The following is a 113,586-nucleotide window of genomic DNA, read 5'->3' as shown; positions in this document are numbered from 1 at the left end:
CGCCAGCGGGTCGCGGATCAACGGGACCGCCGCCATCGCGGCGATCCTCATCGGGATGTGCGCCGGCTTCCTGCCGCACAACTTCAACCCCGCCAAGATCTTCATGGGCGACACCGGCGCCATGCTGATCGGCCTGCTCCTCGCCGCGTCCCTCATCACGAGCCTGTCGTCGGTCGAGCCGGACGCGGTGGTCGGCAAGATCAACCGATTCCCGGTGATCCTGCCGCTGGTGCTGCCGATCGCGGTGGTGGTGCTGCCGCTGGCCGACCTCATCCTGGCGGTCGTACGCCGGACGTCGGCCGGGATGTCCCCGTTCGCCCCCGACCGCGGCCACCTGCACCACCGCATGCTCGACATCGGCCACTCCCACCGGCGCAGTGTGCTGATCATGTACGCCTGGACGTTCCTGTTCGCCTTCGCGATCGTCGGCCTGTCGATCGGCGGCGTGCCGCTCATCCTGTTCCCGCTGACGATCGTCCTCGCGGTGGCGGTGCTCGTCGTCATGGGCCTGCCCAGGTGGCGGTCGCGCCGTGTCGCCGCCAAGGAGCAGAAGACCGACCAGGCGGCCGAAGCCCGCCCGGCGGGCCGCGCCGTCATGGAGCACGACACGCTCGTCTTCCCCGTCGTCCCCCCGCCGGCCCCTCCCGTCACCCCGGGCCAGGCGGCTCCCACCGGTCCGGGCGCCCCCGGCAGGCTGCCCGCTCAGGGACGGCATCCCTATCCGGGTCAGGGCGCCGCGGACGCCCCCGGCGTTCCTCCGACCACCTCCCGGGCCGACACCGGCACCTTCCGCTGAGCCCGTCCTCGCAGGTCGTGACGACCCGAAACGCCTGGTAAAGGTGGCACTCCGGAGCTTGTGATAGCTTTCACTAGCAAGGGACGGGGCCAATGACGTCCCGGCAGGTAGCAATCGCTCGTTTGACAATCGATCTGGAGTCCCATGCAGGCCAACGACGTGCGCGTTCTCAAGGGCGCCGCCGTGCCGACCTTGATCGTCGGTCTCCTCGCCGCGGTCGTCGCGGTGCTCACGACCGGGGTCAAGGGTGCGCTGGGCGCCGGTATCGGTCTTCTTCTGGTCGCGGTCTTCTTCACCGTCGGCCTGGTCGTCGTCTCCTGGGCCGGCCGGATCTCGCCGATGGCGATGATGACGGCCGCCGTGCTCGGCTACGTCGTCAAGGTCCTCGCGATCATGGCGATGCTGAACGCCTTCGACGGCACCACCGCCTTCGACTCCCGGGTGTTCGCGCTGAGCGTCATCGGTTGCACGCTCGCCTGGACCGTCGGCGAGATGCGCGGGTTCATGAAGCTCAAGATGCTCTATGTGGAGCCTGAGGCGAAGGTTCCCGGGCAGGGTCCCTCATGACCACGCGTACGGGGCAGCCCGATATGACTAGTCCGCATGGCTACTGCTATCGTCGTGCCCGCGATGAGCGAACAGGAGCGCAGGCCCGAGACCGACGGCCGCGACTTCGCCGACGCCGCCTGGTCAGTCCCGAGCTATCTGCTGTCGGGGATCCTGATCTGGGGCGGCCTCGGCTGGTTGCTGAGCTGGTGGACCGGCGTGCATGCGTTCATCCCCATAGGCGTCGTTCTCGGGGTCGGGCTGGCTGCCTACCTCGTCTATCTGAAGTACGGCCGCTGACAGCCGGCCCGCTTCCCACGCTCTTCTGTTGACCCAATCGTTGAAGGGAACGCCCGTGCGCGAGCGTAGCGAACGGACGAACAAGCACATGCTTCGGGCATTCGGCCCTGAGCACGTAGGCGAGGTGGCCAAGTGACCCCCCTCATGCTCGTCGCCGAGGACTTCACGGCGCCGGGACCGTCCATCTTCGACTTCCCTCCGTTGTACGAGGGTGCGCCGACCTGGCTGACCAAGCCGGTGCTCATGGCGGTGCTCGGTGCCTTGGTGGTGTGCGCCCTCGCGTGGAGCGCCTTCGCCAACCCGAAGCTCGTGCCCCGGGGCATGCAGAACATCGGCGAGATGGGCTACCAGTTCGTCCGTGACCAGGTGGCCCGGCCGTTCCTCGGCAAGGACGCGGAGCGGTGGATGCCGCTGCTGCTGAGCCTGTTCTTCCTGATCCTGCTGTGGAACTTCTTCGGCGTCGTGCCGCTCATCCAGATCCCGGTCGCGTCGCACATCGCGTTCCCGGTGGTCTTCGCGGTCGTGATCTACGTGATCAAGATCTACCTGGGCATCAAGCACCAGGGTCTGGGCGGCTATTTCAAGAACATGATGTTCCCGCCGGGGCTGCCCAAGCCGATCTACGTGCTGCTGGCCCCGATCGAGTTCCTGTCGAACCTGATCATCGCGCCCTTCACGCACGCCGTCCGACTCTTCGCGAACATGTTCGCCGGACACCTGATCCTGGCCTTCTTCAGCGCCGTCGGCTTCTGGTTCCTCTTCGAGAAGCTGACCCCGCTCGGCGCGGGTCTGGGCGTGCTGGGCGTCGTCATGACGATCGGGATGACCGGCTTCGAGATGTTCATCCAGTTCCTGCAGGCGTTCCTGTTCACCATGCTGGCCGCCATGTACATCGGTGGCTCGCTGCACCCGGAACACTGACGGATCCCCTGAAACAGCCCCTGACGTAGACCCAGACCGGTGAGTGAGGCACTCACCGGCCGATCAGTAAAGGAAGAACACCAATGAGCGTTCTCGCTGAAGTCGCCGGCAACCTTGGCGCCATCGGTTACGGCCTCGCCGCCATCGGCCCCGGCATCGGCGTGGGCATCATCTTCGGTCAGGGCGTGCAGGCCATCGCCCGCCAGCCCGAGGCGTACGGCCTCATCCGCCAGAACATGCTGCTCGGCTTCGTTCTCACCGAGGCGCTGGCCCTCATCGGCCTCGTCGCCCCCTTCATCTACGGCTGACGTACCCACTCTGACGGAAGGCTGCACCTATGATTTCGGCAGCTAGCACCCTTGCGGCGGAGGCCAACAGCCCCCTTATGCCGCACGTCTACGAGCTGGTCGTCGGCAGCTTCGCCTTCCTCGTCGTCTTCCTCGTCGTCGGAAAGATCCTCACCCCGCGTATCCAGAAGACGCTGGCCGAGCGGACCGAGGCTATCGAGGGCGGCATCAAGAAGGCCGAGGACGCCCAGGCCGAAGCCCAGCGCACTCTGGAGCAGTACCGGGCTCAGCTCGCGGAGGCCCGCCAGGAGGCGGCCCGCCTGCGCGACGAGGCCCGGGAGCAAGGCGCCCAGATCAAGGCCGAGCTCCGCGAGGAGGCCCAGGCCGAGGCGCGGCGCATCATCGAGGCCGCCCACGCGCAGATCGAGGCCGACCGTCAGCAGGCGATCACCCAGCTGCGCGGCGAGATCGGGCGCCTGTCCACCGAGCTGGCGAGCCGCATCGTCGGTGAGTCGCTCGAGGACGAGGTCCGTCAGCGCCGCATCGTCGACCGGTTCCTCGAGGAGCTCGAGGGTCGTCCGGAGGCGGTTCGCTGATGCGCGGCCTCAGCAGGACCGCCCTCACGGAGGTCGAGGAGCGGTTCAACACCGCCGCCGCGACCGCCGACCTCGGCGCCCTCGCCGAGGAGCTGTTCGCTGTCGCCGACCTTTTCGACCGTGAGCACGGGCTGCGACGGGGACTTTCCGACCCCTCGCGCCCGGCCGCGCAGAAGGAGAGCGTCCTGCGCTCCCTGCTGCAGGGCAAGGTCGGTGACGCCGCGTTGGAGATCGCGGTCGCCGCCGTCAACGCCAAGTGGTCCAAGGCGGGCGACCTGCCGGACGCGCTGGAGCGCGTCGGCGTGATGTCCGCGGCCACAGAGGCCGAGTCGGAGCGCCGTCTCGACGACGTCGAGGACGAGCTGTTCCGCTTCGGCCGCATCCTCGCCGCCAACCCGCAGCTGCGCCGCGCGCTCAGCGACCCGGCCATTCCGGCCGAGCGCAAGAGCGAGCTGCTCGGCACGCTCCTCGGCGGGAAGGCCGCCTCCTCCACCGTCCGGCTCGTCACGCAGGCTGTTGTGCATCCGCGAGGACGTAGCCTGGAGTCGGCGCTCGAGGAGTTCGGCTGGATCGTCGCCCGGGCGCGCGAGCGCCTGGTGGGCGTGGTCCGCAGCGCGGTGCCGCTCACGCAGCAGCAGAAGCAGCGGCTCGCGGCCTGGCTGCGAGCCACCTACGGGCGAGACGTCCACCTGAACGTCGAGGTGGACCCGCGGGTGCTCGGTGGGTTCTCCGTGAGGGTCGGAGACGACTACATCGACACCACGATCGCCGGACGTATCGAAGAAGTCCGCCGCCGGTTGGCCGGCTGAGGCGAATAGGGAGACAAGAAACAGATGGCGGAGCTTACGATCCGGCCGGACGAGATCCGGGACGCCCTTGAGCGCTTCGTCCAGGCGTACGAGCCGGAAGGTGCCGCGCGCGAGGAGATCGGGACCGTCGTCGACGCCGGGGACGGCATCGCCCATGTCTCCGGTCTGCCCTCGGCGATGGCGAACGAGCTGCTCGAGTTCGAGAACGGCACTCGCGGTCTGGCGCTGAACCTCGACGTCCGCGAGATCGGTGCGGTCGTCCTGGGTGACTTCAGCGGCATCGAGGAAGGCCAGCAGGTCCGCCGTACCGGCGAGGTCCTGTCGGTGCCGGTCGGCGACGACTTCCTCGGCCGCGTGGTCGACCCCCTGGGCAACCCGCTCGACGGCAAGGGCCCGATCGCCGCCGAGGGCCGCCGTGCCCTCGAGCTGCAGGCCCCCTCGGTGGTCCAGCGCCAGCCGGTGAAGGAGCCGCTGCAGACCGGCCTCAAGGCGATCGACGCCATGACGCCGATCGGCCGCGGCCAGCGTCAGCTGATCATCGGCGACCGCGGCACCGGCAAGACCGCGATCGCGGTCGACACCATCCTCAACCAGCGGGAGAACTGGCTCTCCGGCGACCCGAACCGCCAGGTTCGCTGCATCTACGTCGCCGTCGGCCAGAAGGGCTCCACGATCGCCCAGGTGCGGGGCCGCCTCGAGGAGGCGGGCGCGCTGGAGTACACCACGATCGTCGCCGCTCCGGCCTCCGACCCCGCGGGTTACAAGTACATCGCCCCGTACACCGGTTCTGCCATCGGCCAGCACTGGATGTACCAGGGCAAGCACGTCCTGATCGTCTTCGACGACCTGACCAAGCAGGCCGACGCCTACCGCGCCGTGTCGCTGCTGCTGCGCCGCCCGCCGGGCCGTGAGGCATTCCCGGGCGACGTCTTCTACCTGCACTCCCGGCTGCTGGAGCGCTGCGCCAAGCTCTCGGCCGACATGGGCGGTGGCTCGATGACCGGTCTGCCGATCATCGAGACCAAGGGCAACGACGTGTCGGCGTTCATCCCGACCAACGTCATCTCCATCACCGACGGCCAGTGCTTCCTGGAGACCGACCTGTTCAACGCCGGCGTCCGCCCGGCGATCAACGTCGGTGTCTCGGTCTCCCGAGTCGGCGGTTCCGCCCAGGTCAAGGCCATGCGCAAGGTGGCGGGCACGCTCCGTCTCTCGCTGTCCCAGTACCGCGACCTGGAGGCCTTCGCGGCCTTCGCCTCCGACCTGGACGCGGCCTCCCGCGCCCAGCTGGAGCGCGGCGCCCGCCTGGTCGAGCTGCTCAAGCAGCCGCAGTACAGCCCGTTCCCGGTCGAGAAGCAGGTCGTCTCGGTGTGGGCCGGCACGACCGGCGAGCTTGACGACGTGCCGGTCGAGGACATCCGCCGGTTCGAGGGCGAGTTCCTCGACTACCTCGGCAGCACCCGCAAGGGCGTCTTCGACAGCATCCGCGAGACCAAGGAGCTGACGGACGACACGGTGACCACCCTCAAGGACGCCATCACGGAGTTCAAGAAGGGCTTCACCACGTCCAGCGGCGAGCTGCTCGTCAGGGACGAGCCGGTGGAGGCCCTGGACGCCAGCGCGGTGGGCCAGGAGAAGGTCGTCAGGCACGTCCGCAAGGCCGAGGCGAAGTAGCCCATGGGTGCCCAGCTTCGACAGCTGCGGCGGCGGATCAAGTCGGTCAAGTCAACCGCGAAGATCACCCGTGCGCAGGAGCTGATCGCCTCGTCGCGCATCGTCAAGGCGCAGCAGCGGATGCAGGCGGCCGTGCCGTACGAGCGGGAGATCACGCACGCCGTGTCGGCGGTCCTGTCGAACACGTCGAACGTCGATCACCCGCTTACGGTGGCCAAGGAGCAGCCGGCGACGGCAGGCGTCCTGATCGTCACCAGCGACCGCGGCTTCGCCGGCGGCTACAACGCCAACATCCTCCGTGAGGCCGAGGCGCTGAAGGGTCACCTGACCGGCCGCGGCCTCGCCGTGAAGCCGTACGTCGTGGGCCGCAAGGGCATCACCTGGCACCGCTTCCGCAGCCGGGAGATGTTCGGCGAGTGGGACGGCTTCTCCGACAACCCGTCGTACGGCAACGCCAAGGAGATCGGCGACACCCTGATCGAGGCCTTCAAGGCCGAGGACGGGATCGACGAGATCCACATCGTCTACACCGGGTTCGTCTCGATGCTGACGCAGAACGTGATCGTCAGGCGGATCCTGCCGCTCGAGGTCGAGGAGGCGGAGGCGGCCCCCGAGGGCATCCCGCCGTACTACGAGTTCGAGCCGACGGCCGGTGACGTGCTTGATTCGCTGCTGCCGCGCTACATCGAATCGCGCATCTACAACGCGTTGCTCCAGTCGGCGGCCTCCGAGCACGCCGCCAGGCGTCGCGCGATGAAGTCGGCCACCGACAACGCCAACGAGCTCATCCGCGTGTTCACCCAGCAGATGAACCAGGCGCGCCAGGCCGAGATCACCCAGGAAATCAGCGAGATCGTCGGTGGCGCGAACGCGCTGGCTGACGCCGCAGCGGGGAAAGAGTGAAATGACCGCACAGACTGTTGAGACCACCGTGGGCCGGGTCGCCCGCGTCACCGGTCCGGTCGTCGACGTGGAGTTCCCCGTCGAGGCCATGCCGGACATCTACAACGCGCTCACCGTCGATGTCGAACTCGCCGGCGAGACCAAGACCCTGACGCTGGAGGTCGCCCAGCACCTCGGCGACAACATCGTCCGGGCCATCTCCATGCAGCCGACCGACGGCCTGGTGCGCGGTGCCGCCGTCTCCGACACCGGCGCGGCGATCTCCGTGCCCGTCGGCGACGCCGTCAAGGGTCACGTGTGGAACGCCCTCGGCGAGCCGCTCGACGCCGACAAGGCGTCGCTGCAGATCACCGAGCGGTGGCCCATCCACCGCCAGGCCCCGGCCTTCGACCAGCTCGAGGCCCGTACGGAGATGCTGCCCACCGGCATCAAGGTCATCGACCTGCTCACGCCGTACGTGAAGGGCGGCAAGATCGGTCTGTTCGGCGGCGCGGGCGTCGGCAAGACCGTTCTGATCCAGGAGATGATCCGCCGCGTCGCGCTGAAGTTCTCGGGCACCTCGGTGTTCGCGGGCGTCGGCGAGCGTACCCGTGAGGGCAACGACCTGTGGCTGGAGATGGAGGAGGCGGACGTCCTCAAGGACACCGCGCTCGTCTTCGGCCAGATGGACGAGCCCCCGGGCACCCGTCTGCGGGTGGCGCTGTCCGCTCTGACCATGGCGGAGTACTTCCGCGACGTGCAGAAGCAGGACGTGCTGCTGTTCATCGACAACATCTTCCGGTTCACGCAGGCGGGTTCGGAGGTGTCCACGCTGCTCGGCCGTATGCCGTCCGCCGTGGGTTACCAGCCGACCCTCGCCGACGAGATGGGCGTGCTCCAGGAGCGCATCACCTCGACCCGTGGCCACTCGATCACCTCCATGCAGGCGATCTACGTGCCCGCGGACGACATCACCGACCCGGCGCCGCACAACGCGTTCGCGCACCTCGACGCGCAGACCGTTCTGTCCCGGCCGATCTCGGAGAAGGGCATCTACCCCGCGGTGGACCCGCTCGACTCCTCCTCGCGGATCCTCGACCCGCAGATCATCGGTGAGGAGCACTACGCGGTCGCCCAGGAGACCAAGCGGATCCTGCAGAAGTACAAGGAACTGCAGGACATCATCGCCATCCTGGGCATCGACGAGCTCTCCGAAGAGGACAAGGTCACCGTCCAGCGGGCGCGCCGCATCGAGCGGTTCCTGTCCCACCCGATGTACGCCGCCGAGGCGTTCACCGGCCAGCCTGGTGAGTTCGTGCCGCTGGACGAGACCATCGCCTCGTTCAAGGGCCTGTGCGCCGGCGAGTACGACCACCTGCCCGAGCAGGCCTTCTTCATGGTGGGTGGCATCGAGCAGGCCATCGCCAAGGCGAAGGAACTCGAGCGCTAGGACGCCTTCGACGCCTGTACGGCCCGGCTGAGGCCGGGCCGTACAGGCGTCCGTCGAAAGGGAGCTGAGAAGTGGCAAAGCTTCGCGTGGGCGTCGTGTCGCCGGAACGTGAGATTTGGACGGGCGAGGCCGACATGGTCATTGCCAAGACCGTGGACGGTGAGATCGGTATTATGCCGAACCACGCTCCCGTTCTCGGTGTCCTCGTCGAGGGCGGGGTGCTGCGCGTCAAGCGTGACGAAGGCGACCTCGTGGCCGCGGTGCACGGCGGGTTCATCTCCGTCGCCGACAACGACGTGTCGATCCTTGCCGAGGAGGCGGAGCTCGGCTCCGAGGTCGACGTCGCGCGGGCCAAGGACGCGCTGCAGCGTGCTCAGGCCTCGATCGAGGCCGACCAGGAGGACGTGGACGCACGGCTCAAGGCCAAGCGTGCGGCTGCCCGGCTGCGGGCGGCCGGCGAAGAGGCCTGACAGCAGAGGAGGAGGCGGCAGTGACGGCGCTTGGGATACTCGCGGGCGTCTTCGCCGTGGCCGCGCTCCTCGTCATCCGCGGTTTCGCCCTGGCACGTGCCAGGGGCACGATCGTCTGCCGGGTAGGGGACGGCCGGGGAGGCTGGAAGAGCGGGGTCGCCCGCTACGTAGGGGGAGAGCTCCACTGGATCCCGTTCCTGGGACTCGGATTGAGGCCGCGCCACGCGATCGCGAGGCGCGGCCTCACCGTTTCCAGCCGGAGGATGCTCGGCAGGGGTGAGGGGCCCGTCGGCTACTGGACCGTCGTCTGCTCGGCGGACCGCTCGGTGGCGAGCGCCACCCGGCCCGTCATGGCGGGCCCGCTGTGCCTGGCGATGAGCGAGGACGCCCTGACCGGCTTCCTCGCCTGGCTGGAGTCCGCCCCGCCCAGCGCCCACCTCGACGCCGCCTAACCCCCTCCCTCATTCCGTGATCTTGTAGTTTGTCGCAGACGTGCCCGCTGAGCTGGCGCGATCCGCTCCGTGATCATGCACAAGGGCGAACATAAGGCAGTCTGACCATGCACTTATGCGCTTCGTGATCATGCAATTGCAAGATCACGAAGCGCATAAGTGCATGTCACCGGCCTAACGGCGATTTTTCTGCTTGATCACGAACGGTCCCGCCGCAGGTCGCGCGGGGTCGTTGCGACAAACTACAAGATCACGCCCGTGGGGTGGGGGGTTAGCGGGTGGCGCCGGGCTTCCAGAGGATCTCGTCGCCGGCGGAGGCCACGCGGCAGAGGATGAACATCAGGTCGGACAGGCGGTTGAGATACTTGGCCGTCAGAGGGTTCACGTCGTCATGGCTCTCCAGAGCCGCCCAGGCCGACCGCTCGGCCCGCCGTACGATTGTGCGGGCGAGGTGAAGGAAGGCCGCGGGCGGGGCGCCGCCCGGAAGGATGAAGCTGCGCAGCGGCTTCAGTTCCTCGTTGAACCGGTCGCACTGCTCTTCGAGCCAGGCGACGTACGACTCCTCCACGCGCAGAGGCGGAAACTCAGGGTCCTCCACGACCGGGCAGCACAGGTCGGCACCGACGTCGAACAACTCGTTCTGCACCCTGCTCAGGACCGCCGTGACCGCCTCGGGCAGACCCCCTGTAGCGAGGGCCACGCCGATGGCGGCGTTGGCTTCCTCCACGTCCGCGTAGGCGGCCAGGCGAGGGTCGGTCTTGCGGGTGCGGCTCATGTCACCCAGGGCGGTCGTGCCGTCGTCGCCCGTCTTCGTGTAGATCTTGGAAAGGACGACCGGCTTGTCGTTGTCGGCTCGAGTCATGCCGCTCAGCGTAGTCACCGCCGCCGGGTCACTGAGCGGTGGCCGCCATGGGGTCTCCGGAGGCGAAGGTGCGGCGGAAGATGTACACGCACGCCTCGATGAGCTGCTCTGTGGGCGGGGACGGCTCGGTCACCACCCACTCGATGAGTAACTCGGTGAGGGCGCCGATGAGGCCCAGAGCCAGCAGATGGAGGTCGAGGGGAGGCATCCGGGTCGCGCCCTGCGCCGAGGACTCGATGACCTTGGTGAACGAGGCCACGGCCTGCTGGCGGGCGCCGCTGAGCACGTTGCCCGCCCGGCGCACCTCCAGGTGCATGATGCGGGCCCGCCGTACGTCCTTGGTGACGAAGTGGACGTATTCGGCGATGCCGGCGACGATTCGGTCGTCGAGAGTGGGCGGGGCCTTGTCGATGGCTTCGGTGACCGACGCCAGGGTCTCCTCGATGCATCTCTCGTAAACCGCGCGCATCAGGTCCTCGCGGCTGGAGAAGCATTCGTAGAAGGCACGATTGGAGATGCGCGCCGTCGCGCAGAGCTTCTCGATGGTGGTTGCGTGGAAGCCGGGCTGGGCGAACAAGGTGTATGCGGCCGTTATGAGCCGTTCCCTCCTGTCTGCAAGCCTTTCGGCAGCCGACATCCCCCGATAGTCCCGTCCCGCCACTTTTCACCTCACTGTGTCATGGTCCCCCCAGAACTCACATTATGAACGCAAGATCCTTTTCATGGAAGTGCTGGGAAATAAGCAGTTCGGGGCTATGCCAAAGATGGTCAATTGCTTGACAAGGTCGTCAAGAGGACAGCATTCTTACCACTTGTGACAGGGTGATGTCGATGCAATTGCATCGGCAATTACATCGACCAGGGACACGGTGGCGCCCGATGGGGAGGCGAGACTGCCAGTGCGGCCGGTGAACCCGGCCGCACGGAAGGAACGCGAGACGCCCTCGACCGGGCGCCGGCCGATCCGCCGTACGGCGGACACGTGGGGGTCACCCGTCGCGGCGGCTCTTCCACCGGAACGTGGTGACGCACAGGACGAGGCCGCCGACCAGCCAGACGGCCAGGACCACGGCGACCCGGCCCAGTTCGTACGACCCGGTCACCTCCAGGGCGGCGCCCGCGTCCCCGAGGAAGACTGACCTGAAGCCCTGGCACATCCACTTCAGCGGGAAGAGCGAGGCGATGTTGATCAGCCACTCGGGCATCTGCGTGAAGGGGATGAACACCCCGGAGATGAACTGCAGCACGACGAACGGCATGCTGATGACCGCCGCGGCGCTCTTCGCCGAGCGGGGCAGGCTGCTCGCCGCCACGCCCAGCAGGGCCGAGGCCGAGACGCCGAGGACGAACACCCAGGCGAACGTCAGCCAACTGGACGGCGCGCTCGGCAGGTCGAGGTCGTACATCACCACGCCGATGGCGAGCAGGGCCACCGAGGACAGGAACGCGATGACCAGGACGTTGATGACCTTGCCGATGAAGTAGGCGGCGGGCGGCATGGGGGTTCCGGCCAGCCGCTTGAGCGTGCCGTCGTCGCGGTCGCCTGCGATGCCGATGCCGAGGTTCTGGAAGCCGGCGCCCATTACGCCGGCGCCGAGCAGTCCTGCGGTGTAGAGCTGCGAGACCGTGACGCCGGTCCCTTCGAGGCTGCCGGAGAAGATCGAACCGAACAGCACGAGCATGATGATCGGGAAGGAAAAGGTGAAGACCACGGCGTCCTTCTCACGGAAGAACATCTTGGTCTCCAGCAGGCCGCGAGCCATTCCGGTGGCGAGGGTGGACGGCATGCGGCCGGCGGGGCGGCCGGCGGGGGGCGCGGCGATGTCGGTCATGGGGGCCTCTCGCGGGTACGGGGAGACGAGGAAACGGGGGAGTGCGGCGTCAGGACGGTTCGATGAGCCGGAGGTAGATGTCCTCCAGCGTGGGCCGCGTGACGGTCAGGCCCGGAACCTCCCCGTCGTACCTGTGCGACAGCTCGATCACGGTCTTCGTGGGGTTGTCGGTCTCGATCTCGCCCTCCGACCAGGTCACCCGGGCCGACGCGGTGCCTCGCCCGCCCAGGGTCGCGGGAGTGCCCTCGGCGACGATCCGCCCGCGCGCGACGACCGCGACCCGGTCGGCGAGCGCTTCGGCCTCGTCGAGGTAGTGGGTGGTCAGCACGATCGTCGTGCCGTCGCGCGCGAGGCCCGCGATGAGCTCCCAGAACAGGCGCCGGGCCTCGGGGTCGAAGCCCGTGGTGGGCTCGTCGAGGAACAGCAGCTCAGGGTCGCCGATCACGCCGAGGGCGACGTCGACCCTGCGCCGCTGGCCGCCGGACAGCTGGCGGACCCGTTTCCCCGCGCTGGCGGTGAGCCCGACCTGCTCGATGACCTCGTCCGGGTCCCGGGGCCGCGGGTAGTAGCTCGCGAAGTGCCGTACGGTCTCCCGCACGGTCAGTTCGGCCGCGTCGTTGGCCGTCTGCAGCACGATGCCGACGCGTGAACGCCAGTCCCGGGTGGGTTTGGCGGGGTCGACGCCCAGCACGCTGACCTCTCCGGAATCGCGGGACCGGTAACCTTCGAGGATTTCCACCGTGGTGGACTTGCCGGCGCCGTTCGGGCCGAGGATGGCGAATACCTCACCCTGCCGGATGGTGAGGTCGAGACCGGCGACGGCCTGAACGTCGCCGTACCGCTTTGTTAGGCCGTTTACATATATGGCGTTTTGCACGGCTCAATGATGCACCACCCCCTCTTAGGGGGATCAGGCAGAGTAATGCTTCGCGAACCGGTGTTCCGCTCAGAAGAGCGTGGGATTCTCCGGCTCGATGCCGCGCAGGGCGTCGTAGTCGAGCGTCACGCAGTCGATGCCGCGGTCGGCGGCGAGCACGCGGGCCTGCGGCTTGATCTCCTGGGCGGCGAAGACACCCTTGACCGGGGCCAGCAGAGGGTCGCGGTTGAGCAGTTCGAGATAGCGGGTGAGCTGCTCCACGCCGTCGATGTCGCCGCGCCGCTTGATCTCCACGGCGACCGTGCCGCCGAGGTGGTCGCGGCACAGGATGTCCACGGGACCGATCGCGGTCATGTACTCCCTGCGGACCAGCGTCCAGCCGTCCCCGAGGGTGGTGATGTGCTCGGCGAGCAGCTCCTGCAGGTGAGCCTCGACGCCGTCCTTGCGCAGGCCGGGGTCGACGCCGAGTTCGTGGCTGGAGTCGTGCAGGATCTCCTCGATCGTCAGCACGAGCTTCTCGCCCGTCTTGCCGTGCACCACCGACCAGGTGGTCACGCCGTCGATCGTCTCCTCGCGGACCTTGCAGGGAGGGTTCATCCAGTTCAGAGGCTTGAACGCCCGGTCGTCCGCATGGATCGAGACCGAGCCGTCCGCCTTGATGAGGATGAGCCGGGGGGCCATGGGGAGATGGGCGGTGAGCCGTCCCACGTAATCCACGCTGCACCGCGCGATGACCAGCCGCATGGGGGCCAACCCTACCGGGCGCGCAGAGGTCAGGAGCCGTTCTGGGAGACTGTCCGCGTCGCAGCGCCGCTGCCCGGCCCGTGTCAGGCGCGTCCGCGCGTACGCCGGCCGAGCCGGTGCTGGAAGAATGAACTGTCATCTCCCGTTCTGCCTGACATGCGCTTCCCGGAAGGACGCCCGCTGTGAGCCCCCGCCGTGCCCGTCGCCGCGGCCCTTTCGAACGCCAGGACGGCCGTGCCGTACGGCCGGTCGGCCCCCAGGTGGCCGGGGTGGACCGCGTGGAGAGCGCGCACGACGGCGACTGGGTCGTCCGGAACGTCTCCGGCGCCGGCCAGGGCAAGGCGTACCGGTGCCCGGGTTGCGAACAGGAGATCAGGCCGGGGCTGCCCCACGTGGTGAGCTGGCCGGCCTGGTCCGGGGGAGAGGACGAGCGGCGGCACTGGCACACCGCGTGCTGGCGCAACCGGGCCAACCGGGGTCCGGGCCGCAGCCGCTACTGACACGAGCTTTCGAGGTGGGAATGGACATCAGGGCATCCACGGTGCTGCCTGCCCGGCGCGAGGACATCGAGCTGCGTACGGCCGACGGGCTGACCCTCGTCGGCGAGCTGGCGCTGCCGGAGAGCCGGCCGCCGGTGGCGACGCTGGTCTGCCTGCACCCCCTGCCCACCCACGGCGGGATGATGGACAGCCACGTGCTGCGCAAGGCGTCCTATCGGCTTCCCGCGCTCGCCGACATCGCCGTGCTGCGGTTCAACACCCGGGGCACGACCTCCGACAGGGGGACGTCGCAGGGGGCCTTCGACGGGGGCGAGGCGGAGCGGTGGGACGTCGCCGCCGCCCTGGAGTACGCCGACTTCCACGACCTGCCCAACGCCTGGCTGCTCGGCTGGTCGTTCGGCACCGAGCTGGCCCTGAAGTGGGGGCGCGACCCGATCGTGCGGGGCGCGATCCTGCTGTCGCCGCCGCTGAAGCGGGCCGGCGACAAGGACCTCGCCGCCTGGGCCGAGTTCGGCCGTCCGCTGGTGGCCCTGGTGCCGGAGCACGACGACTACCTGAGGCCGGAGGAGGCAGGACAGCGGTTCGCGGCGGTCCCGCAGGCCGAGGTCGTCGGCGTGGACGGGGCCAAGCACCTGTGGGTCGGCGAGCCGTACGTGCGGATCGTGCTGGACGAGATCGTCAAGCGCGTGAACCCGGCCGCGGCCCCGTTACCCACCACGGTGTGACCGGGCCGGGGATCGCGAATCGGTGACGAACGCCGGCCGCGGGCGCGCGGCGCGTTAACGTGACCTGATGCAGCTGTACGCGCGATCCGCCGGGAGCGGCCTGCCGGTCGTCCTGCTCCACGCGTTCCCCCTGTCCTCCGCGATGTGGCTCGCCCAGCGCGAAGGCCTCGCGGCCGTCTGCCGGGTGATCACCCCCGACCTGCGCGGCTTCGGCGGCACGGTGCTCGGCGACGACGAGCCCTCGATCGACCGCATGGCCGACGACGTGGCGCACCTGCTCGACCAGGAGGGGCTCGACCGCGCGGTGGTCGGCGGCCTGTCCATGGGCGGCTACGTGGCGATGGCGCTGTGCCGCCGCCACCCGGACCGCGTACGCGGCCTGATCCTCGCCGACACCAAGGCGCAGGCCGACCCGGAGCCGGTCCGGGCGAACAGGGAGCGGATCGCCGCGGCGGTCCTGAGCGGCGGCACGGACATCCTGGTGACCGAGTCGCTGCCCACGCTCGTCGGGGCGACCACCAAGGAGAGCAGAGGCATGGTCCTCGGGCGCGTGCGCGGGCTCGTCCAGGCGGCGCCGCCCGCGGCCGTCGCGTGGGCCCAGCGGGCGATGGCCGCCCGGCCCGACGCGTTCGGCACGTTGCGGGCCCTGACGGTGCCCGCGCTGGTCGTCGTGGGCGACGAGGACGAACTGTCGCCTCTCTCGGACGCCCAGGCGATGGCGGAGGCCATCCCGCAGGCGCGGCTGGCCGTCATCGAGAAGGCGGGCCATCTGTCCGCAATCGAGCAGCCCGAGGCGTTCAACCGGGTCGTCGCGGACTTCGTCGCATCCATCAGGTAGCGATCGGGCCTCCTACGCGGCGGACCGCGGGATGACGCGGAACGGGGCCCGGCGCGATGCCGGGCCCCGTTCGTTCAGCCGTCAAAGACTCCCCGATCGTCCAGTCGACTACTCCTGCCACCACTCCGCGTCGTCGTCGCTCTTGGTGGAGCTGATCGGCTCCACGACCGGCGTGGCGGGCACGGCCGGCTTCTCCGCGACCGGCGGAGCCGACAGGGCCGGCTTCGGCGGGGCGGCGGTGACGGGCGCCGGCTCCGCGGCGTCCATGCCAGGCAGCGGCGCGCCGCCCAGCAGCTGACGGAGCTGGGCGAGGTGGCTGGTGATGCTGTCGCGCTGGCGGGTGAGCTCGTCCACCTGGCGCTGCATCGCGGAACGGGTGCGCTCGGCCTCGTTCTTGGCCTCGGTCACGATCGTGTCCGCGCTGGACTTGGCGTCGGCCACGAGCTGGTCGGCGTTCTTGCGGGCGTTGGCCAGCAACTGCTTGGCGTGGGTGTCGGCCTCGCGGCGGGTCTGCTCGGCCTGCTGCGTGGCCTTGGCGGCCCGCTGCTCGGCGGTGGCGGCGCGCTGCTCGGCCTCGGCCACCAGCTTCTGGGTGTTGGCCTGGGCGGTGGCGTGCCGCTCGGCCTCCTGGCGCTCGGCGTCCTCGCGGCGGGCGGCGAGCTGGATCTCGAACTCCGCCTCGTCCTGAGCGCGCTTGGCCTCGGACTCCTCCAGGATCCGCTGCGCCTGGGCCCGCATCTCGTCGGCCTGGCGCTTGGCGGTGGTGAGCACCTCGTCGCGCTCGCGCTTGGTCGAGGCCCGCAGCTGGGCGACCTCGCGCTCCGTCGTGGTGCGCAGCTTGGCGATCTCGCGCTCGGCGTCGGCCCGCTTCTCGGCGACCTCGTGGTCGGCGGTGGCGCGGATCTTGGCGACCTCGCGCTCCGTCGTGGCGGTCAGCTCGTCGGACTCGCGCCGCGCCGTCGAGCGGATCTCCTCCGCGTCGCGCTCGGCGTTGCTGCGCATCTCCTCGGCCTCGCGTGTCGCGAGCGCCCGCTTCTCGGCCGCCTCGTTCTCCGCCGCGGCCCGCAGGTCGGCGGCGTCCACCTTCGCGGCGGCACGGATCTCGTTCGCCTCCGACCTGGCCGCCTGGACGAGCTCGGTGGCCTGCTCCTCCGCCAGCCTGAGCAACTGCTCGATGCGGGCGCCGAGGCCGGAGTAGGTCGGCCGCTCCTGCTCCTGCAGCTGGCGCTGGGAGTCGGACAGCTCACGCTGGAGAGCGCCGACCTGTTCCTTCGCTTGACGCAGTTCTGTGTCGAGAGTCTTCAGGTGGTCGTGGACCTGGTGCCGGTCATAACCCCGGAGCACCACGTCGAATTCGCGAGAAGGGGCGTCCTCGAAGAAGTTGTTGAGCTGGGCGTCGATGTCGGACTGCATGAGGCTCGATCCTGGTTGTCGAGACGGCTACAGGGGCCGGACGGGGGGTCGTTCCGAGGCGAGGAAGCCGGTGTGGCGTCCACGTCCGGTGGTCGCCAGCGTACTCCGGTACTGCCGCGTTGGAGGCCCCGTCCGACTTTCTGCGCGACTTGTTACGTATGAACGTTTCTTGTGTTGCTTAGCGCCTGGACGTCTCGACGAGCTCGGTGAGAACTCCTCCCACATCCTTGGGATGCAGGAACGCGATGGAGGCTCCCATCGACCCGTGCCTCGGCCGCTCGTCGATCAGGCGCACGCCCTTGGCCCCGATATCCTCCAAGGCTTTGGTGACGTCCGCCACGCCGTACCCGATATGATGCACGCCCTCGCCCCGCTTGGCGAGGAACTTGCCCACGGCGGTGTCGGGGTGCAGCGGTTCGAGGAGCTGGACGTACGACGCGCCGTTGTCGCCGTCGGCCACGTGCAGCATGGCCTCCCGGACGCCCTGCTCCTCGTTCACCTCGCGGCTGACGACGGTCAGCCCGAAGACGGACTCGTAGAACTCGATCTTCTCTTCCAGGTTGTGGCAGGCCACGCCCACGTGGTCGATCCGCAGCAGCATGGCGGCTCCCTTCGACGGTTACGTCACGGCCGCCCGCGTCCGGGCGGCCGTACTACTCCTGGGTATGGTGACACCGTCGCCTGGATCACGTAGTGGAGGGTCCCATGTCTGGTTCCGTCATCGTCGCCGGAGCACGCACACCGATCGGACGGCTCCTCGGTTCGCTCTCCGGCCTGTCGGCCGTCGAACTGGGCGGAATCGCGATCAAGGCCGCGTTGGAGCGCGCGGGCGTCTCCCCCGATCAGGTCCAGTACGTGATCATGGGGCAGGTGCTCCAGGCCGGGTCCGGTCAGATCCCGTCGCGTCAGGCGGCCGTGAAGGCCGGCATCCCGATGACCGTCCCCTCCCTCACGATCAACAAGGTCTGCCTGTCGGGCCTGGACGCGATCGCGCTGGCCGACCAGCTGATCCGCGCGGGCGAGTTCGACGTCGTCGTCGCGGGCGGCATGGAGTCGATGACCAACGCGCCGCACCTGCTGCCCGGCCTGCGCAAGGGCGTGAAGTACGGCGACGCGGGGATCGTGGACTCGATGGCCTACGACGGGCTCGTCGACGCGTACGACCAGATCGCGATGGGGGAGTCCACCGAACGCCACAACGCGAGGTTCGGCGTGACCAGGGAGGAGCAGGACGAGTTCTCCGCGCGGTCGCACCAGCGCGCCGCCGAGGCGACGGAGAAGGGACTGTTCGACGACGAGATCGTCCCGGTGCCGCTGCCGCAGCGCAAGGGGGACCCGGTGCTGTTCGCCGCGGACGAGGGCATCCGCGCCGAGACGACGGTCGAGGTCCTGTCGAAGCTGCGCCCGGCGTTCGGCGCGGACGGCACCATCACGGCGGGATCGGCCTCGCAGATCTCCGACGGGGCCGTCGCCGTGGTCGTGATGTCCAAGGCCAGGGCGGAGGAGCTGGGCCTCGAATGGCTGGCCGAGATCGGCGCGCACGGCAACGTGGCCGGCCCGGACAACTCGCTCCACTCGCAGCCCGCCAACGCCATCAAGCAGGCGCTGGGCAAGCAGGGGCTGTCCGCGGACGACCTCGACCTGCTGGAGATCAACGAGGCGTTCGCCCAGGTCGTGTTGCAGTCGGTGAAGGATCTCGGCGTCCCGCTCGACAAGGTCAACGTCAACGGCGGCGGCATAGCGCTCGGCCACCCGATCGGCGCGTCCGGCGCCCGGATCGTGCTGACCCTGGCCCACGAGCTGAAGAGGCGCGGCGGCGGCCTCGGCGCGGCCGGCCTGTGCGGCGGTGGCGGCCAGGGCGACGCGCTGATCATCCGGGTGCCCGAGCCCGGCGCCTGAGGGGCCCGCTCGTGGACGTCCGTGAGCTCGTCGGCCAGGCCAGGAGTGGACGGCCGCGCGCGGTGGCGCGGCTGATCTCGCTGGTGGAGAACGCGGTGGAGAACGCCGTGGAGAGGGCCGTGGGGAACGCGGCCGGCGTCGCGGGTCACGCCGGGGGAGACCCGGCGGCGAGCCGTGCCCTGCGCGAGGCGATGGCCGAGCTGGCCACCGGCGCCGCCCGGCCGTACAGCGCCAGGGTCATCGGCCTGACCGGCTCACCGGGCGTCGGCAAGTCGACGTCGACCGGCATGCTCATCCGGGCGTTCCGCAGGCGCGGCAGCAGGGTGGGGGTGCTGGCGGTCGACCCGTCCAGCCCGTTCACCGGCGGCGCGCTGCTCGGGGACCGCGTACGCATGCAGGACCACGCGACCGACCCAGGCGTCTTCATCCGGAGCATGTCGACCCGGGGGCATCTCGGCGGCCTCGCGTGGGCCACGCCGCAGGCGCTGCGCGTGCTGGAGGCCGCCGGGTGCGACGTGATCCTCGTAGAGACGGTCGGCGTCGGGCAGGCCGAGGTGGACATCGCCCGCCTGGCCGACACGACCGTCGTCATCCTCGCGCCGGGCATGGGCGACGGCGTGCAGGCGGCCAAGGCGGGCATCCTGGAGGTCGCCGACGTCCTGGTGGTGAACAAGGCCGACCGCGATGGCGTCCAGGCGACCGTGCGGGAACTGCGGTACATGACGGGCCTCGTCGAGGCGGCGTGGCGGCCTCCGATCGTCACGACCGTCGCTTCGAGAGGCGAGGGCGCCGAGGACCTGCTGGCAGCGCTGGACAAGCACCAGGCGTACCTGGAGGAGTCAGGCGAGGCCCGCAGGCGGCGGCTGGCCCGGGCCCGCGACGAGATAGAGGCCATCGCGCTGGCCCAGCTCAGGTCGCGCTTCGCGGTGCTTCACGGGGATCGCCTCGACGCGCTCGCCGAGCGGCTGCTCGGCGCCGAGACCGACCCCTACGCCGCCGCCGACGACCTCATCGCCGCGCTCGGCTGAGCCGTGCGGACCGAGTCCCCCGTACGGCTCTCGCGTCCCGGCGGCCGACGGGTCAGGGCTCGCCGGCGTACGTGACCGTGATCTTGGTGAAGCCGAGGGACTTCAGCATGCCCTCCATCATGGCCTTGGCGTTCTGGTCGGCCCGCGAGCGCAGGTCGCTGGCGGCCGCCGCCTCCGCGATCTTGCGCTCGGCCAGCACGTAGAGCTCCTGCTGGTTCTGCGGGGACGACGACAGGAAGTCGGAGATCCGGTCGAAGATGCCCCGCTCCTGGGCGAAGACGTACGACCGCTTGTTGTCGAGGTTGGGCTTCTCCAGCTCGGCGTGCGGCAGCCGCACCGTCACAGCTGTGCGGTCGGGTGAGACCGTGATGGCGTCCTTGGGCAGGGCGGAGAAGTCCACGTAGGCGTCCACGTTCCCGGCTCCGATGAAGAGCGTGCGAGAGCCCTTGATCGCGTCGGGCACGAACTTCGCGTCCTTCTCCAGGTCAACGATGACCTGGAAGTTGCCGGTGGCGGCCTCGAACCGGCTCAGGTCCTGCATCGACCGGAGCAGCGCGGGGCCGCTGCGGTCGATGCCCTGCTCGCCCAGCGGGTCGAGCCAGGACCAGGTCAGCCGGGCGCCGACCACGAGCAGCAGGACCACGAACAGCAAGCCGGCGAGCACCCGCCAGCCGCGCCTGGGGCGGTGTGCGGGGGCCCCGGCGCTCGCCGTGGCGTCGGTGGCGGCGCCGGCGTCGGCCGGCGCGAACGAGGGACGGCTCTGACGGTCCACGGCGACAATCTTCCCGATATTCCCGCGCTCTCACGTAACCCAAGATCGATTCTGTGTCGGAGCCGGGTTTCGGAAGTCCGAAACCCGGCTTTCCGCCCGATCCCTCGCAATCCGGGCCCCCGCGTCCCGCGTGCCGCGCGTTCCGTGTGCTGTGAGCGCCGTGAGCGCCGCGCGTTCCGTGTGCCGTTAGCGCCGTTAGCGCCCTGAGGGCCGCGTGGTCAGGCGCGGCCCGGCCCTTCGGCGCCCCGCCTCACGCCGCGTGGTCACCGGGCCGGGCGTGTCCGGGTGGGCGCTACTGGGTGGGCGCTACTGGGTGGGCGCTACTGGGTGGGCGCTACTGGGCGGGGGCCAGGAGCGCGCCGGGCACGCCGGCCACACCGGTGTCCTCGGGCGCGTCGTCCTGGGGGTCCGTCTCGTCGGCGTCCGTGACGTCGCCCGTGGCGGGCCGGCCATGGTCGGTGCGCCCGCCGCTCTGGCCGGGCACGCGCTCCGGACGGGCCCGCCGCCCGCTCCTGGCGTCGTCCGCGCCCTGGCCGTTCCCACGAGATCCTCCCGCCCTGCCGGAGACGCCCTGCCCCGGCCGCCGCCCACGGTCCTGGGCGTTGTCCCGGCGCTGTGACCCTCCCTGTGCCCCTCCCTGGGCGCCTTTCTGGGCGCCGCCCTGGGACGCGGGGCCGGTCGGAGTGGGCGACGGGCTCGCGCCGGGCGCTCCCGGCCGATCGGAGGACGCCGTGTCCCCGGGCCTGCCGGTCCTCGGCCGCCAGGGGTGCGGCGCGTGCCTGCGGCCCCGCACCCAGGGGTCGTGTCTCCGGGCGCCTTCGCGGCCCGGCATGCCCCACGCCCCCGGACCGTTCCGACCCGCTGGACCCTGCCCCCCTGAGCCCTGGCCCGCTGGGTTCTGGCCTGCGGGGCTCGCGCCGGGAGGAGAGGGCCACGGCGAAGCGGACGGGTTCTGGCCGGTCCACGTCGCACCCGATCCGCCGGGGCGCGGGTCCGCGCCCTGGCCCCAGCCCGGCTCCGGGCTCACCGGCACGCCGGTGGCGACGGCCGCGCCCGGCTTGGTCGGCTCGATCGGATAGTTGGGCGTGTACGCGGGGGTGGGGTTCACCGGATAGGTCGTCGCCACGGGCTCGGCGGGGCGGGAGCCGCCGCCGAAGTGCTTGGCCTGCAGCCCGCAGGAGACGAAGTCGGAGTAGAACATGTGCAGCCAGTCGTGCCGCTGGGCCTCCGACAGTTCGGAGAACCAGATGGACGCCTGGTGGTGCTCGCGCAGCGGTCCGCTGGGCAGCGAGGCGCCCCGCAGCCAGGCGACCACGATGCTCCGGTAACCCGCGGCCACGGTTCCCGGGCAGGGGCGGGCCAGGCGGTCGAGGAACTCGGTGGCCGCCCGCTGGGCGTACCCCGACCCGAGGTCGTCGAGGTGGACGACGACCACCTCGGGCCCGGCCGGGTCCTTGTCGCCGAACGCCCGCTGCTCGACCCTGCGGAACGCCGCCGGCGTCCCGTCCAGGCGCATGGCGAGCGCGGTGAACACGGTGGCGAGTTCGGCCAGGCCCCCGCGCAGCGCCGGATGCACGCACACGCTGATCGGCCATTCCTGACAGACCAGGCGCTCGCTCACGGGCACCGTCCGCGGCACCGTGACGAGCCGGGCGGCGCCTGTTCCCGCCGCCAGGACGGCGATCACCGCGGCGGCCAGCGCCAGCGTCCGCCGGGTCACCAGGGCCACCCAGCCGAGGAGCAGCGCGGTGCTGAGGCCCAGCAGCCAGAGCGTCTGGTCCGTGTACGCGGTCTCGCTGACGCCGCCGATCAGGTCGTACGGCTCGCCCGCGGCGGGCGTGAGCCGGTCGGCCCAGTGCGGGCCGGTGGCCAGCCAGGTGAACAGCGCGTACGTGCCGGCGCCCGCGATCAGCGGGACGACGACGACAGGCACGAGCCAGCCCAGGATCCAGCCGACCACGACGTAGAGCCCCAGCCCGGCGACGGACATGGCGAGGCCGCCGGGCAGCATCGCGCCGCCCTGCCCGGTCAGCGCGGCGCGCAGCCCGAGCAGCAGCACGGTCGCCCCGAAGGAGCCGGTGACGACCGCGATGATCGACAGCGGCGCCCGTGCGGCCCGCCACGGCGTCAGGACGCGGCCCCGCTCGGCTCTGCGCCTGCGGAAGGCCACCCAGGCCGCGAACGCGGCTCCGAGCGGTCCCGTCAGTCGCAGCGAGCCGATGACGGCCGCCACTATGTCATCCCAGTCCATGAAACCGGGAATGAGGACGCTCCACGCGGCGACGAGCGCCAGAACGAGCAGCACGGTCGCCGCGACCAGCGCGCCGTGTCTCAGCTCACCGCGTGAACCGCCCCTATGCTCACCCACAGCAGGGCGCGGCACCTGGCCACGCCGCCGAAGTCCGGCGCGCATGCGGCGCCGGGACAGCGATGCTGTCCATTGAGAATCTCCCCCGTGTCTGTGTGAGCGGTGCGCGAACCGACGCCGTTCCCCGTGGCGCTGGTCTGCCGGCCGGCCTCGCCTCGTCCGCCGTCGGACGCGTCCCCGCGGCCCCCCTCACCTCGGCGGGTCAGCCCCGGATATCCGGGTGGCCCACGAGGCAAGCTCCGCGAGACGTCCTCTAGCAGACGGGGTTCCCCGTGCCGCCGGGTTTGCCGCCGCCTCACCTTTCGACGTGGCAACCATAACGGAGCGTGACCCGGACGGGGGGAGTTCTGGGGTCAAGGAATGAATCCGGTTACGCTCGGTGCGCTGGTCGATCTTGGTCGGCGTCGCGCTACCGTATATCGCTGTGTCCGTTCCGCCCAGCTCAGAGCCTTCGCCCAGGGGTGGCTCCCGGCCGCTCAAGCTCCCGTTCGACCCGATCGAGCGGGCGGCGGAGACGTGGCGTTCGACGTTCGGGCCGTCGTCCGCCATGGCCGCCGTCACGTCGATCATGAGAGCCCATCAGATCCTGCTGGCGCAACTGGACACGCTGCTCAAGCCGTACGACCTGACCTTCGCCAGGTATGAGGCCCTTGTGCTGCTCACGTTCAGCAGGGCCGGGTCGCTGCCGTTGTCGAAGATCGGCGAGCGGCTGATGGTGCATCCGACGAGCGTGACCAACACGGTGGACCGCCTCGAGCGGGCCGGTCTGGTGCGCCGCATGCGCAATCCCCGGGACGGCCGCGGCGTGCTCGCCGAGATCACCGACGAGGGCCGCGACATCGTGCGGCGGGCCACGGCCGACCTGATGGGCGCGGGTTTCTGCATGGGCATGTACGACGACGCCGAACTCGGCGAGATGTTCGATCTGCTGAAGACCCTGCGTGTCGCCGCGGGGGACTTCGGCCCCTGACGAGGCCCCTGACGAGGCCGATCTCGGGCTGTGGCGGAGCCGCGGTGTGTCACCGGGGCCCCGCCACCGCCGTGGAAGGTCAGCGGCCGACGGCGCGCAGGGCGTCGACGATGCCCTTGCCGTAGAAGCCGTTGCCCGACGGGCCGCCCTCACAGGTGTGCGTGGCGGTCACCGTGGAGCCGCTCGGCAGGATCCGCGTGTAGGTGAAGTCGGGCGGGTTCGGGCAGGCCGTCTTGGTGGCCGTGCCCTTGAGGATCGCCTCCACCGTGTCCGGGTTCATCGTCAGGCCTCCGCGGGCGCGGTCGCGCTCGCCGTACCGGCTGACGATCAGCGCCGCGACGCCGGCCGCGCGCGGCGAGGCCATCGAGGTGCCCTGGAGGTACTGGTAGTAGGCGCAGACCGCGCCCTTGCAGTCCTTCACGACGTAGTCGACGGTGGGGTTTCCGTTCGCGTCGATCTCGCCGTTGGCGACGGCGAGCGCCTTGGGGTAGGCCGAGAGCGTCGCCTTGGTGATGTCCCTGGTGTTGCCGGGGGTGTCGTAGACGTCGCCGCCGGGGGAGGCCACGTCGACGTAGCCGTTGCCGTAGCTCGAGTAGTACGACTTCCGCTTGCTGATGCCGGTCGAGGAGACCGCGATCACGTGCTCGGCCTCGTTCGGCAGGGAGACGCAGGACGGGGGGATGGTCCGGGTCCTGATGGCCTGGCCGGGGAAGGTGGCGTAGTCGGGGCTGGTCGCGTCGGTGTTGGTCTTGGTGTAGTCGATCGCCTGGTTGCCCGCCGCGCCGACGAGCGTCACGCCGCGCGCGTGGGCGTAGTCGATGGCCCGCTGGGTGGCGGCGATGTACAGCCGCTGCTGGGCCTGCTCCTCGGGGCTGTCGGCCGGGTTGTCGGCGCAGTTGAACAGCCACGGGTCGATGTAGTAGCTCATGTTGACCACGTCGACGCCGATGTCGCCCGCGTAGGTGAGGGCGTCGACGGTGGGCTGGAGGAAGAAGTAGCCCGAGTCCTGGCCGGCCCGCAGGTTCACGATCGTCACCTTCGGAGCGACGCCCGCGATGCCCAGCTTGTTGATGGGCGCGGCGATCGACGAGGCGACGTGGGTGCCGTGGCCGTCCTCGTCCACGTCGTTCGGGTCGGTGCAGGACCCGTCGGGGTCCTCCTCGCACGGCCCGTCGATCACGTCGCCGTTGGCGTCCGCCGGCACGTCGACGGTGAAGTTGCGGCTGAGCCTGCGGTCGAAGTTGGGCGCGATGTCGGGGTGCGAGCCGTCTACGCCGGTGTCGAGCACGCCGACGAGGACGCCCTTGTCTCCCTGCTCGAACTTGTGGGCCTCGTTGGCGCGGATCTGCTTCAGGTCCCACTGGAAGTCGGCGAGCGGCTCGTCCTTGACGTTGCGCCCGCGCGGGGCGCCCGGGCCGCCCCGGCCCTCCCTCTCCACGGCCCTGTTCTTGGCATGGGGCCCGGCCTTCCTCGCGGGGGACGCCTTCGCGTCGTCCGGCGCGGTGCCGATCACCCGGTTGCGTGCGACCCCCTCGACGGCCGCGGCGCCCTGCAGCGCGCTCGCGAAGCCGGGGTTGGCGCTGCTGACCGTGGCCAGCCCGACCTGGGCATTCACCTTGACCATGCTGCCGCCGGCCGCTTCGATCGCCTTCTGGGCGTCCGCCGCCGCCGTGCCTTCCTTGAACAGGACCATGTATTCGGTCTGGGCCGCCGCCTCGGCTGCCGTCGGTACGGCCTGCGCGGGCGTGGCGAGTGCCGCCACCATCACCGCGGTCGCGGCGACGAGTGTAAAGCGCTTCACATCCACCTCCGTGTGGACTTCAAGGGCGCTGCCCATGCTTGAAGATTTCTCCGCTGTGTCAAAGGTCCACAGGAATTCGCGACCAACGTGTGACATGACTGTCGTGGAGGCGGATTTGTCGATCGGCCGGGACCGGGGGCGAGGGTGGCCGACTTTAATAGGACGTCCTAGTATCTTCTCGAAGAGTGAGACATGGGGAGGGGCGCATGGATCCGGACGCGACGAGTGCCGAGTCGATCGAGGCGGGCAGGGCCCGTTGGCAGGCGCGGCACGACGCCGCCGTCAAGCGGGAGCGCGAGTTCCGCACCCTGTCCGGGCTGGAGGTGGACCCCGTCTACGGGCCGCCCGGCGACGACCCCCGCTTCGGGCGCATCGGCTGGCCGGGGGAGTTCCCCTTCACCCGTGGCCTGTACGCCACCGGCTACCGCGGCAGGCCCTGGACCATCCGCCAGTTCGCCGGGTTCGGCAACGCGCGGCAGACCAACGAGCGCTACAAGATGATCCTCGGCGCAGGGGGCGGCGGCCTGTCGGTGGCGTTCGACATGCCGACGCTCATGGGCCGCGACTCCGACGACCCCCGCTCGCTCGGCGAGGTGGGCCACTGCGGCGTGGCGATCGACTCCGCCCTCGACATGGACCTGCTGTTCGACGGCATCCCGCTCGGCGACGTCACGACGTCCATGACCATCAGCGGGCCCGCCGTACCGATCTTCTGCATGTACGTGGTCGCCGCCGAGCGGCAGGGCGTGCCGGTCGGGAAGCTCAACGGCACCCTCCAGACGGACATCTTCAAGGAGTACATCGCGCAGAAGGAGTGGTTGTTCGCCCCCGAGCCGCACCTGCGCCTGATCGGCGACCTCATGGAGTTCTGCGCCGCCGAGATCCCCGCGTACAAGCCGCTGTCGGTCTCCGGCTACCACATCCGCGAGGCCGGCTCAACGGCCGCGCAGGAGCTGGCCTTCACCCTCGCCGACGGCTTCGGCTACGTCGAGCTGGGCCTGTCGCGCGGGCTCGACGTGGACGTCTTCGCGCCGGGCCTGTCGTTCTTCTTCGACGCGCACATCGACTTCTTCGAGGAGATCGCGAAGTTCCGCGCCGCCCGGCGCATCTGGGCCCGGTGGATGCGCGACGTGTACGGCGCGCGTACGGAGAAGGCGCAGTGGCTGCGCTTCCACACCCAGACCGCGGGGGTGTCGCTGACCGCGCAGCAGCCGGACAACAACATCGTCCGCACCGCGATCGAGGCGCTGGCGGCCGTGCTCGGCGGCACGAACTCGCTGCACACCAACGCGCTCGACGAGGTGCTCGCGCTGCCGTCGGAGAAGGCCGCGGAGATCGCGCTGCGCACCCAGCAGGTGATCATGGAGGAGACGGAGGTCGTCAACGTCGTCGACCCGCTGGGCGGCTCCTGGTACGTCGAGGCGCTGACCGACCGGCTGGAGGCCGAGGCGGAGAAGATCTTCGCGAGGATCCGCGAGATGGGCGGCGACGGCACGATGACCGCCGGCATCCTGCGGGGCATCGAGGACGGCTGGTTCATGTCGGAGATCGCCGAGTCGGCCTTCGACTACCAGCGCAAGCTGGAGAAGGGCGACAAGCGCATCGTCGGCGTGAACTGCCACACCGCGACCACCGAGCAGCCGCTGGAGATCCTGCGGATCAGCCACGAGGTCGAGGTCGAGCAGCGCGGGGTGCTGGCCGAGCGGCGGGCCGCGCGGGACCAGAAGGCCGTCGACGCGGCGCTGGCCGCCATGCGGGCCGTGTCCAAGGGCGAGGGCAACATGATCCCGCCCATGCTGGACGCCGTACGGGCCGAGGCCACGCTGGGCGAGATCTGCGACGTGCTGCGCGAGGAGTGGGGCACCTACTCGGAACCCGCCGCCTTCTGAGTGTCTTCCGGCGCCGGCGACGTGCCCGGCCGAACGCGACGAGCAGACTGATCAGAAGGCGGGTGGCGAGGATCGCCGTGGCGACCAGGCGCGCCAGGCGAGGGTCTCTGCCCGCAATCTCCGGTCGGCTGCCGCGGACCGGGCGCCTCAGGCGGGGGCGAGCGCGGCGATGCGGTCGAGGAGGGACTCCAGGGTCTTGTCGTCTGTGGCGGGGGCCATGACGGTCACCCGCAGGTGGCGTACGCCGCCGAGTTCGGTAGAGGTCAGGTGGAAGGAGCCCTCCTCCAGCAGGGTCTCGCGGATCGCGGCCTGGTCGCCGTCGCCGTACCGGAAGCAGACGATGTTGCTCTCCGGCTCGTACGGGCAGTGGAAGCCGGGCCGCTCGCGGGCCAGCCGCCAGAAGCGGTGCGCGGTGGCGTACCGCCCCGCCACGTAGTCGCCGAGGTCCCGCTCGCCCCTCCAGGCGAGGTTGAGGAACACCTTCAGCCCGAGCGCGGCCTTGGTGCACTCCACGGTCCTGCCGATCAGGTCGAACCCCTGGTCGCCGTAGAACAGGTAGCTGGCCCGCTGCCGGAACGCGGCGTCCAGGTCGCCCTCGCGCCGTACGAGCACGGCGGCCACGAGGCCGGAGGTGCGCAGCATCTTGTGGGCGTCCCAGATGACCGAATCGGCCAGTTCGACGCCGTCGAGCAGGTGGCGGTGCTCCTCGCTGAGCAGAGCCGACGCCCCGTGCGCGCCGTCCACGTGGAACCACAGCCCGTGCTCGGCGCAGAACTCGCCGATCGGCCGCAGGTCGTCGTAGAGACCCGTGCCGGTGGCGCACGCGGCCGCCACCAGGGCCATCGGCCGGCGGCCCGCCCGGCGCACCCGGTCGAGCGCCTCGGGCAGCCGTGCCACGTCGATCCTGCCCAGGTCGTCCACGTCGAGCGGCACGACCGCGCGCTCGCCGAGGCCGAGGATCGCCGCCGCCCGGGTGACGGAGTAGTGCGCCGACGGCGGCGCGAGCAGGGCGAGATCGGCGGGCACGCCCTCGGTCCACGCGTCGGGGGCGGCGGCGGCCCGCGCCGCCAGCAGCGCCGTCAGGTTGGCGAGCGACCCGCCGTGGGTGAACACCCCGGAGCCCTCTGGGAAGCCGATCTTGCCGAGCATCCAGCGCAGCACCTCGAACTCGACCGTCGCCGCGGCGGCCCCCATCTCGTAGATCGCCATGGGGTTGTTGATCGCGCCGTGGACGAAGTCGGCCAGCGCCGCGGGGAAGTCGGGCGCGGCCGTCTGATGGGCGACGTAGGCCGGGTGGTGCAGCCGCGTTCCCTCCGCGAGATAGGCGCCGAGCCACTCCCGGTAGCTCTCCGGCGTCATGCCGCCCTCCCGGATCCAGCGGGCGAGATCGAGCAGCCCGGCCAGCTCACCGGGGGGCCTGCGGCGGATCACCGGCACCGCTCCCGCCTGGCTCTCCCGCACGTACGCGGCGAGTTCGCGCACGGTCGACTCGGCGGCGTGGACGAATTGGTCGATGTCCCAGGTGCGATTCGGTGTCATGCCGGGATGATGGCCCTTCTGTGCATCGATTCGCCACAATGGCCGAATCTCCGGAGGAAGGATCGCATGGCCGCCGAACTGGATTCGACCGACAGGAAGATCCTGGAGCTGCTGCAGAATGACGCGCGGTTACCCAACAAGGATCTCGCCCAGCGGGTCGGCGTCGCCCCCTCCACCGCGCTCGAACGCGTACGGTCGCTGCGCCGGCGCGGACTGATCAGGGCGTTCCGCGCGGAGGTGGACACGCAGGCGCTCGGCCGCCCGCTGGAGGCGCTGCTGGCGCTGCGCGTACGGCCCCACACGAGCCAGCTCGTCGACCCGCTGCGGGCGTTCGTGCTCGGGCTGCCTGAGACGGTCGCGCTGTTCCATGTGGCCGGTCCGCAGGATTTCCTGGTGCACGTCGCGGTGCCCGACGCCGATCACCTGCACCGCATGATCCTGGAGCGCGTCCTGGTCCGGCCGGAGATCGTCCACGTGGAGACCACGCTGATCTTCCGTACCGAGCGCAGGACCGTCCAGGGCCCGGTGAGCTGAGGAGACGGCCGGGGAAGGGCTCTCTCAGACCCCCACGGTCCCGTCGACGCCCTCGCGCAGGAAGTCGGCGTGGCCGTTGTGCCGGGCGTACTCATGCATCAAGTGCAGCATCACCAGCCGCAGCGACACCTCCTCGCCCCACCTCGGCGCGTAGGCGGTGACGTCGAGCGACTCGGCCGCGCGCTCGATCCTGCGGGAGTGCTCGACCTCCGCCTGCCAGACGGCGAACGCCTCCGCGCCGGTGGACCCGCCCGGGTCGTACGCCGCCTGGTAGTCGCCCTCCTCCGACCACACCAGCGGCACGTCCTCCTCGCCGATCACCCGGCGGAACCAGGCGCGCTCGACCTCGGCCATGTGCCGCACCAGGCCGAGCAGCGAGAGCGTCGACGGCGGCATCGACCTGCGGCGCAGCTCCTCGTCCGACAGGCCGTCGCACTTGAGCGCGAGCGTCGCCCGGTGGTAGTCGAGGAAGGCGCGCAACGTCTCACGCTCACCGGCGGTGCACGGCGGGCCGACGCGTTCCACGGCCATGTTCTGCCCCCTTCTTCGCGATGAACAAGCGCCGTTCACCCTACGGCGGGGGCCGCGCCGCCCAGATCGCGGAGGAACCGCGGCGGGAACGCACGGATCACACGGGCGCGTACGGCAGGATTGGGGGTATGGCAGCGGAGTTCTCTCGACCTGGATCCCTCTACGGCGCCGTGGACCTCGGCGCACGCAAGCAGGCCCTCGAGGCCCAGGCGCGGCGTGAGGCCGCCGGGCCGGCCGGAGCCGCCTCGGCGGACGTCATCGAGGTGACCTCGGCCACCTTCAACACCGACGTCGTGGAGCGCTCCCTGAGCGTTCCCGTGATCGTCGAAGCGACGGTGCCCAGGGCCGAGCAGGTCCGGCAGTTCAGCGGCGTAATGGAAAAGCTGGCCGCTGAGGCGGCGGGCGCGTGGGTGCTGGCCAGGGTGGACGTGGAGGCCGACCCGCAGCTCGCCCAGGCGCTGCGGATGCGGGCGGTGCCCACCGTCTACCTGGCCTTCCAGGGGCAGCTCATGCCCCTGTTCGAGGGTCCGCTGCCGGAGTCGCAGCTCCGGCAGGCGTTGTCGCAGGTGTTCGAGCAGCTCGGCGTGGAACTGGCCGAGCAGGGCGAGGGAGAGGCCGCGGAGCCGCCGATCGACCCCGACCTCCTCGCGGCCGACCAGGCCGTGGAGAAGGGCGACCTGGACGCCGCGGCAGCGGCGTTCGAGCGCCTGCTGGCGCGGTCGCCCTCGGACGAGGGCGCGAAGATCGGCCTCGCCGGGATCGGGCTGCTGCGGCGCACCCAGGACCTCGACCCCGCCGACGTGCTGCGCCGGGCCGCCGAGGACCAGGACGACGTGGACGCGCAGACCAGGGCCGCCGACGTCGAGATGGTGAACGGGCAGGTGGACGAGGCGTTCGACCGGCTCATCGCGCTCGTGCGGCGCACCCGCGGCGCTGAGAGGGAGAAGGCGCGGGTCCACCTGCTCGGGCTTTTCGACGCGCTGCCCGGCGACGACCCCTCGCTTTCCCGCGCGCGCAGGGCACTGGCCAACGCGCTCTTCTGACCGGTTCGGGCCCGCGCCGCCGGCCCCCTGAGCGGTACGGCGGCGCGCGGTTCGCAACAGGTTCGGTACGGGGTCAGGGCTGAATCGACCGGCCGGGGATGGCACGATGGGTAGCACCCAAGAGCCGTCCGGCCGGATGCGCGGGCGTGGCAGCCACGCGGAGGCCCGCTCGACTGGCGCAGCCGGTAGAGCACGGCCAGGCAACACCCCGCAAAGGAGCGGATAGACGTGGCCACCGTGCCCAGCGTTTCCTACTCGATCACTGTGCGCCTCGAAGTGCCCGCGGGGGGCAAGGCGGTAAGCCTGCTGACCCACGCGGTGGAGAACGCCGGCGGCGTGGTCACCGCCCTCGACGTGACCAACGCGGGTCACGAGAAGCTCCGCATCGACGTGACGTGCGCGGCCAAGGACGCCGACCACGTGCAGGCGATCGTGGACAGCCTCGGCGCGGTCGAGGACGTCACGATCCACAAGGTCTCCGACCGTACCTTCCTCATGCACCTCGGCGGCAAGATCGAGATGCAGTCGAAGGTCCCCCTGCGTAACCGCGACGAGCTCTCCATGGCGTACACCCCGGGCGTGGCCCGGGTCAGCCTGGCGATCGCGCGCAACCCCGAGGACGCCCGCCGCCTCACTATCAAGCGCAACTCGGTCGCCGTCGTGACCGACGGATCCGCCGTCCTCGGGCTCGGCAACATCGGCCCCGCCGCCGCGCTGCCGGTGATGGAGGGCAAGGCCGCCCTGTTCAAGCGGTTCGCCGGCATCGACGCCTGGCCCATCTGCCTCGACACCCAGGACGTGGACGAGATCGTCGCCACCGTGCGCGCCATCGCGCCGGGCTTCGGCGGCATCAACCTGGAGGACATCTCGGCGCCGCGCTGCTTCGAGGTGGAGCGGCGGCTGCGTGAGCTGCTCGACATCCCGGTCTTCCACGACGATCAGCACGGCACCGCCATCTGCGTGCTCGCCGCGCTGACGAACGCGCTGAAGGTCGTCGGCAAGGAGCTTTCCGAGGTGCGGATCGCGATGGCGGGCGCGGGCGCGGCCGGCACCGCCGTCCTGCGCCTGCTGCTGGCGGCCGGGGCGCGGAACGTCATCGTCTGCGACTACCTCGGCGCGGTGCACCTCGGCCGCGACGACCTCGACGAGTCGCTGCGGTGGATCGCCGAGCACACCAACGGCGAGGGGTACGGCGGTGACCTGCGCGGCGCGGTCAAGGGCGCCGACGTCTTCATCGGCGTCTCCGCGCCGGGCATCCTCACCGGGGACGACGTCGCCGCCATGGCGAAGGACGCGGTGGTCTTCGCGCTGGCCAACCCCGAGCCCGAGGTCTCGCCCGACGACGCCCGCGAGCACGCGGCGGTCGTGGCGACGGGCCGCTCCGACTATCCCAACCAGATCAACAACGTGCTGGCGTTCCCTGGTGTGTTCCGCGGCCTGCTCGACGCCCAGGCGAACGGCGTGACGCAGGAGATGCTCCTGGCGGCGGCCCGCGCGCTGGCCGCGGTCGTGACCAGCGAGGAACTCGGCCCCAACTACATCATCCCGAGCGTCTTCCACCCCGACGTGGCCAACGCCGTGGCGGCCGCCGTACGGGAGTCGGCCGGGGGCAGAGCGCGCGGTTTCACCGAGGCCTGACCTCGCCCCGCGCCCTAGGGTGACGTCGTCATCGCGCTGAGTAACATGGCGCGGCAAACCGGGGTCGGCGTACACGAATCCGCAATCCTCCCTCATGATGGGATGTATGGCGGAAGCGATCTACGTCGGCGGGTTGCTCGTTGCGACGCCACTGCTCGACGACCCCAACTTCCGGCGTAGCGTGGTGCTCGTCCTGGAGCACGACGAAGACGGCGGCACTCTGGGCGTGGTGCTCAACCGGCCCAGTGAGATCGCCGTGACCCAGGTCCTGCCCTCGTGGGACTCCCTGGTCACGGGTCCTCCTGTGCTGTTCGAGGGCGGCCCGGTGCAGACGGACAGCGCGCTCGCGCTGGCCGTCGTGCTCAGCGGGGAGGAGCCGCTGGGCTGGCGCCGGTTGCAGGGCAGGGCGGCGGTCTCGCGGCTCGGCACGGTGGACCTCGACGCGCCGCCGGAGATACTCGCGGGGGAGATCTCCCAGATGCGGATCTTCGCGGGGTACGCGGGCTGGACGGCGGGACAGCTCGAGAACGAGCTTCAGGAGGGCGCCTGGTACGTCGTGGACTCCGATCCGGGGGACACCTTCCACCCGAACCCGGCCACGCTGTGGCGCACCGTGTTACGCCGGCAGCGGGGGGATCTCGCGCTCGTCGCGACCTTCCCGGACGACCCCCTGCTCAACTAGGAGCCTGCTCACGAAGGCTTATGGGCTCGCGGGGCCGGGAGCCGAGCTCAGGGGGACGGCTCGACCGGGGGCCGCAGGCCGAGCCACTGCTCGGCGTCCCATGCCCGGAACCGCTCCACCTCGGTGAACCCCAGTTTCGCCGCGAGGCGCATCGAGCCGGCGTTGGCGGTCTGGGTGGTGAGCACCACCGGCTCGCCGGGAAGGACACGGTCGAACCAGGCGAGTGCCGCCGCGCAGGCCTCGGCGGCGTATCCGAATCCCCACGCCCGCGGCAGGAACAGATAGCCGAGATCGGCCTTCCCCACGGCAGCCGGGCGGCGATGCTCCGTTGCCCTCCTGAGCAGGATCTGGCCGATCATCGCCCCATCGAGATCGACGACGAAGCTCCCCGGCCACCGCTCGGGCACTCCCGGCATCTCGCGCTCGAGCTCGTCACGAGGCCGGGGGCCGCCGAGGTAGGTGTGCACCTCCGGTGAGGCCAGCAACTCGATGAACGCCGCGCGGTCCCGGGCCGCGGACTCCCGGAGCACGAGGCGTTCGGTCCTGATCGGGACCGGCGGCCACGCGACGGGTCCAAGCTCGATCATGCCGGGCAACCTATCGCAGGCGCCCGAACCCTCTGCTCAGCAGCTTCTGGGGCATGGCACGCCCCTGGGCCGTGCGGGGCACGCGGAGGCCGGGCGCGCGGGGGGAACGCGCCCGGCCAATGGTGGAACGCCACGTCTCAGCTCGCGTGACAGCTCAGCTCGCGGTGCGGCTCAGTTCGCGGTGCAGTTCGCCGCCGGCGCCGCGTTGGCGCCGTTCCAAGAGCCGAGGAACCCGAACGAGGTGGACGCCCCTGCGCCGAGGCTTCCGTTGTAGCTCACGTTCTTGGCGGTGACCGACGACCCGCTCGACGTCACCGTGGCGTTCCACACCTGGGTGATCGTCTGGCCGTTGGCGTAGGTCCAGGTCACGGTCCAGCCCGAGATCGCGCTTGAGCCGGCCTTGACGGTCACCTCGCCCTGGAAGCCGCCGCCCCACTGGTTGGTGACCTGGTACGTCGCCGTGCAGCCCTTGGCGCCGCCGCTCGGGGACGGGGACGGGCTCGGGGACGGGCTGGGCGAGGCGCTCGGAGACGGGCTGGGCGACGGGCTGGGGGAGGCGCTGGGCGACGCCGACGGGCTGGCGGACGGGCTCGCCGTCGGCCCGCTGTAGATCGTCGCCTCCTTGGCGGTCGCCTTGATGCCGTTGGCGCCGTTGAAGAGCCGCTGGCCCCACGAGGTGAGCTGGCCGACGTTGAAGTTCGTCACCTGGTCCAGGTATTCGACGCCGCCGCCGTTGCCGCTCCACGACCAGCCGAGGTAGCCGACACCCCGCGACTGGGCCTGCGCCATGATCGTGTCCTCGTCGGGGTTGCCATCCGAGTGCATGTCGCCGAACTCGCCGATCACCAGCGGCAGCCCTGCGGTCTGGAACGCCTGGAGGTAGGCGGTGATCTCGGCGGCCGTGTCGAAGACGCCGTACATGTGGATCGAGAAGACGGTGTTCTTCTGCGGGTCGCCGTCGAAGACCGACGCGGCGTTGTCCCGCATGACGAACTGCCAGTCCTGGCCCCAGTTGGGCGCGTCGACCATCAGCATGTGCTGGAACCCGGCCGCCCGCATCCTGCTGATCGCGTTCTTGGTCGCGCTGGTCCAGGCGGACGGGTTGTTGTTGCCGTACGGCTCGTTGCCGATGTTGATGACGACGTGGTTCTCGTGGCCGGTCAGCACGCTCTTGAGGCCGATCCAGTAGTCGACCGCCTGATCGAGCGTGTACGCGCCGCCCTGCTCGCCGTAGCCGGTGGTGTCGTGGTTCTCAAGCACGCAAATTAACCGGTTCTGCACGCATCGCGTGATCACGGCGGAGACGTCGCTCGCCGAGTTGGCCGTCCAGCGCCCGCCGCTGAGCACGACGCGGACGGTGTTCGCGCCCAGCGACTTGATGTCGGCGAACGAGCCCGTCTGGGCCGGGTACCAGGTGTGCGCGTGGCTGGTGCCCCGCATGATGAACTGGTTTCCGTTTGCCTCGAGAATCTTCGTGCCGCTGACGTGGAGTCCGGTGGCGGCCTGCGCGCTCTGGGTCGTCGCGATCACTGACATCAGGAGGGCGATGACGGCCGCGCCCGCGGCGATGAAACGTGTTCTCATTTGGGTACCTCGGGTGGGGGAGCGGCGCCGGTCGGAGCGCCGAACGCACCATAGGCGGGGGGAGCCGGAGCCGTACAGCGCGCGTCCTCCGGGGCGGCCGTCATGGGATCGTGGCAACTGAACCGGTTCTGCTGCCTGGGCCCACCGGACCAGCGCGATCTCCCCTCGGACGCCCTCGCCGCGGTAGTGAAACACCGATGAAACGTTCACCTGTTGTCCCGGTGAGGCGGCCTCTAGCGGTGCGGGGGCGGGTGGGTGATCTGTAGGGTCGGCTGCCATGCCCGATCTCGATGTGCCTGCCCCCGGCGAGCCCGGCCCCGGCGCCACCGGTCCCGGACAGGCCGGTGGCGCCGCGCCCGTGGTGGACTGGGCGCCCCCGGGCGCCGTACGGCTCGCCGGGGGTGTGCCGGTCGCCCTGGTGGCGCCGGGCGCGGGGCTGACGTCGCTGCCCGAGACGCTTGGCGACATGGGCACGCTCCGTCACCTCGATCTCGACGGGAACGCGCTCACGAGGCTGCCCGCGTGGATCGCGCGCCTGGAGCGGCTGCGGGCCCTGCTGCTCTACGGCAACCGGATCACGGCACTCCCTCCCGAGCTGGGCCGCGTCGGGTCGCTCGAACATCTCGGCGTGGGGCGCAACGCGCTGAGCGCCGTGCCCGAGACCCTGTGGCGGCTGAGCTGGCTGCGGTCGCTCGTCCTGGCGGAGAACGAGATCGAGGACCTTCCTCCGGGCCTGGGACGCCTCCGCGAGCTGCGCATGCTCGACCTGGGCCACAACCGGCTGCGCGAGGTGCCCGCGGAGATCGGCGACCTGCCCTGCCTCACGGACTGCCTCTACCTGAGCGACAACGACTTCACGTCGGTGCCTGCCACGCTGGGACGGCTCGACCGGCTCGGCTATCTCAACCTCGCCGAGAACCGGCTGGCCGCGCTGCCCGCGGAGATCGGCGGCATGACCGGCCTGCACGAGCTGCGCGTCCACGACAACCGGCTGACCGCGCTGCCGGAGACGATCGGACGCCTGACCGGGCTGCGCGAGCTGCACCTGAGGAACAACCGCATCGCGGAGTTGCCAGGCTCGATCGGCGGGCTGGGCGCGCTGCGCCACCTGGACCTGCGGGGCAACCCCCTGGAGCGGCTGCCGGACTCCGTCGTACGCCTGACCGGCCTGGCCCACCTGGACCTCCGGGCGACCCGCCTCACCACGCTCCCCGGCGGGCTGGCGGAGCTGCCCCGGCTTGAGAAGCTCGACTTGCGCTGGACCAAGTTCGAGGAGGTGCCCGGCTGCGTCCGCCCGCTGCGCGAGCGAGGGTGCGTCGTGCTGCTCTGAGGCGGCACGGGGCGGCCGCGTGTGGCTCCGGTCCCGGCGTCAGCTCGCGACCGACGCGGGTGCGGCCTCGGCGCGTACGGGCAGGTCCCAGCCGGGCCGCAGGGAGCGCTCCGCCAGCGTGAGCAGTTCCTCGTATCGGCGTGCCAGGCCGCTTAGGTCCTCCGTCGGCCCGTCCATGCAGAGCAGTCCGATGCTCACGAAGACCGACACGACGAGCTGCGACTGCAGGTCGTCGGGCGTCGTCCCCCTCCTGCGGGCCACCTCGGCGATCAGCCTGCGCTCGTTCTCCCTGATCAACCGCATCGCGCCCCCGAGCAGGACCGGTGTGGAATGGACGAGCCGCTGAGCCTTCACCACCCTGCTCGCCTCGGCCCCATCCGCCTCTTTTAGGATGCTCAGCATGGCGCGCATCGACTGACTCAGCGCGGTGAACGGCGGCTCCGACAGCGGCCGGGCGACCAACTCGGCGAGGAACATCTCCTGCTCGTCGGCCGTCGGAGAGAGCGCCACGTCCTCCTTGGAGGCGAAGTAGCGGAAGAAGGTCCTCGGCGAGACCTCCACCCGGGCGGCGATCTGGTCGATCGTCGTCGCCTCGTAGCCCTGGGAGAGGAAAAGGTCGAGGGCCGCGTCGATCAGGGCGTCCCTCGTCCGCTGCTTCTTGCGCTCACGCAGACCCACGGCGGTCACCTCCTCGAAACTCTCGGTTCACAGGCTGTCAGATGTCACCGTATGTCGGATAAAAGCATTTGTCATCTGTCATGAGCTGACATAAATTACTGCGGGTCTGCTCAGTGTCGCTAAGGGGGAACCTCCATGACTCAAGCCGCATCGGCGGTGGACGCCGACGCGTCTCCGGGACGGAGCCAGGGCCATCCTTGGCTCACACTGCTCGCCGTCTCGCTCGGCGTCATCATGGTCATGCTCGACGGCACGGTCGTGGCGATCGCGAACCCGGTCATCCAGGTCGAACTCAATGCGACACTGGCCGACCTGCAGTGGGTGACGAGCGGTTACCTGCTCGCGCTGGCGGTCTTCCTGATCACCGCGGGCAAGCTCGGCGACCTCTTCGGGCACAAGCGGGTGTTCCTGATCGGTGTCGTCGGCTTCGCGCTGACCTCCCTCGCCATCGGCCTGTCGTCCTCCATCGGCATGCTGATCGCGCTGCGCGTGCTGCAGGGACTGTTCGGCGCGTTGCTCCAGCCCGCCGCGCTGGCGTTGCTCCGGTCGGCGTTCCCCGGCGAGAAGCTGAACGCGGCCATGGGCGCGTGGGGCGCGATCCTCGGCCTGTCGAGCGCGGGCGGCCCGATCATCGGCGGCGTCCTGGTGGAGCACGTGAGCTGGCAGTCGGTGTTCTTCATCAACGTGCCGGTCGGCGTGGTGGCTCTGGCGTTCGGGCTGTGGGCGCTGCGGGAGAGCAAGGCCAAGACGCTGTCCAGGATCGACTGGCTCGGCGTCGTGCTGCTGTCCGGTGCGATGTTCGCGCTGGTTTGGGCGATCATCAAGGCCCCCGAGTGGGGCTGGGGCGACGCCAAGACGCTCGGCTTCCTCGCCGCCGCCGTGGTGGTCGGGGGCGTGTTCCTGTTCTGGCAGTCGAAGGCGCGCGAGCCGCTGCTGCCGCTGTCCCTGTTCGCCAACGCCTCGGTCTCGATCGGGACCGTTCTCATGATCCTCATGCCGTTCGCGATGTTCGGCGTGATGTTCTTCCTCACGTTCTTCTTCCAGGGCGTGCACGGGCTGAGCCCGCTCGACTCCGGCCTGCGGATGCTGCCCATGAGCGCCGGCATGATCGTCGCGTCGCCCATCGCGGGCATGCTCATCGGCAGGCTCGGCCCGAGGTTCACCATCGCGGGCGGCATGGTGATCGCCGCCGTCGCCATGTTCCTCATGTCGCGGCTCAGCGTCGACGCGGCCTTCGCCGACACCGCGATACCGTTCGTGCTGCTCGCCTTCGGCCTGTCGCCGGTGTTCGTCGGCGCCACCGAGATCATCGTGGGCAACGCCCCCGAGGAGCTGAGCGGCGTCGCGGGCGGCGTGCAGAACTCCGCGATGCAGGTCGGCGGCGCGCTCGGCACCGCCATCCTCGGCGCGGTCGTGTCCGCCAAGGTGGCCTCGGTGCTGCCGGGCTACCTCGGCCCGATCGCGCAGGGCGTCAAGCCGGAGGAGATGGAAGGGCTGAAGGCCCTGGCCTCGGTGGGCCAGGCCCCGCCCGGGCTCCCGGCCGAGGTGGCCAAGACGATCGCCGACGCGGCGCACCTGTCCTTCATGGACGGCCTGCACCTCGGCTTCCTCGTGAGCACGGGGGTCGCCGTCGTCGCGGCGATCCTGGCCCTGTTCGTCAGGGCCGGCAGGAAGACCGAGGGCGCCGCGGTCCACATGGGCTGACGTCCTTTCTTCCCGTACGGCTCCCGCCTCCCCAGCGGGAGCCGTACGCGTGGGAGGGCCGGGGCTCACGTCTCGCTCAGTAGACTTGTCACTCGTGAGCGGCACGAAGATTCTTCCCGAGAGCGACGTAACACCCCGGCTCTCGCACGGCGACGGTGACCACGAGCGCTTCTCGCACTTCGCCGACAAGAACAAGATCACTGAGAGCTACGTGACCGGCGCGCCGGTGCGGGCCCTGTGCGGCAAGGTCTGGGTGCCCAGCCGCGACCCGAAGAAGTATCCGGTCTGTCCGGAGTGCAAGGAGATCTACGACGGGTTGCCCAAGGGCGAACCGTCCGGAGAGCCGTCCGGCACCTGAGTGTCGATCCGGGATCATCACTTCCCCTGCGGCTAAGGTCAGCCTTCTGACCAGCCGTATCGGGGGAACGAATGGTTCGGCGACCCATCGCCGTCGTCCTTGCATGCCTTTACGCGCTGGGTGGCGCCTGCGCCACCCCGGCGTCCGCCGCCCGGATGAGCGGGGGGCACGCCGGCGCCGGAATGCGTGGTTCGCCGGTCTCGCGGCCGGACGACTGCCTGGTTCGCCAGGCCGCGCCGCCGCGCGGCCACTCCTCGCCACAGCGTCGCAAGGCCGTGGCGCACGCCCGCCAGGCAGTGCCCCAGACCCGTTACGGCGTGTCCCAGGCCCGTCAGGCCGCTTCACAGCGCCGGCGCGGCGAGGCCGGGCCCACCCGTGCGCTACCCCAGCCGCCCGTCCACCCGTCGAAGCCGCGTGAGCCCGGGCCCGGCGACGCCGCCCGGATCCAGGCCGACCCGGCCCGCCGGCTTCCGGCGGCGCGGGGGGAGGGAACGGCGCCGAGAGGGAAGGCGCCCGGCGTCCCAGCCCGGATCACGGTCCCGGTGTGGGTGCACATCATCAAGGACCGTGCGCTCGGCCTGCCCGACGCCGCGGTCTCCAAGCAGATCGCGGTGCTGAACACGGCCTACTCCGGCGGGTACGGCGGGGCGGACACCGGCGTGCGCTACGAGCTCAAGGGCATCACGCACACCGATAACCGGAGCTGGTTCCACGACCCCCTCGGCTACGAGGAGCCGATGAAGAAGAAGCTGCGGGTCGGGGGTCCGGAGACGCTCAACCTGTACATCGCGCAGCTGAGCCGGCTCGTGCTCGGCTACTCCACCTACCCGTACTGGTACGACGACGAGCCGGTGCTCGACGGCGTGGTCATCGACTGGCGGAGCGTGCCGGGCGGCCCGCTGCGCGACTTCGCCAGAGGCTTCACGGCCGTGCACGAGATCGGCCACTGGCTCGGCCTGCTGCACACCTTCGAGAACGGCTGCAAGGCCCCGGGCGACTCGGTGGACGACACCCCCGCCGAGGCGCACCCGACGAACGGCTGTCCCGCGAAGAAGGACACCTGTCCCGCGCCGGGCGGCGACCCGATCCACAACTTCATGGACTACGGCCAGGATCGCTGCATGCGCGAGTTCACCGCGGGCCAGGGCGTACGCGTCCACCAGATGTGGGACACCTACCGCCGCCCGTCGGCGCGGACGGCCGACGCGGGGCCGCGCAAGGCCGCCGCCGACCTCAAGGAGCCCGCCGGGGACGACGCGGACGACCCCATGCCTGACAGCACCAGGGACGGAGGGGAGGATGTCCTCGAGTCCCGGGCGGAGCACGAGGTGCGGGTCGATGACGAATCGGTGTGAGCCGTTGACGTGACGGCGCGGGTGTGAGTAACTCCACAGCAGCGTTCAAGGTCATGGAGCCCCGCGCCCGGCCCTGAGCGCCGAGTCGCTCGCCGGTTCCGTCCCACGCGCGCCCGGCCAGGCCGCCCGGGAGGCTATGTGGATGACCAGTGGATGCGCAGGGTCTGGCCTCCCGCCGAGGGGGAGTCCCCGCCGTCCGAGGATGACCCCACCCGCCCGTACGGGCGGGGCGAGCCCTCGTCGTCCCCGCAGTGGCCCACACGGCCCTACGGCGCCCCTGAGGCCGACGACGAGGAGAGCTTCACCCGCGCGTACCGGCTGCCGGGCGACGCGGCGGAGGAGAGGGCCAGGCGCGCGGGCCCGGTGCGGGAGGGTTTCGCCGCCCGCCCCTACATCCTGCCGGACAGGAGCGAGGCGGGGCAGGAGGGCCGGAGCCCACGGGAGCGGCCCGAGGCGGCGCGGAGCGCGGATGAGGGCTTACCCCGGGCGTACCGTCTGCCCGGCGACGTGACCCCTCAGGGACCGGCGCACCCGGGAGCCGAGGGCGCCGGAGGCGGCTTCACCCGCCCCTACGGCGCGCCGGTGTCCGATGCGCGGCAGGCCGACCGCCCGTACGACGTGCCGACGTCCGGAGCACGACCGCCCGACCGTCCGTACGGCGCGCCGGTGGGCGATGCGCGACCGGCCGACCGCCCGGCGTGGCCTTCACTGGGGCTGGAGCCGGGAAAGACCGAGGACGACCTGCCCCCGTCGGCCCGTCGCTACCGCCCGCCCGCCACGCCGCCCCGGCGGATGCCCCGCTGGTTGCGGCGCCTCCTCGCCGGCGGACTCGCGCTGGTCTGTTCCGCCGCCGTCATCGGCGCGGTGGTGGTCACGGTCCTGCAGCGAACCGAGAGCGTGCCCCCCACGGTGGTCCACGACCAGATCGCGGGGGTCGCCTTCACGCTGCCGCCGCAGTGGCGGGAGGGCGTGGTCGCGCCCGTGACCGGCTTCACCTCGTCCGCCGCGCGTGGCGACAGCGCCACGGTCATGGCGCGGCCCGGCGACCCCGTGGACCCGCCCAACCTGCGCTCGGCCGTGATCGACCTGGGCGACCTCTACACCCAGCTGCTGCTGCACGGCGACAAGGTCGAGGTGGTCGACGACCGCGCGGTGACCGTCGGCGGGCGGCCCGGCCACACCCGCGCCGTACGCGCCGAGTACACCGACGTCGTCAACGAGCCCGCCTTCATGCGGGTGACCCTGCTGACCCGGCCGGACGGCGGCAGCACGGTCCTGCTCGGGCTGGCCCATCCCGACGATCCCCGCTCCCGGGCCGAAATCGAGGGCTTGATGTGGGGAGCCCGCTGAGCTCGCCGTGAAACCGCCGCGCCGGTCGCGCCACGGCCGCGCTTCGATTTATGGAAATGACCCCCTGTCGCCCGTTCTTGGGGCGTTCGGCGGGAAATTACTCCCGAACTATGCGATAGGGCGTCGTACCCGCTCAGCTCTATTTCCTGGATGTCCGGCTGAAGCCTCATATAGGTGCGTTGGGTGGCACAACGATGTTCACGTGTGGAATAAGAGGAGATAGTGAGATGGCTGGGACGGCTTTGAGTAAGGCGTAACATCTGTTTGCCGGTATCCAGTAAGTGGCTCACTGCCCGCGTTTCCCCTGACGGGTATCTTCGGTGTCGCATCGCGTGAAAACGCGTTGGCCCGGAAAGACCAATTCTCACATGGGGGGAAATCAAATTGATTTCTCGTAGTAGCAGCTCGGCCGCTGGTACGCGTGGCGCCGGTCGCCTGCTGATGTGGTCCGCGGCGGCGGCGGTGACCTGCGCGACCGTTGGGCTGTCCGGTGCGGTCGCGGCGAGCGCGGCGCCGGTGAAGAACACCCCCGCCACGCAGGCGGCGAACCCGGCCGGGGAGAAGGACAAGAAGGTCGTCGTCTACCCGCGCCTCGACTCGACGAACATCGTCACTGACTTCACCGCCGTCCCGGTGGCCGGGACCACCCCGGCTTTCGTGCTGCCGACCGGCTCGACCACATACACGGGATCGGCCCGCCGGGGCCACGTCTGGGTCCACGACACCACCGGGTGGAGGGACATCACCTCGCAGTTCCCTGCAGGCTACTACTACGACATCAGCCTGGCCGCGGGTCCCAGCACGGCGTTCACGGGCACTCTGCCCACCACGATCGTGTCTCCGTCGGCCACCGGAGCTCCCGCGGGGCTTCTGAGGGTCACCGTCCGCAGGGCTGACGGCGCCGTCTACCGCACCGACTGCACCGTCTCGGACGTCACCGGCACCACCGGCGCCCGCCGGGCGCTGGGCGCCGTCACCTGCGCCGCCGCGGTAGCGCTCTGACGGTTCACTAGGCCCAGGTAGTGAACAAGGGCGGACAGCCCCTGGACGCGTCAGCTTCCGGGGTTGTCCGCCCTCGTACGTGTGTGGGGGGTGTCCTGCGCGGGATGGCCCGGCGCCGCCGCAGGCCGCGTGCCGTACCCGGGCGTCGCGAACGGCGCCGCGGGATGGAGATCGTGTGCTGGAGAGCCGGGGCGGCGGCGGGAGCCGGCGACGCCGACGTGCGCAGTCTCATAGCGTCCAATTCGGACCGCCTCGCGTGTGCCGGGCACGTCCTGTCGGTCGGGCGGGCTAGTCTGAATCCACTGTGAGGGAGCGAACCGATAGAGACACCAGTGTTCCGATGAGTTCGGGGAGGCGTCGTTGAGCGTTTCGGCCGCGTCCCACCTCTCCCCGTCCTACCCCGACAGAGCCGCCTGGGGCACCGCCCCGAAGCTGCGCGCCTGGCAGCAGCAGGCATTCGACCTCTACTTCAGCCGTGAGCCGCGCGACTTCCTGACCGTCGCCACACCCGGCGCCGGCAAGACGACGTACGCGCTGCGGATCGCGAGCGAGTTGCTCAGCCGCGGGATCGTGCGCGCCCTGACGGTCGTCACCCCCACCGAGCACCTCAAGCGGCAGTGGGCCGATGCCGCGGCCCGCGTGGGGATCAGCATCGACCCCGAGTTCAAGAACAGCCAGGGCGCCACCTCCCGCGACTATCTCGGCGTCGCCGTCACGTACGCGCAGATCGCGATGCACCCGGCCCTGCACCGGGCCCGCACCGAGGCGCGCAAGACCCTGGTGATCTTCGACGAGATCCACCACGCCGGCGACGCCAAATCGTGGGGTGACGGCGTCCGCGAGGCGTTCGAGCCCGCGACCAGACGGCTGGCGCTCACCGGCACGCCGTTCCGGTCCGACGACAGCCCGATTCCCTTCGTCAGCTACGTCGAGGACGGCGAGGGGGCGATGCGGAGCGTCTCCGACTACTCCTACGGGTACGGCCCGGCGCTGGCCGACGGCGTCGTCCGGCCGGTCATCTTCCTGGCGTACTCGGGGGAGATGAAGTGGCGGACGCGGGCGGGCGACGAGATCGCCGCCACGCTCGGCACGCCGCTGACCAAGGACCAGCTCTCGCAGGCGTGGCGGGCCGCCCTCGACCCGAAGGGTGACTGGATCCGCCAGGTCATCCACGCGGCGGACCGGCGTCTCACCGAGGTGCGGCGGGGTGTGCCCGACGCGGGCGGGCTGGTCATCGCCTCCGACCACGAGTCGGCCCGCGCCTACGCCCGGCACATCCGCGCGGTGGCAGGGGAGGGCGCCGAGATCGTGCTCTCCGACGACCCGGGCGCGTCCAAGAAGATCAAGGATTTCGCCACGTCGGACAGGCGCTGGCTGGTCGCGGTCCGGATGGTCTCCGAGGGCGTGGACATTCCCCGGCTCTGTGTCGGGGTCTACGCCACGAGCACCTCCACCCCGCTGTTCTTCGCCCAGGCGGTCGGGCGTTTCGTCCGCGCCCGCAAACGGGGGGAGATGGCGTCGGTCTTCCTGCCCTCGGTGCCCGTCCTCATGGGCCTGGCGGGCGAGATGGAGACCGAGCGCGATCACGTGCTGGGCCGCCGCCGCGACGAGGACGGCCTCGACGATCTGCTGCTGGAGCAGGCTCAGCAGGAGAAGAAGCAACCCGACGCGCTCGGCGACGAGCTGCCCTTCCAGACGCTGGAAGCCTCGGCGACCTTCGACCGGGTGCTGTTCGACGGTGGCGAGTTCGGCACCGCCGCCGCCCCCGGCTCGCCGGAGGAGGAGGACTTCATCGGCCTGCCCGGCCTGCTGGAGCCCGACCAGGTGGCCTCACTGCTGCGTAAGCGCCAGGCCGAGCAGCAGGCGGCCCAGCGCAAGACCAAGAAGAGGGAAGAGGCCCCGGCCCTCGCGCCGCACGAACAGCTCGCCGAGCTTCGCAAGGAGCTGAACGGCCTCGTCGGCGCATGGAACCACCGCACCGGCCAGCCGCACGGCGTCATCCACGCGGAGCTGCGCCGGGCCTGCGGCGGCCCCGCCATCGCCCAGGCCACCGCCGAGCAGGTCCGCGAGCGAATCGCGATGATCCGCAAATGGGCCACCCAGCGCAGATGACCCCGCCTCGCCCCTCGCCGTCCTTGACTGGACGGCGAGGGACGTCGTCGGTCCCCGTCTGGGCGCCGGCTCCAGGCCCGGAGGCGTGCTAGTTCCGGCGGACCTGGGCAGACAGGTCGTCCAACCGCTTGAGGATGGTCTCGAACATCATCGCGTTGGACGCCGCCATCCTGTCCATCTGCCCACCGAGACCCTCGACGCGCTCGCTGAGTGCGTCCATTCGGGTGGTGAGCCCGTCGACACGGTCGTTGAGTCCGTCCACGCGTTCGTTGAGCCCGTCGACGCGGTCGCTGAGTGCGTCCATTCGGGTGGTCAGTCCGTCGACGCGGTCGTTGAGCCCGTCGACTCGTTGGGTCAGTCCGTCGACGCGGTCGTTGAGGCCCTCGACGTTGTGGTCCAGTCGGCTGATCTCGCTGTCGATGCGGTCGAGCCGAATCGTGACGACGCCCATCTGCCGCTTCAGGACGCCGACGTCCGCTCTCGTCTCCTCGGAGACCTGCTCGACCCGGACCAGGCGGTCGCTCATCGCATCGAGCTTGTCCCAATTGATCTGCATCGCGTCATACGCGTGCTCCACCGCCTGCTTGCGGCAGTAGACGCTCAGCTCCATGAAATCATTCTCCAAGCGCTCGACGCGTTGTTCGAGGGTGGACACGGTCATAGGGCGTCCTCCAATCGTAGGGCAGCGCGACCGGGGCTCGCTGCGAAGGTGGGTGCATGGAGGGAATTGCTATCAGCTCCGCACCTTCCCCGGAGGGCGATAATCCGGGAGATTCACGGGGCGTCCCAGGCTGGATAAAGATTATCCAAACCGGTGTGGTGAATGGCCGCCGGAGCGGGGGTGCTTATTTCCACCGACGCGGGAAAGCCGGAATGGCGAAAAGCCATTCACTACGACATATGAGACCGTAGCGGAATGCGGTCGCCCGTGTGACCGTCGATGGCGATGTAGCGGCGATGATGCCGGGCGACCGGGCTCAGTTGGAGGCTGAGGGAGGCGACTCCCGCCTCGACGCGGATCGGAACGCGGTGCGCGCCCTCCTGCCGCCCGCCCTCAGTGCCCTCCTGAACCCAGATGCGCAGGTGATGACCGGCCTGGCGCACCGCCACCGTCGCGGTGTCGCACTGATCCGTGGCGGCCGGCCAGTAGACGGTGAGGCCGTGCAGGGTCCGCCCGTGGAACGACAGTCGTACGGCGTCGGGGGTGGTGACCCGCTGCTCGCAGGCGGGCCGGCCACTCGCCACGGGTGGGGACACCGCGGGCGAGGGGGCGGAGCCTGCCGAGTCGTCCGGTGTGTCCCGCCGGTCCAGTGCGTCCTGCCCGGGCGTGGCCGGCGCGCGTTCCCCGAGTGTCGCGGTGCCGGGGTTCCGTACGGCGACCGTCCTGGCCGGCTCGGCCGCGGGCCTCTGGGTGAACTCCAGGGCGATCGTGGCCGTCTGCAGGGCCGCCAGGGTCAGCGCGCCCGCGGCACGAAGCGCGCCCCGGTGGCCGCGACCGAAGAGGAGCCACACGCATACAGGGGTGAGGATGAGCCAGCACAGGCCGAGCGAGAACACGAACATCGGGCCGCCAATCCACGAAGGGTCGTCACGCTAGGTAATACCCCGATTACGCTACGCGGTGAAGTCGTTGACGTGGGGGCGCGCCACACCGGGAAACGGGACACCGTGGTCAGGCGGACGGCTGGGCGGCTGGGGCCGGCGTCGCCCCCGACGTGGCCCGCCGGGCGATGGTCATGGCCACGGCGCCGATCCCGGCGAGAAGGCGATCACCAGTGGGCAGTCCGGGACCGGCCGGCGGCAGGAGCAGGCCGCGACCGGGTCATCCAGGCCATGGCGGGCACGAAGGCCCGTTCAGAGCCAAGCAGCCGAGGCGGGGTCCGGCCGAAAGGCTCCCCCAGGGGCGTGCCGTACGGCCTGGAACGGCGGCGTGCGGGTCAGGAGCGGAGGACGGGCTCCCCGGCGAGTTCGACCCCGGCCTCGGCGAGGCGGGCGAGCGCCGACTCCGTCGTCTCCCTGGCCACACCAGCGGTCAGGTCCAGCAGGACCCGTACGGCGAAGCCGTTCGCCGCCGCGTCGAGGGCGGTGGCTCGCACGCAGTGGTCGGTGGCGATCCCGACGACGTCCACGGCCTCCACGCCGCGTTCGCGCAGCCAGGCGGCCAGGCCCACGCCGTCCCCCGTGGCGCCCTCGAACCCGCTGTAGGCGGCCTGCCGGGCGCCCTTGCTGAAGACCTCCTCGACCTTCGCGGTGTCGAAGGCCGGGTGGAAGTCCGCGCCGGAGGTGCCGACCACGCAGTGCGCAGGCCAGGAGTCGACGTAGTCGGGCTCGGCCGCGAAATGGGCCCCGGGATCGATGTGGAAGTCGCGGGTGGCCACCACGTGGTCGTACGGGTGCTCCTGGACGTGGCGGCTGATCGACGCGGCCACCTCGGCGCCTCCGCCGACCGGCAGGCTGCCACCCTCGCAGAAGTCGTTCTGCACGTCCACGACGACGAGCGCGGTCTTCATGGGATCACCTCACAGTGGCGATCACGGAGGACCGGCGTCGTCCTCATGCGCCGGTCCTCCGCGATCACTTGAAGATAGTAGGGACTGCGGGGTCTCCGGGGGAGAGGCTGCACGCCTCCAGTGGCAACTCCGCCAAAGTCGCACGGTGCCGCTCGCGGGCGGCCTCCAGGCTCTCGCGGCCGACGACCTTGCCGTCGCGCACCAGTTCGGCCAGGAGCGGGCGGTCCTCCGTGTCCACCGGCTCACGGGTGAGCACCTCGGCGGTCGCGGTGCCGTCGGCGCCGGTCCTGCGGTAGGCCCATTTGCGCCCGCCGACGCTCGGTTTGCCCACGGACGCTTTGGCGACGGGTTGGAGGGTTCCCGTGCGGTCCTCACGGGCCACGAGCTTGTAGACGAGGCTGGCCGTCGGATGGCCGGAGCCGGTGGACAGCGCGGTGCCGACGCCGTAGGCGTCGACCGGCGCCGCCGCCAGCGCGGCGATCGCGAACTCGTCCAGGTCGCTGGTGACGACGATCCTCGTGTGGCCCGCGCCCAGTTCGTCCAGCAGGCGGCGCACCTCCACGGCCACCACCGCGAGATCCCCGGAGTCGATGCGCACCGCGCCGAGGCCGGGCCCGGCCAGCTCCACGGCGGTCCGTACGGCCTTCGCGACGTCGTAGGTGTCAACGAGCAGGGTGGTGCCGCGCCCGAGGGAGTCGAGCTGCGCCCGGAAGGCGTCCTCCTCGGAGTCGTGCAGCAGCGTGAACGCGTGGGCGGCGGTGCCCGCGGTCGGCACGCCGTACAGATGACCCGCCATCAGGTTGGAGGTGGAGGCGAAGCCGCACAGGTAGGCGGCCCTCGCGGCGGCCACCGCGGCGTGCTCGTGGGTGCGCCGCGAGCCCATCTCGATGAGCGGCCGGTCGCCCGCGGCCTGGGCCATCCGGGAGGCGGCGGCGGCGATCGCGCAGTCGTGGTTGAGGATGGACAGGATCAGCGTCTCCAGCAGCACGGCCTCGGCGAACGTCCCCTCCACCACCATGATCGGGGAGCCGGGGAAGAACGCCTCGCCCTCGCGATAGCCGTACACGCTGCCGGAGAAGCGGTAGCCCGCGAGGAACTCGCCGGTCGGCTCGTCCACGACGCCGGCCGAGCACAGATATTCGATGTCCTGCTCGTCGAAGCGGAAGTCCTCCAGCGCGTCGAGGAACCGCCCGGTGCCGGCCACCACCCCGTAGCGCCGCGCCCCCGGCAGCCTGCGGGCGAACACCTCGAAGACCGCCCGTCGGTGCGCCGCGCCGCTCGCCAGCGCGGCCTGGAGCATCGTCAGCTCGTACTGGTCGGTCAGCAGGGCCGTGCCCGTGGTCATGCGCACGTGTCGAAGACTACGACGGTCGTGAGGCAGGATGGTTACGTGGGTAGCACAGCTCCAGCCGAGGTCGAGCGTCCGTCGTCGGACGTGCGCCCCGATCTGCCGTGGCTCACGATCGTGTGGAACGACCCGGTCAACCTCATGTCGTACGTCACGTACGTCTTCCAAGCCGTGTTCGGCTATCCCCGCCAGAAGGCCGAGAAGCTGATGATGGACGTCCACCACAAGGGCAAGGCCGTCGTGGCCAGCGGCACCCGCGAGGAGATGGAACGCGACGTGCAGATCCTGCACTCCTACGGCCTGTGGGCCACCGTCCAGCAGGACAAGTGATGAGCACGGGCTTCAGGGCGACGCGTGACGGGGTGACCGTCCGGCTCGACGCGGGCGAGGTGTCGATCCTGCGCTCGCTGGTGTCGCAGGTGCTCGGCCTGGTCGAGCCGGGGACCACCGGCGACGACCCGCTGGAGCGCGCGCTCGGCATCGGCGCGGCGGCCCCGCCGGCCGACCCCGTGCTCGCGCGCCTGTTCCCCTCGGCGTACGCCGACGACGAGGAGGCGGCGCAGGAGTTCCGGCGCTACACGGAGGCGACGCTGCGCGACGGCAAGCGGGCCGACGCGAGCACGCTGCTGGAGACGGCGGAGCCGGGCGTGCTCACGCTCACGCCCGAGCAGGGGCAGGCGTGGCTGCGGGCGCTCAACGACGTCCGCCTCGCGCTCGGCGTGCGCCTGGAGGTCACGGAGGAGGTCCACGAGGAGATCGCCCTCATGCCGGAGGACGACCCCCGCTACCCATCGTTCGTGATCTACGACTGGCTGACGTACCTGCAGGACACCCTCGTCAGGGCGCTTTGGTAGGTTGCCCGCATGCTGACGATCTCACGCGAACTGGTCGACAAGATCGTGGCCCACGCGCGGGCCGACCACCCCGACGAGGCGTGCGGCATCGTGGCCGGGCCCGCCGGGTCCGACCGCCCCGAACGGTTCGTCCCGATGGAGAACGCCGAGCGCTCCCCGACGTTCTACCGCTTCGACTCCATGGAGCAGTTCCGCGTGTGGCGGGAGATGGACGACCGCGACGAGGTTCCGGTCGTGATCTACCACTCCCACACCGCCACCGAGGCGTACCCCTCCCGTACGGACGTCACCTACGCCTCCGAGCCCGACGCCCACTACGTGCTGGTGTCGACCGCCTCCGAGGAGGAGACGCCCTTCCGGTCCTATCGGATCGTGGACGGTGTCGTCACGGAGGAGGAAGTCAAGATCATCGAGTCGTACGGTTAAACTTGAGTTATGCCCAACGATGACGCTCGTCCCGTGTCGTCACCGGCTGTCCTGTCGCGCCGGGTACGCCCGGGGTCTCCTGTGCAGGCGTTCCTCTTCGCGCACACGCCTTCTGTCGTCGTCTACGACTGTCGCTGACCCGGCTCGCTCGGCGGAGTCGCCCCGTACGGGGCCGCCGGGGAGATGATCGCTGGAATCGACTCCCACCTGACCATGTTTCACTCAGGTGAACGCCTACCAATCATGACGACCACTGATCAAGGAGATTGAGCCGACATGGCCATCGAGGTCCGCATTCCGACCATCCTCCGCAGCTACACCGAGGGCGCCAAGGCGGTCAACGCCAAGGGAGCGACCCTCGAGGAGCTGATCGGCGACCTGGAGGCGCGTCACCCCGGCCTGAAAGACCGGCTGGTGGACGAGTCCGGCCTGCGCCGATTCGTCAACGTCTACCTCAACGACGAGGACGTGCGTTTCCTCGGCGGGCTCGGCACCCCCGTCGCCGACGGCGACACCGTGACCGTGCTCCCGGCCGTCGCGGGCGGAGCGCGCTAGATGCGCTTCGACTCGTTGATCGACTCGGTCGGGCGCACCCCGCTGGTGGGTCTGCCCAGGCTTTCGCCGTCCCCCGACGTACGGATCTGGGCGAAGCTGGAGGACCGCAACCCGACCGGGTCGGTCAAGGACCGGCCTGCGCTGTGGATGATCGAGCAGGCCGAGAAGGACGGGCTGCTCACGCCGGGATGCACGATCCTGGAGCCGACGTCCGGCAACACCGGCATCTCGCTGGCGATGTCGGCCCGGCTCAAGGGCTACAAGCTGATCTGCGTCATGCCGGAGAACACCTCCGAGGAGCGCCGCCAGTTGCTGCGCATGTGGGGCGCGGAGATCATCTCCTCGCCGGCCGCGGGCGGCTCCAACGAGGCGGTGCGGGTGGCCAAGGGCCTCGCGGCCGAGCATCCCGACTGGGTGATGCTCTACCAGTACGGCAACCCGGCCAACTGGCGTTCCCACTACGAGTCGACCGGGCCGGAGATCCTCGCCGACCTGCCGACCGTGACCCACTTCGTCGCCGGGCTCGGCACCACCGGCACGCTGATGGGCGTCGGCCGCTACCTGCGCGAGCAGGTGCCGGACGTGAAGATCGTGGCCGCCGAGCCGCGCTACGGCGAGCTGGTCTACGGCCTGCGCAACGTGGACGAGGGCTTCGTGCCCGAGTTGTACGACGCGTCCGTGCTGACCACCCGCTACTCGGTGACCTCGGCCGACGCGCTGCGCCGGACCCGTGAGCTGCTGGCGGCCGAGGGCATCTTCGCCGGCATCTCGACGGGCTGCGCCTTGCACGCGGCCATCGGCATGGCCCGTAAGGCCGTCCAGGCGGGTGAGCGGGCGGACATCGTGTTCATCGTGGCGGACGGCGGATGGAAGTACCTTTCGACCGGCGCCTACGAGGGCACCCTCGACGAGGCCGAGGACCGCCTGGAAGGCCAACTCTGGGCCTGACCCCCCACCCCACCACCGTGATCTTGTAGTTAGTCGCACGCACGCCTGTGACCTGCGATGAAACCGTCCGTGATCTTGCACGGAATTGGCCTGCGGTCGCGTGAACAGCGCAAACGCGATTCGTGATCTTGCACTCCGGCGAGAAGTGCAAGATCACGAATCGCGTTTTGCCTGGTGCGGTGGGCTCTGGCATCGACCACTGCAAGATCACGAATGGTGGAACCGCAGCTCATCCGCTATCGGTGCGACAAACTACAAGATCACGGCGGGGGAGAGGGTGGGGGGAGCGGGGTTAGTTGAAGATGAGGCGGAGGGTGAAGGATGTGCCGTCCTGGCCGTGGGTGCCGCTCAGGCCGATCGCCCGCAGCATCTCCACGTCGGCGCGCGCCTCACCCTTCACGTCGTCCAGGTACAGCTTCTCCAGCCGGTCGAGGTCGGCGTACACCGCGTAGGTGGCGTTCCCGGCGTCGGGGACGGCCGTGCGGAACGTCTCGCTCTCGCCGAGCCCTCCGCCTGTTCCCAGAGCGGCGGCGTACTCCTCGGTGCTCGCGATTACGAACTGCCCGTCGTGTTCCGCGGTGGCGACCTCGGCGGGCATCCCCGTGCCGTTCAGCTGGGCCTGCAGGCGGGTCACCAGGTCGCGGGCCTTGGCGGTGTCCGTCGTGAGCACGGCGCCCACCCGGGGCAGGGGGCCGTCCAGGTCCTGCTCGTCCACGGCGAGCGTGAAGGTGCGGCCCAGCAGCGTCACGAGGTCGTCCGGCAGGGACAGGCCGTACTGCGCCCGCGCCCCGTCGAGGGTCTGCCTGACCATCTCGCCGCCTGACCCGTCCGCGGCCCGCTCGACGGACGGCCACCGCTCGCGCAGCAGGTCGCCCAGGCCGGAGACCGAGGCCGCCGCGACCGTGGAGGCGGGCAGTTCGCCGATCCTCACCGGCTCGGGCCGGACCTTCGTGGGCGTCCCGCCCCGGGTGATCCCGGCCAGTTCGGCGTAGTCGCCGGAGAACCGGAGGGCGGCGGCGAACCGCATGCCCTTGATCTGCTGCAGCATCGGCCCGGTGGCGACGTCGTCCCTGCCCGCCGCCTTGACGATCTTCTCCACGTCCATCCAGAACGACAGCACGCCCTGCTCGCCGAGCGCCGTGAGGTCGGCCGCGAATCGCGGGTCGCCGGACAGCGGCGCCGCCTTGACGTACTCGTCGGCCTGCTTCTGGCTCGCGGCGACGATGGCATATCCGTCGCGGAACGCCAGGCCGCCCGCGCCGTCGTCGAGACCCAGTCTGCCGATGCCGGTCCGGGCCGCCGCCTCGTCCTTCACCTGTACGGCGAGCACTCCGACAGGCTCGCCGCCGTCGGCCGTTGGCAGTACGGCGAGGCCGACCCGGTCGCCGAGCCAGGGCTCGACGTCCCTGGCGTAGTCGATCTCGGCGAGGCCGGGCTCGTTCTTCCGCAGCGCGGTGACGAGGGCCTCGCGGGGGTCGTCGCCGGCGAAGGAGCCGCGGGTGGCGGAGAACTTGCGCGCGATGCCGAACAACGCGAGCTTCTGCCCGGCCGACGGGTCGAGGTCGAGCCGGACGTAGGCCAGCGCGTCCGCGGGCAGCACGTCCTGCGGTTGCGCGCCGCCGCCGCTGAGCTTGGCGGCGGCCCACACTCCGCCGCCGCCGACCACGCCGACGAACACGGCGGCCACCAGCGCGACGATCCAGCCGCGCCCTCGCCGGGTCCGGCGCGGAAGCGGCGGCGGGTCGGTGAGGGTGACGGAGCCGATCTCCTCGGGCTCCGTCCAGGACGGCATCCGCACGGTGTGCGCCTCGCCCGGGGCCGGGCGGGGAACGCGGTAGGAGACGGTGCGGTCGAGGTCTTGTTCTTCCCCGGGCGTCCAGAGGCCGGGGTTCCAGGCATCGGCCTGCCGGGGGGCGGGTCCCGGGGAACCGGGCTGCCAGGGGCTCGGGTTCTGCGGGGAGGTCTCCGGGGGCATGAGGGCTCACTCACCTGCGTCGTCGTGGGGGGGGGTACGCCGCGACGGTAGGTCCGGCCGGTAGCGGCCCACTTGCAGGCCACTTGACCGCGAGCCGCCGGGTGGTCCCCAGCGGTGCCACGCTAAAGTAATCACCAGAACAAAATTCGGTAGAGCGGCGAGGGGCGCATGACCAAGTTCGACGAGGCGACGCAGGCCATCCGGGTCGACGACACCACCTACGACGTGTGTCTCGACGACGGATACTCCATCGGAGGCCCGCTGAACGGCGGCTACCTCATGGCCACGATGCTGCGCGCCGTGGTGGACGCCTCTCCGCACGCCCATCCGGTCTCCACCAGCGCCCAGTTCCTCCGGGTGGCCAGGCCGGGCCCGGCCCGGGTGCTGCTCGAGCCGCTCAAGACGGGCCGTACGGCGGCGATGGCGCGGGCGCGGCTCGTCCAGGACGGCGAGTCGTTGATCGAGATGCTTGTCACGACCGCGACGCTGGACGCGGCGGCGGTCCCTGACTGGGCGGACGGGCCGTCGGCCGCGATGCCGGACGTGGCCGACTGCGTTCGCCTGCCCGATCCCAAGCCCGAGTCGAACATGAACCTCGGCGCCCAGATGGAGCTGGTGTTCGACCCGCCCACGATCGGCTGGCTCGGCGGCGAGCCGACCGGACGACCCGAGTCGCGGGCGTACTTCCGGCTGGCCGAACCGCAGGACCCCGACCCGTACGTGCTGGCGCTCGCGGTGGACGCGCTGCCGCCGGTCGTGTTCTCCGCGGGGGCGCGGGGGTGGGCTCCGACGGTGGAGCTGACCTGGCATCTGCGTGCCCTGCCCGCGCCCGGGTGGCTGACCCTGCTCGGCGGCGGGCGGCTGATCAGCGACGGCTGGTTCGACGAGGAGGTGGAGGTGTGGGACTCGGCGGGACGGCTCGTCGCCCAGTCCCGCCAGCTCGCCCGCCTCGGCCGGGGCTGACTCGCGGGGGCGCGCGTTGTGAGCTTTCTTACCCTGGGCGGCGGGGATCGTTCCCCTAACCTTGGGAAGCGTGCCGGACAACACCAGGGCGATCGGGATCTTTGACAGCGGAGTGGGTGGCCTGACCGTCGCCCGGGCGATCATCGACCAGCTGCCCCACGAATCGATCTTCTACGTGGCCGACACGGCTCATCAGCCGTACGGGCCCAAGAGCATCGCCGAACTCCGCGCGTACGCGCTTGAGGTCATGGACCACCTGGTCGAGCACGACGTGAAGATGCTGGTCATCGCGTGCAACAGCGCGAGCTCGGCGGTGCTCAGGGACGCCAGGGAGCGCTATGACGTCCCGGTCGTCGAGGTGATCCAGCCCGCCACCCGGCGGGCGGTGCGAGCCACGAGGAACGGCAGGGTCGGGGTGATCGCCACGCGGGCCACTATCGAGTCGATGGCCTACAACGACGCCTTCGCCGCCGCCCCCGACGTGGAGCTGGTCGCGGTGGCCGCCCCCCTGCTGGTGGAGTTCGTCGAGCGGGGCGAGACGATGAGCGAGGACCTCATCGAGGTGGTGAGGGGCTACCTCAAGCCGATCCAGGACGCCGGCTGCGACACGCTGATCCTCGGCTGCACGCACTATCCGCTGCTCACCGGCGCCCTCTCGTACGTCGCGGGCGACGGGGTGACGCTGGTGTCCAGCGCGGAGGAGACGGCCAAGGACGTCTACCGCATCCTGCACGACCGCGGGCTGTCCAACGGCGCGGGCGAGCCGGGGCACCGCTTCCGGGCGACCGGCGACACCGAGCTGTTCGCGCGGCTCGGGCAGCGCTTCCTCGGTCCCGAGCTCGAGTCGGTGGAGCGGACCGCCCCCGGCATCGGCGACGTCACCGGCGTAGGGAGTTCGCGATGAAGCTGACGATCATCGGATGCTCGGGCAGCTTTCCCGGCCCTGACAGCCCGTCCTCCTGCTATCTGCTGGAGGCCGAGGGCTTCCGGCTGCTGCTCGACCTCGGCAACGGCTCGCTGGGCGCGCTCCAGCGGCACGCCGGGCTCTACGAGGTCGACGCCATCCTCCTGTCCCACCTGCACGCCGACCACTGCCTCGACCTGTGCGCCTACCACGTCGTACGCACCTACACGCCGGACGGCCCGCTGCCGAAGGTGCCCGTCCACGCCCCGGCCGGCGCCGCCAAGCGGCTCAACGCGGCGTACGCGATGCCGGAGGAGCCCGTGCTCGAGAACTCCTTCGACTTCGTACGGCTGTCGCCGGGCACCCGGCACGTCGGTCCTTTCGAGGTGACGGCCGCCACGATGAACCACCCCGTGGAGACGTACGGCTTCCGCGTCACCCACCAGGGCAGGTCCGTCGCGTACTCGGCGGACACCGGCGAGTCGGCCGAGCTCGTCAAGCTGGCCCACGAGGCCGACCTGCTCCTGTGCGAGGCGTCCTTCCTCGACGAGCCGGGCCTCACTCCCGGCCTGCACCTGAACGGCAGGCAGGCGGCCGAGCACGCCGCCCGCGCCGAGGTCGGCGCGCTCGTCCTCACCCATCTCGTCCCGTGGTACGACAAGTCCCGCATTCTGGAGGACGCCGGGCGCGGCGGCTTCGCGGGCCCGATGGAGTTGGCACGGAGCGGGGCCGTGTATGACCTAGGGTGACCCGTATGGCTCGTTCACACGGTCGTCGTTCCGACCAGCTTCGTCCCGTGACCATCACCAGGAACTGGCTCGCCCACGCGGAGGGTTCCGTGCTGGTGGAGTTCGGGGGCACCAGGGTGCTGTGCGCCGCGTCGGTGGAGAGCGGCGTGCCCCGCTGGCGCAAGGGCAGCGGTCTCGGCTGGGTGACGGCCGAGTACGCCATGCTGCCCCGGTCGACCAACACCCGCAGTGACCGCGAGTCGGTCCGCGGCAAGATCGGCGGACGCACCCACGAGATCTCCCGGCTGATCGGCCGCTCCCTGCGCGCCTGCGTCGATTACAAGGCCCTGGGCGAGAACTCCGTCGTGCTCGACTGTGACGTGCTGCAGGCCGACGGCGGCACCCGCACCGCCGCCATCACGGGCGCGTACGTCGCCCTCGCCGACGCGATCGCCTGGATGCGGCAGCGCCGGATGTGCCCTGGCGACCCCCTGGTGAACTCGGTCGCCGCCGTCTCGGTCGGCGTCGTGGGCACCGAGCCGATGCTCGACCTCGACTACAGCGAGGACGTCAAGGCCGAGACCGACATGAACGTGGTGATGACCGGCAGGGGCGACTACGTCGAGGTGCAGGGCACCGCCGAGGGCACGCCGTTCGACCGGACGGCGCTCAACGCACTGCTCGACCTGGCCGCCGCCGGGTGCGCCGACCTCACCCGCATCCAGAAGGAAGCCCTCTCCTGAACATCGAGGACGACAGCATGAGCAAGGTGGTCCTGGCGACCCGCAACGCCGGGAAGATCGTCGAACTGCGCCGGATCCTCGCCGACGCGGACGTGCCGGTCGAGCTGGTCGGCCTTGAGGCGTTCCCGCAGATCGGCGACGTGGCGGAGACCGGCCTCACGTTCGCGGAGAACGCGCTGCTCAAGGCGCACGCGGTCGCCTCGGCCAGCGGCCTGCCCGCGGTCGCGGACGACTCCGGCCTGTGCGTCGAGGCGCTGAACGGTATGCCGGGCATCTTCTCCGCCCGCTGGTCAGGCCGCCACGGCGACGACGACGCCAACCTCGACCTGCTGCTCGCGCAGATCGGCGACGTGCCGGACGGCCGCAGGCAGGCCCACTTCGCCTGCACGGCCGCGCTCGCGCTGCCGACGGGAGAGGAGCATGTCGTGGAGGGGGCCGTGCACGGCTTTCTCATCCGCGAACGGCGTGGCACGGGCGGCTTCGGCTACGACCCGATCTTCGTGCCGGACGGCGAGACCCGCACGACCGCCGAGATGACGGCGGAGGAGAAGGACGCGATCAGCCACCGGGGCAAGGCGTTCCGCGCGCTCGCCGCCGTGATCGCCCGGGTCGTCTCGTAATCCCGCCGTAAGACCCCCGGCGGGCACACGGGCGTAGCGTTCGGAAGGTGAACGCTGCAAGCACTCGCATGCCCGCCTGGGCGGCCGCGCTGACCGGCCTCGTCGCCGCCGCGGTGGCGCTCGGAACGGCCCAGATCGTCGCCGGTCTGATCGACCCCGGTGCGGCGCCGGTCGTCGCCGTCGGAGGCGCGGTGGTCGACGCCTCGCCCGCCGGCCTAAAGGACTGGGCGATCCGCACCTTCGGCTCCAACGACAAGCCGGTCCTGCTCGGCGGCATCGTCGTCGTGCTCGCGCTCGTCGCCGCCGGTCTCGGCCTGCTCGCCCGCCGCAGGGCGGCGTACGGCGAGCTGGGCCTGGCCCTGTTCGGCCTCGTCGGCGCGGTCGCGGCGTCGGCCCGGCCGGACGCGGGGGTGCTGAACTTCCTGCCTTCGCTGCTGGGCGCCGCGGCCGGCGCCTGGACCCTGTCGCGGCTGACGCGCCGCGCCATGGGCAGCGGCGAGGAGGACTACGTGGCGGCCAGCCGGGCCGCCGACAGGGAGGCAGGCAGGGAGGCGGCCAGAGAGGCCGACAGGGAGGCCGACAGGGAGATCGCGCCAGCGACGCGACCGATCTCTGGTTCGGCGGGTTCTGGGTCAGCGGGTTCCGGGTCAGCGGGTTCCGGCATGGCGGGCGCGGAGAGCCGGTCGGGGGAGCCCGGCCCCGCCGTGCCACAGCCGGTGCCTCCGCCGGTGCCTCCGCCGGTGCCTCCGCCGGTGCCACCGTCGGTGCCGCCTGCCATGCCGCCCGTTATGCGGCCGAGCGCGGGGGCGGGCGTCGGGCCGTACGCCTTCGACCGGCGCAGACTCCTGACGGGAGCGGCGACGGGAGTCGTCGTGGCGGGCGCCGCGGGTCTCGGCGGCTGGCTGCTGTCGGGCAGGAAGGACGGTGAGATCGCCAGGAGGAGCGTGGCGCAGATGCTGCCGCGCGCGGCACGCCCGGCGGCGCCCATCCCGTCCGGGGCGGACCTGCGGATCTCCGGCCTCGCGCCGTTCGTCACGCCGAACGCCGACTTCTACCGGGTGGACACCGCACTCGTCGTGCCGTCGGTCGACCCGGCCCGATGGACGCTCAAGATCCACGGACTGGTGGACCGGCCGGTCGAGCTGACCTTCGCCGACCTCCTCAGGCGGCCTCTCATGGAGGCGGACGTCACGCTGGCCTGCGTGTCCAACGAGGTCGGCGGGCCGTACATCGGCAACGCCCGCTGGCTCGGCGCCCGGCTCGCCGACGTGCTGCGCGAGGCCGGGATCCGCCGTGAGGCCGATATGCTGCTCAGCGTCTCGGAGGACGGCTGGACCTGCGGCACGCCGGTCGACGTGGTCATGGACGGCCGCGACGCGTTGCTCGCCGTCGCCATGAACGGCGAGGTGCTCCCGGAGGCCCACGGTTTCCCGGTCCGCCAGGTCGTGCCCGGCCTGTACGGGTACGTGTCGGCGACGAAATGGGTCACCGAGATCAGGGTCACCCGGTTCGACCGGGACGAGGGCTACTGGACGCCGCGCGGCTGGGCGCCGCGGGGCCCGATCAAGACCCAGTCGAGGATCGACCTGCCCAGGGACGGAGACGAGGTGACGGCGGGCCGTACGACCGTGGCGGGGGTCGCGTGGGCCCAGCACCGCGGGGTCGACGCGGTCGAGGTGCGGGTGGACGGGGGCGCGTGGCGGCAGGCGAGGCTCGCGGACGTCCCCGGGCCGGACACCTGGCGGCAGTGGTCGCTCGACCTCGACCTCCCGCCCGGCCGGCACACGATCTCGGTGCGGGCCACCGACACGACCGGTTACACCCAGACCGGGGACGAGGCCGAGCCCGCCCCCGACGGGGCGACCGGCCATCACACCGTCACCGTCACGGCCCGCTGACCGGCCCCTGCGGGAAGCCGGGTCTGGAGTTGGGAAAACCCGCCGTGCCCGGGACGACCCACCTCTACCATCGGCACCCTGATGTGCGCGAGGAGGGGGGCCAAGCGCGTGAACCAGGAGAGGGCGCGCCGGCACGCGAGGTGGCGGTTGCCGTCCGGGATGTACAACCCGGTCGTCACGGCCGACGGCCGGCGATGGCGTGATTACGAGCAGGCGGCGGACGCGCCCGCACCGTCACTGGAGGACCGCCGACTGGACGGGCGGATAGGGGCGCTGCCGCTGGGCGTCGACGCTATGATCGACGCCATGACCGGCACCATCGCGATGCCGGTGGTGCCTGCCGCGAGGAACGGCGACGGGGGACGCGGGGCCCATGGCCCTGCGATGCCGACAGGGCGTCGTGGCGGGCGGCCGGACCCGCGGGAGGCCGTCCCCGCCGCGCCGCCCACCGGTGCCGGTGCCGAGGACGACACCGGGGACGCCGAGGACGACCGGGTCGTTCAGGGGCCGGAGAACGACGGGGACGCTGAGCGCGCCATCGAGCCTGGCGAGGCGGCGGGCGGGACAGCGTGCGACACAGCGGGCGACACGGCGGGCGACACGGCGGGCGAGACGGCCGGAGAGCCCGCGGCGGAGACGCCCTGCGGGGAAACCTCCGGGAGAACCCACGGGGAAACCGCCGAGGAGATCGCTGGGGAGACCACTGGGCTGATCGCTGGGGTGATCGCTGGGGTGATCGCGGGCGGCGTGACTGACAGTTCGCCGACGGTCTCGGGAGAACTAGACCAGGAGGATGCTGAGGCCGGTCCGGAGGAGTCGGCCTCGCACGTCTCCACCGGCGTCTCCGCTCGGGTCTCCGCCCCGGAGGAGTCCGGGCCGCACGCTCCCGAGCACTCCGGTCCGAGCGCCCGAACCCCCGGGGAGCAACCCCTGCGGGAGACCGGCGACCTCGCCGATGCGGGGACTCACCCGGCCAATGGGACCGAGGCGGTTCACGCGGGGCTCAGCGCCGCCGGACCTGCGGAGGCCACAAAGGAGGCCACAACAGAGGCCCACGAGCAGGCCCCAGATCAGGGCACGCATGAGGCGGCGGGGGACGACACCGCCGCGCGCCCGGCCGAGCCCGGCGACGACGTGAGTGTCGTCGTCGCCGACGAGACGCGGGAGACGGTGACCGCCGGGGCCGCCGTTGACGACGCGATCGCCGCCACCGCCGCCACCGCGGCCATCGGTGAGAACGGCCCGGACGTGGTAGTGCCCGCCGCGTCCCGCTCGCCCGAGAGGCGACACGACGCGGTGACCCCCGGGGGCCGGGTCGATCAGCCGGGCGAGGCCCTGCCCGCCGAGGGACAGGTCGCGGGACAGGCCGCCGGGTCCCCGTCCGGCCAGGACGAATGGCTCACGGAGACCGTGCTCGCGCCGAGGATCCGCGCGCCGAAGTACGCCGATGAGACGGAGACCGAGGCGGGCCGGAGCGAGTGGCGTGAGGCGCCCGGCGGTGTCGTGGACGACGGTCCCGAGGCGCTCGCGGACGCCGACGACTTCTGGTCGGCCGTGCTGCGCGACGACGCCGAACGCGACTGGCTGGACGGCCCGGCCCGCCCGCGGCGGCTGGAGGAGACCCGTCCGTACGGCAGGCCGGGTGGGCTGGCCGAGGCGGATCCGGACGGCCAGGTGAGTCTCGCGCAGGCGGTGAGCGGGCGCTTCCCTGACCCGCGCGGCACCTGGATCCGCCTGATCAACGCCGAAGGGCCGACGGAGGACGCGTTCAGGTCCAACAACGCCGTCGACTGCGCGCTGTCGGTGATGTCCACCTGGCATGGCGAGCCCGTGGTGGCGGCGAGCAGGCAGCCGGAGTACGACGGGTCGGGCCGCCCCTTGCTGACCGGGGAGACCGGTGGTGTCGCCCGCGCAGAGGAGTGGCTCGGGCACCGGTTCGAGTATGTGGGCCACGGCCGCCGGGCGTACGTGGCGATCGCCCAGCGGCTGATCTTCGGTGGGCATGGCGCCGCCGCCGTCCTCATCACCCGATGGGCCGGAGGAGGCAGCCACGCCTGGAACGCCGTCAACTGCCGGGGTGAGGTCCTGTGGATCGACGCCCAGCGGGGGCACATGGCCGTCGAGCCTCCGTACGAGGACGTCACGGGGGTCTTCGCGGTGGTGATCGACCGCCAGGGCCGCCGTCTGTGACGGCTCGCGCGGAGAGCACCGGCCCGACGGCGACGACGGTCAGCGACGGCCATGGAGGGTGTCGTCCGCGTCGAGGCGGTCGACGAAGTCGAGGACCCGGGCGGCCACCCGCCCGGGGAACTCGCCGTTGAGTGCGTGGGAGGCATCAGGCCACAGTTCGACGACGCCTTGGGCGAGCAGTCGGCGGGCGCGTTCCGCGGCCCTGCCCGGATCGTGGATGATGCTGCGCCCGGCGATCACCGCGAGGGTCGGTACGCCGACCGCGGCGACCTCGTCGTCCGAGGGGTACGCCGGCGGAGGGAGGAAGGCGGCGTAGTCCCGCATCCCGGCGGAGATCAAAGCGGCGACCGGGTCGTCTGCGGAGACGTCGGCTCCGCTGGAGATCCAGCGCAGCAGTCGCTTTCGCCACGGTTCGGGGAGCGGCCCCACCGTTCCCAGCGAGACGGCGACCGCCTTCCAGGTGATCCGGCCGAACAGGCAGGCGGGATCGAGCAGGCTCAGCGAGGCGACCCTCTCCGGAGCGTGCAGGGCGAGCCGGAAGGCGGTCCATCCGCCGATCGACACTCCCAGTAGGTGCGTCCGGTCGAGGCCGAGCCCGGTGAGGAGTTCCGCGAGCCACACGCTGTGGTCGGCCGCGCTCGCGAAAGGCCTGCTCTGCACCGAGAGGCCGGGCTCGCCGAGCAGGTCGATCGCGTAGACGACGCGGCCATGGGCGCGGAGGCCGGTGAGGTTCGGCGCCCACATCGGGGTGGACGCGGTGCGTCCCGGCAGCAGGAGTATCGGTGTTCCGGAATCGGCGCCGTCCGCGCCGAAGCGGTAGGCGCGGACGGTTCCGAAGCCGGTCGGCACGTCCTGGAATCCGTCGTACGGCGGGAGGCCGGCCATGGCCCGGTCGTAGATCCGCCGGTAACGCGCGTAGGCCGGCGCGTCCCGGAAGTGCCCGAGGCGCCGTCGACGGAACTCCGCTCCGATGTTGGGCCGCACGAGGTCGTTCACGTACGGGTCCTCCCGTTCACACTTGGCGATACGATCGTATTGCATCGATATCACAATACGTTCGTATCGTAAAAACGGGAGGGGGCGGGCCGTGCCGAAGAAGGTCGATCACGCGGCTCGGCGGGAGGAGATCGTCCAGGCGGCGCTGCGGCTGTGCGCGCGAGACGGCCTGGCCGGAGTGACCATAGGGCAGGTGGCCCAGGAGGCCGGCGTCTCCAAGGGGCTCGTGCAGCACTACTTCGCCGGGAAGGCCGATCTGCTGCGTGCCAGTGCCCAAATCCTGAGAGCGGAGATCGAGCGCCGTGTCCGCGAGGCCGTCCGGGACGCCCGCGGCCCGGCGGACACGCTGAGGCGCGTGCTGTTGGCGATCGTCGAACTGGGCGTGACCGCTGCGGTCCCACTGCTCGCCGGGCACGCGTTCTTGAGCATGGCCGTCGCCGACCCGGAGATCCGCGCCCTCTATCGAGCCGGTGGCGACGCCGTCCATCGCGAGATCGCCGCGCTGGTGGCGGCCTCCGGCGCGGCACCGGATGTCGACGCCGGCGCGGAGGCCCACGCGCTGCTCGGTCTCGCGCGTGGCCTCGCGGACGGGGTGCTGCTCGGGGAACTCGGCGTCGACGACGCGGCCGCGATAGTCGACCACCACCTTCGCCGGATCCTGCCCGGGATGGCGACCGGCTCCGGCGCCCCCTCCTCGCAGCCGGTCTCCGAGTGACGATCGCCGCCGCCCCCGGCGGCGTTCCGGTGTGCTCCGGGCCGCCGCCCGGGCTACCCGCGAGGCGGGCGGCGCGGGCGGCCGGCGGCCCAGGTCCGTACGAGACCGGGGGAGCGGTGGTCAGGAGGCGGCCAGCGCCCCGACGACCGAGGCACGGGCGGCACGGCGAGCGGGCAGCACCGCGGCGAGCACCCCCGCCAGGCCCGAGGCGACGATGAAGATCAGGATCTGCACGGCCGGGAGCTGGAAGGAGACGTTCTGCGTCAGGGTCGTCGTCGCCGCCCAGCCGTACACGGTGCCGAGCACGACGCCGACGATCGCCCCCACCAGCCCGAGGACCAGTGCCTCGACCGAGAGCATGCCCCGCAACTGCGGCCGCGTCAGGCCGAGGGCGCGCAGCAGCGCGGATTCGCGGGTCCGTTCGTGGACCGACAGCGACAGCGTGTTGGCGATGCCGAGCAACGAGATCACGATCGCGAGGGCGAGCAGGCCGGTGACGACCATGAGCATGGTGTCGATGGCGTCGTCGAACTGGCCGCGGATCTCGGTCATGCTGCCGACCTTGACCGCCGGGTAGGCCGCCGTGGCGGCGTCCACCACCTTGCGCGCCCGCTCGGGGGCCACGCCGTCGGCGGCGTTCACCAGGATCTGCGCGTCGCCCACCGCGCCGAAGTGCCGTTCGAACGCCTGCTCGGCGATGGTGAACGCCGGCAGCAGGGACACGTCGGCCCTCAGCACCGCCGCCACCTTGAGCGAGACCTTCGTGCGTCCCGACGCGACGGTCACGGTGTCGCCCACCGCGATGCCGAGGTCCTGGGCCACGTAGTCGGCCACCGCGACATCGCCGGAGCCGGAGCCGGAGCCGAAGCCGTCCATCGTGCCGGACGACGTCTCCGGTTTGATGGCGGTGCCGATGGCCGACTGGTTGACGGTGCCGACCTCGTACTCGCGGCCGTTCACCGTCGCCTCCTTGCCGCGGAACTCGGTCACCGTGGCGAGTTCGCGGCTCGCGCGCAGCGCGTCCGCGACCGAGAGGGGGATCGTGCCCGTCTGCGCCGACAGGACGTAGTCGGCGGGGAACTGCTTGTCGAGTTCGCCGCCCACCGTGGCCCGCACCGTGGCGGTCAGGACCGACATGAAAGTCATCAGCGTCACGCCGACGGTCAGCGCCACCGTCGTGGTGGCCGCCCGCTTGGGGTTGCGCCGGGAGTTGTCCACGGCCAGCCGTCCCGGCACCCCGAACAGCCGCGCCGGCACCCAGCCGGCCAGCGCGCTCAGCGGCCGTACGATCACCGGGCCGAGCACCAGCACGGCGAAGAACGTGAGCACGCCGCCCGCCATGACCGTCAGCAGCGCCGTCTCGCCGGGCTCCCGCAGCACCCCGGCAGCGGTGAGCCCGGCCCCCGCCACAGCGAGCAGGACCGCGACGACCACCCGTACGACCCCGGTGCGGAACGTGTGCTCCTCGACCTGCGTACGCAGCGCCGCGACGGGCGGCACCCGGGTGGACTGGCGCGCCGGGAGCAGGGCGGCGGCCATCGTCACGATGAGGCCGGTGCACAGGCCGACGGCGATCGTCTGCGGCGACAGGGTCACCGTGCCCGTGGGGATGTCGGTCCCGAGGCCCCGCAGCGCGGCGACCGCTGCGGCCCCGAAGCCGACGCCCGCCAGCAGGCCGAGCACCGACGACAGCAGCCCGACCACGGCGGACTCCAGCACGATCGAGCCGAAGACCTGCCCCTTGGTGGCGCCGATGCAGCGCAGCAGCGCCATCTCGCGCATCCGCTGCGCGACCAGGATGTTGAAGGTGTTGTAGATGACGAGCGCGGCCACGAGCAGCGCGACCGCGCCGAACAGCAGCAGACCCATCCTGAGGTAGGACGTGTCCACATGGTTGCGCTTGGCGATCTCGTCGGCGCGCTCCCGCCCGGTCACCACCCTGGCGTCGTCGCCCACCGCCGCCGCGACGGCCGTACGCAGGCTCTCCGGCGAGGGGCCAGAGGAGATGACGTCGATCTCGGTGAAGCCCTTGGCACCGGTGATACGCCGCGCCGTCTCGGGGGTGAACGCGACCGCGCCCCGATAGGCGAGGTCCTGGTCGACGCCCACGTCGAAGATCCCGACGAGGCGGAACTCGTTGCGTTCACCCGCCCGGTCGAGCACGGCGACGGTCGCCCCGGGTGCCAGTTCCTGGGCCTTGGCGGTGTTCTTGTCGAGAACGGCCTCGCCGGCGGCGGAGGGAGCACGCCCCGCCGTGATCTTGATGCGGCTCACCGGGATCGACACGCCGGCGGTGGGGAAGTCGCCGACGACCTTGCCGTCCTTGCCGATCAGCGGCGCGTCTCCGGACACCATGGGCTGGGCGTCCCGCACGCCCGGCACCGTCCTGATCGCGGCGAGCGCGCTCTGCGGCAGGCCCGCGTCGTCCTCGGCCTCGCCCTCGGCCTCGTCCTTGGCCTTGTCCTTGGGCGTCACCACCACGTCCACCTTGTCGGCGTCCGCGGCGAACGACTGGGTGAACCCGGCGTCGATGGTGTCGGTGAGCACGAACGTGCCGGCGATGAAGCCGACACCGAGCACGATCGCCAGGGAGGTGAGCAGCAGGCGCAGGCGGTGTGCCAGCAGCCCGGTGAGGGTGGTCCTGAACACGGCTCAGGCCTCCAGCGCCATCAGCGTGTCGAGCACGGTCTGCGGCGTCGGCCGATCGATCTCGGTCACCAGCAGGCCGTCCCGCAGGAAGACCACCCGGTCCGCGTACGACGCCGCCACCGGGTCGTGGGTCACCATGACGATCGTCTGCCCGAGCTCCCGCACCGACCTGCGCAGGAACGCCAGCACCTCGGCGCCGCTGCGCGAGTCGAGGTTGCCGGTCGGCTCGTCCGCGAAGATCACCTCAGGCTTGCTGATGAGCGCCCGCGCCACCGCGACACGCTGCTGCTGGCCGCCCGACAGCTCACTCGGCTTGTGCCTCAGCCGGTCCTGGAGGCCCACCGTCTCGATCACGCGGTCGAACAGCGCCTGGTCGGCCTGCCGGCCCGCGATCTCCAGCGGGAGCCGGATGTTCTGCTCGGCCGTCAGCGTCGGCAGCAAATTGAACGCCTGGAAGATGAAACCGACGCGCTCGCGCCGCAGGAGCGTGAGCCGCTTGTCGTTCAAACCGGTGATCTCGACGTCGCCGATGCTCACCCGGCCGTCCGTCACGGTGTCCAATCCGGCCAGGCAGTGCATCAGGGTGGACTTACCGGAGCCGGACGGCCCCATGATCGCGGTGAACGCCTCCGCGGCGAAGCCCACGTCGATACCGCGCAGCGCGTGCACCGCCGCGTCGCCCTCGCCGTACACCTTCGTCAGTCCCTGCGCGACGACCGCCGCGCGAACCTTGGTAGTTGTGGTCATGACGCCACGCTATGGCCGTGATCAGGGCGTTTCCTCGGCCTCGCGAACGTTCTCCGCGTGCGGCCCAGGGACGGGACCCGAGCGACATGTGCGACTCAGGGGGTAGTCCGCACTCAGACCGGCGGATGATCGGGGGAGACCACGCCGGTCTCGTACGCGTAGACGACCACCTGGGCGCGGTCGCGCAGCCCCAGCTTGGCCAGGATGCGACCGAGGTGGGTCTTCACGGTCGCCTCCGCGAGATGTAGCCGCGCCGCGATCTCGGCGTTCGACAGGCCGCGGGCCACGTGGACCATCACCTCCCGCTCCCGCGCCGTCAGCACGCCGGCGTCCTGCCGCCGCTGGTCACCCTCCGGCAGCAGCGCGGCGAAACGGTCGAGCAGGCGGCGGGTCGTGCTCGGCGCGACCACCGCGTCACCCGTGTGGACCGACCGGATCGCGCTGATCAGCTCGTCCGGCGGCACGTCCTTCAGCAGGAACCCCGCCGCACCCGCCTTGATCGCGGCGAACGCGTACTCGTCGAGGTCGAACGTCGTCAGGATCAGCACCTTGGGGCCGTCCGGCGCCGCGCAGATGACGCGGGCCGCCTCCACGCCGTCCATTCGCGGCATGCGGACGTCCATGAGAACCACGTCCGCCTCGATCGTGCGCAGCGCCTCGACGGCCGCCAGGCCGTCCGCCGCCTCACCCACGACGTCGATGTCCGGTTGCGCCCCGAGCACCATCCGGAACCCGGTCCGCACCAATTCCTGGTCGTCGACCAGCATGACGCGTATCACTGCCGCTCAGCTCCGCTCGTTCCTCGCCGCGATCTCGCAACCGTACGCCGTCGGGTGGACGGCCCGGACACCCGGTCATGCCGGTCGGGCGCCGGCGGTCGCCATGATGCGGCCGCACCGTGGGGGTCCTGACCTGGCACCAGGCCGCGCCGGTGGGGGCCCTGGCGGCCGCCCGTGACGCGGGCGTGCCAGTGGGGGTGCTGGCGGTCGCCTGTCACGCGGCCATGGCGATGGGAATTCGGACGACCACCCGGAACCCGCCGCCGGGCCGGGGAGCCGCCTCGACGCTCCCGCCGTACATCGCCGCCCGTTCCCGCATGCCGATCAAACCGTGCCCGCCGACCAGCCGAGGAGCCGCGGCGCCCCTGCCGTCGTCGCTGATCCTCAGCTCGATGTCGCCCCTGCCGTACGTCAGCTCCACCCAGGCCCGCGTGCCGGGGCCGCCATGCTTGAGCGCGTTCGTCAGGGCCTCCTGCACGATCCGGTAGACGGCGAGCTGTTCGCCTTCCGGCAGGGCCCGCGCGGTGCCCGACACGGTGAACTCGGTCGGCAGCCCCGAGTCCCTGACCTGCTTGACCAGGTCGCCGAGCTGGGCCACGCCGGGCTGCGGAGCGTACTCCTCCCGCGGGCTGCCGGCGTCCTGCCGCAGGACGCCCACCAGCCTGCGCATCTCCGCCAGCGCCTGCCGCCCGGTCGCGGAGATCGCCTGCAGGGCGCGCCGCGCCTGCTCCGGGTCGCTGTCGAGGGCGTAACCCGCGCCGTCGGCCTGGACGACCATCACGCTGACGTTGTGCGCCACCACGTCGTGCAGCTCACGGGCGATGCGGGCGCGCTCGGCGGCGGCGGCGATGCGCGCCTGCTGGTCGCGCTCCCGCTCGGCCCGCTCGGCGCGCTCGACGAGACTGTCCACGTAGCGGCGGCGCGTGTTCGCGTAGATCCCGGCGATCCAGACGGCGACGATGAAGGCGGACGACGACGTCCACGACCCCCAGGCGTCGGGAGACCAGCGCAGCATCGCCAGCAGCAGTCCAAGCTCGGCGACGGCCCCGGCGGCCAGCGCCCATCGCAGCGTGCAGCGCGAGGCGACGCCGTACAGCGCCACGAGCACCGCGATGTTGGCGGGCAGCATGATGATGTCGAGCAGCCATTGGACGAAGCTGACGGTGGCGACCACGGCGAACACCTCGCGCGGGTGGTCGCGACGCCACACCAGCGGCACGATGAGCGCGGCCGACACCAGCAGCAGCCCGGGCACACCCGCGTGCTTGGCCCCGGCGGAGCCCGACACGGTGAAGGCCTCGATGGTGATCAAGCTCAACAGGGCCACGGGGGAGACCGTGAGCGCGTCCACGAGCTTGCTGTGGCGCCTGGTCCAGGCGCGCAGTCTGCCGAACACCTCCCCACCATACGTATCCGCTGCTCAGGAACGTCTCACCCTTCCGGCGGATACGGCCGTACGACTTAGGTCGCAGCCGCCCGCCGCGTTTACGCCGTTCTTACGGATCACCCCGCATCCTTGTTTTCGGGAACGCTTCTGTGAAGCGGGGTAAAGGGAGATCTGAATGGCGGATCAGGACGCGGGTTCGCGCGGCGCCGGGGACGAGCCGCGCGGCCCGCGCCCGGAGCCGGAAACCGGGCCGGCCGGGCCCACCGGGTCGAGCGAGTCGATCAGGCCGACCGAGTCGGTCAGGCCGAGCGAGCAGGCCGCGGTCATCGGGGCCGCTGGGCCCACCGGCCCGGGGACACCCACCCAGCCGAGCGCGCCGGGCGCGCCCATCGGTTCGACCCCGTGGGCAGGACCGGCCGCCGGGCCGCCGCCACCTCCGACGAATCCCACCTTTTCATGGGCCAGCCCGGCGGGCACGCCCCGGGCAGCGGGACCGGGTTCTCCGGGCGCCGGGCCGACGAGCACGCCCGGGATGAACGCCCCCGGCTCCTTGCACACGCCTGGGATGAACATGCCTGGGGGGAACATGCCTGGGGGGAACACCGGGGCGCCGGGACCTTACGCGCCGTGGACGGGCTCCGCCGGTCAGAGCCGGCCGGGGCAGGCGAGCGCGATCCCGCCGAGCGGCAGCGGGTACGCGTTCGGCCCCGGAGGCGCAGGATGGAACGCCCCGGGATGGCAGCGCCCCCAATCGCCGTTCGCGTCAGCGCCACGGCCCGACTTCTCCGCACGCCTGGCGGCCCGGGTCCCACGCGGGCAGACGGGCAGGCTGGTGACCGTCGGCATCGCGTCCGCACTCGTCGGAGCACTACTCGGCGGTGGCATCGTGGCGGTCACCGCCATGGCCTGGGACCGGGCGGACGCCAGGGCGAGCTGGGACGTCGGGGGTGACCGGCAGCGTTTCTTCCCCCGCGGTTACGACCAGGGCGTCCCGCAGTCCCAGAGCAACCCCCTGCCCCCATGGTGCAGGAGCACCGAGGCCGGAGTGCGCTGCCAGGCGCCCGGCTGAGTATCGCCTCCCGAGTGGGCGCGCGCCGGCGGAGGGGCCGGCGCGCGCCCACGGGTTTCTCCGGCCGGACATCGAGCTACACAGGCCCAGCACCGGGCGGGCGTGGTCGAACAACCGATCCGCTTTCGCGTGAGTGGCACCTACCCACCGCGATCACTCCGCTCGCTCCGCGCCCGCAGCAGGGCGATGGCCGTACGGATCGCCGCGGTCCGCGAGCGCGCTCCTCCGGCGGCCACGAACTGTTCCAGGAAGGCCAGGTCGTTGGCCCCGAGCATCAGGTTCAACTTCGCGAGCGCGGGCCGTTCCGAATTCGGCGGCCTCCGAGTGCTCCCATGATTGCGCGATTCGTCACTATCATTTGAATCGCAGTGGGGTCGACGAGATTCGAACTCGCGCTGGACGGTACCTAAAACCGTTGCCTCTGCCGATTGGGCTACGACCCCTTTTCCTCTTCCTTTGCCTGCGAAATTCTCCGTCTGAGAATGGCAGTTTGGACAGAGGAATCGTAGATTCTCTTTTCTGTTGTCCAGCCAATTGCCGTTGATGTGATCGATATGCAATGTCAGCGATCGACCCTGCCAGGCGCCGCCTATCCTACAGCCTGTGCAGGAGTATGGGACTCCCACTTCCTGTAGCGCCCGTCGGAGCTTGCGAGGCTTCTCGCGGCCGGATCCGGGGGGCAGCAAGACGAGGATCTCCGCAGGCAGGTATCGCCGGGGTGCGGGGACGCTCTTCTTCGCCGAGTGCCCGCCGAAGTGGGAGGTGTCGACGCCGAAGTGCTTGAGGCGGCGGCTGATGTGTGCGTGGGCGCCGCCCGACCATGGGATGCCGAGATAGCGCAACACATCGGCGATGCTGCTCGCGGCGGCCGCGGCGTCGGCGAGCAACTGTGGGGTGTACTTGTACTTCGCCATGCCCCGGAATTTATCGAGCGGCACTGACAATTCCGGGAGCGTGGCGAATGGGGTATGTCAGGAAATTCCCAGCTCTTTGGTGAGGCGGGCGACGTGGCCGGTGGCCTTCACGTTGTAGAGAGCCTTCTCGATTTTCCCGTCGGGGTCGATGACGAACGTGGACCGGATGACCCCCATGATGGTCTTTCCGTAGTTCGTCTTCTCGCCGTACGCGCCGTACGCCTTGTGCACGTCCAGACCGGTGTCGGACAGCAGCGGGAAGGTGAGCGCGTCGCGCTCGCGGAACTGCCGCAGCTTGGCGGGCTTGTCCTTGGACACTCCCAGCACCACGAAGCCCCGCTCGGTCAGCGCGCCGAGGTTGTCGCGAAAGTCGCAGGCCTGCTTGGTGCATCCGGGCGTCATCGCCGCAGGGTAGAAGTAAAGGATGACCCGTCGGCCGCGGAACGACTCCAGCGAGACCTCGTTGTCGTCGGCGTCGGTCAGGGTGAAGTCCGGCGCGGCGTCGCCGGGCTGGAGCTTGCTCATCACGTCCTCCGAAAATGTGACCCGCGGCGATCGGCGGGCAAGCGTCAACCAAACTACCGGCTCAGTCACTGTGCGGGGCGACCGGCGAACCTGGCAGACTGATCACACACGAATACCACAGAAGGGGGATCGCATGGCGGACACCGATCCCGATGCGCTGGAACGCAAAATCGAGCGCACGCGGGCGGAGCTCGCTCGTACGGTCGACGCCATCGCGGACCGGGTGAGCCCGAAGCGGGTCGCGGAGCGCGGCGTCGAGAAGGCGAAGGCCAACGCACGCGGCTTCGTCGCGTCGATGGAGGACATGGTCCTGGGGCCGCGCACGTATGCCCCCGCCGACGGCGAAGACGGGCAGCCCGCGGAGCATCCGGCGCCCAGCATCGCTCCTGTGCTGGTCGGAATCGGCGTGGTCGTGGTCGTGGGAGCGGCGATCGTGCTGCTGCGCCGCCGGTCCCGCTGACCCGAGACGCCGCCGGGCTCCGGTTCACGACGCCCGCTTAAGACCTCCGCGTTAAGACCTCCGCGTTAAGACCTCTGCGTTGAGGCGTCCGCGGCCCTCCGGGGGAGGCCGCGGCCAGGAAGCGGCGACGGAGGGCGAGGGTTCGGGGCGGCGGTCACAGGAAGGTCCTGCCCTCACCGCGGTAGGTCGGGACCTCCTCGGTCACCCGGTCGCCCTCGATCAGATGCAGCGAGGCGAAGCGCTCGCACAGCTCGCCGGCTTTCGCGTGGCGGAACCAGACGCGGTCGCCGAGGCGGAGATCGGCCGCCGCCTCGCCGAGCAGGGGGGTCTGCACCTCGCCCGCGCCTTCGTCCGGGTGGTAGCCGAGCCCCGCGGGCAGGTAAGGCTGGGGCAGCCGGGTCGGTCCTGGGGCCCCGGAGGCGGGGTAGCCCCCTCCGAGCACGGTCACGATGTCGGGAGCCGGTTTGCGCACGACCGGCAGGGCGAACAGCGCCGCCGGACGGCCGGTGAAGCTTCGGTAGAAGTCGAACAGCCGGGGATGGAAGAACCCGGAGCCCGCGGCGACCTCGGTGATCGCCCGCTCGGCGACGGTCTTCTCGATGCTTCCCGTGCCTCCGCCGTTGACGAATTCAAGGTCGGCGACCTGTCGTACGGCCTGCACGACGAGCCCGCGCCGTACGACGAGTTCGCGGCGTGACCGCTCCTGCATCAGGCGCACCGCCCGGCCGTACGGCCCGGGAACGGCGTCTCCCACCCCGGCGATCTGGGCCTCGTACGCCATGAGCCCGGTCAGCCGCAGCGCCGGGCGCTTGGCGATGTGGGCGGCGACCTCGGCGGCCTGCTCCGGCTCGCGGATCGGCGACCGCAGCGCGCCGGCGCGGAACCTGCCGCCGAAGGCCACGAATCCCGCGTCGAGGTCGAGGCACAGCCGGACGGGGTGGGGGAGCCGGAGGCTTTCGATCAGGTCGAGATGCTCGGGAGAGTCGACCATGATGGTGATCTCCCGCGCCGCGACCTCGTCCGACCCGAGGGCGCGCAGCGCGGCCCTGTCAGCCGTCGGGTAGGCCACGAGCACGTCGCGCAGGCCGGTCGAGACCAGCCACAGCGCCTCGGGCAGCGTGAAGGCCATGACGCCGGAGACGCCGTCCATCGCCAGGATCCGTTCGAGCACGGGCCGGCACCGGATCGACTTGCTGGCGACCCGGATCGGCTTGCCCCTGGCCCGGCGCACCATGGCGGCCGCGTTCGACCGGAGCGCGTCCATGTCGAGGACGGCGAAGGGCGGCTCCAGGTGGGCCGTGGCCTGGTCGAGGCGCTGTCGGTCGTCCATGTGCGCAGCCTAGTACGCTGTCGGCCGATATTCATGAGTGGTGTTCATGTTAATCGGGCCCAGGCAAAGTCTTCGCCGAGGCACCGTCATGATCGCGCAAGGCGGCGGGTGACCCGCCCGTCCCGCCGCCGCTCCGTGTACCCATGGTGACGTGACTACCGAGCGGACCCGGCGCGGTGAGCGGGAAGGGTGAACGCCTGATGAGCGTCGTACAGGAAATCCTGGCGGGTTCGTCGGCGAGGAGCGCCAAGGGCGCCGGAAGAGCCGGGAACGGCGGAGGCGCCGAGGGCACGGACGGCGCCGTGGACCTCGTGGACGGCCGCCGGTCCGCCATGCGCGTCCTGCGGCCGGGCCGCACCCCGGCCGCGGTCGTGGTCGCCTCCGTGATCGCCCTGCTGGGCTGGGTGTCCACCGCGGCGGTCATCGCCGCCATGCTCGGCATGTCCTCGCCCTGGCGGCTGCCGCCCCGGCTGCTGAACGTCACCCCGGCCGACCCCGCCGTCCCCGTCGCCGCGATCGGCATGATCGTCTGCGGGGTGGCGCTGGTGGCCCTCGCGCTCGTCCCGGGCCGGCCACGGCTCGTACCGCTGGAATGCCGGGACCCGCTGCTCGCCATGGGCCTGACCCGCACCGCCCTGCGCAGGACGCTCGCCGCCTCGGCCCGCGAGGTCGAGCACGTCCGCCGGGCGGACGTCCACATCCTCCGCAGGCGGATCGAGGTCGCCGTGGTGGCCGACGCGGACACGACCGGCACGCTGCTGAGGGAGGTCGGGGCCGCCGTGGGGGACCGGCTGTCGGACCTCGGCGTCGGGTCCCGCCAGGAGGTCGTCGTGCGGCTGCGCAGAAGAGGGGGCTGAGGTGCGTCCGCGGCTGGGAAACCGGATCGGGCTGTGCCTGGTGGGCCTCGCGCTGGTCCTGGGTGGCGCCGGCCTGCTGGCCGCGAGGCGCAGGCCCGGCGGGGCGCTGGCCCATGCGAGCGTGGTCGAGGGGCGGCCGTGGGCGCTGCCCCTGCTGGCCGGGGTCGCCATGCTGCTCGCCCTGGTCGCCACCCGCTGGCTCGTCAGGGCGCTCGGCTGGGGCAGGGTCGGCGACCGCACCGGTGCCGGCATCGCCATGCTCGGCGTGGCGCTGAAGGGAATCGACGGGGTCGGGCGGATCTCCGTCAGGCTCGTGCGCGACGGCAGGCTGCGGGTATCGGTGACGCTCCAGCGGTCGGCCGACCTGCGGCAGGTGATCGAGCGGCTCGACGGGTCGGCGATCTCACGTGTTCGCCGCGCGGTCGGTCACGATGACGCGCCCGCGGTCGTCCGCCTCCACGTCCGCCGCCGCTGACCGTCTCCCGCCACGCTTGTCCGAACGCCCCTCCGCCCTCCACGGCGCGGGGGTGGCGCCGGTGCCGAGAGCGAGCCCGGCGGCCAGGCAGGCGAGCGGCACGACGGGCACCACGTAGCGGTGGTCGAAGGCGGCGATCAGCGGCGGCAGCAGGAGCAGGACCGCCGCCGCGGCCAGGGGCAGCAGCACGATCCACCGCCGCAGTGCCAGCCCGGCGAGCCCGATCAGTAGCACCGCCGCCAGCAGCGGCCCCCGCAGGAAGCCCTGTTCCTGGTATGCGCGCAGCCACCCCGCGAACGGCTCGACCACGTCGGTGTCCCCGGGGCCGCCCTGGTAGGCGGTGGTCAGCTCGGTGGCAGTACGGCCCGCGGAGGCCACCTTGTCGGTGAACGGCTTAACCGAGGCGGGGAACACGTACGCGCTCTGCGTCCCGGGGGAGGGGTAGACCTTCCGGTCCCACTCGAACGCCCACATGGCGTCGTGCAGACCGGTCGTCAGGAAGTCGAGGGGCTGGCTGCGGATCGCCAGCGAGGCGAACTCGCCGGCCAGTCGCTCCTTGTCCTTCTTCACCCGCTGGATGGGCGAGTCGGCGTCCCAGATGTACGCGGGCGCGGCGAGCCGGGGCTCCGACGGGCACAGCACCGCCAGTTCCTTCGGCGGCTTCATGACCGAGCAGTCGGCGAAGGTCATCGTCCGCGACCACAGCCAGGTGCTGCTGCCGCCCATCCCGTAGGACCCGTGGGCGTCGTGGAACCAGACGGCGTACCCGCCGAGGACGGCCGACGCGGCGGCGAGCCCGGCGAGCGCGGCCCGCCAGCGTCCGGCGAACAGGGCCGGCAGCAGCGCCAGCGCGATCAGGGGCAGGCCGAGGGTGCGGGTGATCGTCGCGAGCCCGAGCAGCAGCAGCGCGATGACGAAGGACCACGCGCCCGGCCTTGGGCGCCACAGCAGGATCGTCACGGCGGCGACGACCAGCGCGGTGAACAGCAGGTCCGCCATGACGAGGTGTTCGAGCTGGATCTGGTGGACGTCGAGCAGCACAGGCGCCGCCGCGAGCGCGGCGCCCCAGCCGGGCAGCCGGGTGCGGCGGCGCAGCAGCGCGTACTCGCAGACGGCCATGCCGAGGCCGAGCAGGTGCTGGACGATCACGACGGCGGAGATGCTGCCGAGCGGGCTCAGCGCCGCGAGGAACAGCGAGTAGCCGGACGGCCGTGAGGGCAGCGGACGCAGGTCGAGGGCCGAGCTGAGGTAGGCGAAGGAGTCGGCCCAGAACCACAGCGCGGGCCGGTAGCCGAGCACGGCGAGCGCCCGCAGCACGACACCGGCCGCCAGCACGACCAGGAACGCCCGATGCGGGCGCAGCGACTCGCGCCACCTCACGTGCCGGACCTCCTCCTCGTCGGTGAGGTCACCACCTTATTGGCCCTGGCCGACGTTCTGCCCGCGTGCATGATCACGAACGGTTCCGCGGCAGGTCAGGCGGGTGTTCGCCGATTTTCTGCATGATCACGAAGGGTTCCGGCGCAGGTGAGGGGCATCGCGTGCGACAAACTACAAGATCACGGCGGGGGTTGGGGGGTGGGTGGGGGTGGGGTCAGCATTCGATGACGTTGACGGCGAGGCCGCCGCGGGAGGTTTCCTTGTACTTGTCGAGCATGTCCCTGCCGGTGTCGCGCATCGTCTTGATGGCCTTGTCCAGCGCCACGAAGTGACGCCCGTCGCCGCGCAGCGCGATGCGGGCCGCGGCGATCGCCTTGATCGAGGCGACCGCGTTCCGCTCGATGCACGGGATCTGGACGAGCCCGCCGATCGGGTCGCAGGTCAGGCCGAGATTGTGCTCGATGCCGATCTCGGCGGCGTTCTCCACCTGCTCCGGCGTCCCGCCGAGCACCTCCGTGAGGCCCGCGGCGGCCATCGAGCAGGCCGACCCGACCTCGCCCTGGCAGCCCACCTCCGCGCCCGAGATCGAGGCGTTCTCCTTGAACAGCACGCCGATCGCGCCCGCGGTGAGCAGGAAGCGGACGACGCCGTCCTCGTCGGCGCCGGGAAGGAAACGCATGTAGTAGGACAGGACGGCGGGGATGATGCCGGCGGCGCCGTTGGTCGGCGCGGTGACGATCCGGCCGCCCGCGGCGTTCTCCTCGTTGACGGCCAGCGCGAACAGCGTGACCCAGTCCATCACCCGCAGCGGGTCGGTCCCGTCGGCCTCGCCCTGCAGCCGCCGGTGCAGTTGGTGGGCGCGGCGGCGCACCTTGAGCCCGCCCGGCAGGACGCCCTCGCGGCTGGTGCCGCGCCGCACGCACTCGGCCATGACCGCCCACAGGTGCAGCAGGCTGGCCCGGATCTCCTCCTCCGTACGGCCGAAGGCCTTCTCGTTCTCCATCATCAGGCCGGAGATCGACAGGCCGGTCTCGGCGCAGTGCGCGAGCAGTTCCTGCCCGGTCGTGAAGGCGTACGGCAGCACCGTGTCGTCGGGCTTGATCCGGTCGGCGCCTGTGGCGTTCTCGTCCACCACGAAACCGCCGCCGACCGAGTAGTAGACCTTCTCGCGCAGCGTCGTGTCGTCGGCGTACGCCGTGAACCGCATGCCGTTCGGATGGTGGGGGAGCGACAGCTTGCGCTCGAAGACGAGGTGCTCGCCGACCACGAAGGGGATCTCGCGCGCCCCGTACAACCTGACCGTGCCGCTCGCCCGCATCGCCGCGAGCCGCTCGTCGACGGTGTCGACGTCGACCAGTTCCGGCTTGTCGCCGGACAGCCCGAGCAGGACCGCCTTGTCGCTGCCGTGGCCCTTGCCCGTCAGCCCGAGAGAGCCGTACAGGATGGCCTCGACCCGGGTGACCTTCTCCAGCAGTCCGTCCCCGTGCAGTCCGCGGACGAACTTGTGCGCCGCGGCCATCGGGCCGCCCGTGTGCGAGCTGGACGGCCCGATCCCCACCTTGAACAGGTCGAAGACGCTGATCGCCATTGATCCTCGTCTCTCAACCGCAGGTCAGGACTCGCCGGAGGTCAGCGCGGTGTACTCCGCCGCTGACAGCAGGTCGTCCGGCTGCTCCTCCACGCGCACGCGGAACAGCCAGCCGTCGCCGTACGGGTCGGAGTTGACGAGCGCGGGGGTCTCCACGACGGCGGTGTTGATCTCGACGATCTCGCCGCCGACCGGAGCGAAGATGTCGCTCACGGACTTGGTGGACTCCACCTCGCCGATCGCGTCGCCGGCCGTGACCGTCGCGCCGACCTCCGGATGCACCTCCACGTAGACCACGTCGCCGAGTTGCTCGGCCGCGTACGCCGTGATGCCCACCGTCACGGTGAGGCCGTCCTCAACTCCGGCCACCCACTCGTGTTCCTTGGTGTAGCTCAGGTCGTCGGGAATGGTGCTCACTTGCTCCTCCTGTAGAAAGGCAGTTCGACGACATCGACCGGTTCTTGGCTGCCCCGGATGTCCACGGTAAGGCCGCCTTTGTCCAGAGCGTCCTCGTCGACGTACGCCATGGCGATCGGGCGGCCGAGGGACTGCGAGGGGGCGCCGCTGGTCACCTCGCCGACGACGGCGCCGTCACGGGTGACGGGGTAGCCGTGGCGGGGGACCCGGCGGCCGCGCGCCACCAGCCCGACCAGGCGCCGGGTGGTCTCGTTGGCAGCGACCCTTTCGAGGGCGGCCCTGCCCACGAAGCCGCCGGGCTTGTCGAAGCGGACGACCCGGCCGAGGCCCGCGTCGAACGGCGTGATCGCCGCGCTCAGCTCGTTGCCGTACAGCGGCATGCCCGCCTCCAGGCGCAGCGTGTCGCGGGCCGACAGCCCGGCGGGGACGAGCCCGGCGTCCCTGCCCGCCTCGGTGAGTGCACTCCAGAGCGGCACGGCGTGCTCGTTCAGCACGAACAGCTCGAAGCCGTCCTCGCCGGTGTACCCGGTGCGCGCGATCAGGACGGGCGCCCCCGCGACGACGCCGGGGACGATGGCGTAGTACTTGAGCTCGTCGAGAGCGACGTCGGTCAGCGGGGCCAGGATCTCGGCGCTGCGCGGTCCCTGCACGGCCACCAGCGCGTACTCGTCCGACCTGTCGGTCACCCGCGCGTCGTATCCCAGGACCCGGTCGGCGATCTCACGGGCGACGAGGGCGTAGTTGGAGGCGTTGGCGACGACCATGTACTGGTCCTCGTCGAGGCGGTAGACGATGAGGTCGTCGAGGATGCCGCCGGTCTCGTTCACGATCATGGTGTAGCGGGCGCGGCCGGGCGCCAGGACGCTGAGGTGCCCCACGAGGGCGTGGTCGAGCGCCTCGCCCGCCTGCGCCCCGACGACGAAGATCTCGCCCATGTGGGACAGGTCGAAGAGCCCGGCGGCCGTGCGCACAGCGTTGTGCTCGGCCGACTCGCTGCCGTACCGCAGGGGCATCTGCCAGCCCGCGAAGTCGGTCAGGGTCGCGCCCAGGCTTTCGTGAACCCCGCGGAGCGGGGTGGATCGGGACATGCCCACCTCGGAAAGGACGGATGCTGGGTTGAACTATCGGGCATCCTCCCCCTCTGTCATCGGCGCCTGAGAGCTTCGCCCGATCTTTACCGGACTTTCACCTTCGGCGAGGCCTTCCGGCCTGCTTTCCAGAGGTCACCTGGCCCATACGGTCCTTTGCCTTGAGAGGTTCGCGGGGAGGGCTTGCTCCTTCAGGGGCCCTGACCGGATGCCAGGACGCTCTCCCGTACGGGATCACCGGTGGCTGCCCAGCCTAGTGGTTCACCGCCGCCCCCGTAACCTGCCGGGCCCGTCCGATCTGTCGCATTCGCGGTGTCCGCGGTCCGTCAGGCGCGTTCCGCGTGCTGGACGGCCGCGCGGAGACGCGACAGGGCGGACGAGTGGTCGTCGCCGGTGAGGATCCGCTGGTGGAGGGCCTGGGTGTCCGAGGACGGCTCGGTGCCGAGACGGTCGGCCATGGTGCGGCGCAGCCGCTGGTAGGACGCCGAGGCGTCGTAGGTGCGGCCCGACCGGTGCAGCGCCAGCATGAGCTGCCTGTGCGGCCGTTCGCGCAGCGGGTGCCACCTCGCCCACTGGGTCAGGCCGCCGACGATGTCGTCGTGGTCGCCGAGCGCGAGCCGTGCGTCGAAGAGGTCCTCGGTCACCGCGCGCCGCTCCTCGTCGAGGCGTTCCGCCCACGCGGCGAGTTCGTCCACATGCCGCATGGCGAGCAGGGCGTCGCCCCGCCACAGGCTCAGCGCGTTCTCGAACATCCGCGCCGCATTGTGGTAATCGCCATTCTCGCGCGCGATTCTGCCCTGCGCCGCGAAATGGTTGAATACTGCAGCATCCACGGATCGCGGCGGCACGGAAAGAAGGTACCCGCCGTCGACGCTGTGGAGCGGAGAAAGGGCGGGGTCGCGCGGTGAGAGCCGCTGGCGCACCTGTGCGATGTAGGTGGTGAGGTTCCGCGGCGCCGATTTAGTGGGACGGCCATTCCACAACAGGCCGATGAGCCGGTCCCGGTGAACCGCGATATTCGGATTGAGCAGCAGCAGCGCGAGGAGCTGCCGGTGTCTCGGGGCGAGCCCGGCGATGACGTCCCCGGAGAGTTTCATGGCCAGGAACGGTCCGAGCACGGCGTATAACACGGTTCCCCTCGCACGCGAAATCAGCTGGAACGCGCCGGCGACGCGGCTGCGACAGGGATTTGACGATATCCCCGTGCGCCCGCATTCGTCAAAATTGTTTCTTCTCGGCGCCGGCCGGGAGTGCGTAGTTCCGCCGATGGCATTGCGTTCCGTGTGGCGATGAATGCCGAGCGAACATGCACGTGCATGAAATGAAAGCGGTTTCACATTCAGCGGAGCGGCCCGCCGGGTTTCCGTGGGCCCGCCTCGTCACGGCTCGCGCGAAGACGAAAGCCGTGTTCACCGGGTGCGCCGCCGGCCAGGGAAGGCGCCGCATATCACAGACGGGGATTTCGGGACGCCGGGGCGGTGGCGCAGGCTTCCTGACATGGAAAAGGTGGAGGCCGCCGGACATGACGACGCCTCCACCTCTCACGCGCTCGTCCCCGCCTGACCGCGGGGGGACGTTCACCCGGCCGCCGCGACACCGCCTCCGGTCGCGGGAGCCCGCAGGGCCTGGTTGACGGCCTCGGTGCGCCGGGCGTCGCCCCACACCCACTCCACATGGGCTTCGCGCCGCCGCGCGGCCAGCCAGTCCTCGAAAAGCCGCTGTTCGATCCCGCGCCTGGTGGCGTCGTCGAGCACGGCCGGCCTGACCTCAACCACGTGGGTGACCACGGGATCGGATCCGTACGGGCCGAGGACGTCGCCGGGGGCCGCGTCCGCCGCCGCCGGGCCGAACTCGGCGCGGAACAGGCGGCGCAGGCGGGCGTCCGCGCCGTGGTCGAGCGTCTCGGCGGCGGCCGACGCGAGCGGGTCGACCCCGGCGGCCCGCAGCCGGTCGGCGGCGGCCCGGGCGGCCTCCAGCCGGCGATAGCGGAGGGACAGCACGCACAGCCGGTCGTAACAGTGGGGGTCGGCGGCGAAAAGGCCGTCGGCGCGGTCACCGGCGACCCGCCGGCGCAGCCGGGCGATCCCGGCCTCCTGGGCCACGATGTGCTCCAGGCCGGCGTGGTCGAGGCCGCGTTCGGCCATCCACGCCCGGGTGGCCTCGACGGTGAGCAGCCCCCGGGCCCGCCGGAAGGCGTCGAGCGCGTCCTGCGCCTCGCCGGTGGACAGGTCCACCGGGTCGTCGGCCAGCTCATGCGCGACCAGGGCGGCGTCGACCAGCCGGCTCGCCACCGAGGCGTCGCTCCACAGCTCGTCCAGCACCGCCATGGCCTGCTCCATCGCGACCTCCATGCCGTTGACCCGGACGACGACCTGCTCGCCGGAGTTGCGGCTGCCGCGCAGCGGCCAGGGCAGGGCGCGGTCGGGGGCGAACGCGACGGAGACCGTGCCGTCGCCAACGGGGATCAGCATGTCGTAGTGGCAGCCGCCGCCGGGGTGGTCACGCTGCCACACCAGGCGCATCGGCACGCCCTCGTGTTCCGACCGCAGGCCCGCCAGCAGGAGCCTGGCCTCGGCGGGTTCCAGGTCGCCGATCCTGCGCAGGTACGCGAGGACATCGGCGAGCAGGCCGGCGGGGGGAAGAACGCCGGTGCGGACAACACTCTGCGACGGCATGTCGGGCTCCTCTGGGAGGGATCGGTCAGGCTCGTACGCGACGCGGGGCGTCAGGCCGGTTCGAGCAGGAGGTCGCACAGGGCCTCGCTGATCGGCAGGCCGGTCATGTTCTCGACCCACAGCCACTGCGCGTTGGGGTTGACCTCCAGGAAGACGTGGCGGTCGTCCGGCGTGACGATCAGGTCGACGGCGCCGTACAGCAGGCCGAGGCGGTCCATCAGCGCCAGGCACCGGTCGGCGATCTCATCCGGCAGCCGGTGGGGCCGGTGCGGGGTGGTCCTGGTGTCGTAGTAGCGCCAGTCGAGGCTCGACCGGTTGGAGGCCTGCGAGTGGATCTCGGCGGCGAAGATGCGCCGCCCGACGATCGTGACGCGCAACTCGACGCGCTTCGGCACCATCTCCTGCACGATCACCGGGCAGAACCGCAGGCCGTCGGCGTACGCGAGGTCGCGGGGCGACACCGGCTCGGTGAGGCGGGTCATCGTGAGGCCGGCGTCTCCGACGCCTTCGACGAACGGGACGTGGAAGGCCTTGGTGATGACGCGGCCGTCGTGCCGGTCGTGGAAGTCGAGGAACGACTCGGCGTCCGTGCTGATCAGCGTCTCAGGGATCGCGAATCCGAGCTCCGCGGCCAGCGCGAGCTGGGAGGCCTTCTGGCCTGACCTGCGGAAGACCGACTCGCGGGCGGGCACCTGACGGCACGGCAACTGCTCCCACAGGTCGCCGAGCAGGCTCTTGCACTCCTGCACGGTGTGCGCGGCCACGGCAGGATCGACGATCTCGGCGTGCGGGCGCGGGGGAGACGGCCGCCGCCACCAGACGGCGGACACGGTGTCGAGGTCGATCGTCTCCTTCTCGCGCAGGATCCGCCGGGTGCCGGAGCCTGCCCCGTAGCCGAGGTCCACCTTGGCGTGGACGGGAAAGTCGCCGGGGTCGAAGACGCTGACCCGCGCGCCGCGCCGGGCGAGCAGGCCGCCGACCCGCTCGGCGTGCGGGTCGTCCTCGCTGGTCAGGACGAGAACGTGAGGAGGGCGCAACGGAGGGCCTTTCGACGTGACCGGAGAGACCTGGGCGGCCTCGCGCGGGGTCGCCGCGCGAGGCCGGATCGGCGCGCTCGTCCGGCGCTGTGGCGGACCGGCGGGTGACGTGCCGAGGTGTGGCGGGCCCAGAGGTGACGGGGCCGGGGGGACCTGCGGGTGACGGGTCCGGTGGACCGAGGGGTGGCGGGACGCGGGCGGGAGCACCACGGGAGCGGCGCTCCCACCCTGTGCGTCACGACCTGATCCACCCGGTCTGGTCACCGTGGGGGGTGTCACGGGCCCGTGTCAGGTGGGTCCGTGTCAGGTGGGAGATGTCAGGTGGGAGATGTCAGAGGGAGATGTCGTCGTACTTGCACATGTTGTCGGCGTAGCAGCCGCTCCTGTCGAACTCCGGGGCCTGGCCGCCGGTCACGCCGCGCAGGCGTTCCTCGTCCAGTTCCTCGCCCACGGCGTCGATGGCGGCGATGACGGTACGAACCTTCATGATCGCTCCTTCAGCACAGGTAGTCGTCGTAACCGGCGCCGGACCTCGTCCGGGCGGCCATGGGGTCGGGCATCCCGCCGGCGATTCCCTCCAGGCGGCTCTCGTCCAGCTCGTCGCCCACCTCGGCAAGGTCCCGCAACTCGGTCTTGGGCTGTCCGCTCATGGTCGTCTCCTTCCGTTCGAGTCGGGAGCCGGGTGGCTCCCCCCGTGACCCAGAGCCTGTCCTGGTCGTCTTGGAACCGGATTGCGCTACGGAGGTAACCGACTTGCGGCCTGCTTTAGCCGCAGCTCGCGAGGGTCAGACACGGCCATGCCCCTGCGCGGCGACGAGGCGCGCGTAGTGCCCGTCCCTGCCGAGAAGCTCGTCCCCGCCGCCCGCCTCCACGATCCGGCCCTGGTCCAGCACGAGGATGAGGTCGGCGTCCCGCACGGTGCTCAGCCGGTGGGCGATGACGACGCGGGTGCCGGGGAAGCCGCGCAGGTTCTCCTCGATCGCGGCCTCTGTGGCGGTGTCGAGGTGGCTCGTGGCCTCGTCCAGCAGCAGCACCCTCGGATCAGGCAGCAGGGCGCGGGCGAGCACGAGCCGCTGGCGCTGCCCGCCCGACAGCCCGCCGCCGTCGGTGAGCAGGGTGCGGTAGCCCATCGGCATGGCCGCGATATCCTCGTGGAGGCGGGCCGACCTGGCCGCCCGCTCCACCTGCTCCAGGGCGGCGGAGGGGACGTTGAGCGCGATGTTGTCGAAGATCGTGCCGTTAAGGAGCACGGGTTCCTGCGGCACCACGCCGAACTGGCGGCGCAGGGCGCCGGGGTCGAAGGCGGCGGCGGGCACGCCGTCGTAGCGGATCTCGCCCTCGACCGGCGCCAGCAGCCCCAGGATCAGCCGGGCCAGGGTGGTCTTGCCCGATCCGGACGCGCCGACCAGCGCGACCTTCTGCCCGGGACGGATGGTGACGGTGACGTCCCGCAGGATCCACGGGCTGTCGGGACCGTAGCGGAAGCCGACTCCGTCCAGTTCGATCCGCCCGGTGAGCGTACGCGTGACAGGGGCGGCGGGGACGGGCTCGGGCTCGGCGTGCCAGACGTCGGCGAGGCGCTCCACGTGCGGCCGGGCCGACTGCACGGCCTGCAGACCGGCGACCAGTGAGCCGAGCGGCGCCAGCGCGGCGCCGGCCAGTGCCTGCATCGCGAGCATCCCGCCGAGGGTCAGCGTGCCGTCGGCCACCTGGCGGGCGCCCACCCATACGAGGGCGAGCGGGGCGGCGAACTGCAGGGCGCCGAGCAGGGCGTCCTGGAGGGCCTGCGCCCGGCCGTTCCGCCCCGACCGCTCGGCGACGGCCGCCGCCGCCGTCGCCCATCTGCCCGCGATCCGCGGCTCGGAGCCGGAGGCCTTGACCGTCTCGATGCCGCGCACGCCCTCGATCAGCCTGCTCTGCAGGTCGTTGCGTGCCTCCGTTTCGCGGTGGGTCAGGTCGCCGACGCGGCGGCGGGTGAGGAGCAGCAGGCCCACCTGGGCGAGGGCGAAGGCGACGAGACAGCCGCCTACCAGCGGGCTGCGCACGCTGATCGCGATCACGTACCCCAGGGCCAGCGGCGCCTCAAGGAAGGCGAGCGTCACCTGGCTGGTGAGGACCTCCCTGATCAGAGAGGTCGCCAGCACCCGGTTGACCAGGTCGGCGGAGCCGCGCAGCGCGAAGAACCGGTAGGGCGCCGCGAGGAGCCGTTCGCCCGTGACGCGGACCAGTTCGCCGTCCGCGCTCACCCTCAGCGCGACCAGGGCGTAGCCGCGTACGGCCCGGACCAGGCCGTACGCGGCGACCAGGCAGAGCACCCCGAGGCCCGAGGCGGCCAGCAGGTCGTGGTCGCCGGCCGGCAGCACCCGGTCGACGACCAGTTCGGTCAGCGCGGGGAGGGCGAAGCCGAACGCCTGCATGACGAGGCTGAGCGCCACCAGCAGGGCGAGCAGCCGCCGCCGGCCGGCGAAGGCGACGGCGGCCGGCCACCGCCACCAGCGGCCCCGGCGCGGGCGTCCGGTCCGCCGGAAGTCCGGGCCCGGGGTGAAGACGAGCAGCACGCCGCTGTAGTCACGGGCGAGTTCCGCCGCGGTGACGCGACGGCGGCCCGTCTCAGGATCGACGATGGTGACCCCGCGGGGCCCGTGACGCTCGACGACGACGTAGTGGTCGCCCTTCCAGTGCGCGATCGAGGGGAGCGGCGCGTGCGCCAGGCCCTCGGGAGGCAGGGAGAAGGCCCGCGCCTCCAGCCCGCGCCGCCTGGCCGCCCTGAGCAGGGTGAGCGCGGAGGCGCCGTCACGGCCGGCGCCCATCTCCTCGCCGAGTTCGCGCATCTCCACGTGGTGTCCGTGCGCGCCGAGGACCATGGCGACGCAGGCGGGGCCGCACTCGGTGGGGGTGCGCTGGTGGACGACGGGAACGGCGGGACCTCTGCCGCGATTGAGCCTCATAGTCCCCGGAGTGTCGGCCAGGAGGCTTGTCCGTCGCTTGTGAGCGGCTTCAATCCTCCCGGGCGCTCAGCGGCGGGCGGCGCGGACGAGGGCGTCGAACAGCGGGCCGTCCTCGTCGGCCTCCGGGTGCCACTGGACGGCCAGGGCGAACGCCGCGCCCGTGACCTCGACGGCCTCGATGGTGCCGTCGTCCGCGCGGGCGGTGACCTCCAACCCGTCCGCCAGTCGATCGATCGCCTGGTGGTGGTAGTGGGCGGGCGTCAGGTCCTCGCCGTCGTAGATCTTGGCGAGGCCCGGCGAGAGCCGTACGGGGAGGCGGCCGAACGTCCCGGGGGCGGGGGAGTGGGCGGTGTGGCCGACGACGTCGGGCAGGTGCTGGTGGAGGGTGCCGCCCAGCGCCACGTTGAGCACCTGCAGCCCCCGGCAGATGCCGAGGAACGGCAGGCCGGCACGCAGGGCGGCCTCCGTCAGCCCGAACTCCGCCTCGTCGCGGAACTCCCTGACATATCCGGTCTGCTCGGCGGGCGCCGCGCCGTAGCGGGCGGGGTCGACGTCGCCCCCGCCCGCGACGATCAGCCCGTCCAGCCGCCCGGCCAGTTCGGCGGGCTCCCCCGCGGGCGGCAGGATGACCGGCTGGCCGCCCGCCCGCGCGATGTGGTCGACGTACATGTACGGCAGCAGCGCCGCCGGCATGTCCCAGACGGTGAACCTCGCCGGCTCGACGTAGCACGTCACGCCGATCACGGGACGGGCCATGGCATCCCCCTTACAGCGGAGTGACGTACGCGCCGGAGATGCCGCCGTCGACCAGGAACTCCGAGGCGGTGATGAACGACGCGTCGTCGGAGGCGAGGAACGCGACCGCCGCGGCGATCTCCTCGGCCCGCGCGAACCGGCCGATCGGCACGTGGACGAGACGGCGCTGGGCGCGCTCGGGGTCCTTGGCGAACAGTTCCCGCAGCAGCGGGGTGTCCACGGGCCCGGGGCACAGCGCGTTGACCCTGATGCCCTCGCGGGCGAACTGGACGCCCAGTTCGCGGCTCATCGCGAGCACGCCGCCCTTGGAGGCGGTGTAGGAGATCTGCGAGGTGGCCGAGCCCATGACCGCGACGAACGACGCGGTGTTGATGATCGAGCCCTTGCCCCGCCGCCGCATGTACGGGATCACGTGCTTGCAGCACAGGTAGACGCTGGTGAGGTTGACCTCCTGCACCCGGCGCCAGGCGTCGATGCCGGTGTCCAGGATGGAGTCGTCGTCAGGCGGGGAGATGCCCGCGTTGTTGAAGGCGATGTCGACGCCGCCGAACTCCTCGGCCGCGGTCCGGTACATCCGGGCCACGTCGTCCTCGTCCGCCACGTCCACCTTGACGAACAGGCCGCCGACCTCCCCCGCCGCCTTCGCGCCGGCCTCCTCGTCGAGGTCGGCCACCACGACCTTGGCGCCCTCCTGGGCGAACCGGCGGGCCGTGGCCAGCCCGATGCCGCTGCCCGCCCCGGTGATGACGGCGACGCGGTCCTGCAAACGCTGCATTGATCTACTCCGTGGAGATGAAGACGTTCTTGGTCTCGGTGAAGGCCGACAGGGCGTCCGGGCCGAGTTCCCGGCCGAGGCCCGACTGCTTGAAGCCGCCGAACGGGGTCCAGTAGCGGACGCTGGAGTGCGAGTTCACCGACAGGTTGCCCGCCTCGACGGCCCGCGCCACGCGCAGCGCCCGGCCCACGTCGCGGGTCCAGATCGACCCCGACAGGCCGTACGCCGTGTCGTTGGCGATCCGTACGGCGTCGGCCTCGTCCTCGAAGGGCACGACGGACACCACGGGCCCGAAGATCTCCTCGGTGAACGCCCTGCGGAAGGACTCCGAGGACGATCCGGCCAGCAGGGTGGGCGGGAACCAGAAGCCGGGTCCGCTCGGGCAGGACCCGGCGGCGTGCACGTCGGCCTGGTCGACGAACGACGCGACGCGTTCCCGGTGCTCGGCGCTGATCAGCGGGCCCATCTGGGTCGCCGGGTCGTTCGGGTCGCCGACCTTCACCTCCCGCACGGCCTGCGACAGGCTCACGAGGAAGTCGTCGTAGACGGAGCGCTCCACCAGGATGCGCGAGCGGGCGCAGCAGTCCTGGCCGGAGTTGTCGAAGACCGCCATCGGGGCGGACGCCGCCGCCCGGGAGAGGTCGGCGTCGGCGAAGACGATGTTGGCGCTCTTGCCGCCCAGCTCCAGCGTCACCCGCTTGACCTGCTCGGCGGCCTTCGCGCCGATCAGTTTCCCGACCTCGGTCGAGCCGGTGAACACGATCTTCCGTACGTCCGGGTGCTCGACGAGCCGGGCGCCGGCGACCTCGCCCTCGCCGGGCACGACCTGCAGCACGCCCTCGGGCAGCCCGGCCTCAAGGGCGAGCTCGGCCAGCCGCAGCGCGGTCAGCGGGGTCCACTCGGCGGGCTTCACGATCACCGTGTTGCCCGCGGCGAGGGCCGGGGCGACTCCCCAGGTCATGATGACCATCGGGAAGTTCCACGGCACGATGATCCCGACCACGCCCAGCGGCTCGGCGAAGGTGACGTCCACCCCGCCGGGCACCGGGATCTGCCTGCCGTGGTCGCGCTCGGGCGCGCCCGCGTAGAAGTTCAGCACGTCGCGGACGTTGCCCGCCTCCCAGCGGGCGTTGCCCACCGTGTGGCCGGCATTGACGATCTCCAGCCGGGCCAGCTCCTCCGCGTGGTCCTCCACCACCTGCGCGAAGCGGCGCAGCAGCCGGGCCCGCTCGCCCGGCGCGACCGCGCGCCACGCGGGGAAGGCCCGGGCGGCCCGCTCGACCACGCGGTCCACCTCGGCGGCGTCCGCCATCTCGACCTCGGCGATCACTTCCTCGGTCGCCGGATTGACGATCTTCACAGCCGTTCGAACCCCCGATAGAGCTCCCAGTCGGTGACCGCCGCGTCGAAGGCGGCCAGCTCGACTCTCGCGTTGTTGGCGTAATGCTCGACCACGTCCTTGCCGAACGCCTCCTCGGCGATCGGCGAGCCCTCCCACAGCGCCAGGGCGTCGCGGAGCGTGGCGGGCACCCGCTCGGCCCCGGACTCGTAGGCGTTCCCGCCGAACGGCTCCTCCAGCTCGGCCCCGGCGTCGATGCCGCGCAGCCCCGCCGCGACCATGGCGGCGACCGCCAGATAGGGGTTGACGTCGCCGCCCGGCACCCGGTTCTCGATCCGCAGCGAGGGGCCGTGGCCGACCAGCCGCAGTGAGCAGGTGCGGTTGTCGACGCCCCACTTGACGGCGGTGGGCGCGAAGCTCCCGGGCACGAACCGCTTGTAGGAGTTGACGTTGGGCGCGTAGAGCAGGGTCAGCTCCCGCATCGCCGCGAGCTGCCCGGCGACGAACCGCCGCCCGGTCTCCGACAGCCCGTAGGGCTCGCCACCCGCCATGACCGGTGCGCCGTCGGCGTCCCGCAGCGAGATGTGGATGTGGCAGGAGTTGCCCTCGCGCTGGTTCGGCTTGGCCATGAAGGTGACCGACCTGCCCTCCTGGGCGGCGATCTCCTTGGCGCCGTTCTTGTAGAACACGTGGTTGTCGCAGGTGGTCAGCGCGTCGGCGTACCGGAAGGCGATCTCGTGCTGGCCGAGGTTGCACTCGCCCTTGGCCGACTCGACGTACAGCCCGGCGCCCTCCATGCCGAGCCTGATCTTCCGCAGCAGCGGCTCGATGCGGGAGGTGCCGAGCAGCGAGTAGTCGACGTTGTAGAGGTTGGCCGGGGTCAGGTCGCGGTAGCCCCGCCGCCAGGCCTGCTCGTAGCTGTCGTCGTAGACGACGAACTCCAGTTCGGTGCCGACGTACGCGGTCCAGCCGCGCTCGGCGAGCCGGGCGAGCTGGCGGCGCAGGATCTGCCGGGGGGAGGCCACGACGTCCGCGCCGTCCTCCCACACCAGGTCGGCCAGGAGCAGCACGGTCCCCTCGTGCCAGGGCACCCGGCGCAGCGTCGACAGGTCGGGCCGCATCACGAAGTCGCCGTAGCCGCGCTCCCAGGACGACATGGCGTAGCCGTCCACGGTGTTCATGTCGACGTCCACCGCGAGCAGGTAGTTGCAACCCTCCGCGGCGTGGTCCAGCACCTCCTCCAGGAAGTACCGCGCCGACAGCCTCTTGCCCTGCAGCCGCCCCTGCATGTCGGTGACCGCGAGCAGGACCGTGTCCACGCGGCCCGCTTCGACGTCGTCGCGGAGTCGCTCCACGCTGAGCACGGTGCCTCCCGTCCAAAAGTCTGGAACCAGACCATTGAGGGCATGCAAGCACCATGTTCCCCTCGTCGTCAACAATGTCCCCGGGGTCTAACCTCGATCGGAGTAACGGCCCGCGGCGACATGGGGAGGGGCGGCGCGCATGGAGAGCACCCCGGCGGAGAAGGCCGGCTCCCGGCCTCCGGCCGCCGCCGCGCCCGCCTCGCGGCCCGCGGCCGGGGCCGTCACCGGCGTGGCGTCGCTGCTGCGCCCGGTGCGGGCGGGCAACGCGTTCGAGGAGACCGTGGAACGCCTCCTCCAGGCCATCAGGCTCGGCGTCGTCCCGTACGGCGGGAAGCTGCCGCCGGAGCGTGAGCTCGCCACCCGGCTCGGCATCAGCAGGGTCACGCTGCGCGAGGCGATTCGCTCCCTGCAGGAGGCCGGCTACCTCGACGTGCGGCGCGGCCGGTACGGCGGCGCCTTCGTCGTCTACCGGCCGCAGAGCCCGCGCAAGGGCGACCTGCGCAGGGCGGTCACCCGCATGGGGGAGGACGACCTGGAGGACGCGCTGACGTTCCGGATGGCCGTCGAGTGCGGGGCGGCCCGCGTCCTCGCGACCACCGACCTGACCCCCCGGCAGCGGGAGACGCTGACCGCCAGGCTGGCCGCGGTGAACGACGCCGCCCCGGCCGACTACCGGCGGATGGACATCACGTTCCACCTGGCGATCGCGGAGCTGACCGGCTCGCCGCTGCTGGCCGCCGCCTGCGCGGACGCCCGGCTCCGGGTGACCGACCTGCTCGACGCGATCCCGGTGCTGCGGCCCAACATCGAGCACGCGGCGGCCCAGCACGCCGCCATCGCCGCCGCGATCCTGGACGGCGATCCCGAGGCGGCCGAGCGGGCGGTGGCCGAGCACCTGGAGGGCACGGCGGCCCTGCTGCGCGGCTTCCTCGCCTGACCGCTCCCGCCCTCCTCTATGCGCCCGCCCACCGGTCCCCGCCGCGACGCACCGGCGCGGACCCGCTCGAGACGGGCGAATCCCGTCGGTCGCGGCACTAGCATCGAAGGCCGGGGGATCGCTTGATGGCCGACTGGTTTCACGAACGCATCGTCGAGGCGCACCGTCTGCCGCTGTTCTGCTTCTTCGTCGCGCTGATCACGGCGTTCGTCTTCACCCGGGTGAACGTACGGCTGATCAGGGCGCGGGTGCGCTGGCTGGGCAACGTCAGCGTCGGCGAGATGCACATCCACCACGTGGTGTTCGGCGTGGTGCTCACGCTGCTCGGCGGGGTCGCCGGGCTGGTCCTGTCGGGCGTGTCCACGGGGTGGTACTCCTTCTCCTCGGCCGTGTTCGGCGTGGGGGCCGCCCTCGTGCTCGACGAGTTCGCGCTGATCCTGCACCTGCGCGACGTCTACTGGCAGAAGGAGGGCCGCACGTCCGTGGACGCTGTCTTCGTGGCGATCGCGGCCACCGGTCTGCTGCTGCTCGGACTGCGGCCGCTCACCTGGAGCGGCGCGAACGGCGCGGCGGGGGGAGGGAGCAGGACGGCCCTCCTGTTCCTCGTCGGCAACCTCGTCTTCGCCGTGATCACCCTGCTCAAGGGGAAGATCTGGAGCGGCCTGCTGGGGTTGTTCGTGCCGCCCCTGCTTTACGTGGGCGCGGTGCGGGTGGCGCGTCCCGGCTCGCCGTGGGCCCGCTGGCGCTACTCCGAGCGGGCGAGGCGGCCAAGGCCGCGCCTGATGGCGAAGGCGATCCACCGGGAGGAGCGCTGGCGCCGCCCGGTCATCAGGGCGAAGATCGCGGTGCAGGAGTTCGTCTCAGGACGGCACGACCTGCCCGCGCCGGCGCTGCCACCGCGGCGCCACCGGCGGCGGGTCGTGTCCTCGCGTCCTCGCCTGGGGGCCGACCACACCGGGCGGCACTGGCGGTCGGGCCGCCCCAGGGCCCGCTGAGCCGTCGCCATGAGCATTTCGGGTGGTTCTGTGGGTATTTCACCCTGAGTAAGAACGGTTGGGGGGCGGGGAGGGGCGGCAATGGAGTCTCGCGAGCGGTTCGTGTTCCAGCGGATGGCGGCCCAGGTCAAACGGGAGGCGGCGCTGCTCACAGGGGACCGGCTGCTGGCCGCGGAGGCGCGCGGCGAGGAGGCCGAGGCCGACCTGTGCCTCACGTGGTACGAGATCATGGACACCATCCGCGAGATCCGCCTGCTCTACGGGGTGCCCGGCTGACGGATCGTCCCTCGACGCGCGCGTACGTCCCGGCGGCAGGTCACCTTCGCCGGCGGTGACGAGGCCGCTCCCGTCGGCGTGGCCCTGCGGGCGCTGACCTGGGACGCCGACATCCCCACGCGCACCGGCGTTCCGGTGAATTAGTGTCTCCGGGAGATCGCACGCCGGGTTCGTGCGGAGGGGGCTCCATGGGGATGGACGGCGACGGCCCAGGCGGTGGCGAACCAGGGCCGAGGACGAAGGCGTCCCTGGGGGAGCGCGCCTCCTGGCGGCTGCTGTTCGACCAGGTGCGCCCGCACCGGCGGGTGCTCCTGCTGGGCGGCCTGCTGAGCCTCGTCGGCAGTCTCAGCGGGCTCGCCATGCCGGTCATGGCCAAGTGGGTGATCGACACGTTCGGCGAGGGCGGCGCGCTGACCGGCCCGGTGCTCGGGCTGTCGGTCGCGGTCCTGGCGGGCGCGCTGGTCTCGGCGGCCGGGCGGTTCCTGCTGGAGCGGATGGGCGAGACGATCGTGCTCGACTCGCGCCGCGGCCTGGTGGACCGCATCCTGCGGCTCAGGGTCTCCGACGTGGACCGGCTCAAGCCCGGCGACCTGCTGTCGCGGGTCGGCTCCGACACCACGCTGCTGCGTGCCGTCTGCACGGACGCGCTGGCCTCGCTGGTCGGCTCCGTCTTCACGTTCCTGGGCGCCGCCGTGATGATGGCGATCATGGACGGCCTGCTGCTGGTCGTCACGCTCGCCGTCGTCGCGCTGGTCGGGCTCCTCGGCGTGGTCATCGCCCCGCGCATCCGCCGCGCCTCCCTCCAGGCGCAGGTGGCGCTCGGCGAGATGGGCTCGGTGCTCGACCGCGCCCTCCAGGCGTTCCGTACGGTGAAGGCGGCGGGCGCGGAGGCGCGGGAGACCGCGGCGGTGAGCGCGGCGGCCGTGGCGGCGCGCGACCGGGGCGTGGCCGCCGCCGCGTGGACCTCGCTGGCCGGGATCGGCGCGTGGATGTCGATCCAGCTCGCGTTCCTCGCGGTGCTGGGGATCGGTGGCGCGCGGGTGGCGGCGGGGGAGATGGAGATCTCCGCCCTGATCGCGTTCCTCATGTACCTCTTCTATCTGGTCTCCCCGATCGGCCAGATCGTCCAGAGCCTCACGCAGATCCAGAACGGCCTGGCGGCGGTGACCCGCATCCAGGAGATCGCCGCGCTGCCTGCCGAGCCCGCCGCCGCCCCCGTGACCCGGACGGAAGGCGAGCCCCTCGGGGTGACCTTCTCCGGGGTCGTCTTCCGCTACGGCGAGGACCGGCCGGTGGTCCACCACGGCGTGACGTTCGAGGCGCCCGCCGGCGGCATGACCGCGCTGGTCGGCCCCTCGGGCGCGGGCAAGTCGACGGTGTTCGGCCTCATCGAGCGGTTCTACGAGCCGCAGGAGGGATCGATCACCGTCGGCGGGCGGGACATCCGCGGCTGGCCGCTCGGCGAACTGCGGGCGATGCTCGGGTACGTCGAGCAGGACGCCCCGGTGCTGGCGGGCACGCTCCGGGAGAATCTCGTCTTCGGCGCGTCCGGAGCGACCGACGAGGAGGTCGCCCGCGCCCTCGCCCGTACGCGCCTGGACGACCTGGTCGAGCGGCTGCCCGAGGGACTGGAGACGCAGGTCGGCCATCGCGGCGTCCTGCTGTCGGGCGGCGAGCGGCAGCGGGTCGCCATCGCCAGGGCGCTGCTGCGCAGGCCGGGGCTGCTGCTGCTCGACGAGGCGACCTCACAGCTCGACGCGGTCAACGAGATGCGGCTGCGGGAGGTCGTGGCCGAGGTGGCGCGCGAGACGACCGTCCTGGTGATCGCCCACCGCCTGTCCACTGTGACGGGCGCCGACCGGATCGTGGTGATGGAGGCCGGTCGCGTACGGGCCTGGGGCACCCACGACGAACTGGTCGCGGCCGACGAGCTATATCGCGAACTGGCCGCGACGCAGTTCCTCGTCTCGTCCTGACCGGCGGCCGAGGCCCCCGCGGACACGGCGCCGGAGGGCCAAGCGGAGACGGCGGCCGGGCCCTACGCGGACAGCCGATGGCGAAGCCGTGAGCAGCCCTTACACCGCGCCACAGCTTGTTTCGACCGGAGACAGGGGAGATCGGTGATGCGTAACCTCTCCTTCACCACCGCCCGGTTCCCGGAGCCAACGCGCGTGCGGGCGCGTCCGGTGACACGGGTCGGAGGCGGGGCGTCCCGGCTGTTCAGGGCGGGACGCCCCGCCGCTTACTCCAAGACATTCCGTTCTCGTCCCGCACGGCCAGGGCCAGGCCGTACGACAGGCCGGAGGCGAACAGGCCGCGGAGCGAGCGGCCCGTCTTGTGCAGGAAGACGTCGTCGAGCGTGGCCCGGTCGAGCGCCACGTGCTATGCCCTGACCCTGGAGCGCCCCACGCCCGAGACCCTGCGCCCGCAGCGGTGACATGCCCACCGCCGCCCGGTCACCCGGAAACCCGGCACGCCGTGTGCGGCAAGATCCGGGCGGCGCTCTAAGGTGAGGTCCATGCGACCCACGGCTTTGATCACCGGCGCCTCCCGGGGCGTGGGGGCGGCGATCGCCCGTGCCCTCGCCCCGACGCACGACCTTCTCCTGGGCGGGCGGGACGGCACCGCGCTCGACGCGATGTGCGAGGAACTGCCCGCGGCGCGCCCGTGGGCGGTGGAGCTCACCGAGCTCACCCCCGCCGACGTCGAGGGGATCGACCGGCTCGACCTGCTGGTCCACAGCGCGGGCATCGCCAGGCTCGGCCACCTCGCGGACGTCCCCGCCGAGGTCTGGCGGCGGACGATGGAGGTCAACGTCGTCGCGGTCGCCGAGCTGACCCGGCTGCTGCTGCCCGCGCTGCGCGCGGCCATGGGGCACGTCGTGCTCATCAACTCCGGCGCCGGGCAGCGGGCCAACCCCAACTGGGGTCCCTACGCCGCCAGCAAGTTCGCCCTCCGCGCGTACGCGGACGTGCTGCGCGAGGAGGAGAACGCCCACGGCGTGCGCGTCACCTCGATCTTCCCCGGGCGGGTGGACACCGACATGCAAAGGGACGTCCGCGCCCAGGAGGAAGGGCCGTACGAGCCGGGAAAGTATCTGGAGGCCGAATCGGTGGCTCGCGCCGTGCTGGCCGCCGTGACGGCCACACCCGACGCCCACGTCACCGAGATCACCGTACGGCCCGCGGCGGGACCGACCCGCTGACGGCCGCACGAGACACGGGGACGCACGTTCCACAGCAGTGGCGACACCGCCACGCCGCCCATCTGGAGGACCGGTGCACGAGACTTACTGGTGCGAGATGGCGTGGCTGTCGCCCGGAGAGGTCGTCGAGAGCGTCGTCGTCGGCGTCGAGGGCCGCCGCATCACGGAGATCAGGCCGGAGTCGCCGGCTCCCCCAGGGGCCGTACGGCTGGCCGGGCTGACCCTGCCCGGCCTGGCCAACTGCCATTCGCACGCCTTCCACCGCGCGCTGCGCGGCCACACCCAGACCGGTCGCGGCAGCTTCTGGACCTGGCGTGAACGGATGTACGCGACCGCCGAGGCGCTCGACCCCGACCGCTACCTCGCCCTGGCCACCGCGACGTACGCCGAGATGGCGCTCGCCGGGATCACCACCGTGGCCGAGTTCCACTACCTGCACCACGGCCCGGGCGGCAGGCCGTACGCGGACCCGAACGCGATGGGCCACGCCCTGGTCGAGGCGGCCAGGCGCGCCGGGCTGCGCATCACCCTGCTCGACACCTGTTATCTGACCGGGAACATCGGCGAGGCCCTCGCCGGCACCCAGGCGCGCTTCGGCGACGGGGACGCGGATCGCTGGGCGGCCAGGGCGGACGACCTCGCCCGCGTCTACGAGGGCGAGGAGGACGTCGAGATCGGCGCGGCCGTCCACTCCGTGCGCGCGGTGCCGCCCGAGCAGATGCACGTCGTCGCCGACTTCGCCCACCGGCACACCGGGCCGCTGCACGCGCACGTCTCCGAGCAGCCGGCCGAGAACGAGGCGTGCGTCGAGGCCTACTCGGCCACGCCCGTCCAGGTGCTGCACGACCACGGCGTGCTCGGCCCGCGCTCGACGGCGGTGCACGCCACCCATCTGTCCGACGTGGACGTGGCGCTGCTCGGCGGCTCCACCACCCAGGTGTGCATGTGCCCCACCACGGAACGCGACCTCGCCGACGGCGTCGGCCCCGCCCGCAGGCTGCTGGAGGCGGGGTCGCCGATCACGCTCGGCACCGACAGCCAGGCGGTCATCGACCTGTTCGAGGAGGCGCGGGCGGTGGAGCTCGACGAGCGGCTCGTCACGGGCGAGCGCGGGCACTGGCCCGCCGAGCAGCTCCTGCACGCCGCGACCGCCGCCGGGCAGGCGTCGCTCGGCTTCCCCGACGCCGGGTGCCTGGTGCCCGGAGCCTGGGCCGACCTCGTATCCGTCCGGCTCGACTCGGTCCGTACGGCAGGCGCGACGAAGACCTCGGCGGTCGAGCTGGCGGTGTTCGCCGCCACCGCCGCCGACGTGCACTCGGTGGTCGCGGGCGGGCGGCGGATCGTGGAGGACGGGCGGCACGTCCTCGGCGACGTCGGCGCGCTGCTGGGGGACGCGATCGCTCCGCTGCACCGGTGAGGTTTGCGCCGCTCACGGCGTGGCGAAGATCAGGAGACGTGGGGCCCATCGGCATGACATCAGTCGTTTTCACGGGGATCGGTCAGCTCTACACGGCGGACCCCGAGCAGGAGGAGATCGAGGACGCGGCGCTGGTCGCGGAGGACGGCCTGGTCCGGTGGATCGGGCGATCCGCCGACGCCCCGGCCGCCGACGAGCGCGTCGACGTGGAGGGCCGCGCCGTCATCCCGGGTTTCGTGGACAGCCACGCGCACCTGGTCTTCGCGGGCGACCGCGCCGGGGAGTTCGCCGCGCGGATGGCAGGCCTGCCCTACACGGCGGGCGGCATCCGCTCGACCGTCGAGGCGACCCGGCGGGCCACCATCCCCGAGCTGGTGTCGACGACGGCGTTGCTGGTGGCGGAGATGGCCATGCAGGGCACCACGACGTTCGAGATCAAGAGCGGGTACGGCCTCACGGTCGAGGACGAGCGCCGCAGCCTGGAGATCGCCCGCCAGTTCACCGAGGAGACGACGTTCCTCGGCGCGCACGTCGTCCCGCCGGGGACGACGGCCGACGACTACGTCAGGCTCGTGACCGGTCCGATGCTCGAGGCGTGCGCGCCGTACGCCAAGTGGGTGGACGTGTTCTGCGAGCGCGGCGCGTTCGGCGAGGAGCACAGCAGAGAGGTGCTCATGGCCGGGCGCAAGGCCGGGCTGCTGATCCGGGTCCACGCCAACCAGCTGGGCGAGGGGCCGGGGGTGCGGCTGGCCTGCGAGATGGGGGCCGCATCCGCCGACCACTGCACCCACCTCACCGCGGCCGACGTGGACGCGCTCGCCTCCAGCGGGGTGGTCGCCACCCTGCTGCCAGGCGCGGAGTTCTCCACCAGGTCGCCCTATCCGGACGCGCGGCGGCTGCTCGACGCGGGCGTCACCGTGGCGCTGGCGACCGACTGCAATCCGGGCTCCTCCTTCACCACCTCGATGGCGTTCTGCGTCGCCCTGGCCGTGCGCGAGATGGGCATGACGCCGCTCGAGGCCGTACGGGCGGCCACCCTCGGTGGCGCGCGGGCGCTGCGGCGCACCGACGTCGGCATGCTGTGCGTCGGGTCCCGCGCGGACCTCGTCATCCTGGAGGCGCCGTCGTACATCCACCTGGCCTACCGGCCGGGAGTGCCGCTGGCGGCGCAGGTGTGGCGGATGGGACGCCGTCTCGTTTGAGGCCGCCGGAGCAGGGTAAACGCCCTTTCTCCCGGTATCGCATCCTCCTTCAGGAGGAAAAGGAAACCGTTCCCGGGTCGTATTCGTTTGGGGAATCTTTGCCATGGACCGGCCGTTGTCCGGGGCAGGGAGCAGGAAGCCGGGGAGCCGTGCCGAGCGGGGCGGACACGCCCGGTTCGCCGGCTCAGGTAGTGCATATCGCGGCGGCGGAACGAGGTGCCATCGGATGGCGACGGGGAATCGGACGCAGGATCAGCACGTCTCGGACCGGGACCTGCTTGGGACGTATCTGGCCGAGATCGGCCGGGTCCCGCTGCTGACCGCTGAGCAGGAGGTCGAGCTGGCCAAGCGCATCGAGGCGGGCCTGTTCGCCGAGCAACTGCTCGACAGCGGGCGGCGCGAGCCGAAGATCGCGGACGCGACCGACGAGGAGCTGGAGCGCATCGCGATCTCGGGGCGGCGGGCGAAGGACGAGTTCATCCAGGCCAACCTGCGCCTCGTGGTGGCGGTCGCGCGGAAGTACTCGGGCCGGGGGATGCCGCTGATCGACCTGGTGCAGGAGGGGAACCTGGGGCTGGTCAGGGCGGTGGAGAAGTTCGACTACCGCAGGGGATACAAGTTCTCGACCTACGCCACCTGGTGGATCCGGCAGTCGGTGGGCCGCTCGATCCACGAGCAGGCGCGGCCGGTGCGCCTGCCCACCCACGCGGGTGAGCAGATGACGAGGCTCATGCGGGTGCGCAGGGACATGCTGGCGGAGTTCGACGCGGAGCCGACCGACGCCGACCTGGCCGAGGTGCTGGAACTGCCGATCGAGCGGGTGCAGGAACTGCGCCGCTGGGCCTCCGACCCGGTCTCCCTCCAGCTCGGCGTGGGCGACGAGGACGAGACCGAGCTCGGTGACATGATCGCCGACGAGACGTGGGCGGACCCCGAGCAGCAGGCCATGGACACGCTGGAGAAGGAACGGCTCGAGCAGTGGCTGACCGGTCTGGACGGCCAGATGCGTGAGATGCTGCGCTGGCGTTACGGCCTGGTGGACGGCCGCGAGCACACCCTCACCGAGGTGGGGGAGCGGTACGGCATCGGCCGCGACCGCGCCCGGCGTATCGAGCGCGACGCGCTGGCGCGGCTGCGCAAGATGGCCAGCGCCGCGTAGCCCGCCCCCGGAACACGCCCCGGAACACGCCACGTAACACACCCGGTAACACACCCGGTAACACGCCCCGTAACAACGCCACGGAACCCGCCGCGCAACACGCGGTCCCGGCGATCGCCGGTGACTCCGCCGTGACGACGCGCACCCCCTGGGGTGCGCGTTTTGTCATTTAGCGCATATCCGAAACCAGTCCGAAACACGTCGGCAGGGAGATTCACACATGTGAAACACACATGGTCGTGGGCTGAAACGGTGGAAGAACACGCTGTCGCCAACGTCAGTGCGCCAGCCGGCCAATGGTGACCCCGGGCGAAGCCACTGAGGGAGTGATAACCGGCCACACGCCAAATTGTAAGGAGGGCCGAGTCGGTGAAGATCGATACCGGCACCACCGCCTGGATGATCACGGCCACCGCACTGGTGCTGCTGATGACCCCCGGGCTCGCGTTCTTCTACGGGGGCATGACCAGGGCCAAGAGCGTCCTGAACATGATGATGATGTCCTTCGTCAGCATCATCACCATCACCCTCGCCTGGGTACTGTACGGCCACTCGCTGGCCTTTGACGCCTTCGGCGACGGTGACAACTTCATCAACAAGTTCATCGGCGGCGGGGACGCGATAGGTCTGCAGAGCCTCATCGACACGGCCACCGCCGACGACGGCAGCGGTATGCCGAGCCTTGTGTTCTCGGCCTTCCAGCTCACCTTCGCCATCATCACCGTGGCCCTGATCAGCGGCGCCATCGCCGACCGGGCGAAGTTCGGCGCGTGGGTCGTCTTCGGCCTCGCCTGGGCGACGATCGTCTACTTCCCGGTCGCCCACTGGGTCTGGGGCGGCGGCTGGCTGGCGAACCTCGGCATCGAGGACTTCGCCGGAGGCACGGTCGTCCACGTGAACGCGGGCGCCGCCGGTCTCGCCCTCGCGCTGGTGCTCGGCAAGCGCACCGGCTGGCGCAAGGACCCGATGCGGCCGCACAACCTGACGCTGGTCCTGCTCGGCGTGGCCATGCTGTGGTTCGGCTGGTTCGGCTTCAACGCGGGCTCCGAGCTCGCCGTCGACGGCACCGCCGGTCTCGCCTTCATGAACACCCAGGTCGCCACGGCCGCCGCGGCCGGCGCCTGGATCCTCGTGGAGAAGCTGCGTGACGGCCACTCCACCACCCTCGGCGTCGCCTCCGGCGCCGTCGCCGGCCTCGTCGCCATCACCCCCGCCTGTGGCTTCATCGACCCCTGGGCGGCGCTCGTGCTCGGCCTCGTCGCCGGCGCGGCCTGCGCGTACGCGGTGGGCCTGAAGTACCGCCTCGGCTTCGACGACTCCCTCGACGTCGTCGGCGTCCACCTGGTCGGCGGCGCGATCGGCGCCGTCGCCCTCGGCATCATCGCCCGCTACCCCTTCGCGGACGGCCAGAACGAGGGCCTCATCTACGGCGGCCCGCTCTCCCAGCTCGGCGTGCAGGCCCTCGGTCCTGTCGCGGTCGGTCTCTACTCCTTCATCATGGCGTACGTCATCGGGAAGATCATCGACAAGACGATGGGCTTCCGGATCGACCAGGAAGACGAGGTCACCGGCATCGACATCACCACACACGCCGAGACCGGGTACGACCTCGGCACCGTCCACTCCTCCGGAGTGACCTCCGTCAACGGGCCCGTGCCCGCGCCTGCGAAGAAGGTCGACGCATGAAACTCATCACCGCAGTCATCAAGCCGTTCAAACTGGACGACGTGAAGGCCGCCCTGGAGCAGTTCGGAATCAAGGGCATGACGGTGTCCGAGGCCAGCGGCTACGGCCGCCAGCGCGGCCACACCGAGGTCTACCGCGGCGCCGAGTACCAGGTCGACCTGGTGCCCAAGGTCCGGGTCGAGGTGCTCGCCGAGGAGGACGACGCCGAGGACGTCATCGACGTCATCGTGAAGGCGGCCCAGACCGGCAAGATCGGTGACGGCAAGGTCTGGTCGGTCCCGGTGGACACCGTCATGCGGGTCCGCACCGGGGAGCGCGGGCCGGAGGCGCTGTAACCGGATGATGAGAGGGGAGGCTCGCTCGTTCGCCGCGGTTCGCAAGGACCGGGCCGCGGACATCGACAGATGGCTCACCGATCTGTTCCGCACGGCGGCCCTGAGGCCGTACGCGCGGGAGGGGGGATCGGGAGGGAAGGGCGGCCTCTCCGAGGAGCGCGGCCCCGCCGCTCCCCACGGTATCGGCCCCGCGGTCGGCGGCGGGGTCAACGGCACCAACGGGATCGGCGGGATCGCCTTGGTCGCGGTCGGCAGCCTGGGGCGGGGCGAGCTCGCCCCGGGCAGCGACCTCGACCTGGTCCTGCTCCACGACGGCCGTGAGGATGTCGGGAGGATCGCCGACCGCATCTGGTATCCCATCTGGGACTCCGGGATCGGCCTCGACCACTCGGTCCGCACCGTGGAAGAGGCGGTGAAGGTCGCCAGGGAGGACCTGAAAGCGGTGCTCGGCCTGATCCAGGCGCGGCACGTGGTGGGGGACCCCGAACTGACCAGAGCCGCGCGGGAGGCCGTGCTCGCCGAGTGGCGCGCGGACTCCCGGCGCAGGCTCGCCGAGCTGCGGGCCTCGGCCGACAAGCGCGCGGAGGCGAGCGGCGAGCTGGCCTTCCTGCTCGAACCCGACATCAGAGACTCAAGGGGCGGGCTGCGCGACGTGCAGGCGATGCAGGCCGTGGCCGCCGCCTGGGTCGCCTCGGCGCCCGGCCCCCGCGTGCGCGAGGCGTACGAACTGCTGCTGGACATCAGGCACGGCCTGCACCTCGTCACCGCGCGCGGCACCGACCGCCTGGTGCTCCAGGAGCAGGACGCGGTCGCCGGCACGCTGGGCCTGCTGGACGCCGAGGCGCTGATGCGCCGCCTGGCCGAGGCGGGCCGGACCGTCTCCCACGCGTTCGACGCCACCTGGCGCACGGTCGACCGGCTGCTCACCGGTCCCGCGCCCCGGGGTCGCAGGCCCCTCGCCGACGGGGTGGTGGAGCACGGCGGCGAGGTCGTGCTGGCGCGCGGCGTCAGCCCGCGCACCGACCCCACCCTCGTTCTCCGCGCCGCCGCGGCCGCCGCGGAGGCCGGGCTGCCGCTCGCGCCCGCGACGGTCTCCACGCTGGCCGCGCAGTCTCCGCCGCTGCCCGTGCCGTGGCCCCCCGAGGCCCGCGGCGCGCTGGTCGCCCTGCTCGGCGCGGGGCGCGCCGCCGTACCGGTCTGGGAGGAGCTCGACCAGGCGGGGGTGCTCGTGCGGCTCATCCCCGACTGGGAGCGCGTACGGCACCGCCCCCAGCGCAACCCGGTCCACCGCTACACCGTCGACCGGCACCTCATCGAGACCGCCGCGGGGGCGGCCGCGTTCACCCGGGAGGTGTCGCGCCCCGACCTGCTGCTGATCTCCGCGCTGCTGCACGACATCGGCAAGGGCTGGCCGGGCGACCACTCCACCACGGGCGAGATCGTCGCCAGGGACATCGGCACCCGCATGGGCCTGTCCCCGGCGGACGTGGACATCCTCGCGACCGTGGTGCGGCACCACCTGCTGCTGCCGGAGACCGCCACCCGGCGCGACCTGGACGACCCGGTGACGATCTCCCGGGTCGCGGAGGCCGTCGGGTCGAGGCAGGTGCTCGAACTGCTGTCCGCGCTGGCGGTGGCCGACGGCAACGCCACCGGCCCGGCCGCGTGGAACTCCTGGAAGGCGTCCCTGGTGTCCGACCTGGTGCGGCGGGTGCGGTCGGTGCTGTCCGGCACGCCGCCGGCGCCCGCGCCGGTCCTGTCCCCCGAGCAGGCGGCGCTCGCCAGGCACGGCGGCGGCGCGGTGCGGGTGAACGGGAGCGCGGTCACCGTGGTCGCGCCCGACCGGCCGGGCCTGCTGTGGCGGGCCGCCGGGGTGCTCGCGGCGCACCGTATGGCGGTCCGCTCCGCCTCCGCCGCGTCGGCCGGGGCGACGGCGGTGATCGAGTTCGTCGTGGTGCCCGAGTACGGCACGCCGCCGGACCCCGCGACGCTGGAGGCCGACCTGCGGCTCGTGCTGGCCGGGCGGCTGGACATCGAGCAGCGCCTGGCGCGGCGGGCGAGGTCGATGCGGCCCTCCCGGGTGCCGGTCGCGCCGCCCCGCGTCACCCTGCTCGACGACGCGTCCAACACCGCGAGCGTGGTGGAGGTGCGGGCGCACGACAGGCCCGGCCTGCTCTGGCGCATCGGCCGCGCGTTCGGCGAGTGCGGGCTTGACGTACGCGCCGCGCGCGTGGAAACTCTGGGCGCAGAAGCGGTGGATGTCTTCTATGTGGCCGATCGCACGGGCCGTCCCATTCTCGATGAGCAACAGCGTATGCAGGTGCGTGAGCGCGTGCTCGCCGCTCTCAGATGAGAGGCGCCTAACGATCCTCACCTCTTGGTAACAATTCTGGCGCTGCGGCAGGGGTAGGGCCGTTCGCCATCGTGACCTTGTGGTCGAATTGTCCCCGCTTATATAGCTGTGTCACTTCATGCTGTCCAGACGCGTGAAGGCATGCCGAACGATGGCGGGGCCGGTGAGCATGGAGCAGTCGAATACCGATAACCGCAGGCGGCGGAGTCGCCTCTCGCCGCGCAACTGGCGAGTGCCCACACGCCTGACCGCGCTGATCCTCGCTCCCACACTCGTCGCCGTGCTGCTCGCGGGACTCCGCGTCGTCGGCTCGGTCGACAGCCTGACGGCCTACCAGCGGACCAAGTCCGCGGCGGAGTACTCGGTGCACCTGCGGGACCTCGCCGAGCAACTCGCCCTCGAACGCGACCTGTTCGTCTGGGACGGCACAGGCAAGCGCAAGTTCAACATCGACGGGGAGACCGAGGTGACCCGCGCCCAGCAGCGCGCGGCGGTCGACCCGCTGGTCAAGCAGGTCAAGGCCGACATCGAGGACCTGGACGCGGACTACGGCACGCGCGTCGTCGAGCAGGCGCAGCAGCTCCTGAGCCGCATCTCCAGCCTTCCCGGCATCCGTGACAACGGCGTGGCCGAGGACTACAGCGCGTTGATCGCCAACATCCTGCGGCTGCAGGACGAACTCGGCAACAACGACGACAACGCCTCGATCGTCGGCAACATCCGAGCGCTCAACGCTCTCGCCCACGCCAAGGAGGAGGCGGCCCTGCAGCGGGCCATCCTCACCCGTGAGCTGCTGGAGCGCAGCCAGGTCTTCACCACGTTCGAGCTGCAGGACTTCCTGGCCTCCCAGTCGCGTCAGCAGAGCTACCTCGCGACGTTCTACACGGAGGCCCCGCCGGCCGAGGCGAGCCGTCTGGTCACCCTCTTCGCCGACAAGAGCGTGGTCAACAGCGAGCTCACCAAGTCGTGGGCGCTCACGCTCGGCCTGCACAACCAGTCCCTCAGCCGCTACCAGGGCAGGGACAGGACGGCCGAGCAGTGGTTCCAGGACAGCACCAAGGGGATCCAGCAGATGGCGGCCGTCGAGGGACGCGTCTCCGGCCTGGTGCAGGACCGCGCCCGCGAGCTGCAGTCGGCCGAGCAGCGCAACGCGCTCATCGCCGGCGCCCTGATCCTCGCGCTCCTCGTGCTCGTGCTCGCCACGACCGTGCTCATCGCGCGGTCTATGGTCTCGCCGCTGCGCCGCCTGCGGGCGGAGGCGCTCGACATCGCCGGGCGCAGGCTGCCGGAGAGCGTGCGGCGGATGCGCGAGTCCGACGACCTCGAGCGTGAGACCCACGTGCAGCCGATCGCCGTCGACAGCAGCGACGAGATCGGTGAGGTGGCGCAGGCCTTCGACGAGGTGCACGCGCAGGCCGTGCGCCTCGCCGCCGAGGAGTCCCGCCTGCGCGCCAACGTCAACGCGATGTTCGTGAACCTGTCGCGGCGCACGCAGACGCTGGTGGAGCGGCAGATCTCCCTGATCGACGGCCTGGAGCGGGGCGAGGAGGACGGCGGGCGCCTGGCCGACCTGTTCAAGCTGGACCACCTGGCGACCCGCATGCGCCGCAACAGTGAGAACCTCCTGGTCCTCGCCGGTCACGAGCCGCCACGCAAGCGCAGCCAGCCCGCCCGGCTGGTCGACGTCGTCCGCGCGTCGCTGTCGGAGGTCGAGGACTACGAGCGGGTCGTCGTACGGATCCCCCGTACGATCGCGATCGCCGGGCACGCCGCCAACGACGTCGTCCACCTGCTGGCCGAGCTGGTGGAGAACGCCATCGCCTTCTCGCCGCGCAACACGAAGGTCGTGGTGTCCAGCAGCCCCGTCGAGGGCGGCGCCGTGATGCTCGGCGTCACCGACGCCGGCATCGGCATGTCGCCGGAGGAGCTCGCGGAGATCAACCGCCGGCTCGCGGAGCCGCCCACGATCGACGTGTCGGTGTCGCGCAGGATGGGTCTTTTCGTGGTCGGCCGTCTCGCGTTGCGCCACGGCATCCGGGTGCAGTTGCGCCGGGGTGAGGGCGCGGGCGTCATCGCGATGGTGCTGTTCCCCACCCAGCTCATCGTCGGCCCCGACCAGCCGGCCGTGCCGCGCCCCTCCGCTCCGTCGGGGCAGACGGCGGCCGGGATGCCCACCCGGCAGGCGTTCGCCGGGCCCGACCCGCTCGGGTCCGCGGCGGGGGGCGGTTCCTTCGAACCCTGGAGCCCCGGCAACGGCGCGGGGCCCCGCAGGACCTCGCCGGCCGGCGCGAACGGGCTCAGCGGAGCCGGGGCCGGAGCCGGGTCAGGCGGCGGCAACGGCACGGGCGGGTTCGCCGCGTTCGCCGCGCCGACGCGTGAGGCGCAGGCCCTGCCCGCGGAGAACACGCCTGTGGAGAACTCGCCTATGGAGAACATGCCCGCGGAGAACCCGTTGCCGGGTGGCGCGTTCACCGAGAACTCGGGATCGCATCGGGTTCCGGCCCCCTTCGGGGACCGGCCCGACTCGTCGTGGCCTCCGACGCCCGCCGGGCCCTCGGCGCCGGCCGGGGCCGCGGGCGGGAGCGGTGAGGACCGCGCCGGGCATTCGTGGCCGTCGCTGCCCACAGGACCGACGAGCCTCCCGCGCCGGGGCGCGTCCACCGGACCCACGGCGTTCCCGTCATCGGACACGGGTCCGAGCGCGTTCTCCCCGTCGAGCACGGGTCCGAGCGCCTTCACCCCGTCGGGCACCGGACCGAGCGCGTTCTCCCCGTCGAGCACGGGTCCGAGCGCGTTCTCCCCGTCGAGCACGGGTCCGAGCGCGTTCTCCCCGTCGAGCACGGGTCCGAGCGCGTTCTCCCCATCGGGCACGGGTCCGACGGCGTTCCCGCCGCCGGACGCGTCGTCGTCGACCGGGCCGCGGCCCTCGGCCGAGGACGCACCCCTGGAGCGGGGCGACGAGTTCCTGCCGATCTTCGCCTCGGTCGAGTCCGCGTGGTTCCGCCGTCCCTCGGACACCGGTCCCCAGGCAGCACCGACGGCGCGGTCCGGCGCGGCGGAGGACGAGGAGAGGGCGGGGGAGCGCACCGGGGAGATCGCGAGGGTGCCGGGCGCCGGTCCGGCGTCCGGGCCCGCCCGCCCGCCGGACGGAGGTCCGGGCGGGTGGCGGTCGCGGGCGGACGGCGGCTTCCAGGCCGCGGCGAGCGCCCGGGACCCCCTGCACGGCGGCGTGACCGCGGCGGGCTTGCCGAAGCGCACGCCGAAGGCCAACCTGGTGCCCGGCTCGGTGGGCGCGGACGGCCCCGCGGCCACCTCGCGTCCCCCGGTCTCGCCCGAGGCGGTGCGCAACCGCCTGTCCAGCTTCCAGCAGGGGGTCAGGCGAGGCCGCGCCCAAGCGGCCGGGGGTTTCGAGGAAGGGCCGGCTAAGGAGGAGGAGGGCTCGTGAACGAGCTGAGCGTCGAAGCGCGCAGGTTCGACTGGCTGATCACCGAGTTCGTCGGCAACACGCCCGGTGTGGCGCACGCGGTGGTGGTGTCGTCGGACGGCCTGCGACTGGCCCAATCCGACGGCTTTCCGCCGGACCGCGCCGACCAGCTCGCCGCGGTCGCCGCCGGCCTGCTCAGCCTCACCCTCGGCGCCTCGCGGGTGTTCGAGGGGGGCTCGGTGACGCAGACCGTCGTCGAGATGCAGCGCGGACTGCTGCTCGTGATGGCGATCAGCGACGGCTCCTGCCTGGCAGTCCTCGCCGCTCCGGACTGCGACATGGGCCTGGTGGCCTACCAGATGACCCTGCTCGTGGAGCGGGCGGGGCAGGCGCTCACCCCGGCGCTGCGCGCCGAGCTGCAGACGTCGCGGCGATGACCGGGGGAGAGGGCGATGCGCGATCGTGACGGGGCGGAGGACGAGCCTCTGTTCCGTCCGTACGCCGTCACCGGTGGCCGATCCGAGCCGCGTTACCACATGGCGATGGAAACCCTCGTATCATCGGTGACCTTGAGGAGCGATGACTATTCCCTGCTCTCCCCCGAGCAGGAGTCGATCATGATGCTATGTCGTTCTGTACGATCGGTCGCGGAGATCTCGGCACTGCTCCGGGTCCCGCTCGGCGTGGCACGCGTGCTCATCGCCGACATGGCCGACGAGGGTCTGGTCCGCCTGCACATGCCGCAGCTGAACCAGGGACAGCCAGACCTCAACCTGCTCGAAAGGGTGCTCAGTGGACTACGCAGGCTCTAGCCGTGGTCTTACCTCGACGAAGATCGTCGTGGCGGGCGGGTTCGGCGTCGGGAAGACGACCTTCGTCGGTGCCGTCTCCGAGATTCTGCCTTTGACGACCGAGGCCGTGATGACCGACGCCAGCGCGGGCATCGACGACCTGGGGCTCACGCCGAACAAGACGACCACGACGGTCGCCATGGACTTCGGCCGGCTCTCGCTCGACCAGGACCTCATCCTCTACCTGTTCGGCACGCCGGGTCAGCACCGCTTCTGGTTCATGTGGGACGACCTCGTCCGCGGTGCCATCGGGGCGGTCGTGCTGGTCGACAGCCGCAGGCTCGCCGACTGCTTCCCGGCGATCGACTACTTCGAGGAGGCGCAGCTTCCCTTCGTGGTCGCGATGAACGGCTGGGAGGGGCACTTCCTCCACTCGGAGGAGGAGGTCCGCGAGGCGCTTTCCCTGCCTCCGCACGTTCCGGTCGTCCGTACGGACGCCCGTTCGCGCGACGCCGTCAAGTCCACGCTCATCAGCCTGGTCGAGTACGTGCTGACCGTGCGGGCCGCGTACGGCAGGCCATACTAAGGCCGCGGGAGACATGTCCTCCGCGGACGTCGCCCCGTCAAGGGGTCCGGCGAGGGCGGTGCCCCTGAGGGTGCCGCCCTCACGGCGTACGGCGAGTCGCGATGCTTCCATCTGGATACAGCAACGTGACGGGCGGTGTTCTCGGGACACCCGCCTAGCCGGCAAGGCAGAATTCGGTATTGATGCCGACCCGATATTTAATCAAATAACAGCATCTAGATGCCTGTCTAGGCTGTTTGTGCACGGGTGTTCGGTTGGCCTCCCTGGTGTCGGTGTGCTGCAATTACCCTCGCCTGCAGGACGTCTCGCACGTCACGCCAGCCCCACCCGTGCTGAGACACTTCCCCCTGTGCGCACATACGGCGAGAGGTTGCAAAGCCTGTGACGACACAAGACCCCCGGACCGACCAGAGCCCCGGGACCGGGGTTCCGGCTGAGCAGGAGCCCGATGAGGGGAGCCGTTTCCTGCTGCGCAACTGGCGCGTGCGCTCCAGGCTTGTGGCCCTGATCCTCATCCCCACCGCGGCGGCGCTGCTGCTCGGCGGCCTTCGGGTCGTCACCTCGGTGAACACGGCGGCCGAGTACCAGCAGACCAGTGACCTGGCCCGGCTCGTGGACAAGGTCGGGAACCTCACCCACGAACTGCAGTCGGAACGCGACCGGGCCGCGTGGAACGCCACCATCGGCCGCCCGGCGAAGGCGACAGCCGCGGTCAAGGCGCAGATCATCCTGACGAACAAGGCGGCCACCGCCGTGCGCGACCTCATGAACGAGGTCAGGTCGAAGGTGGGCGACCGCGGCGCCGTCCAGATCGAGCACATCCTCGGAAAGCTCGACGGCGTGGAGTCCCTGCGTGGTCAGGCGATGGAGGGGAACCTGCTCCCCAGAGCGATCCTGGACCAGTACGGCCTCGTCATCGACACGCTGCTGGCCCTCCAGGACGACCTGGCCAAGAGCACGCAGGACGACAGGCTCGCCGCCTCGGCCGTCACGCTGGCCGCGCTCGCCCGCGCCAAGGAGAACGCCTCCCAGCAGCGCGGCATGCTGACCACGGTGCTGCCGGTCGACCGCTTCGAGCAGGCCCAGCTGCAGAACTTCCTCGGCGCCGTGTCCGCACAGGAGAGCGAACTGCGGGCCTTCCGCAAGAGCGCCACCCCGGCGGAGCGGGCCGACTACGACAACACGGTCACCGGCGGCAAGGTCGACCAGGCGGAGTTCATCCGCACGCTGGTGCTCGACCGCGCCAACGCGGGCTTCCCGCTCAAGGGCCTCGACCTGTCGGTACGCGACGACACCCGCCTCTGGTACGACGCGATGTCGCAGCCCATCAACCGGATGCGTACCGTCGAGGCCAAGCTGACCTCCTCGATCGTGTCGCGGAGCCAGTCGCTCAAGGACGACGAGCAGCAGCGCGCCATCATCGTGGCCGTCGCGGTCGCCCTCCTGCTGATCGCGGTGTTGCTCGTCACCACCGGCGTGGCCCGCTCGCTCGTACGCCCGCTGCGACGGCTGCGCAGCGAGGCCCTGGAGATCGCGGGCAGCCGACTTCCCGACACGGTCCAGAAGCTGCGGGAGGCCGGCGACGCCGCCGAGGTCCCGCCGATCACTCCGATCCGGGTCATCGGCCGCGACGAGATCGGCGAAGTCGCGCGGGCCTTCGACGAGGTCCACCGCGAGGCGATCCGGCTGGCGGGCGACGAGGCCCGGCTGCGCAGCAACGTCAACGCGATGTTCGTGAACCTGTCGCGGCGCACGCAGACGCTGGTGGAACGCCAGCTGTCCCTGATCGACGGCCTGGAGCAGGGTGAGCAGGACGAGCAGCGGCTCGGGAACCTGTTCAAGCTCGACCACCTGGCGACCCGCATGCGCCGCAACAGTGAGAACCTCCTGGTCCTCGCCGGCCAGGAGCCCTCGCGCCGCTGGGGCCAGCCGGTGCCCATCGTCGACGTGGTGCGCGCCTCCCTGTCGGAGGTCGAGAACTACGAGCGCGTCGACCTCCAGGTGCAGCCGGGCGCGTCGGTCGTCGGCCAGTCGGTCAACGACGTCGTCCACCTCGTGGCCGAGCTGGTGGAGAACGCCATCTCCTTCTCGCCGCGCGACACGAAGGTCCTGGTGTCGAGCAACCGCATCGACGGCGGCGGCCTCATCATCTCCGTCAGCGACCAGGGCATCGGCATGACGCCCGAGGAGCTCGCCCAGACCAACTACCGGCTCGCCAACCCGCCGGTCGTGGACGTGTCGGTGTCCCGCCGCATGGGCCTGTTCGTGGTCGGCCGCCTGGCGCTGCGCCACGGCATCCGGGTGCAGCTGCGCCAGCAGGACACCGGTGGCCTGACGGCCATGGTGCTGCTGCCCGAGGCGCTGCTGGCCCACGCGGGCCCGGCGTTCCCCGGCGTGCCCGGCATGCCGCAGCCCGAGCTGACCAGCCCGATGCCGGCAGTCGGGGCCGGGCCGCAGTTCGGCGGCGCCTCCGTGTTCGGCGGCGCGCCGGCCCTCGCCAGCCCGACGCCGTTCGAGAACCCGTCGCGTTCCCCCGTGTTCGGCGCGGACGCGCCGGGCGTCGGCACTCCCGGCGCCGACCCCTTCGAGCGCGGGCCGTTCGAGTCCTTCCCGCGGGAGACGGTCGGTTTCGATCCCGACCCGTTCGCCCGCAACCCCTTCGAGCCGCCGCAGGGCCGTGGCGCCGACAGTGGCGCGTTCGCGCGCAACCCGTTCGAGACGGGCGCGTCCGGGCGGCCGGGCGAGACCGATCCGTTCGCGCGCAACCCCTTCGACACCGGCGGCTTCGGTGGTGGGCAGGGCGGGCAGTCCGACGCGTTCGCCCGCAGTCCCTTCGAGTCGGGGCCGTTCGACCGGGCGGCCTTCGACAAGACGCCGTTCGAGAAGACGTCCGCCGAGCGGGACCCGTTCGAGACGACGAACTTCGACTCCGGGCCCTTCGAGGCCAGCCCCTTCGACACCAACCCCTTCAGCAGGGGCCATGTCGGGGAGGCCCCGGTGGACACGCCGTGGCCCGGCCACCTGCCCCCGCCGGGTGGAGCCTCCTGGCCGGGCACCCCGCACGACACCGGCTCCGGCTGGACCGGGCGGACCGGTCGCGGCGGCTTCGAGGGCGACGACAACACCGGCCCGCTGCCGGTGGTGCGGACATCGCCGCTGGAGTCGGAGGAGGAGTTCCTCCCGATCTTCGCCGCGGTGGAGTCGGACTGGTTCAAGAAGGCCGACGTCCCGTCGGACAAGAACGACGCCGACGGCGAGACCGGCGGCACGGACTCCAGGTCCTGGTCCTCCCCGGCGGACGTCGGCTGGCAGGCGGCCAAGGCGGCCAGCGAGCCGGCTCTGGGCGGGGTCACCTCGTCCGGCCTGCCCAAGCGGGTGCCGAAGGCCAACCTGGTGCCCGGCTCGGCCACCGCTTCCGCCGCCCCCTCGGCGGAGCCCGCCCAGGCGGCGGCGGCCTCTCCGCCGCCGCCCCCGCCGGTGCTCTCGCCCGAGCGGGTGCGCAGCAGGCTCTCCAGCTTCCAGCAGGGCATCCGGCAGGGACGGGCGGTCGCCCGCGGGGAGGCCGATGGGGACCAGGGATATCCCGGGGCGGCGTCCCTGGGCACGCCCGATGCCCAGGACACTGAGAAGGAGGACTGATGAGGGAAATGAGCCAGGCCGCACGCGGCATCAACTGGTTGATCACGGACTTCGTGAACAACGTGCCGGGTGTGGCGCACACCGTGGTGGTGTCGGCGGACGGGTTGCCTCTGGCGTTCTCGGACGGCTTTCCGAAGGACCGGGCGGATCAGCTGGCGGCGGTGGCGGCCGGGTTGATCAGTTTGACGCAGGGTGCGTCGCGGGTGTTCGAGGGTGGCCCGGTGACGCAGACGGTGGTGGAGATGCAGCGGGGGTTGTTGCTGATCATGTCGATCAGTGACGGTTCCTGTCTGGCGGTGCTGGCGGCGGCGGACTCGGATTTGGGTCTGGTGGCCTATCAGATGACGTTGCTGGTGGAGCGGGCGGGTCAGGTTCTCACTCCCGCGGTCCGCGCCGAGCTCCAGGCGTCCCACCCGCGGTGACGCGGCCTCCGTGAAACGCGGAACGTGGTGGAGGACAGTCGGGGGAAGACGCCCTGAGAACGGAGCGGCCGGCCGGCCGCCGGGTTCCGGAGCGAGAGCGAGAAGGTCAGGAGGACGCTGTGGCAGGCGGCGGCTGGAACAACGAGACCTATCGGCCGGCGGACAACGCCCACCGGCAGTACGGCGGCACGAACCCCGTCCCGACGCCGGCGCCGGCGCCGGTGGAGCAGAGCTCGCTGGTGCGGCCGTACGCCGTGACCGGCGGGCGCACCGCACCCCGGCTCCAGCTCGCCATGGAGGCACTCGTGTCCTCCGCCACGGTGATGCACCAGGACATTTCCATGCTCACCCCGGAACGCCAGGCGATCAGCACCCTGTGCCGTCAGGTGCGGTCGGTGGCGGAGGTGTCGGCGTTGCTGCGGATTCCGCTGGGTGTGGTTCGTGTGGTGATCGCGGACATGGCGGCGGAGGGGCTGGTGCATGTGCATCAGCCGCAGTT

The 113,586-nt window shown here is 71.3% G+C and carries 109 protein-coding genes, 1 tRNA gene, 1 pseudogene and 1 riboswitch (1 of these 112 only partly in view); of the genes and pseudogenes, 65 read left to right on the top strand and 46 right to left on the bottom strand.

Features of this window, described 5'->3' with window-relative positions:
- The 12 genes from HHX31_RS22455 to HHX31_RS22400 all read left to right on the top strand — a co-directional run.
- Nucleotides 1-796, top strand: partial view of an MraY family glycosyltransferase gene (locus tag HHX31_RS22455; RefSeq protein WP_311932166.1) — the 3' portion only. It extends 581 nt beyond the left edge of the window; only the last 796 of its 1,377 coding nucleotides appear in the window; its start codon lies off the left edge, out of view; its stop codon occupies nt 794-796.
- A 144-nt stretch (nt 797-940) separates the two neighbouring features.
- Nucleotides 941-1,363 (top strand): hypothetical protein, encoded by a 423-nt coding sequence (locus HHX31_RS22450; RefSeq protein ID WP_169950302.1) that lies wholly within the window; start codon nt 941-943, stop codon nt 1,361-1,363.
- Nucleotides 1,364-1,399: 36 nt separating this feature from the next.
- Nucleotides 1,400-1,642 (top strand): hypothetical protein, encoded by a 243-nt coding sequence (locus HHX31_RS22445; protein WP_249346291.1) that lies wholly within the window; start codon nt 1,400-1,402, stop codon nt 1,640-1,642.
- Nucleotides 1,643-1,774: 132 nt separating this feature from the next.
- Nucleotides 1,775-2,563, top strand: a complete 789-nt coding sequence (gene atpB, locus HHX31_RS22440; protein ID WP_311932165.1) for a F0F1 ATP synthase subunit A — start codon at nt 1,775-1,777, stop codon at nt 2,561-2,563.
- Nucleotides 2,564-2,646: 83 nt separating this feature from the next.
- A complete protein-coding gene (atpE, locus tag HHX31_RS22435; protein WP_142571532.1) occupies nt 2,647-2,871 on the top strand; it encodes an ATP synthase F0 subunit C in 225 nt (74 codons plus the stop codon).
- 29 nt (nt 2,872-2,900) lie between these two features.
- A complete protein-coding gene (locus HHX31_RS22430; RefSeq protein WP_169950301.1) occupies nt 2,901-3,446 on the top strand; it encodes a F0F1 ATP synthase subunit B in 546 nt (181 codons plus the stop codon).
- Nucleotides 3,446-4,255 carry a F0F1 ATP synthase subunit delta gene (locus HHX31_RS22425; protein WP_169950300.1) on the top strand — a complete coding sequence of 270 codons (810 nt, stop codon included), beginning with the start codon at nt 3,446-3,448 and terminating at the stop codon, nt 4,253-4,255. The genes HHX31_RS22430 and HHX31_RS22425 overlap by 1 nt, the downstream gene beginning before the upstream one ends.
- A gap of 24 nt (nt 4,256-4,279) precedes the next feature.
- Nucleotides 4,280-5,929 carry a F0F1 ATP synthase subunit alpha gene (gene atpA, locus HHX31_RS22420; RefSeq protein WP_169950299.1) on the top strand — a complete coding sequence of 550 codons (1,650 nt, stop codon included), beginning with the start codon at nt 4,280-4,282 and terminating at the stop codon, nt 5,927-5,929.
- Between the two features lie 3 nt (nt 5,930-5,932).
- A complete protein-coding gene (locus tag HHX31_RS22415) occupies nt 5,933-6,832 on the top strand; it encodes a F0F1 ATP synthase subunit gamma (protein WP_169950298.1) in 900 nt (299 codons plus the stop codon).
- A 1-nt stretch (nt 6,833) separates the two neighbouring features.
- Complete coding sequence (gene atpD / locus HHX31_RS22410; protein ID WP_169950297.1) at nt 6,834-8,261, top strand: F0F1 ATP synthase subunit beta; 1,428 nt, start codon at nt 6,834-6,836, stop codon at nt 8,259-8,261.
- A gap of 71 nt (nt 8,262-8,332) precedes the next feature.
- Nucleotides 8,333-8,731 carry a F0F1 ATP synthase subunit epsilon gene (locus HHX31_RS22405; RefSeq protein WP_169950296.1) on the top strand — a complete coding sequence of 133 codons (399 nt, stop codon included), beginning with the start codon at nt 8,333-8,335 and terminating at the stop codon, nt 8,729-8,731.
- A gap of 20 nt (nt 8,732-8,751) precedes the next feature.
- Nucleotides 8,752-9,183 (top strand): DUF2550 family protein, encoded by a 432-nt coding sequence (locus HHX31_RS22400; protein WP_169950295.1) that lies wholly within the window; start codon nt 8,752-8,754, stop codon nt 9,181-9,183.
- A gap of 271 nt (nt 9,184-9,454) precedes the next feature.
- Here HHX31_RS22400 and HHX31_RS22395 read toward each other — a convergent pair whose 3' ends face one another.
- The 5 genes from HHX31_RS22395 to nucS all read right to left on the bottom strand — a co-directional run bounded on the left by HHX31_RS22395 (nt 9,455) and on the right by nucS (nt 13,498).
- The gene (locus HHX31_RS22395; RefSeq protein WP_169950294.1) at nt 9,455-10,045 is read right to left on the bottom strand and encodes a cob(I)yrinic acid a,c-diamide adenosyltransferase; all 591 of its coding nucleotides are present in this window, start codon (nt 10,043-10,045) and stop codon (nt 9,455-9,457) included.
- Nucleotides 10,046-10,073: 28 nt separating this feature from the next.
- Nucleotides 10,074-10,682 carry a TetR/AcrR family transcriptional regulator gene (locus HHX31_RS22390; protein ID WP_169950293.1) on the bottom strand — a complete coding sequence of 203 codons (609 nt, stop codon included), beginning with the start codon at nt 10,680-10,682 and terminating at the stop codon, nt 10,074-10,076.
- Nucleotides 10,683-11,034: 352 nt separating this feature from the next.
- Nucleotides 11,035-11,877, bottom strand: a complete 843-nt coding sequence (locus HHX31_RS22385; RefSeq protein WP_169950292.1) for an ABC transporter permease — start codon at nt 11,875-11,877, stop codon at nt 11,035-11,037.
- 49 nt (nt 11,878-11,926) lie between these two features.
- Nucleotides 11,927-12,754 (bottom strand): ABC transporter ATP-binding protein, encoded by an 828-nt coding sequence (locus tag HHX31_RS22380; RefSeq protein ID WP_311932164.1) that lies wholly within the window; start codon nt 12,752-12,754, stop codon nt 11,927-11,929.
- Between the two features lie 69 nt (nt 12,755-12,823).
- Nucleotides 12,824-13,498, bottom strand: coding sequence for an endonuclease NucS (gene nucS, locus HHX31_RS22375; protein WP_169950291.1), 675 nt, complete (start codon nt 13,496-13,498; stop codon nt 12,824-12,826).
- A 182-nt stretch (nt 13,499-13,680) separates the two neighbouring features.
- On the opposite strand from nucS, the gene HHX31_RS22370 reads away from it, so the two are divergent.
- The 3 genes from HHX31_RS22370 to HHX31_RS22360 all read left to right on the top strand — a co-directional run bounded on the left by HHX31_RS22370 (nt 13,681) and on the right by HHX31_RS22360 (nt 15,561).
- The gene (locus HHX31_RS22370) at nt 13,681-13,998 is read left to right on the top strand and encodes an ATP/GTP-binding protein (protein WP_169950290.1); all 318 of its coding nucleotides are present in this window, start codon (nt 13,681-13,683) and stop codon (nt 13,996-13,998) included.
- Between the two features lie 20 nt (nt 13,999-14,018).
- On the top strand, nt 14,019-14,723 hold the full coding sequence (locus tag HHX31_RS22365) for an alpha/beta hydrolase (protein ID WP_169950289.1): 705 nt from the start codon (nt 14,019-14,021) through the stop codon (nt 14,721-14,723).
- A 67-nt stretch (nt 14,724-14,790) separates the two neighbouring features.
- Nucleotides 14,791-15,561 carry an alpha/beta fold hydrolase gene (locus tag HHX31_RS22360; RefSeq protein WP_169950288.1) on the top strand — a complete coding sequence of 257 codons (771 nt, stop codon included), beginning with the start codon at nt 14,791-14,793 and terminating at the stop codon, nt 15,559-15,561.
- 108 nt (nt 15,562-15,669) lie between these two features.
- Here the strand turns inward: HHX31_RS22360 and HHX31_RS22355 are convergent, their stop codons facing one another.
- Nucleotides 15,670-16,974 (bottom strand): DivIVA domain-containing protein, encoded by a 1,305-nt coding sequence (locus HHX31_RS22355; protein WP_169950287.1) that lies wholly within the window; start codon nt 16,972-16,974, stop codon nt 15,670-15,672.
- A gap of 178 nt (nt 16,975-17,152) precedes the next feature.
- Nucleotides 17,153-17,575 (bottom strand): methylmalonyl-CoA epimerase, encoded by a 423-nt coding sequence (mce, locus tag HHX31_RS22350; protein ID WP_169950286.1) that lies wholly within the window; start codon nt 17,573-17,575, stop codon nt 17,153-17,155.
- Between the two features lie 104 nt (nt 17,576-17,679).
- Here mce and HHX31_RS22345 point away from each other — a divergent pair, with 104 nt between their 5' ends.
- Both HHX31_RS22345 and meaB read left to right on the top strand, forming a co-directional pair.
- Nucleotides 17,680-18,873 (top strand): acetyl-CoA C-acetyltransferase, encoded by a 1,194-nt coding sequence (locus HHX31_RS22345; protein ID WP_169950285.1) that lies wholly within the window; start codon nt 17,680-17,682, stop codon nt 18,871-18,873.
- Nucleotides 18,874-18,884: 11 nt separating this feature from the next.
- Nucleotides 18,885-19,901, top strand: coding sequence for a methylmalonyl Co-A mutase-associated GTPase MeaB (gene meaB, locus HHX31_RS22340; protein WP_169950284.1), 1,017 nt, complete (start codon nt 18,885-18,887; stop codon nt 19,899-19,901).
- A gap of 52 nt (nt 19,902-19,953) precedes the next feature.
- On the opposite strand, the gene HHX31_RS22335 is transcribed toward meaB, so the two are convergent.
- Nucleotides 19,954-20,673: a DUF4230 domain-containing protein gene (locus tag HHX31_RS22335; protein WP_311932163.1), complete on the bottom strand. Its 720-nt coding sequence runs from the start codon at nt 20,671-20,673 to the stop codon at nt 19,954-19,956.
- Nucleotides 20,674-21,007: 334 nt separating this feature from the next.
- Complete coding sequence (locus tag HHX31_RS22330; protein ID WP_169950283.1) at nt 21,008-23,041, bottom strand: hypothetical protein; 2,034 nt, start codon at nt 23,039-23,041, stop codon at nt 21,008-21,010.
- Between the two features lie 424 nt (nt 23,042-23,465).
- Between HHX31_RS22330 and HHX31_RS22325 the strand changes: the two genes are divergently transcribed.
- The gene (locus tag HHX31_RS22325; RefSeq protein WP_169950282.1) at nt 23,466-24,011 is read left to right on the top strand and encodes a MarR family transcriptional regulator; all 546 of its coding nucleotides are present in this window, start codon (nt 23,466-23,468) and stop codon (nt 24,009-24,011) included.
- Nucleotides 24,012-24,090: 79 nt separating this feature from the next.
- On the opposite strand, the gene HHX31_RS22320 is transcribed toward HHX31_RS22325, so the two are convergent.
- Entirely contained in the window at nt 24,091-25,812 is a 1,722-nt protein-coding gene (locus HHX31_RS22320; RefSeq protein WP_311932162.1) for a S8 family serine peptidase, read from the bottom strand.
- A 206-nt stretch (nt 25,813-26,018) separates the two neighbouring features.
- On the opposite strand from HHX31_RS22320, the gene HHX31_RS22315 reads away from it, so the two are divergent.
- Nucleotides 26,019-27,701 (top strand): methylmalonyl-CoA mutase, encoded by a 1,683-nt coding sequence (locus tag HHX31_RS22315; RefSeq protein WP_169950281.1) that lies wholly within the window; start codon nt 26,019-26,021, stop codon nt 27,699-27,701.
- Nucleotides 27,702-27,848: 147 nt separating this feature from the next.
- On the opposite strand, the gene HHX31_RS22310 is transcribed toward HHX31_RS22315, so the two are convergent.
- Nucleotides 27,849-29,240, bottom strand: a complete 1,392-nt coding sequence (locus HHX31_RS22310; protein ID WP_169950280.1) for a pyridoxal-dependent decarboxylase — start codon at nt 29,238-29,240, stop codon at nt 27,849-27,851.
- 66 nt (nt 29,241-29,306) lie between these two features.
- Between HHX31_RS22310 and HHX31_RS22305 the strand changes: the two genes are divergently transcribed.
- On the top strand, nt 29,307-29,774 hold the full coding sequence (locus tag HHX31_RS22305) for an Lrp/AsnC family transcriptional regulator (RefSeq protein ID WP_169950279.1): 468 nt from the start codon (nt 29,307-29,309) through the stop codon (nt 29,772-29,774).
- A 24-nt stretch (nt 29,775-29,798) separates the two neighbouring features.
- On the opposite strand, the gene HHX31_RS22300 is transcribed toward HHX31_RS22305, so the two are convergent.
- A complete protein-coding gene (locus tag HHX31_RS22300; protein WP_169950278.1) occupies nt 29,799-30,305 on the bottom strand; it encodes a DinB family protein in 507 nt (168 codons plus the stop codon).
- A gap of 128 nt (nt 30,306-30,433) precedes the next feature.
- Here HHX31_RS22300 and HHX31_RS22295 point away from each other — a divergent pair, with 128 nt between their 5' ends.
- The 3 genes from HHX31_RS22295 to HHX31_RS22285 all read left to right on the top strand — a co-directional run bounded on the left by HHX31_RS22295 (nt 30,434) and on the right by HHX31_RS22285 (nt 33,668).
- Nucleotides 30,434-31,348 carry a tetratricopeptide repeat protein gene (locus HHX31_RS22295; protein ID WP_169950277.1) on the top strand — a complete coding sequence of 305 codons (915 nt, stop codon included), beginning with the start codon at nt 30,434-30,436 and terminating at the stop codon, nt 31,346-31,348.
- Nucleotides 31,349-31,576: 228 nt separating this feature from the next.
- Nucleotides 31,577-32,986: an NAD-dependent malic enzyme gene (locus tag HHX31_RS22290; RefSeq protein ID WP_169950276.1), complete on the top strand. Its 1,410-nt coding sequence runs from the start codon at nt 31,577-31,579 to the stop codon at nt 32,984-32,986.
- A gap of 106 nt (nt 32,987-33,092) precedes the next feature.
- Nucleotides 33,093-33,668, top strand: a complete 576-nt coding sequence (locus tag HHX31_RS22285) for a YqgE/AlgH family protein (protein WP_169950275.1) — start codon at nt 33,093-33,095, stop codon at nt 33,666-33,668.
- 47 nt (nt 33,669-33,715) lie between these two features.
- Here HHX31_RS22285 and HHX31_RS22280 read toward each other — a convergent pair whose 3' ends face one another.
- Both HHX31_RS22280 and HHX31_RS22275 read right to left on the bottom strand, forming a co-directional pair.
- Nucleotides 33,716-34,255 carry a GNAT family N-acetyltransferase gene (locus tag HHX31_RS22280; protein ID WP_169950274.1) on the bottom strand — a complete coding sequence of 180 codons (540 nt, stop codon included), beginning with the start codon at nt 34,253-34,255 and terminating at the stop codon, nt 33,716-33,718.
- 171 nt (nt 34,256-34,426) lie between these two features.
- Entirely contained in the window at nt 34,427-35,839 is a 1,413-nt protein-coding gene (locus HHX31_RS22275; protein ID WP_169950273.1) for a cellulase family glycosylhydrolase, read from the bottom strand.
- A 277-nt stretch (nt 35,840-36,116) separates the two neighbouring features.
- On the opposite strand from HHX31_RS22275, the gene HHX31_RS22270 reads away from it, so the two are divergent.
- Entirely contained in the window at nt 36,117-37,169 is a 1,053-nt protein-coding gene (locus tag HHX31_RS22270; protein WP_169950272.1) for a leucine-rich repeat domain-containing protein, read from the top strand.
- Between the two features lie 39 nt (nt 37,170-37,208).
- Here the strand turns inward: HHX31_RS22270 and HHX31_RS22265 are convergent, their stop codons facing one another.
- Complete coding sequence (locus HHX31_RS22265; protein ID WP_169950271.1) at nt 37,209-37,847, bottom strand: TetR family transcriptional regulator; 639 nt, start codon at nt 37,845-37,847, stop codon at nt 37,209-37,211.
- A 135-nt stretch (nt 37,848-37,982) separates the two neighbouring features.
- On the opposite strand from HHX31_RS22265, the gene HHX31_RS22260 reads away from it, so the two are divergent.
- From HHX31_RS22260 to HHX31_RS22235, 6 genes are all read left to right on the top strand, one after another.
- Nucleotides 37,983-39,551 (top strand): DHA2 family efflux MFS transporter permease subunit, encoded by a 1,569-nt coding sequence (locus HHX31_RS22260; protein ID WP_169950270.1) that lies wholly within the window; start codon nt 37,983-37,985, stop codon nt 39,549-39,551.
- Between the two features lie 94 nt (nt 39,552-39,645).
- Entirely contained in the window at nt 39,646-39,909 is a 264-nt protein-coding gene (locus tag HHX31_RS22255; protein ID WP_396711455.1) for a DUF3039 domain-containing protein, read from the top strand.
- A gap of 182 nt (nt 39,910-40,091) precedes the next feature.
- A complete protein-coding gene (locus tag HHX31_RS22250) occupies nt 40,092-41,264 on the top strand; it encodes a zinc metalloprotease (protein ID WP_169950268.1) in 1,173 nt (390 codons plus the stop codon).
- A gap of 138 nt (nt 41,265-41,402) precedes the next feature.
- Nucleotides 41,403-42,614, top strand: coding sequence for a hypothetical protein (locus HHX31_RS22245; protein WP_169950267.1), 1,212 nt, complete (start codon nt 41,403-41,405; stop codon nt 42,612-42,614).
- A gap of 462 nt (nt 42,615-43,076) precedes the next feature.
- Nucleotides 43,077-43,616, top strand: coding sequence for a hypothetical protein (locus HHX31_RS22240; protein ID WP_169950266.1), 540 nt, complete (start codon nt 43,077-43,079; stop codon nt 43,614-43,616).
- 360 nt (nt 43,617-43,976) lie between these two features.
- Nucleotides 43,977-45,728 (top strand): DEAD/DEAH box helicase, encoded by a 1,752-nt coding sequence (locus HHX31_RS22235; protein ID WP_169950265.1) that lies wholly within the window; start codon nt 43,977-43,979, stop codon nt 45,726-45,728.
- A gap of 88 nt (nt 45,729-45,816) precedes the next feature.
- Here HHX31_RS22235 and HHX31_RS22230 read toward each other — a convergent pair whose 3' ends face one another.
- From HHX31_RS22230 to HHX31_RS22215, 4 genes are all read right to left on the bottom strand, one after another.
- Nucleotides 45,817-46,389, bottom strand: coding sequence for a hypothetical protein (locus HHX31_RS22230; RefSeq protein ID WP_169950264.1), 573 nt, complete (start codon nt 46,387-46,389; stop codon nt 45,817-45,819).
- Nucleotides 46,390-46,619: 230 nt separating this feature from the next.
- On the bottom strand, nt 46,620-47,291 hold the full coding sequence (locus HHX31_RS22225) for a hypothetical protein (RefSeq protein WP_169950263.1): 672 nt from the start codon (nt 47,289-47,291) through the stop codon (nt 46,620-46,622).
- 374 nt (nt 47,292-47,665) lie between these two features.
- Nucleotides 47,666-48,238 (bottom strand): nicotinamidase, encoded by a 573-nt coding sequence (locus HHX31_RS22220; RefSeq protein ID WP_169950262.1) that lies wholly within the window; start codon nt 48,236-48,238, stop codon nt 47,666-47,668.
- A gap of 64 nt (nt 48,239-48,302) precedes the next feature.
- Nucleotides 48,303-49,589, bottom strand: coding sequence for a nicotinate phosphoribosyltransferase (locus HHX31_RS22215; protein ID WP_311932161.1), 1,287 nt, complete (start codon nt 49,587-49,589; stop codon nt 48,303-48,305).
- Between the two features lie 39 nt (nt 49,590-49,628).
- On the opposite strand from HHX31_RS22215, the gene clpS reads away from it, so the two are divergent.
- The 5 genes from clpS to HHX31_RS22190 all read left to right on the top strand — a co-directional run bounded on the left by clpS (nt 49,629) and on the right by HHX31_RS22190 (nt 52,369).
- Nucleotides 49,629-49,916, top strand: a complete 288-nt coding sequence (gene clpS / locus HHX31_RS34560; protein ID WP_169950261.1) for an ATP-dependent Clp protease adapter ClpS — start codon at nt 49,629-49,631, stop codon at nt 49,914-49,916.
- Nucleotides 49,916-50,440: a DUF2017 domain-containing protein gene (locus HHX31_RS22205; protein WP_169950260.1), complete on the top strand. Its 525-nt coding sequence runs from the start codon at nt 49,916-49,918 to the stop codon at nt 50,438-50,440. The genes clpS and HHX31_RS22205 overlap by 1 nt, the downstream gene beginning before the upstream one ends.
- A gap of 9 nt (nt 50,441-50,449) precedes the next feature.
- The gene (locus HHX31_RS22200) at nt 50,450-50,866 is read left to right on the top strand and encodes a Mov34/MPN/PAD-1 family protein (RefSeq protein ID WP_169950259.1); all 417 of its coding nucleotides are present in this window, start codon (nt 50,450-50,452) and stop codon (nt 50,864-50,866) included.
- A 276-nt stretch (nt 50,867-51,142) separates the two neighbouring features.
- A complete protein-coding gene (locus HHX31_RS22195; protein ID WP_169950258.1) occupies nt 51,143-51,421 on the top strand; it encodes a MoaD/ThiS family protein in 279 nt (92 codons plus the stop codon).
- On the top strand, nt 51,422-52,369 hold the full coding sequence (locus HHX31_RS22190) for a PLP-dependent cysteine synthase family protein (protein ID WP_030510924.1): 948 nt from the start codon (nt 51,422-51,424) through the stop codon (nt 52,367-52,369).
- A gap of 292 nt (nt 52,370-52,661) precedes the next feature.
- On the opposite strand, the gene HHX31_RS22185 is transcribed toward HHX31_RS22190, so the two are convergent.
- Nucleotides 52,662-54,344 carry a DUF3352 domain-containing protein gene (locus HHX31_RS22185; protein ID WP_169950257.1) on the bottom strand — a complete coding sequence of 561 codons (1,683 nt, stop codon included), beginning with the start codon at nt 54,342-54,344 and terminating at the stop codon, nt 52,662-52,664.
- Between the two features lie 168 nt (nt 54,345-54,512).
- Here HHX31_RS22185 and HHX31_RS22180 point away from each other — a divergent pair, with 168 nt between their 5' ends.
- The 7 genes from HHX31_RS22180 to HHX31_RS35240 all read left to right on the top strand — a co-directional run bounded on the left by HHX31_RS22180 (nt 54,513) and on the right by HHX31_RS35240 (nt 62,390).
- Nucleotides 54,513-55,307, top strand: coding sequence for a thioesterase family protein (locus HHX31_RS22180; RefSeq protein ID WP_169950256.1), 795 nt, complete (start codon nt 54,513-54,515; stop codon nt 55,305-55,307).
- Nucleotides 55,308-55,377: 70 nt separating this feature from the next.
- Entirely contained in the window at nt 55,378-56,211 is an 834-nt protein-coding gene (murI, locus tag HHX31_RS22175) for a glutamate racemase (RefSeq protein WP_311932160.1), read from the top strand.
- On the top strand, nt 56,208-56,960 hold the full coding sequence (locus tag HHX31_RS22170) for an MBL fold metallo-hydrolase (protein ID WP_169950254.1): 753 nt from the start codon (nt 56,208-56,210) through the stop codon (nt 56,958-56,960). The genes murI and HHX31_RS22170 overlap by 4 nt, the downstream gene beginning before the upstream one ends.
- Nucleotides 56,961-56,965: 5 nt before the next feature.
- Nucleotides 56,966-57,682, top strand: coding sequence for a ribonuclease PH (rph, locus tag HHX31_RS22165; protein WP_169950253.1), 717 nt, complete (start codon nt 56,966-56,968; stop codon nt 57,680-57,682).
- A 17-nt stretch (nt 57,683-57,699) separates the two neighbouring features.
- Nucleotides 57,700-58,302 carry an XTP/dITP diphosphatase gene (locus HHX31_RS22160; protein ID WP_169950252.1) on the top strand — a complete coding sequence of 201 codons (603 nt, stop codon included), beginning with the start codon at nt 57,700-57,702 and terminating at the stop codon, nt 58,300-58,302.
- A gap of 47 nt (nt 58,303-58,349) precedes the next feature.
- Nucleotides 58,350-60,200, top strand: coding sequence for a molybdopterin-dependent oxidoreductase (locus HHX31_RS22155; RefSeq protein ID WP_311932159.1), 1,851 nt, complete (start codon nt 58,350-58,352; stop codon nt 60,198-60,200).
- A gap of 108 nt (nt 60,201-60,308) precedes the next feature.
- Nucleotides 60,309-62,390, top strand: coding sequence for a toxin glutamine deamidase domain-containing protein (locus tag HHX31_RS35240; RefSeq protein WP_311932158.1), 2,082 nt, complete (start codon nt 60,309-60,311; stop codon nt 62,388-62,390).
- Between the two features lie 39 nt (nt 62,391-62,429).
- On the opposite strand, the gene HHX31_RS22145 is transcribed toward HHX31_RS35240, so the two are convergent.
- Nucleotides 62,430-63,431 (bottom strand): alpha/beta fold hydrolase, encoded by a 1,002-nt coding sequence (locus tag HHX31_RS22145; RefSeq protein ID WP_169950251.1) that lies wholly within the window; start codon nt 63,429-63,431, stop codon nt 62,430-62,432.
- Nucleotides 63,432-63,477: 46 nt separating this feature from the next.
- On the opposite strand from HHX31_RS22145, the gene HHX31_RS22140 reads away from it, so the two are divergent.
- The gene (locus HHX31_RS22140; RefSeq protein ID WP_211590173.1) at nt 63,478-64,101 is read left to right on the top strand and encodes a TetR family transcriptional regulator; all 624 of its coding nucleotides are present in this window, start codon (nt 63,478-63,480) and stop codon (nt 64,099-64,101) included.
- 120 nt (nt 64,102-64,221) lie between these two features.
- On the opposite strand, the gene HHX31_RS22135 is transcribed toward HHX31_RS22140, so the two are convergent.
- The 5 genes from HHX31_RS22135 to HHX31_RS22115 form a co-directional block, all read right to left on the bottom strand.
- Nucleotides 64,222-66,750 carry an FtsX-like permease family protein gene (locus HHX31_RS22135; RefSeq protein ID WP_169950249.1) on the bottom strand — a complete coding sequence of 843 codons (2,529 nt, stop codon included), beginning with the start codon at nt 66,748-66,750 and terminating at the stop codon, nt 64,222-64,224.
- A gap of 3 nt (nt 66,751-66,753) precedes the next feature.
- Nucleotides 66,754-67,497: an ABC transporter ATP-binding protein gene (locus HHX31_RS22130; RefSeq protein WP_169950248.1), complete on the bottom strand. Its 744-nt coding sequence runs from the start codon at nt 67,495-67,497 to the stop codon at nt 66,754-66,756.
- 113 nt (nt 67,498-67,610) lie between these two features.
- The gene (locus tag HHX31_RS22125) at nt 67,611-68,276 is read right to left on the bottom strand and encodes a response regulator transcription factor (protein WP_311932157.1); all 666 of its coding nucleotides are present in this window, start codon (nt 68,274-68,276) and stop codon (nt 67,611-67,613) included.
- Between the two features lie 214 nt (nt 68,277-68,490).
- Nucleotides 68,491-69,672 (bottom strand): sensor histidine kinase, encoded by a 1,182-nt coding sequence (locus tag HHX31_RS22120; RefSeq protein ID WP_169950246.1) that lies wholly within the window; start codon nt 69,670-69,672, stop codon nt 68,491-68,493.
- Nucleotides 69,673-69,846: 174 nt separating this feature from the next.
- Nucleotides 69,847-70,236: a hypothetical protein gene (locus HHX31_RS22115; RefSeq protein ID WP_169950245.1), complete on the bottom strand. Its 390-nt coding sequence runs from the start codon at nt 70,234-70,236 to the stop codon at nt 69,847-69,849.
- 13 nt (nt 70,237-70,249) lie between these two features.
- On the opposite strand from HHX31_RS22115, the gene HHX31_RS33765 reads away from it, so the two are divergent.
- Entirely contained in the window at nt 70,250-70,732 is a 483-nt protein-coding gene (locus tag HHX31_RS33765) for a hypothetical protein (protein WP_211590172.1), read from the top strand.
- A gap of 140 nt (nt 70,733-70,872) precedes the next feature.
- On the opposite strand, the gene HHX31_RS35235 is transcribed toward HHX31_RS33765, so the two are convergent.
- The 4 genes and pseudogenes from HHX31_RS35235 to bcp all read right to left on the bottom strand — a co-directional run bounded on the left by HHX31_RS35235 (nt 70,873) and on the right by bcp (nt 72,171).
- Entirely contained in the window at nt 70,873-71,007 is a 135-nt protein-coding gene (locus HHX31_RS35235; RefSeq protein ID WP_283244591.1) for a hypothetical protein, read from the bottom strand.
- A gap of 94 nt (nt 71,008-71,101) precedes the next feature.
- A tRNA-Leu gene (locus HHX31_RS22105) sits at nt 71,102-71,175 on the bottom strand.
- 36 nt (nt 71,176-71,211) lie between these two features.
- Nucleotides 71,212-71,646: pseudogene (locus HHX31_RS36000) on the bottom strand (HNH endonuclease signature motif containing protein); the annotation flags it as partial.
- A gap of 57 nt (nt 71,647-71,703) precedes the next feature.
- The gene (bcp, locus tag HHX31_RS22095; RefSeq protein WP_169950243.1) at nt 71,704-72,171 is read right to left on the bottom strand and encodes a thioredoxin-dependent thiol peroxidase; all 468 of its coding nucleotides are present in this window, start codon (nt 72,169-72,171) and stop codon (nt 71,704-71,706) included.
- A gap of 133 nt (nt 72,172-72,304) precedes the next feature.
- Between bcp and HHX31_RS22090 the strand changes: the two genes are divergently transcribed.
- Entirely contained in the window at nt 72,305-72,631 is a 327-nt protein-coding gene (locus HHX31_RS22090; protein ID WP_169950242.1) for a DUF3618 domain-containing protein, read from the top strand.
- Between the two features lie 154 nt (nt 72,632-72,785).
- On the opposite strand, the gene HHX31_RS22085 is transcribed toward HHX31_RS22090, so the two are convergent.
- On the bottom strand, nt 72,786-73,961 hold the full coding sequence (locus HHX31_RS22085; protein WP_169950241.1) for an amino acid deaminase/aldolase: 1,176 nt from the start codon (nt 73,959-73,961) through the stop codon (nt 72,786-72,788).
- 200 nt (nt 73,962-74,161) lie between these two features.
- On the opposite strand from HHX31_RS22085, the gene HHX31_RS22080 reads away from it, so the two are divergent.
- Nucleotides 74,162-74,818 carry a DUF6286 domain-containing protein gene (locus HHX31_RS22080; RefSeq protein ID WP_169950240.1) on the top strand — a complete coding sequence of 219 codons (657 nt, stop codon included), beginning with the start codon at nt 74,162-74,164 and terminating at the stop codon, nt 74,816-74,818.
- Nucleotide 74,819: 1 nt separating this feature from the next.
- A complete protein-coding gene (locus HHX31_RS22075; protein WP_169950239.1) occupies nt 74,820-75,293 on the top strand; it encodes a hypothetical protein in 474 nt (157 codons plus the stop codon).
- Here HHX31_RS22075 and HHX31_RS22070 read toward each other — a convergent pair.
- From HHX31_RS22070 to HHX31_RS22005, 14 genes are all read right to left on the bottom strand, one after another.
- Nucleotides 75,222-76,673, bottom strand: coding sequence for a hypothetical protein (locus tag HHX31_RS22070; RefSeq protein ID WP_169950238.1), 1,452 nt, complete (start codon nt 76,671-76,673; stop codon nt 75,222-75,224). The genes HHX31_RS22075 and HHX31_RS22070 overlap by 72 nt on opposite strands.
- 214 nt (nt 76,674-76,887) lie before the next feature.
- Nucleotides 76,888-78,261 (bottom strand): L-serine ammonia-lyase, encoded by a 1,374-nt coding sequence (locus HHX31_RS22065; protein WP_169950237.1) that lies wholly within the window; start codon nt 78,259-78,261, stop codon nt 76,888-76,890.
- A gap of 24 nt (nt 78,262-78,285) precedes the next feature.
- Nucleotides 78,286-78,678 (bottom strand): glycine cleavage system protein GcvH, encoded by a 393-nt coding sequence (gcvH, locus tag HHX31_RS22060; protein ID WP_169950236.1) that lies wholly within the window; start codon nt 78,676-78,678, stop codon nt 78,286-78,288.
- Nucleotides 78,675-79,766: a glycine cleavage system aminomethyltransferase GcvT gene (gcvT, locus tag HHX31_RS22055; protein WP_169950235.1), complete on the bottom strand. Its 1,092-nt coding sequence runs from the start codon at nt 79,764-79,766 to the stop codon at nt 78,675-78,677. Before gcvT ends, gcvH begins: the two co-directional genes overlap by 4 nt.
- 139 nt (nt 79,767-79,905) lie before the next feature.
- A riboswitch (glycine riboswitch) is annotated at nt 79,906-80,003 on the bottom strand.
- Nucleotides 80,004-80,092: 89 nt separating this feature from the next.
- On the bottom strand, nt 80,093-80,863 hold the full coding sequence (locus HHX31_RS22050) for an AfsR/SARP family transcriptional regulator (protein ID WP_249346312.1): 771 nt from the start codon (nt 80,861-80,863) through the stop codon (nt 80,093-80,095).
- A 480-nt stretch (nt 80,864-81,343) separates the two neighbouring features.
- Nucleotides 81,344-82,441, bottom strand: coding sequence for a TIGR04500 family putative peptide maturation system protein (locus HHX31_RS22045; RefSeq protein ID WP_169950233.1), 1,098 nt, complete (start codon nt 82,439-82,441; stop codon nt 81,344-81,346).
- Between the two features lie 50 nt (nt 82,442-82,491).
- Nucleotides 82,492-83,478, bottom strand: a complete 987-nt coding sequence (locus HHX31_RS22040; protein ID WP_169950232.1) for an MvdC/MvdD family ATP grasp protein — start codon at nt 83,476-83,478, stop codon at nt 82,492-82,494.
- A 331-nt stretch (nt 83,479-83,809) separates the two neighbouring features.
- Nucleotides 83,810-83,965, bottom strand: coding sequence for a hypothetical protein (locus HHX31_RS22035; protein ID WP_169950231.1), 156 nt, complete (start codon nt 83,963-83,965; stop codon nt 83,810-83,812).
- Nucleotides 83,966-83,975: 10 nt separating this feature from the next.
- The gene (locus HHX31_RS22030) at nt 83,976-84,128 is read right to left on the bottom strand and encodes a hypothetical protein (protein WP_169950230.1); all 153 of its coding nucleotides are present in this window, start codon (nt 84,126-84,128) and stop codon (nt 83,976-83,978) included.
- A 135-nt stretch (nt 84,129-84,263) separates the two neighbouring features.
- Nucleotides 84,264-86,426 (bottom strand): peptidase domain-containing ABC transporter, encoded by a 2,163-nt coding sequence (locus tag HHX31_RS22025; RefSeq protein ID WP_169950229.1) that lies wholly within the window; start codon nt 86,424-86,426, stop codon nt 84,264-84,266.
- Between the two features lie 66 nt (nt 86,427-86,492).
- A complete protein-coding gene (locus HHX31_RS22020) occupies nt 86,493-87,182 on the bottom strand; it encodes a gamma-glutamyl-gamma-aminobutyrate hydrolase family protein (protein WP_169950228.1) in 690 nt (229 codons plus the stop codon).
- A gap of 10 nt (nt 87,183-87,192) precedes the next feature.
- Nucleotides 87,193-87,957, bottom strand: a complete 765-nt coding sequence (locus HHX31_RS22015; protein ID WP_169950227.1) for a 3-oxoacyl-ACP reductase — start codon at nt 87,955-87,957, stop codon at nt 87,193-87,195.
- A 4-nt stretch (nt 87,958-87,961) separates the two neighbouring features.
- The gene (locus HHX31_RS22010; RefSeq protein ID WP_249346311.1) at nt 87,962-89,269 is read right to left on the bottom strand and encodes an aldehyde dehydrogenase; all 1,308 of its coding nucleotides are present in this window, start codon (nt 89,267-89,269) and stop codon (nt 87,962-87,964) included.
- A 44-nt stretch (nt 89,270-89,313) separates the two neighbouring features.
- Nucleotides 89,314-90,651 (bottom strand): glutamine synthetase family protein, encoded by a 1,338-nt coding sequence (locus tag HHX31_RS22005; protein ID WP_311932155.1) that lies wholly within the window; start codon nt 90,649-90,651, stop codon nt 89,314-89,316.
- 148 nt (nt 90,652-90,799) lie between these two features.
- Here HHX31_RS22005 and HHX31_RS22000 point away from each other — a divergent pair, with 148 nt between their 5' ends.
- The 4 genes from HHX31_RS22000 to HHX31_RS21985 all read left to right on the top strand — a co-directional run bounded on the left by HHX31_RS22000 (nt 90,800) and on the right by HHX31_RS21985 (nt 94,844).
- Nucleotides 90,800-91,597, top strand: a complete 798-nt coding sequence (locus HHX31_RS22000) for a FadR/GntR family transcriptional regulator (RefSeq protein WP_169950224.1) — start codon at nt 90,800-90,802, stop codon at nt 91,595-91,597.
- A 125-nt stretch (nt 91,598-91,722) separates the two neighbouring features.
- Complete coding sequence (locus HHX31_RS21995; protein ID WP_249346289.1) at nt 91,723-92,592, top strand: hypothetical protein; 870 nt, start codon at nt 91,723-91,725, stop codon at nt 92,590-92,592.
- 81 nt (nt 92,593-92,673) lie between these two features.
- A complete protein-coding gene (locus tag HHX31_RS21990; RefSeq protein WP_169950223.1) occupies nt 92,674-92,868 on the top strand; it encodes a hypothetical protein in 195 nt (64 codons plus the stop codon).
- Nucleotides 92,869-93,056: 188 nt separating this feature from the next.
- A complete protein-coding gene (locus HHX31_RS21985; RefSeq protein ID WP_169950222.1) occupies nt 93,057-94,844 on the top strand; it encodes an ABC transporter ATP-binding protein in 1,788 nt (595 codons plus the stop codon).
- Nucleotides 94,845-95,088: 244 nt separating this feature from the next.
- Here the strand turns inward: HHX31_RS21985 and HHX31_RS21980 are convergent, their stop codons facing one another.
- Nucleotides 95,089-95,247 carry a hypothetical protein gene (locus HHX31_RS21980; protein ID WP_169950221.1) on the bottom strand — a complete coding sequence of 53 codons (159 nt, stop codon included), beginning with the start codon at nt 95,245-95,247 and terminating at the stop codon, nt 95,089-95,091.
- A 139-nt stretch (nt 95,248-95,386) separates the two neighbouring features.
- On the opposite strand from HHX31_RS21980, the gene HHX31_RS21975 reads away from it, so the two are divergent.
- From HHX31_RS21975 to HHX31_RS34550, 14 genes are all read left to right on the top strand, one after another.
- Nucleotides 95,387-96,073: an SDR family oxidoreductase gene (locus HHX31_RS21975; RefSeq protein WP_169950220.1), complete on the top strand. Its 687-nt coding sequence runs from the start codon at nt 95,387-95,389 to the stop codon at nt 96,071-96,073.
- Nucleotides 96,074-96,146: 73 nt separating this feature from the next.
- Nucleotides 96,147-97,490 carry a formimidoylglutamate deiminase gene (locus tag HHX31_RS21970; protein WP_169950219.1) on the top strand — a complete coding sequence of 448 codons (1,344 nt, stop codon included), beginning with the start codon at nt 96,147-96,149 and terminating at the stop codon, nt 97,488-97,490.
- 53 nt (nt 97,491-97,543) lie between these two features.
- The gene (gene hutI, locus HHX31_RS21965; protein ID WP_169950218.1) at nt 97,544-98,692 is read left to right on the top strand and encodes an imidazolonepropionase; all 1,149 of its coding nucleotides are present in this window, start codon (nt 97,544-97,546) and stop codon (nt 98,690-98,692) included.
- 226 nt (nt 98,693-98,918) lie between these two features.
- On the top strand, nt 98,919-99,851 hold the full coding sequence (locus HHX31_RS21960; RefSeq protein WP_169950217.1) for an RNA polymerase sigma factor RpoD/SigA: 933 nt from the start codon (nt 98,919-98,921) through the stop codon (nt 99,849-99,851).
- Nucleotides 99,852-100,220: 369 nt separating this feature from the next.
- Complete coding sequence (locus HHX31_RS21955) at nt 100,221-101,537, top strand: ammonium transporter (RefSeq protein ID WP_169950216.1); 1,317 nt, start codon at nt 100,221-100,223, stop codon at nt 101,535-101,537.
- Nucleotides 101,534-101,872, top strand: coding sequence for a P-II family nitrogen regulator (locus HHX31_RS21950; protein ID WP_169950215.1), 339 nt, complete (start codon nt 101,534-101,536; stop codon nt 101,870-101,872). Before HHX31_RS21955 ends, HHX31_RS21950 begins: the two co-directional genes overlap by 4 nt.
- A 7-nt stretch (nt 101,873-101,879) precedes the next feature.
- Complete coding sequence (locus tag HHX31_RS21945; RefSeq protein ID WP_169950422.1) at nt 101,880-104,225, top strand: [protein-PII] uridylyltransferase; 2,346 nt, start codon at nt 101,880-101,882, stop codon at nt 104,223-104,225.
- A 232-nt stretch (nt 104,226-104,457) separates the two neighbouring features.
- Nucleotides 104,458-107,670 (top strand): nitrate- and nitrite sensing domain-containing protein, encoded by a 3,213-nt coding sequence (locus HHX31_RS21940; protein ID WP_169950214.1) that lies wholly within the window; start codon nt 104,458-104,460, stop codon nt 107,668-107,670.
- Nucleotides 107,667-108,086 carry a roadblock/LC7 domain-containing protein gene (locus HHX31_RS21935; protein ID WP_169950213.1) on the top strand — a complete coding sequence of 140 codons (420 nt, stop codon included), beginning with the start codon at nt 107,667-107,669 and terminating at the stop codon, nt 108,084-108,086. The genes HHX31_RS21940 and HHX31_RS21935 overlap by 4 nt, the downstream gene beginning before the upstream one ends.
- 15 nt (nt 108,087-108,101) lie before the next feature.
- Nucleotides 108,102-108,461: a DUF742 domain-containing protein gene (locus tag HHX31_RS21930; RefSeq protein ID WP_169950212.1), complete on the top strand. Its 360-nt coding sequence runs from the start codon at nt 108,102-108,104 to the stop codon at nt 108,459-108,461.
- Entirely contained in the window at nt 108,442-109,026 is a 585-nt protein-coding gene (locus HHX31_RS21925; protein WP_169950211.1) for an ATP/GTP-binding protein, read from the top strand. Before HHX31_RS21930 ends, HHX31_RS21925 begins: the two co-directional genes overlap by 20 nt.
- Before the next feature lie 381 nt (nt 109,027-109,407).
- Entirely contained in the window at nt 109,408-112,665 is a 3,258-nt protein-coding gene (locus HHX31_RS21920) for a nitrate- and nitrite sensing domain-containing protein (RefSeq protein WP_169950210.1), read from the top strand.
- 8 nt (nt 112,666-112,673) lie between these two features.
- The gene (locus tag HHX31_RS21915; RefSeq protein WP_205825907.1) at nt 112,674-113,087 is read left to right on the top strand and encodes a roadblock/LC7 domain-containing protein; all 414 of its coding nucleotides are present in this window, start codon (nt 112,674-112,676) and stop codon (nt 113,085-113,087) included.
- A gap of 119 nt (nt 113,088-113,206) precedes the next feature.
- The coding region (locus tag HHX31_RS34550; RefSeq protein ID WP_169950209.1) for a DUF742 domain-containing protein at nt 113,207-113,586 on the top strand (380 nt) is incomplete at its 3' end.

The organism is Microbispora sp. H11081, assembly GCF_012999535.1.
Taxonomy (GTDB): domain Bacteria; phylum Actinomycetota; class Actinomycetes; order Streptosporangiales; family Streptosporangiaceae; genus Microbispora.
The sequence above is the reverse complement of the archived record's forward strand: the minus strand, read 5'-3'. Positions and strand labels throughout refer to the sequence as shown.

Coding starts and splice junctions, on each gene's coding strand:
- HHX31_RS22425 (WP_169950300.1), top strand. CDS start 3,446: ATGCGCGGCCTCAGCAGGACCGCCCTCACGGAGGTCGAGGAGCGGTTC.
- HHX31_RS22205 (WP_169950260.1), top strand. CDS start 49,916: ATGAGCACGGGCTTCAGGGCGACGCGTGACGGGGTGACCGTCCGGCTC.
- HHX31_RS22230 (WP_169950264.1), bottom strand. CDS start 46,389: ATGACCGTGTCCACCCTCGAACAACGCGTCGAGCGCTTGGAGAATGAT.
- atpA (WP_169950299.1), top strand. CDS start 4,280: ATGGCGGAGCTTACGATCCGGCCGGACGAGATCCGGGACGCCCTTGAG.
- HHX31_RS22025 (WP_169950229.1), bottom strand. CDS start 86,426: ATGAGGCTCAATCGCGGCAGAGGTCCCGCCGTTCCCGTCGTCCACCAG.
- nucS (WP_169950291.1), bottom strand. CDS start 13,498: ATGCGGCTGGTCATCGCGCGGTGCAGCGTGGATTACGTGGGACGGCTC.
- HHX31_RS22250 (WP_169950268.1), top strand. CDS start 40,092: ATGCGTGGTTCGCCGGTCTCGCGGCCGGACGACTGCCTGGTTCGCCAG.
- HHX31_RS22300 (WP_169950278.1), bottom strand. CDS start 30,305: ATGGCCGTGGAACGCGTCGGCCCGCCGTGCACCGCCGGTGAGCGTGAG.
- HHX31_RS21945 (WP_169950422.1), top strand. CDS start 101,880: ATGAGAGGGGAGGCTCGCTCGTTCGCCGCGGTTCGCAAGGACCGGGCC.
- HHX31_RS22145 (WP_169950251.1), bottom strand. CDS start 63,431: ATGCAATACGATCGTATCGCCAAGTGTGAACGGGAGGACCCGTACGTG.
- HHX31_RS21930 (WP_169950212.1), top strand. CDS start 108,102: ATGCGCGATCGTGACGGGGCGGAGGACGAGCCTCTGTTCCGTCCGTAC.
- atpD (WP_169950297.1), top strand. CDS start 6,834: ATGACCGCACAGACTGTTGAGACCACCGTGGGCCGGGTCGCCCGCGTC.
- HHX31_RS22365 (WP_169950289.1), top strand. CDS start 14,019: ATGGACATCAGGGCATCCACGGTGCTGCCTGCCCGGCGCGAGGACATC.
- HHX31_RS22385 (WP_169950292.1), bottom strand. CDS start 11,877: ATGACCGACATCGCCGCGCCCCCCGCCGGCCGCCCCGCCGGCCGCATG.
- HHX31_RS22220 (WP_169950262.1), bottom strand. CDS start 48,238: ATGAAGACCGCGCTCGTCGTCGTGGACGTGCAGAACGACTTCTGCGAG.
- HHX31_RS22310 (WP_169950280.1), bottom strand. CDS start 29,240: ATGACACCGAATCGCACCTGGGACATCGACCAATTCGTCCACGCCGCC.
- HHX31_RS22020 (WP_169950228.1), bottom strand. CDS start 87,182: ATGGCCCGTCCCGTGATCGGCGTGACGTGCTACGTCGAGCCGGCGAGG.
- HHX31_RS22200 (WP_169950259.1), top strand. CDS start 50,450: ATGCTGACGATCTCACGCGAACTGGTCGACAAGATCGTGGCCCACGCG.
- HHX31_RS35235 (WP_283244591.1), bottom strand. CDS start 71,007: ATGCTCGGGGCCAACGACCTGGCCTTCCTGGAACAGTTCGTGGCCGCC.
- HHX31_RS22445 (WP_249346291.1), top strand. CDS start 1,400: ATGGCTACTGCTATCGTCGTGCCCGCGATGAGCGAACAGGAGCGCAGG.
- HHX31_RS22045 (WP_169950233.1), bottom strand. CDS start 82,441: ATGCCGTCGCAGAGTGTTGTCCGCACCGGCGTTCTTCCCCCCGCCGGC.
- HHX31_RS21915 (WP_205825907.1), top strand. CDS start 112,674: ATGAGCCAGGCCGCACGCGGCATCAACTGGTTGATCACGGACTTCGTG.
- HHX31_RS22065 (WP_169950237.1), bottom strand. CDS start 78,261: ATGGCGATCAGCGTCTTCGACCTGTTCAAGGTGGGGATCGGGCCGTCC.
- HHX31_RS22195 (WP_169950258.1), top strand. CDS start 51,143: ATGGCCATCGAGGTCCGCATTCCGACCATCCTCCGCAGCTACACCGAG.
- HHX31_RS22260 (WP_169950270.1), top strand. CDS start 37,983: ATGACTCAAGCCGCATCGGCGGTGGACGCCGACGCGTCTCCGGGACGG.
- HHX31_RS22275 (WP_169950273.1), bottom strand. CDS start 35,839: ATGAGAACACGTTTCATCGCCGCGGGCGCGGCCGTCATCGCCCTCCTG.
- HHX31_RS22085 (WP_169950241.1), bottom strand. CDS start 73,961: ATGGACGACCGACAGCGCCTCGACCAGGCCACGGCCCACCTGGAGCCG.
- HHX31_RS22170 (WP_169950254.1), top strand. CDS start 56,208: ATGAAGCTGACGATCATCGGATGCTCGGGCAGCTTTCCCGGCCCTGAC.
- HHX31_RS22050 (WP_249346312.1), bottom strand. CDS start 80,863: ATGAAACTCTCCGGGGACGTCATCGCCGGGCTCGCCCCGAGACACCGG.
- HHX31_RS22295 (WP_169950277.1), top strand. CDS start 30,434: ATGGCAGCGGAGTTCTCTCGACCTGGATCCCTCTACGGCGCCGTGGAC.
- HHX31_RS22030 (WP_169950230.1), bottom strand. CDS start 84,128: ATGAGCGGACAGCCCAAGACCGAGTTGCGGGACCTTGCCGAGGTGGGC.
- HHX31_RS21975 (WP_169950220.1), top strand. CDS start 95,387: ATGCGACCCACGGCTTTGATCACCGGCGCCTCCCGGGGCGTGGGGGCG.
- HHX31_RS21960 (WP_169950217.1), top strand. CDS start 98,919: ATGGCGACGGGGAATCGGACGCAGGATCAGCACGTCTCGGACCGGGAC.
- HHX31_RS22415 (WP_169950298.1), top strand. CDS start 5,933: ATGGGTGCCCAGCTTCGACAGCTGCGGCGGCGGATCAAGTCGGTCAAG.
- HHX31_RS22080 (WP_169950240.1), top strand. CDS start 74,162: ATGAGCGTCGTACAGGAAATCCTGGCGGGTTCGTCGGCGAGGAGCGCC.
- HHX31_RS22000 (WP_169950224.1), top strand. CDS start 90,800: ATGGAGAGCACCCCGGCGGAGAAGGCCGGCTCCCGGCCTCCGGCCGCC.
- HHX31_RS22010 (WP_249346311.1), bottom strand. CDS start 89,269: ATGGCGGACGCCGCCGAGGTGGACCGCGTGGTCGAGCGGGCCGCCCGG.
- hutI (WP_169950218.1), top strand. CDS start 97,544: ATGACATCAGTCGTTTTCACGGGGATCGGTCAGCTCTACACGGCGGAC.
- HHX31_RS22015 (WP_169950227.1), bottom strand. CDS start 87,957: ATGCAGCGTTTGCAGGACCGCGTCGCCGTCATCACCGGGGCGGGCAGC.
- HHX31_RS22305 (WP_169950279.1), top strand. CDS start 29,307: ATGGCCGCCGAACTGGATTCGACCGACAGGAAGATCCTGGAGCTGCTG.
- HHX31_RS22225 (WP_169950263.1), bottom strand. CDS start 47,291: ATGTTCGTGTTCTCGCTCGGCCTGTGCTGGCTCATCCTCACCCCTGTA.
- HHX31_RS22180 (WP_169950256.1), top strand. CDS start 54,513: ATGACCAAGTTCGACGAGGCGACGCAGGCCATCCGGGTCGACGACACC.
- HHX31_RS22450 (WP_169950302.1), top strand. CDS start 941: ATGCAGGCCAACGACGTGCGCGTTCTCAAGGGCGCCGCCGTGCCGACC.
- HHX31_RS22035 (WP_169950231.1), bottom strand. CDS start 83,965: ATGAAGGTTCGTACCGTCATCGCCGCCATCGACGCCGTGGGCGAGGAA.
- rph (WP_169950253.1), top strand. CDS start 56,966: ATGGCTCGTTCACACGGTCGTCGTTCCGACCAGCTTCGTCCCGTGACC.
- HHX31_RS21950 (WP_169950215.1), top strand. CDS start 101,534: ATGAAACTCATCACCGCAGTCATCAAGCCGTTCAAACTGGACGACGTG.
- HHX31_RS22185 (WP_169950257.1), bottom strand. CDS start 54,344: ATGCCCCCGGAGACCTCCCCGCAGAACCCGAGCCCCTGGCAGCCCGGT.
- HHX31_RS22315 (WP_169950281.1), top strand. CDS start 26,019: ATGGATCCGGACGCGACGAGTGCCGAGTCGATCGAGGCGGGCAGGGCC.
- HHX31_RS21990 (WP_169950223.1), top strand. CDS start 92,674: ATGGAGTCTCGCGAGCGGTTCGTGTTCCAGCGGATGGCGGCCCAGGTC.
- HHX31_RS22190 (WP_030510924.1), top strand. CDS start 51,422: ATGCGCTTCGACTCGTTGATCGACTCGGTCGGGCGCACCCCGCTGGTG.
- HHX31_RS22130 (WP_169950248.1), bottom strand. CDS start 67,497: ATGACCACAACTACCAAGGTTCGCGCGGCGGTCGTCGCGCAGGGACTG.
- HHX31_RS21985 (WP_169950222.1), top strand. CDS start 93,057: ATGGGGATGGACGGCGACGGCCCAGGCGGTGGCGAACCAGGGCCGAGG.
- HHX31_RS22160 (WP_169950252.1), top strand. CDS start 57,700: ATGAGCAAGGTGGTCCTGGCGACCCGCAACGCCGGGAAGATCGTCGAA.
- mce (WP_169950286.1), bottom strand. CDS start 17,575: ATGCTGCTGCGGATCGACCACGTGGGCGTGGCCTGCCACAACCTGGAA.
- HHX31_RS33765 (WP_211590172.1), top strand. CDS start 70,250: ATGCCTGGGGGGAACACCGGGGCGCCGGGACCTTACGCGCCGTGGACG.
- HHX31_RS22280 (WP_169950274.1), bottom strand. CDS start 34,255: ATGATCGAGCTTGGACCCGTCGCGTGGCCGCCGGTCCCGATCAGGACC.
- HHX31_RS22285 (WP_169950275.1), top strand. CDS start 33,093: ATGGCGGAAGCGATCTACGTCGGCGGGTTGCTCGTTGCGACGCCACTG.
- HHX31_RS22345 (WP_169950285.1), top strand. CDS start 17,680: ATGTCTGGTTCCGTCATCGTCGCCGGAGCACGCACACCGATCGGACGG.
- HHX31_RS21995 (WP_249346289.1), top strand. CDS start 91,723: ATGGCCGACTGGTTTCACGAACGCATCGTCGAGGCGCACCGTCTGCCG.
- HHX31_RS22355 (WP_169950287.1), bottom strand. CDS start 16,974: ATGCAGTCCGACATCGACGCCCAGCTCAACAACTTCTTCGAGGACGCC.
- atpE (WP_142571532.1), top strand. CDS start 2,647: ATGAGCGTTCTCGCTGAAGTCGCCGGCAACCTTGGCGCCATCGGTTAC.
- HHX31_RS22430 (WP_169950301.1), top strand. CDS start 2,901: ATGATTTCGGCAGCTAGCACCCTTGCGGCGGAGGCCAACAGCCCCCTT.
- bcp (WP_169950243.1), bottom strand. CDS start 72,171: ATGAGCAAGCTCCAGCCCGGCGACGCCGCGCCGGACTTCACCCTGACC.
- HHX31_RS22115 (WP_169950245.1), bottom strand. CDS start 70,236: ATGTTCATCCCAGGCGTGTGCAAGGAGCCGGGGGCGTTCATCCCGGGC.
- HHX31_RS22395 (WP_169950294.1), bottom strand. CDS start 10,045: ATGACTCGAGCCGACAACGACAAGCCGGTCGTCCTTTCCAAGATCTAC.
- HHX31_RS22390 (WP_169950293.1), bottom strand. CDS start 10,682: ATGTCGGCTGCCGAAAGGCTTGCAGACAGGAGGGAACGGCTCATAACG.
- HHX31_RS22360 (WP_169950288.1), top strand. CDS start 14,791: ATGCAGCTGTACGCGCGATCCGCCGGGAGCGGCCTGCCGGTCGTCCTG.
- HHX31_RS22090 (WP_169950242.1), top strand. CDS start 72,305: ATGGCGGACACCGATCCCGATGCGCTGGAACGCAAAATCGAGCGCACG.
- gcvT (WP_169950235.1), bottom strand. CDS start 79,766: ATGTCCCGATCCACCCCGCTCCGCGGGGTTCACGAAAGCCTGGGCGCG.
- HHX31_RS22270 (WP_169950272.1), top strand. CDS start 36,117: ATGCCCGATCTCGATGTGCCTGCCCCCGGCGAGCCCGGCCCCGGCGCC.